This is a genomic window from Delftia deserti (assembly GCF_042653485.1).
Taxonomy (GTDB): domain Bacteria; phylum Pseudomonadota; class Gammaproteobacteria; order Burkholderiales; family Burkholderiaceae_C; genus Comamonas; species Comamonas acidovorans.
The window spans coordinates 393328-502169 of record NZ_JBHSIH010000001.1 but is presented as its reverse complement, the minus strand read 5'-3'; the positions used below and the strand labels follow the sequence as shown (position 1 = coordinate 502169).

Below are 108842 nucleotides of genomic sequence, written 5' to 3'. Positions count from 1 at the left end.
GTGGCGGATGTACTGGGCGGTCATGCCCTCCGTCGTGTGCCCCAGCAGCGCCTGGGCATGGCGTATTCCGCCGTCGTCATCCACGGTGGTGGCCGCCGTGGCGCGCAAGTCCCGAAACTGGAACTGCGCCTTTGGAATCCCGGCCGCGTCCCGTGCGGCGTCGAACCGATCGCGGAGCATATTCTTGGTCAGAGGCTGGCCCGCTTCGTTGACCAGTAGCAGCGCGGTGTCGGCTTTGACCTGGGCTTTGTACGCCTGGATCTCGGCCAGCAGCTCCTGTAGCGCACCTGTCACTTCGATGCGCAGTTTGGCCGCTGTCTTGCCCTGGCGCACATGCAGCATGCCTCCCGCAATGTGGTCGGTGCTCATGCGCAGTACGTCAGCAGGGCGCTGACCTGTGAGGAGCGCCAGGCGCACAGCGAACCGCAGCGATATTGCAGCCTTGTCCAGCAGCCGCGCCATCATGTCGTCGCCGACCACGACATCCCGCCCATCTTCCCGGAAGCCTCGCACGCCTGCGCAGGGGTTGGAGGCCTTGGTGAGGCCCTGTTCCCGGGCGAAATTCCACATGTGCGAGAACAGCGCCTTCTCACGATTGGCGCGCACCTGGCCGATGGAATCAGGAATGGGCTGAGCCGGCAGCCCATTCGCAGCACGCTCCTTGTTGTCCGACTCTGCCAGGCTCCTTGCCTCGGCAACGCGCCAATCCAGGTATTGGCGCACGTGCACTGGCTCGATGCTGTCCAGCGGCGCCGGTGGGTCGCCGAAGAATTTCAGCAGCCAAATCAGCTCCTTCTCGTTGTCCGCCCTGGTTCTCGGCGCCTTCTTGGGTAAAGCCTTACTGCGATACTCAGGAACCAGATCCAAAAAGGTGTAGATTTTTTCTGCGCTCCGTTCAGCCGCCGAGAGCTCCGCCCACTTCTGGACGGCCGCCACATAGTCCGACCCGAGGGGGATTTCCTTGCGGGGCTTCCCTCCCGTGTCGAAGTAGTAATGGACCTTCTGTCCGCGCTCGCGCGCACGCATCCCCTTCGGCAGATTGCTCCAGCGACTCGGTTTTCGGCCCATTCAATGCGCTCCGACCACGCGGGGCGTCCAGCGAGGCTTTTCTTGTTGTTGCGGCATGGCAGATTCTTGCCTGCCCTCGATGGCGCTTCGTGTCACCACGGGGTGGCCAGAGGCATTCACCCGGAACGGAACTGCCTCTGCGCGCAGCCATTCAATCTGGCGGGACTTGTGCCGCCTGCCTGTGAGCTGGCGCAATTGCTCATCGTTAAGGAAGAGGCTTTCGGACATTGAGTCCTCCTTGTTCTTTTTGGCGCGGGTCGCGCTCATGCTGATATGCATCCCACAGCGTCGCGCCGGCATCGCAGCGCGGCTGAGACCGCGTGACGCCGGCCGCGATGCACTACGGGCACTGAAAGTGGTGGGCCTGATACGCACGGTCGGCCAGCTCCCAGGCGCAGGCGCTGGGCGGCTCAGGCATAAAAAAGGCCAGCGGGTGCTGGCCGGGTGATTGGTTCGTCGTCGCGGTGTGGCGCGCGCTTATCGCGCCATTCCTTGTGCTTCTTGCTGGCCATAGTCAGGTATCCCCGTCAAACTCAACGATCCCAGATCGCTTTTCATGGTCGTGCAGTGCCTTGGTCAGCATCTTGTGCGCCTGCCGCACATAGGCCGGCACGCGGTTGATCTGCTCGGCCTTCTGCTGCAGGACCTCGCCAAGCCGCTGCGGCGACCCGATGCCAGCCTTCGCGCACTGCGTTGCGCCAAGGATGAACCCGCGCTGCATGTCGCCGTCCAGCATGTACTCGCATGCCATCCAGGCCAGCAACCGCCGCAGGTGGTTCACCTGGGCGTCGGTCATCGGCATGGCTGGCACGTTCTCGTCGCCTGTCAGCGTGAGCGCTTTGGTCATGACGATCCTCCAGTGATGCCCGGCAGCGGGCCGGTGGCCTTGGATGTGAGCGCGGCGCGGCCCTCTTCGGTCGGGTTCAGGCGTGTGACGCGCAAGGGGCCGTCTGAGACAACCTCGCGGCTGGCGATGAGCGCTGCGGGGCGATCTTGCAATTTCGCGGTTTTGTCAACCAACGGTTCTTGCAGATCCGGCGATTTGTCAACCAGCGCAGCGTCGAACTGATCGGTGATCCCCTCAAACCATGCATTGGCTTCGACCAGATCGCTAAAGTGCAGGCTCACTGTGGTGGCACCATCAATGCCGCTGATCAGCGTTCCGCAGAGGTAGCTCATCGGCAGCGGCTTGCGCGCCTCCAGCTCTGAGTCCTGGCGTTTGAGGATGCTGTTCACGGAAGCGAGGTCCAGGGCCTGCATTTCGAGTTCGTGGATGCGCGCGTTCTTACTCGCATCCAGCTCTGCCAATTGCTGGGTGGCCTGAGCATGCATCTGGGCCTGCATGCGGTGCTGCTGGGCCAGTTGGTCGGCTCGGAGCTTCTGCTCTGCGGCTGCACTGGCCTCGGCCACGAGTTCCATTCGCAGGCGCTCGTTCTCGGCCTGCAGGCGGCGCAGGGCGGCAGCGGCGGGCTGGAGCCACGCCGCGTAACCTGCGAAACCTTCCTCAAGCCCTCGGGCCAGGCGCTCCACGTCTTCGGGTGTTGGTGCTGCGGTCACGGGGTCTGTCCTTTCTGCTGCGCCTGGGCGCGCTGCTTTCGTTCCCACGCCTTGATTTCGCCGGCCGTCATGAACGAGTAGCTGTCGCAGCCGCAGGTTGGGCACACGCTGCAGGTGCAGCGCAAGCCGCCCATGGTGCCTGGCACCTTTTCTAGGTCGGTTTCGTAGCCGCGCCAGCTGCAGCGCGTGCGGCCGCAACGTATCGGCGCCGTGCCGAACGGTGGGTGTTCTTTCATGTGCTCTCCTTGTGCCCAGTGGGGCGCGCGCGGATGGCGGCGGCGCAAGTCTTTGCCGTGTCGGCGCGCTGCTCGTCGCCCCAATCCAGGTTGATTCGCTGCTGGGTGTCGCATGCCTTCGCGCAGGCCTCGCGTTCAGCGGAGGCCACCATGGCGGCAAACGAAAGCAGCCTGTCCAGGTCCGTGCCGACCCAGGTCTTTGGCAAGCCGTGGTCCGCCGGAAAGATGCGTCCGAAGCCCGTTGCGCAGGCCATGGCGATCACGTCGTCGCGCGTCATGCTGACCCCTTGGCTGCTGCCTGGGCTGCGATGGCTGCGTCGATGGCGTTGGTGAAGTGGTCTTCCACGCGGCCCTCTGTGATGTTGGCGCCTGGGATCGCTTTCAGGTGCGTGACGCTGAATCCATGGCCGGTCGCGGGCGAGTAGTGCCCTCCCACGAAACGCAGAACCGCACGCCAACGCACGGCGTCGTTTACCGCTTCGGCATCCGCCTCGACCTGGGTGATTTCTCGATTCAAGCGGCGCGCAATCTGGTCGCCCGAGGCGCGTTGCACGGTCGCTAAGCATTCATTGCAGCCGAGAAAGAACAGCACACCCATATCGTGGGAGCGCAGCCTGCCTTGCTGTACATCGCTGTTGTTGACGATGGAGCAGTGCCATTGCAGATCGACGCTGCCGCATTCTTGGCATTGGGTCTTCATGCCGAGCCTCCAATCCTGGAAATGCCAGCGTGGTGCATGTCGCCCCGATGTGCCGGATGCGTCTTGCAGCGCGCGCAGTTGTAGGGGTCAGTGCAGACGTCCAGTGGAGCCGCATCCGCAACAGGTGCACCGCCTTCCTTGGCCTGGGCTGCGGATCGGGGCCGCGAGATCCCGGCATGCTCAAGACCCTTCCGGTGGTTGGGATGCGCTTTGCAGCGCGCGCAGTTGTACGGGTCGGTGCAGACGTCCAGCGGTTCAGGCGGCCAGGCGCATGGAGCATTGCCACGGCGCGACCCCTTTGCCGCGCCACACTCTGCGCAAATCTCGCCTCCATAGCTTGCGTTTTCGCGCCAGTCGTGGGCCTTGGCATCCACTGCAGGCGCAGCAGGTGCTGCCGCACAGGGGCCGTCGTGCCCTGGCGCACGGCTGCAGGTCCAGCCGGCAGGGGGCTTGTCGCATGCCGCTTGCGCGGACTTGTCAGCCAGCTCGCGCAGCTCCTCGGCCAGCTCATCAAGGGTGTTGAAGTGCTCTTGATTCGACTCGCTCATCTCGACGGCGCCAGTGTCGGGGTCGTAGCTGCCGCGTTCGTCAAGATGCGCCTGGGCCTTTGCCTGGATGTGCGCAGCAGCTGCCAGCAGGCCGGCATGCGTCTGGGGCGCTTCAGGTGTTGCACGCAGAGGTGATCCCTGGAGGCCTTGGCGCTTGAGGTAGTCCAGTGCCTTGTCTGCAAGATCGTTGCCTGGCAAGGCTTTCCGCAGGGCGCGGACTAGTTGCTTCACCAGTTGGGCCAGATCGTCCACGGGCGCAGCAGGTGCCTGGGGCGCTGTTGCCAGTGCGGCGGCATACACAGTCGATGAACGGCGCAGCGGATCTGCTAGCCATGCTTTTTGAGCGGCGCCGAGCATTGCGTCTGTTGGATTCGCGGGCACGAGCCGCCAGCCATCCGGCACGGCCGGGGCAGGGGCTGCAGGCGCTTCCTGTGCTGGGGCCTGGGGTGCTGCTGCCAGCAGAGCGACAGCGGCGGAGATGACGGCTTCGAATGCATCTTCGATGCTCGGACACGGCACACCACGGCCGGCCTGCCATTGCGCCTCGCCAAACGCATTCAGCAGTGCGCCCAGCTTTTGCCGCGCCAGGCTGTCAAGTTGATCGCCGTCCACGGCTGCAGGCGCTTCCAGGGCGGGCGCTGCCAGGGCGCGCGCTGCCAGTGCTTTGATGCGATCTGCCACGGAGCGCGCGCAATCCTGCATTTCAGAATGGCTGTCGTAGATAGCGCTGTGCTGCAGGTCGGACGCGCAGAGCAGTAGGGAATCATCCTCGTCCCCCTGGGGCGCCACAGCGGCAGGATGCTCGGCCAGCAGGCGCTTGGCGGCGGCGCGAATGTCGGCGCCGATGTCCAGCGTCTCGCCAGGAGCGTCGTACATGCAGCCGTCCCAGCTCTGGGCGATTTGTTCGAACACTGCGGGTAGGGGCGCCACAGCGGCAGGAGCTGCCCCGGCGCGGGCAAGGCGAGCCTTCAGTTTCTCGACCTCGGCCTGCAGGATGCGGATGGTCGTGGTGCCGTCTTCGGCTTCAGGCAGCTCGCGCAGCCACCACGCGACGGGGCCATCCTCTGTGTCGAAGATGGAAACCAGCTTCCAGCCGTCGCCATGGGGTGGGTTCGGTTGCCAGTCGGTCCAGTTGACTGCATCGCTCATCGCGCCGAGCACATCCCAGTCCAACTGATCCTCGGCTGACGTGTGCGCCAGCTCCAGACCGAGCGCGGCGAAGAAGCTGCGGGGCATCATGCCTTCGTCCAGCAGCGGCAGTTCGGGGTGATCGCCCAGCCCCATCTCGTCGCGCTCGATGGCGCGGCCGTCGAGCATGCGGGCCTTCCAGCGGTCGTCCAGCAAAGGATGCGTGCTGCCGGCGCGCAGCTGCTCGATGGCGGCAATGATCGGCTCGGCGCCGGGGTCAATGTCCGAATTGATGCCCAGGCAGTCGCTGACTTGGCCCAGGGCCTTGCAGGCAGCGTCGAACATGCGGGCGTACTGCTCGATGGGGGTGCCGGCCAGGGTTGCGGACTGCTCGATCTGGGCCGGGTACTGGCTGCCAGCGCGTGCATGCTGGACCTCAGCAATGCGGACCATCGCGGCCCAGGCCTCGTGCAGTTCCTGGGTGTTGCAGCCGATGAAGGGGCGCAGCAGGGCGGGGCTGGGTTCGCGCGGGATCAGGATGTGGGTCATGGGTTGCTCCGTTCGATTTGCCATGCGCTGGCGGTTTTGGAAATGACGTGGCCTGCGCGCTGCAGCAGCGGGCACTGGGGTGGGGTCGGGGTCATGGGGCGGAAACAGGAAAGCCCTCGCGGCATGCACCGTGAGGGCTTCGGTGGAGGTGAGTGGTGATTCAGGCCGTCTCGAGCGTGTCAAAGAGGCTGGGCATGCTGATTTCGCGCTCCATGGCCTGGCAGTACGAGACGCCATCCAGGAAGTACTGAGGGCTGAGCTCGCAGCCGTAGCCGCGGCGGCCCAGCTTCAGCGCACGGTAGGGAACGGTCATCAGGCCGCCGAAAGGGTCGTAGACCACATCGCCTGCGTTGCTCCACTGGATGATCGAGCGGTCTGCGATGTCGAACTGCATGGGGCACAGGTGCATTTCCTTGCCCTTGGCAGACTGGGCGCCGTTGAGCGTGAGCATGCGTGTGACGTCGGTCCATACCTCATCGCTCCAGCTCTGCGGCTGCAGCAGCATGAAGGTCACCGGCAGCTGCCCACCGTTTTCCAGGTGCTGGGCGATGCGGACATGGTGCTCGTAGCTGTAGAGGTCCTGCAGGCTGTGCTTCTTGAACATCTGGAAGATGGCATCGTGCGGCAGGCCGGCCAGGTGCTCTGGCTGCAGCGGCCGGTCGCCCGCGCTGCGGGTGAAGCCGTGCGCGTCGACCTGCCAGCGGGCCCGGGTGTAGCCCGCCTTGTCTTTGAGCACGGGCACGTCCGCATAGGTCTTCTCGGTGCTGGTGGGCGGCTTCCTGAAGATCAGCAAGTACTCGGGCATGCCCACGCCCATCTTGGTGCCGTCCTTGCACTGCTCGGTCCAGCCCAAGCGATAGGTCTGGTTGTTCTCCCGGACCACGTCCGTGACGATGGTCTTCATGCCCATGTAGCCAAAGCCATGCTTGCGAAAGCACTGGATGGTGTCCAGGTGGAAGGGGTAGACCGTCTGATAGTGGTGCTCGCCCAGGCCGCTGGGCACGATCCGATCCTTGACGTGGATGGCGGCTATGCGGCCCGGCTGAAGTACTCGCAGCAGCTGCGGTACCAGGAAGTCCATCTGCTGGAAAAAGTGCTCATTGTTGTCGGTGTGGCCGAAGTCCGCGTAGTTGGGCGAGTACTCGTACTGGGTCGAGAACGGGATGCTGGTCAGCACCAGTCCGACGCTGTTCTCGGCCATGGCGGAGGTCTCGCGCACGCAGTCGTTGTTCACGCAGGTGAAGCTGTCGCCGCGCACTTCCACGCGCTCGACCCCCAGGCGTCGCGTCAGCGTCGCCGCCATGCCGGCCTGGCTCAGGCCGAACTCTCGAATGATTTCTGTCATCTTGGTCACCATTTCGTTGTGCTGGGCCCACTTGCGTTCCAGATCGCGGCGGATCTGGCGCTCAGCCTCTGTGTAGATAAGGTCGATGCGGACCGGCCGCGTCTGCAGGAAGCGCTGGATGCGGTGGATCGCCTGGATGAAATCGTTGAACTTGAAGCCAATGCCCAGGAACACAGCCCATGCGCAGTGCCGCTGGAAATTGCAGCCGCTGCCGGCGATCACAGGCTTGGCGGCCAGCTCTTGGAAGCGTCCTTCACTGAAATCGACAATGGCCTGCTCGCGCTCGTCCAGGTCCTGGCTGCCATAGACGCTCACCGCGCTGGGCACCGCCCGTTCGATGGCGTGGCGCTCGGCCTCGAGGTCGTGCCAGAGGATGCGCTGGGCTTGCGGATCCTCGGCCCGGATCTCCTGCAGCTTCTCGATGCGCGCCGGCAGGCTGTCGCGCTTCTCGCGCGAGGCCTCGACGATGCCGATGGCCTCTGCCTTGAACATCCTAGCCTGGCCGTACACCTCGTGGCCGGCCTGCTCGTGGTCGGCGGCGATCTCGTGCCAGCGCACGTCCAGAGGCGGCAGTTCGTAGCCTTCGTCGCTGAATCCCAGATCGCTGGGCCGCTGCACAAACAGCCCCCAGGATGCGCACCAGAGCCAGAACTCGCGCTCCTTGTGCGGATGGATCGTCAGCTGGTCCGCCTTCTCGCTGTTGCGCTTGAAGAACCGTGTCTTGGCCTGGCCAACGTCCATGATCCCCAGGAACGCTGAGTAGGCCAGCAGCTCGATGAACTCGTTGGGGCTTGGCGTGGCCGTGGCCACGAACCGGTACCGGACGCCGCCAGTGCGCACGCGCGCGTCCATGGTCTTGCGGTCACCAGCGAAGAGGGCCATGAACTCCCGAAATGTCTTCGTGCCGCCGAAACCCCGCAGGCAGGATGCTTCGTCCAGGCTGGCCACGCTGAAGAGCGTGGGGTCGAGCTTGCCGTCGCGCACGCTCTCGTAGTTGGTGAGATAGATGGCCTCTGGGTCGTCGCATTCCTCGACCCGGCGCACGAACTTGACCTTGATGCCCAGCATGGCGGCATCGCGTATGAACTCCTGTCGAACGCCCAGCGGGATGACGATCAAGGCCATGCCGCCGGCCTTGGCGCGAGTGAGGCGCACGATCTCGAGTTGCATCACGCTCTTGCCCAGGCCAAAGGCCGCGAACAGGGCCCGCCTGCCGCCGCGCACCGCCCAGCAGACCATGGCCACCTGGTGCGGCTTGAGCAGGGGATGCACTTCCTCAGGATCACATGGGAAGCCGTCTTCGGCAGGGAGCGTCACCTTTGCGCGCAGGAAGTCTTCGTATTGGTCGGTCATAGGGTCTGAGACGAAAAAGGCCAGCGCGAGGCTGGCCAAGGTGAAGGGGAGGGGGATCAGGACCTGAGCCGGCGTGTTGCTGGCCCAGGTGCTCATGCCTCTCAGGTGGGGGTGATCTGGAAGGGAGTGCGGTCCGCTGCGTCCTTGATCCAGTTCGGCGGCTTGCCCCGGCCTGTCCAGGTCGCGCCCGTGGCGGGGTCGCGGTACTTCGGGGCGCCCACGCTGCCCTTGGCGTTGGCCTTGCCCTGGGGGAAGACATCAGCAGCGGTCAGGCCGTGCTCCTGGATCAGCGCGCGGGCTTCGGTCACAGCCTTCGCCTTGGCCTCTGCCTGGGCCTGGGCGATCTGGGCGTCGAGTTCGGCCCGCTGGGCCAGCAGGGTCTTGTATTCGGACATTTCGGATTTTTCCTTTCGTGGCGCCGCGCGGGCGCCGTGGGTGGTTCAGTGGATGGTTCAGGCCGGTTCGCCGGTCACGGCCGCCGCGAAGGCGTCTTCGGGGGTCTGGTTCACAGGGTGGTTCGGGTCGGTGGGCAGCTCTTCCTCGCCATCCACCTCCAGCTCATGCTGGTCCTCGTTGTCCGGCCGGCTGGCGGGCGTGTCCGGCCTGCCTGCGCGGTAGCCCTTCTTGGCCTGCAGCAGTTCGGCCGGGGCCAGCAGCTTGATGTAGACCTCCTCTTCGGAGGCCAGGCCAGACAGTTCACCGTAGAGCACGTTGTCGTTGAGCTCGTCGCCGTTGAACTCGACCGTGCCCCGGATCGTGACGCTGCCGCCTTCGTGGATCTCGTACTCCAGGCCCTTGAGGACGGCGTCCACGAAATCGACGTGAGCGTCGTTCAGGCCGTAGTCCCAGATGAAGCGGTACCCGCGCCATTTCTGCTTCTTGGCATAGGCGAAACTGGTGGGCAGCAGCGGGTGCCGCAGGTTCGGCAGCGGGATCAGGACACCGGGCAGCGCCTCCTGGCCGGCCGTGGCCGCCTTGTTGCAGTAGTGGTGCTCGCGCAGGCCGGGCTCCAGCAGGTCCAGCAGAGTGTTCTCGCCCGTGAGCGTGAAGGAGATGTCTATGGCGCGCACTTTCTCTTCGCCGTGCAGCTCGCGCCGCGGGTTGGCGTTGGTGATGGTGACGGCCGTGGATTCAGCCAATTCGAAGGCCATGGTTTTCCTTTGTGGTGGTGGTGGAAAGGGATCAGGCTGCCTTTGCCGTCTTCAGGTCCTGGACAGCGAAATAGACAGCGATGCAGGCGGCGACGTCAGCACCAGCGGTGTGTGCGGCTTCGAAGTCGCGGCCGAAGAAGTGGCGGTAGGCCTCGGCCAGCTTCGGCGTCTTGAACTTTCCGATGCCGGCGGCTCGCATCTTTTCGGTGGGCGGCAGCTTGCAGAGCGGCGTGGTCAGCAGCGCGGTGCAGGCGCTGGGGCCGGCCTTCCAGATGTCGGATTGGGGCAGGGCAGCGGCCGGCTCGCGCGCATCGATGTGACGCTTGATGGCGATGCGCAGGATGCGGGCGTCGAAGCTCTCGTTGTGGGCCACGCGCATGCGACCGCCCCACATTGACAGCAGCATCTCGACGGCCACGTCCTCGGGCACGCCCAGGTCCAGCGCCTTCTCGGTGGTGATGCCGTGGATGTCGGCCACTTCGTCGGGGATGGTCCAGCCGTCGGGCTTGACGATGACGTCGATGCTGGAGAATGTGGCGCGGGTGTCGAAGGCCGAGCGGACCGGGCGTGCGCTCGTGGAACCAGTCCGTGGGCGTCGTGAAGACAGCGGCGCGCTGCAGCTTCTGCATTGCGCGTGCCCTGTCTTCATCTGCCGCAGCGGAGCGGCGGCCCATCTCGTTCTCCCAGCGCTCCGCATCCGCGCAGGGGTTGGCGGTCATCAGCATGGCTGAATCTCCTGTGGTGATGGTTGGGGCCGCTGCGGGCCGGGAATGAAAAAGGCCCTGCAACTGGTGAAGCTGCAGGGCCTTGGAAGAAAAATGCCGATGCCTTGTTGGCGTGCCCGGGGAAGGGATTTGAGAGGGAGGGAGGAGAAGTCTCCCGGGCTCGGCGGAATCTGGAGATGCAGTATGGGGGCTGATTCTTAAGAAATGCTTTACGGCTTGTAAAGAAAGTGCAGGGCTTCCACCTGCTGCGGCTTGCGAGGCCTCTGCGACCCCGTGGCCAGGGTGTGGATGATGGCATGCCGTGTAAGCCCCGGCTTTCCTCTATCGACGGTGGCTAGACTTTCACTGCTTGCAGGCGGGCAAATGCCTGTCACGATTTGCCATCAAGGGTGCTGGCTGGCCCCTGCAGATACCACCTGCAGCGCACTTTCGGGGCGGGCCACTCCAAGGCGCGTGCCCACCAGTCAGCACTCTTGATGGCCCCGGCGCGAGGCCGGGTGCAGCGTTCATGCAGAACCGGCGCCAGGCCGAGCGTGCGCTTTGCCTGGAGGGTCAGCCATGAGCCCGATCTGGATTGCCATGTGGTGGTACTGGTGGAGGGGGGCGCGGTGATCCCCTGGCTCTACACCCATCTGGCCGCCGCAGCAGTGGCGTGTGCTGGCCCGTGCCGGCCTATCGAGGCTCAGCGACCTGCAGCCTGCTGAGCCGGTGATGCGCTACGAGCACGAGGCACCCGGGGACATGCTGCACATCGACACCAAGAAGCTCGGGCGCATCGTCAGGCCCAGTCACCGCGTGACCGGCAACCGGCGTGACGCGGTCGAGGGGGCGGGCTGGGAGACGTTGTTCGTGGCCATCGACGACCATGCGCGCATCGCCTTCACCGCCATGCATCCCGACGAGAAGAAGCACGAAGCTGTCGCGTTCCTGCACAACGCGGTGGCGTACTACGCGAGGCTGGGTGTGCGCGTCAAACGGCTGCTGACTGACAACGGAGCAGCCTTCCGCTCCAGGCAGTTCGCTGCGGCCTGCGAGGCGTTGGGCGTACAGCACAAGTTCACGAGGCCGTACCGTCCGCAGACCAATGGCAAGGCCGAGCGGTTCATCCAGTCGGCGCTGCGCGAGTGGGCCTATGGCTGGACGTACCAGAACTCAGCAGAGCGGACCAATGCGCTGGTGAGCTGGCAGCACCACTACAACTGGCACAGGCCGCACAGCGGCATCGGTCACATCGCTCCGATGTCCAGGCTCAAATCTGCAAACAACCTCTTGACGGTTCACAGCTAGTGACCCTGGATTCCCAGTTCGGCGGGAAGAGGGAGCGCAGCCCGAACTAGCTTGGTCGGACCTGAAATCCGAGCAAGTTGACAGCTCGATGTCAGCCTGGGTAGGCGATTTCCAGAATTCCGCTGACGTCTTCCTTCACTTGCGCACGCCCGCATCCAGTTCCGTGTCCTGGGAAAGGCGCACACTGACGCCCTGGTATGCACCAAAATCGAAGTCATAGACCTTGCAATCGGCATCGAACAGATTGGTGTGTGAAATGATCAGGCCGGACTTGCTTGTTATCCTCAATCCGACGCCAATCTGGAAAATATCACTCGTATCGCATACGAAAAGCGCCTGCGACAGAATGTCCCAGTTGGCGGAGGCCACCGATGAGAAGTCGCGGATCGGAAAACCTCTTGCCATGGCATCGGGCCCCTTGTCCACAAGATCGTCATCCTTGTTGAAAACTGCGGAGTCCGTCTTGGTCAACCGATAGACATGCCTCACGAATTTTCCATCGCTGAGATTGTTGATGGAAATATCCTTGATGGTCTTGGAAAAGCTGCTGGTGATGCTGACGCCGCCGCTGAGCGACGGCCCCGAAGGATCCACGCCCGGATTGATGTTGTACGCAATGGAACTGCTGACGGTGCCGTCCTCGAGCGTAGACCCCGGGGTGTCCTTGCATATGTCGAACCGGACCCCTTTGCCCGGCTTGCCCTGGAGCGCTTTTTCGTACTCGCTGCGCGAAATGCCTTCGACATCGATTTCCACCTGGACCTCGCGCAGGAACAGCCCCTTCACCCTGGTGTCCTCGTGTAGCGAAAGGGTGCTCACATACTTATCGGTGAACATCTTGCCGTTCTTCGATGCGGCAGCGTGGCTGCCGTCCATGTTCACGAGGACGAAGCACTTGTTCAGCGCCGTGCTGCGATAGACATCGATGCTGGCATTGATTCTGCAATTGGGCACGTAGCCGGCATCTCGCTTGGCCTGGTCCAGCAGCGTGACTTGAAGCCATTTTGCTTCGTATTTCCTTGCAGGCCATGCGTTATACAGCGTCTCTCCATTGGAATCATCCGCGTACATATTAAAGACCTGCGTTGCGCAAGGAGTGGCTTGTGGCAGTTGAGACATAGTGCCCTTTTGAAATGGTAGGTAAGAAGCAGGAGATTCCCAGGCCGGCCGCAGAAATGCCGGAAAGTCATTCCTTCCGGCGCATTGCCGCGGGCAACCCGTAAATACTAGGCGCCAGGATTGCATGGCTATTGACTCTGTGCTTGGGAAAAATTGACTGTGCGTCCGCGAATGGCGCGTGACAGGCACGCCTGCGGCGTTGGCTGGCCTCGACAGCGGGTGGATTGACCCTGAGGCGGGCGAACTGGTGCCGAACTACACGGCGATCACCTGGCCCGCAGACGGGCACCCAGTGCTCTCGCTGATGCACTGATCAAGCTGCCGCCGCTTGGTGCGCTACGGTCGGGCGCGGAGAAGCCGGGAGAGGAGAGCCTTGCCCGCAGAGCAGCTGCTCGCTTTTAAAATTCAGGAATGAGCGGAAACAGAACCTGACACTCGCTGAATAAGGTGTAGGTTCTGGTGTAGCTTTTGGAGATTATTCTGATAACCAGAGGGAGAAGGCTTCTGCAGGCCGAGGTCGGCTCCGCGCAACCGTATCAGTGGCTTGCACGCTGCAACGTCTTGGAGACGACTATGCCGGGAAGGCTTGGCCGATGGCCGCCTGTTGGCGAAGGCGGTGAAGACCGGGTTGGCGGCGGTCTGAAGAGGCTGCATGGCATGGAGAGAACTCCCGAACATGTTCCCCGCTGATGAGTGGCGCGAGAGGAGTCATGATTTCGCTCGGTATCTGGCAGCTCCGCGCCTGGTTTTCATTGAGAAATTGGGTGCTGAATGGAGTGGGGCGCTCGCGGTGTCCCAATCACTTTCGGCGGCTCCTGCATCAGGGGCGTATTTGAACCGCATGCAGCATTGACACCACTGATCGCGGCATTGGTCCGCATCCGTTTTTCGTCCTGGGAAATGGTGCGAATGCTGGAGACGAATTCCAGTTCCTTGCGCGCCTCCTTGCACTGAAGGGAGGCGCCGAGCTGCTCCGGCGCAGGAGCCGCCGTCTGGCGGGCTTGCTGCTCGATAACACGCTGCTGGCTCTCGATCTGGCGCTGCTGCATTTCGTTCATCTGGCGCTGATACTTTTGTCCATTCGCCTGCGCTGCATCAGCCCGTTCACGGAAGAGCTCATCGTCCGATTTTTTGCGCTGTGTCAGTGAGCCAGTGTCAGTGCTGCTGCAAGGGCTGTCTGAGAAAGTCGATTTTCCAGAAGCGTCCTTGCATTGAAAGACCTGGGCTGCTGCAGGCAATGCGAAAAGTGCTGTAAAGATTGCTGTGGTCAAGAGTCGCATATGTATATCGATGAATTGATGGACCTGATCGGATCCGAATTGCAGACGAAGAATTGTGCTTTGATCCGTATTCCTGACAATTCGTGCCTTGGCTCCAAGCGCCCGCTTCACTCGGCGTCCCGCAAGGCAGCGCGGCGGGCTGCTTCGGCGGTCTCCTGAGCTTGCTTCTCGGCTTGCCTGAAACGTTCTTGTGCCGTGGCCGATGTGCCGTCATGGCCGCCCGCGGCGCGCTCACCGATGTGAATGTTGGAAAGCCTTGCTGTGCCGTACAGCAAAGCCGCTGCAATGATCAGGAGCGCGATGAATTTCATTGTTGCATTGTGCCGCTGGTCCTTCGGGAATGGCCGGCATCTGCGGAGCAATCTCACACCTCTGCCGCTTGACAGGTCCAGAGTAAACTCGCCCCGGCGGCCAGCACTCGCTGCACGATGGGAATGGAGCTTCCCGAAACCGCCTTGCAAAGGGCTGATGGCTCCTGCCTTGGTGGGATGTGTCCTGCCGGTGGCGGGGCCATGTCTTGATCCTGCCCGGCACGCCCGTCCCGGTTATTCGATGAAAGGACGGTCATGGGGTTCTACGGATTCATTCTGGTGTTCGTTGGAGGTGGTCTGGGGTCTGCGCTCAGGCATGGCACGAACTTGCTCGCGCTGCGGCTGGTGGGCAGTGCGTATCCGCTGGGTACGTTGGCGATCAATGTGCTGGGTGCCTTCGTGATGGGGGTGGTGGTGGAGTGGTTTGCGCTCAAGACATCGCTGCCGCAGAGTGCGCGGCTGTTCATCACCACGGGCATTCTGGGTGGCTTCACCACGTTTTCGACGTACGCGCTGGAGGTCGGCATGCTGTATGAGCGTGGCGATTGGCTGGCCTCCGTGCTGTATGCGCTGGGCTCGCTGGTACTGGGCGTGGCCGCGCTGTTTGCGGGGTTGGGGCTGGTGCGCATGGTGGCCCATTGAGGCACTGTGATTGCGCTATGCTGTGCGCCATGGCCCGTATGAACGCAACGCAGATTATTCGCACCATCCATTGGATGGTGGGTTAGCCAGCGGCCTTCAACGCCATGCAACCCGCCCAGACGAGGCGGGTTTTTTCATTCCGCCTCCGGGGTTTTCTCATGCCTTTCAGGAGATGGATATGCAGGTTTCCGAACAGTCCCGGCCCCGTTGTGCAAAACATGCCGATGCCACTGTCGCCAACGCGCGGCTTGCCACGCTGCACATGGTCTGCGGCAAGATCGGATCGGGCAAGTCAACGCTGGCGCGGCAATTGGCGTCCGGGCCCGGAACGGTGCTGGTCAGCGAGGATTCCTGGCTGGCCGGCCTGTACCCCGGCGAGATGCAGTCGGTGGCCGATTACGTGCGTTGCAGCGCGCGGCTCAAGGGGTTGATGGGCGCACATGTGCAGGCGCTGTTGAGCACTGGCGTGTCGGTGGTGCTGGACTTTCCGGCCAATACCCTGGAGGGGCGGGGCTGGGCGCGCAGCGTGTTCGAGAAAGTGGGCGCCTCGCACCGCCTGCATTTCCTGGATGTGCCTGACGAGGTCTGCAGGCAGCGCCTGCGGGCGCGCAATGCGGCAGGCGAGCATCCGTTTCAGGCCAGCGATGAGCAGTTCGACCTGATCACGAGCTACTTTGTCGCGCCCTCCGACGAGGAGGGCTTCGACGTGGTGCATCACCCGTATGCGCCGGCCTGAAGCGCCGGTCTGGACGAGACACTTCTGCCAGTCCTGTCGCAGGGCCGCTGTTGCAAAGGCGCCACGCAGTTTCACGTGCCAGGCGGCGGCCTCATGCAAGGCGCGGCGGTCGTTGCTTTCCAGATGTCTCTCGCCCATGCGGCTATGCCAGGACCAGGTGACGACCAAGCCCCGGGCGATGGTGGCCAGATAGCGCCTGGGTTCGCGGATGTCTTGCTTCGGCAGGGGCGAGCGCAGCAGGCGCACAAAGGTGTCATGGGCCAGGTCGGCGGCATCGTCACGGTTGCCCAGGTGTTTGCGCAGCAGGCAGAGGGCATCCATTTGTTGCACGTGCGCTACAGGGGGGTGGTGGCCGCAAGCCTGCGCCAGCTTCGCACAGGCCGATTCCTCGTGCGGTGCGTGGTCCGCGCCGCCCATGTTTGTGTCGTGCAAGGTGTGTCGCATACCTTGCATCGGGCCTCAGTTGGCTGCGGCTCCGCCATGCGCCTCCAGGCGCTCCAGCGCAGCGCAGACATCGGCCATTCGCCCGGAGATGAACAGGCATTCAGGCTGTTCCTGTGGCGACCGCTGAATGATGCGCAGGCCTGAAGACTGCTCAGGTGCGGCTTGCAGGGCGGGCTGCGTCGGCAGCAAGGGCAGGATCAGCTGGGCATCTCCAGGGTCTGCAGCGCGTGCAGCCTTGCCGCGGCGCTGCGGGCTGCGCCGGCGTGCCTTGCTGAAAGAGATCACGTTGGCGGGCTCGGGTGCTGTGGCAGGTGTTGGCTGGCCCGCAGGGGCTTGTGCAAGAGGCATGGCCGACTCCATGGCGGTCGCAGTCAGGCGGATGCCATGTGCCAGGCGCAGGAAGGAAAGAGAGGACAGTGTTGGCAGAGCGAATCCCATGTGACGACTCCTGTTGGCGTGTTTCAAAGAGGCATGGACACAGGCAGGATTGCGGTTTTCGGGCAAAGCTCCGCCCAGGGCGAAGCTGCAAGGCTTCGCGCCTACCACCTGGACGGTGCATGAAATAGGGGGTGGCAACCCGTGCAGGGCTGCCCGTCCGGCTTACATGGACATGCTGTTGCGGATCAGCCCCACGGCCAGGCCTTCAATGGCAAAGGCCTCTTCGGGGGCGACGCGGATCACCGGGTAATCGGGGTTTTCCGGCAGAAGTTCCACGCCCTGCGTGGTGCGGCGCAGGCGCTTGACGGTGACTTCATCGCCCAGGCGCGCCACGACGATCTGGCCGTTGCGTGCTTCGTGCGCAGACTGCACGGCCAGCAGGTCGCCGTCCATGATGCCCGCGTCGCGCATGGACATGCCACGCACACGCAGCAGATAGTCGGGGCGGATCTGGAACAGGCTGGGCTCGACGGAATAGGTTTGGTCGATATGTTCCTGGGCGAGAATGGGTGAGCCCGCCGCAACGCGGCCCACCAGGGGCAGCATCAGCGGTGCCAGGGCCGACAGCGGCAGTCCGAAGCTGGTTCCGCGCGCGGCATTGATGTTGCGCACGGTGTCGGTACGCAGGCGAATGCCGCGCGAGGTGCCGCTGACCAGTTCGATCACGCCTTTGCGGGCCAGGGCCTGCAGGTGTTCCTCTGCAGCGTTGGCGGACTTGAAGCCCAGCGTGTTGGCGATTTCCGCGCGTGTGGGGGGGGCGCCCGTGCGGGAGATGGCGGCCTGGATCAGGTCCAGGATCTGTTGCTGGCGGGCGGTGAGCTTGGGATGGTCGAGCATGGCGTGCGTCCGGTCCTTGAGAGCAGATGGCGGGCTGGCAGGCCATCTGATGATTTATACAGTATCTGTATTTTTAACCAGTTTTCCAAGAGGTGCAAGTGGGGCAGTCAAAGTTGGTGATTCTGGGCACGGGCGGGACCATCGCTGGCCGGGCGGATTCGCAGTCGCAGGGAGTCGGGTACAAGGCCGGGCAGATCACGGTGCAGTCTCTGCTGGATGCCGTACCGGACCTGGAGCAGCAGGCGCTGGGCCCCGTGCAGACGCAGCAGATCGCGCAGGTGGACAGCAAGGATATGGACTGGCCCGTGTGGCGCGCGTTGCTGCACGCTTGCGTGCAGGCGCTGGAGGATGCGGACACGCGCGCCGTGGTGATTACGCATGGAACGGACACGCTGGAAGAGACAGCCTGGCTGCTGCACAGCCTGTTGCCGGCCACCAAGCCCATTGTGCTGACCTGCGCCATGCGCCCGGCCACGGCCCTGTTGGCCGACGGGCCGCAGAATCTGCGCGATGCCGTGACCGTGGCTGCCAGCGGCGGGCGCAGCGGTGTATGGGTTGTGGCGGGCGGCGAGGTGCATGCGGCAGCCCAGGTGCAGAAGGTCCACCCCTACCGGCTGCAGGCAATGCGCTCCGTGGAAGGCGGGCCGCAGGCGTTGGTGGAGGAAGGGCGTGTGCGCTGGCTGGTGCCCGATGCGCCGTCCGCGCGGGCCGTGGTGCCTGCGTCCATGTCATCGGATCTGCTGGCGCTGGATGAACTGCCCTGGGTCGAGGTGGTGTTCAGCGGCGCCTTGGCGCGTGCCAGCGGCGTGGATGCGCTGGTGGCCGCAGGCGTGCGTGGCATCGTCGTGGCTGGCACGGGCAATGCGACGGTTCACGAAGGCATGGAAGCGGCCCTGCAGCGCGCCCGCGACAAGGGCGTCTGGATCTGGCGGGGCACGCGCTGTGCTGAAGGCCTGCCCGTGGCCTCCGGCCTTGGGGCCAACCCGGCAGAGGCCGATCTGGCGCAGCTGCCCGTGGCAAAAGCCCGGATTGCGATGATGCTGGCGCTGGCAGCGCAGCCGCGCGACTGAGCCGGGCGGCGCCGCCGGCATTTCTTCAGTTGCTGGCGGTCAACAAAAAAGCACCCGGCGGGTGCTTTTTTCGTTGCGGCACATGGCCTGCCTCACTCAGCCAGTGCAGCCAGTGCGCGTTGGGTGATGTCCTCGACCGAGCCCAGGCCGCTGATGGCGCGGTACTTGGGTGCCGCTGCGGCTTCCTTTTCGGCCCATGCGCGGTAGTAGTCCACCAGGGGGCGGGTCTGGCTGCTGTAGACGTCCAGGCGCTTCTTGACGGTTTCTTCCTTGTCGTCTTCGCGCTGCACCAGCGGCTCGCCGGTCACGTCGTCCTGGCCTTCGACCTTGGGCGGGTTGAACTTGACGTGGTAGGTGCGGCCCGAGGCGGGGTGGGAGCGGCGGCCGCTCATGCGTTCGATGATGGCGTCGAAGGGCACGTCGATCTCGAGCACATAGTCCAGCTTCACGCCAGCGGCCTTCATGGCGTCGGCCTGGGGAATGGTGCGGGGGAATCCATCAAACAGGAAGCCGTTGGCGCAGTCGGCCTGGGCGATGCGTTCCTTGACCAGATTGATGATCAGGTCGTCACTGACCAGTTGGCCGGCGTCCATCACGGCCTTGGCCTGCAGGCCCAGGGGCGTTCCGGCCTTGACGGCGGCACGCAGCATGTCACCGGTGGAAATCTGGGGGATGCCGTACTTCTGGCAGATGAAAGCGGCTTGCGTGCCTTTGCCGGCGCCGGGTGCGCCCAACAAAATCAGTTTCATGGAAGTCCTTGAGGAGAGTAGAAATTCTTGTCTGCCGGATCGGCCCACCGGGGCGGACAGTCCATGCGTCATATTTTTGTCGCGGGCAAGGATAGCACGCACAGGGCTAACACTGGCTTACACGCAGAGGGCAAAACTGTCGCCTGTGCAATCTCCAAAAACTGCGTTTTGCTGTCCGACAAAACCGCATGTGCCGTTGTGTTGTGAATGGCGATGCCGGGCATCGCCATTGGCGCATCTGTCAGCGTGCGCGGGATCGGATTCAGGCGGACAACCGGGCGCGCACCCGTTCCAGGTCTTCGGGGGTGTCCACGCCGGGGCCTGGTGCATGGGGCGTGAGGTGGACGGCGATGCGGTGGCCGTGCCACAGCGCACGCAACTGCTCCAGCGCCTCCAGCACCTCGGTGGGGGCGGGAGAAAGCTGCGGGAAGCTGCGCAGGAAACCGGCACGGTAGCTGTAGATGCCGATGTGGCGCAGCGGTGCGAAGCCGGGGCGTCCCGGCGCTGCCGATGCTGTCTCCCACCATGCCTGGCCTGCATGTTCACGCGCAAAGGGGATGGGTGCGCGGCTGAAATAGTGGGCCATGCCCTGGGCATCGCAGACGACCTTGACCACGTTCGGGTTGGTGAAGTCGGCCAGGCTGTCGATGGCATGTGCAGCCGTGCCCATGCTGGCCGAGGGCCGCTGCGGCAGCAGGGCGGCCACGGCATCGATGAGGTCGGGAGCGATCAACGGTTCGTCGCCCTGGACGTTGACGACGATGTCGTCGCCATCCAGGCCCAGCAGTTCGCAGGCCTCGGCCAGGCGGTCGCTGCCGCTGGCGTGGTCGTTGCGGGTGAGCACGGCCGCAACGCCGTGCGCGGCGCAGGCGGCGACGATGCTTTCGTCATCGGCCGCGACCACGCAGCGCGTGGCGCCGCTGAGGCCGGCGCGCTGTGCCACGCGCACGACCATGGGAAGGCCTGCAATGTCTGCAAGGGGCTTGCCCGGCAGGCGGCTGGAGGCAAGGCGGGCAGGAATCAGAACCGTGAAGGGCGCGTTGGACATGGTGCGTTGCGGAGGTGGTCGAAAGTGCGGGCGCGGGCGGCGTCGGAAATCGGGCCTTGCGGCGCGATCAGTCCTCGAGCTCGTCGTCGTCCAGCGTGCGGGCTTCGGCCTCCAGCAGCACCGGGATGCCGTCGCGCACGGGGTAGGCCAGGCGGGCGCTGCGCGAGACCAGTTCCTGGTGCTCGCGGTCAAAGCGCAGCGGGCCTTTGGTGACGGGGCAGACCAGCAGTTCGAGAAGTTTGGCGTCCATGGCGGATCCTGTGTTTTGGAGGGGGAGGGCGGGCCGTGGCGGCCAGCCAAGACGGTGATGATAGTCAGGCGCGTGGCCTGCGCAGCGCCTGCAGCCGCTGATCCAGCAGCGCCCAGAAATCTGGCGGCAGCTGCAATTGCAGCGCAACAGACCAGGCCTGGGGATGGGTACGCCACAGCTTGACTGCATCCTTTTCGGTGCAGACCAGCGGGTCTTCATCGCGTCCCAGGCGCTGGAAGCTCTCAAAATTATAGTGATCCGGCAGCGCCTGGGCGTGCCCCAGCGCCAGGCCCTGTTCACTGGCCAGCATGGAGAAAAAGCCCTCGGGCCGGGCCACGGCGGCCACGGCCTCCACGGGCCGTCCGCGCAGGGCCGCCAAGGGGATGCGCTCACCGTGCGCATTGACGCCTTCCGCGGCCAGTTGGCGCTGCATGGCAAAGGCGGGCGCATCCGTTGGCGGACAGGCGCCCGCATGCAGCACGGCGGTGACGGGGCGCGGCCAGGGTTCGCGCAGCGGGCCTGCCGGCAGCAGCCAGCCATTGCCGATGCCGTCGTCGTTGAAGACGCACAGCTCGATGTCGCGGGCCAGGGCCAGGTGCTGCAGGCCGTCGTCGCTGATGACCACATCCACTTGCGGATGGCGGACGCGCAGGGCCTGGACGGCCTCGATGCGCTTGCGCGCCACGAAGACCGGCACGCCGCTGGCGCGCGCCAGAAGCGCGGGTTCGTCGCCCACGTCGGCGGGGGCGCTTTCGGGCAGGGCTTCTCGGCAGTCGTCCGTGCTGCGGCCATAGCCGCGCGAGACGATGCCGGGGCTCCAGCCGCTGTCCCGCAGATGGCGGGCCAGGGCGAGCGTGACGGGGGTCTTCCCGGCGCCGCCCGCAATCACGTTGCCGACGACGATGACCGGAATGCCGGCCTGGCCTGCACGCCTGAAACCCAGTGCATAGGGCAGCCGATGCAGGCCCAGCAGGGCACGGTACAGCAGGGACAGGGGAAAGAGGGCACAGGCCAGCGGGCCGCGGTGGCGCCAGGCCGCGCGAAGCCCCCGGGCTGCGGGGGCGGGGCCATTCCCGGGCATGGCGGCCTTGCCTTCAGCGCCCGGCGCTGGCCGAGGTCTGCGTGGCGAAGGTGATCTGGGACAGTCCGGCGCGGCGCGAGGCCTCCATCACCGACACCACGGACTGGTGCGGAGCGGTGGCGTCGGCGCTGATGATGACCACGCTGTCCTTGCCGGCACTGGCCGCTGCGGCCAGTGCCTGGGTCAGGCCGGTGACGCTGCGGTCTTCCACGGCGGTCTTGTTGATGGCGTAGCGGCCGTCGGCGGCGATGGCGACGATGATTTCGCGGGGCCGGTCGCGCTGCTGCTCGACATCGGCCACGGGAAGGGTCAGCTGCAGCTCGGTGAACTTGCTGTAGGTGGTGGACAGCATCAGAAAGATCAGCACCACCAGCAGCACATCGATGAACGGGATCAGGTTGATCTCGGGCTCGTCACGGCGGCGGGGACGGAAGTTCATGGCAGGTCTCTCGCGTGCGGGTTCTGCGGGTTCACTTGCCGCCGACGCGCACCAGGTGGCGCACGAACTGCTCGGAAGCCAGCTCCATGCCCAGCAGGTAGCCATCGACGCGGGCGCGGAAGTAGCGCCAGAAGATCAGGGCCGGAATGGCGACGATCAGGCCGAAGGCCGTGTTGTACAGGGCGATGGAGATGCCGGCCGCCAGCTGCGCCGGGTTGCCGCCGCCGGTGGCCGATGCGCCGCCTTGCGAGCCGAAGATCTCGATCATGCCGATCACCGTGCCCAGCAGGCCCAGCAAAGGCGCGGCAGAGGCGATGGTGGCCAGCGCGCTCAGGTGCTTTTCCAGCGTGTGGGCGGCAGCGCGGCCGGCGCCTTCCATGGAGGCGCGAAGCTCTTCTTCGCTGCTGTCCGGATGGGCCTGCAGGGCGCGCAGTCCGCTTGCCAGGACTTCGCCCAGCGTGGAGTTCTGGGACAGCTGCTGCACGACTTCCTGGCTGGGCAGGCCGCGCGAGGACACGGAAATCGCCTCGCCCAGCAGGGCGGGCGGCGCAACGCGGGCCGTTTTCAGCGCCACGAAACGTTCAAAGACCAGGGCCAGAGCCAGGATGGAGCAGGCAATCAGTGGCCAGATCGGCCAGCCTGCGGCTTGTATGATCGACAGCAAGTTGTTTTCCCCCCGCGTTTAACTGCAGCCGACGATTATGGCCCAGCCATATGGCCGGTCCAGGCGTCCCGTGCCCGCGATCGCCTGAAAACTGTGACCCGGCGCAGCATCCAGGCAACGGGCGACTCCCCTGTTCGGAATTTTGGGTTGGTCGCTATAGCACAGATTTCTGTGGATAACTTTGTTATCAAGCGGGTTGCGCAAACGCCGCTGCGGCGGCGAATGGACACTGTGACAAATGTGAATTCTTTGTTGCAGCAAAAAAATCTTTATGAATCAATTGCTTGCGAGGTGTTTTTGAGAGTGCTTCTGCAAATTGCCGCCAAAGTGCCTGCCCGGGTCTGCATCCGCCTGCCTGTGGAGAATGTTGCACTGCATGCAGACCGGGAGGCCGCATGAGTGGTGCATTCGGCGCAATGAACCCAGCAGCGGCGCCGCTGGTCTGGGAAGTCGGCGCGCTGTGCCGCGCCGTGAGCGACGCCTTGCAGGCACGCTTCAATCCGGTGGCCGTGCGCGGGGAGATCAGCGGCTTTTCGCGCGCGGCCAGCGGGCATTGCTACTTCAGCATCAAGGACGCGGGCGGGCAGATCCGCTGCGCCATGTTCCGGCGTGCGGCCCAGCTCATGGATTTTTCGCCGCGCGACGGCGAACTGGTCGAGTTGCGGGGCCGGCTGGGCGTCTACGAGCAGCGTGGCGACCTGCAACTGGTCGTCGAGAGCATGCAGCGCGCGGGCCAGGGCGCCCTGTTCGAGCAGTTCCTGCGGCTCAAGGCGCAACTGGAGGCCGAAGGCCTTTTCGACGCGGCCCGAAAGCGCGGCCTGCCGCCGCTGCCGCGCGGCATTGGCGTGGTGACTTCGCCGGGGGCTGCTGCGCTGCACGACGTGATCACGGCGCTGCGCCGCCGCGTGCCCCATATCCCCGTGGTGCTGGTGCCTGCCCTTGTGCAGGGCGCGCAGGCGCCGGCTTCCCTGATCGATGCGCTGCAAAGGCTTTATGGCCTGGCGCGGGAAGGCGCGGGCTCGGCCGATGGCTCGGTGGCTGGCGCGCCGCCCATCGACACCATCTTGCTGGTGCGCGGAGGAGGCTCCATTGAAGACCTTTGGGCCTTCAATGACGAGCGCCTGGCCCGCACCATCGTGCAAAGCCCGGTGCCCCTGATCTGCGGCGTGGGGCACGAGACCGATTTCACCATTGCCGACTTCTGCGCCGACCTGCGCGCGCCCACGCCCACGGCGGCGGCCGAACTGGTGAGCCAGCCGCGCGAGGTCTGGATGGGTGCGCTGCAGCTCATGCAGGGCCGCCTGGAGGATTCCGTGCAGCTGCTGCTGGACCGCCAGCAGCAGCGCCTTGACCTGGCAGCGCAGCGGCTGGGCCGGCCCAGCGAGCAATTGGCCCGCAGCCGGCTGCAGCTCAGCCGCCAGGCCCAGCGCCTGCGCCATGCCATGCAATTGCGGCTGCAGCGCATGGGCCATGCGGGGCAGGGGCTGCAGGCGCAGTTGCCTGCCGGCATGCGTCGCGGCCTGGACCGGCGTGCGGATCACCTGGCACGCATGGAGCTTCGCCTGCAGCTGCTGGACCCGCGCCTGGTGCTGCAGCGCGGCTACGCCCTGCTCACCGATACCGAAGGCCATCCCGTGACCGAGGCGCACCGTGCGCCACCGGGCACGGCGCTGCAGGCGCAGCTGGCGGGCGGCAGCCTGGACCTGGTGGTGACGCAGCCGCGCCTGCTCTGAACTGCGGCGCACTGGGTGCAGCGTGCTGCGTGCAGGAAGTGGCGGGCGGCAGGCGGTATCCGTGTAGGCCGATTGGCCGGATTGAGGTCAATTCACATCCACCCTCGCGGCAGCGGGCCAAGATGGCCGATTTGGCGCGCGCTTTCGCCGCAGGGTCACGAACTTGTTCCTACAATGCCCGTTCGGGTGCGTGAGGGCCAGGGCTCGCAGCAATGCGCGCAGTGCAGGCCCCGCGCGACGGTCACGGCAGGCGCTGCAGGCGCTCTGCGCAACAGGTGCTGGCCCGTCCTAAAAGATTTCAACCACGAAGGAAACACCATGGAACATACCTTGCCCCCTCTGCCCTATGCGATTGACGCGCTGGCACCCCACTACAGCCAGGAAACGCTGGAGTACCACCATGGCAAGCACCACAACGCCTATGTGGTGAACCTGAACAACCTGCAAAAGGGCACCGAATTCGAAAGCATGACCCTGGAAGAGATCGTCAAGAAGTCTTCCGGCGGCATCTACAACAACGCAGCCCAGATCTGGAACCACACCTTCTTCTGGAACTGCATGGCCCCCAACGGTGGCGGCGAGCCCACCGGCGCACTGGCCGATGCCATCAACAAGAAGTGGGGCAGCTACGCCGCCTTCAAGGAAGCCTTCGTGAAGTCGGCCGTGGGCAACTTCGGCTCTGGCTGGACCTGGCTGGTCAAGAAGGCCGACGGTTCGGTGGACATCGTCAACACCGGCGCCGCCGGCACGCCCCTGACCACGGAAGACAAGGCCCTGCTGACCGTGGACGTCTGGGAACACGCCTACTACATCGACTACCGCAACCTGCGTCCCAAGTTCGTCGAGACCTTCCTCGGCCAACTGGTGAACTGGAAGTTTGCCGAGCAGAACTTCGCCTGATCGAAGCGCAGGTACGACGTGTGCACGCCATGTGCACGCAACGCAAAAAAAGCCCCGGACGGGGCTTTTTGCTTTTTGAGAGGAAGGCGACGGCTCAACGGCGCTGGGCGCGCAGCCGCCAACCCGTCCACAGTGCCGTGCAGACCAGCAGCAGCGTGGCGCTGGCGATCACGGCGCTGAAACCCTGGCCGAAGGCCGTGCGTGCCAGCTCGGTCAACTGGTGCGCGGCCTGGGGCATCAGCCGATCGGCGGCCAGCAGGGCTTCGTCCAGGCTGTCGCGCACGGAATCGGGCAGGGCCAGGCCCAGGCCCTCCGGCAGGCGCAATGAGCCTGCGTAGACGGCCGACAGCAGGCTGCCCATCAGCGTCACGCCCAGGGCGCCGCCCAGCTCGTATGACACCTCCTCGACCGAGGCCGCCATGCCGGCACGGTCCGCGGGAGCGCTTTGCATGATGGTGCTCGACGCCGTGGTCATGGCCGCGCCTATGCCCAGGCCCAGCACGGCCAGCGCTGCCGCCTGCGGCCACCAGCCCATGTCGTGGACCAGCAGATAGCCGCCCATGCCCAGGCCCGACAGCAGCAGCGCTGCCGGCAACATGCGCGCGCCACCCAGGCGTGGCAGCCAGTGGCCTGCCACGGGGCCGGCCACAAAGGCGGCCAGCGGCAGCGGCAGCACGGCCAGGCCTGCCTGCAGTGGTGACAGTCCCTGCACCAGCTGCAGGCGCTGGCTGAACACCAGCTCCATGCCGATCAGCGCGGCCGCTGCCACCAGGGCCGAGGCCACGGCCGTGGCAAACGCCGGGTTGCGGAACAGCGCGAAGTCCAGCAGCGGGTCGCTGCTGCGGCGCTGGCGCCGCACGAACAGGGCCAGAAATCCCAGGCCCAGCACCAGGACCACGGCGGCCAGGGCCCAGTCGGGCGATTGCTTGCCGGCTTCCTTGATGGCATAGGTGCTGCCCACCAGGCCTGCCATGACCTGCAATGAGCCGATGAAGTCCCAGGGGCGCTGCGAGGTGGCCGTGCCTGGGGGAATCAGCCAGCCCGCCAGGGGCAGGGCGAGCAGCACGATGGGCACATTGATCAGGAACACCGAGCCCCACCAGAAATACTCGAGCAGCAGCCCGCCCACCACCGGCCCGAAGGCCGCACCGCCCGAGGCCACCGAGGCCCAGATGCCGATGGCCAGCGCGCGCTCGCGCTCATCGGCAAAGCTCAGGCGGATCAGGGACAGCGTGGCCGGCATCATCATGGCCGCGCCTACGCCCAGCAGCGCGCGCGCCGCAATCAGCAGGGCGGGCGAGGGAGCAAAGGCTGCACACAGCGAGGCCAGGCCGAACACGCACAGCCCCGCCATGAACAGCCGCTTGTGGCCGAGCCTGTCGCCCAGCGTGCCCATGCCCAGCAACAGGCCGGAGACCACCAGGGCATAGATATTGACGATCCACAGCTTGGCCGATGCCGTGGCCGCCAGGTCATGCGTCAGGCGCGGCAGCGCCGTGTAGAGCACCGTCATGTCGATGACGATGAGCAGCAGCGCCACCGATACGATGGCCAGCACCAGCCAGCGGCGCGGATCGGCCGCCTGGGATTTTGGAAGATGCCCCGAAACGGGGTTCTGGGTTTGCGTTGTGAACGCCATAAGGCACCTGTTTGCCCCGGCCTTGTGGGCCAGGGCTTCCTTCTTGATGAAAACCACAGTTTCCATCAATGAAATGATTTATCAAAGTTTGATTCAATCCATAAAATTGATGGATGGAATGGACACTCGACAGGCTGAAGCATTTCGTGGCGGTGGCCGAAGCCGGCACCATGACCGAGGCCGCCCGCCGCCTGGGCCGTGCGCAATCGGCCGTGAGCACGGCCATCGGCCTGCTGGAAGCCGACCTGGGGCTGGAGCTTTTCGATCGCGTGGGGCGCCGCGTGCAGTTGACGGCGGCAGGAGAGGTGATGCTGCTGGAGGCCCAGTCCCTGCTGCGCCAGGCCCAGGCCATGGACCACCGCGCCCGTGCATTGGCCGGCGGCGGGCAGGCACGCATGGCCGTGGCGCTGGACGAGGCGCTGCCCTATGTGCCGCTGGCCCAGTTGTTCAAGGAACTGGCTGCGCGCTTTCCGTCCATGGAGCTGACCGTGCTCAATGGCACGGCGTCCGAGGTGGCCGGGCATGTGGCTGCGCAGCGGGCCCAGATCGCCTTTCAGTTCGACCGCGCACCCGCGCCTGCCGCCTGTGCGCAGCGCCATATCGGCAGCGTGCCGCAGACCGTCTGCGTGGCGCGTGGCCATGTGCTCGATGGCGCGGCACCGTTGACGCGCAGGCAGCTGGCCGCGCACCGGCAACTGCTCATGCATATCGACGGCGTGGAGGACACCGTGATCAGCCCCGCCGTCTGGCGCTCCAACAGTTTCTATGTGATTGCCGACATGGTGGCCGATGGCCTGGGCTGGGCTGGGCCATCCTGCCGGTCAACATTGCCGAGTTCGGTGACCTGCGCCCGCACCTGCGGCAACGCGCCTGCGAGGATCTGGCGCTGCCGCCGCTGACCGTGCGGATGCTCTGGCTGGAAGGGCTGGCACCCGGCGCCGCTGCGCTGTGGATGCGCCAGCGCCTGGCCGAGCTGCTGGCCTTGATGGCCACGGCCTGAGCGGTCTGGGCTGGCGCGGGCGTTGGGGCCGTGTTCAGGTGCAGGCAGCGGCTGCGTCTTCGGCAGGCGGGCTCTCTTTCGCACGGGCCTGGCGTGCGGCCAGCACGCCCAGGGCCCACATGGCGACACCGGCCAGCAGCGCCACCACGAAGGAAATGCGCGCGCCCCACAGGTCGGTGGCCCAGCCTGCAGCGGCCGCGCCCAGGGCCACGCCCATGGCAATGCCGGTCAGCAGCCAGGTCATGCCTTCGGTCAGGCGCTGGTGCGGCACCTGCTGCTCCACCAGGCCCATGGCCACGGTGATGGTCGGCCCGAAGGTAATGCCGGCCAGCAACACGGCCAGGGTCAGCGTGAACACATTGGTGGCCAGCAGCAGGGGCACGGCCGTGATGCACACCGAGGCGCCCACCCAGGCAATCTGGCGGTGCAGCGGCGCCTTCAGGCGCAGCGTGCCGAACACCAGTCCCATCACGCAGGAGCCCAGCGCATAGAACGACAGCACGATGCTGGCCGCCGCCGGCTGGCCCTGCTGCGTGGCAAAGGCCACGCTGGCCACGTCGATGGTGCCCACGATGATGCCCTGGGCCAGCATGAACAGCGCCAGCGTGCGCACCACGGGATGGCGGGCCAGCGATTGCTGGCGCGTGCGCTGCTGCGATGTGTCCACCGGCGGCTCGGTGCGGCGCTGGGCCACGAACAGGGCCACGCCCACCAGCAGCAGCAAGGAGGCGGCCAGCGGCCCGGCCTCGGGGAACAGCACCATGCTCAGGCCCACCGACAGCGGCGGGCCGACGATGAAGCAGACATCGTCCAGCACGGCCTCCAGCGCATAGGCCGTCTGCAGCTGGGGCGTGCCGCGCAGCAGCACGGTCCAGCGCGCACGCACCATGGCCGGCATGCTGGGCAGGGCGCCCACCAGCGCTGCCAGTACCAGCAGCAGCCAATCCGGCCCCTGCCAATGCGCGCAGGCCAGCAGCGCAAACATGGCGGCAGCACTCACGGCCGCTGCCCAGGGCAGGACCTTGCGCTGGCCATGGCGGTCCACCAGGGCCGAGATGCGTGGAGCCAGCACCGCAATGGACAGCGCAAAGCAGGCCGCCACCGCACCGGCAAGCGTGTAGGCGCCGCGCTGCTGGGACAGCATGGTGATCAGGCCGATACCCGTCATCGACAGGGGCAGGCGGGCCAGGAGACCGGCCAGCACAAAGGCGGCCGTGCCGGGCCGGGTGAACAGCTGGCGGTAGGCGTGGAACATGGAAACCTCGGAAAACGGACAGGCCGCTGCAATCACATACGCGGCGTATGTCAGCGATTCTACGGGTTGCCCATGACGCACCGTATCATTGGCATACGTTTTGTATGTGAATGGAGTGCGCCATGCGCAAAAGCCGGGCCAGCATGATCGAGGAGACACGCGCCAAGCTCATCGAGGCTGCGCGCGAGGCCTTCGGCAGCCAGGGCTATTCCCAGGCCTCCATGGACGAATTGACGGCCAAGGCCGGGCTGACGCGTGGCGCGCTGTACCACCATTTCGGTGGCAAGCCGGGCTTGCTGGCCGCCGTGGTGGCGCAGATGGATGCCGAGATGGACGCACGCCTGGAGCAGGTGCTGGCCGACCATGCAGACCCCTGGGAGGGGTTCCTGGCCTACTGCCGTGCCTACCTGGCCATGGCGCAGGAGGGCGAGATACGCCGCATCGTGCTGCAGGATGCGCGCGCCGTGCTCACGGGCACGGACCAGGGCGAGCAGCACCGCGCCTGCATCGCCTTCGTGGCCGGCTACCTGGAGCAGCTCATGGAGCGCGGCGTGATCGTGCGCGCCAGCCCGCTGGCCATGTCGCGGCTGCTCAATGGCTGCCTGGTGGAATCCGCGTTCTGGATTGCCGAGGAAGGGGCACCCCCCGAACGCCTGCAGCAGGCGCTGCAGGCGCTGGAGTTGACGCTCAAGGGGTGGAAGGCGCCTGCGAGGGGCTGAGCGGCTGAGCGGCGCTGTGCCAGCCCGCCCTCGCTCGAACTTCACTCGCGCTTCACTCGTGCTTCACTCGTACTTCTTTTCCAGCGCGTCCCAGAACGGCTTGTTGACCAGGCGCTGACGCTCGGCAAACGGGGCCACCACGGCGGGGTTCTCGTCCACCCTGCGCTCGTTGCGCAGCTGGCCCAGCGCCTTTTGCATGCCGGCCACGGCGCCTTGCAGCGCGGCATTGGCATACAGCACCAGGCCATAGCCCAGATCTGCCAGCTCGCCCGCGTCGGTGATGGGCGTCTTGCCTCCGATCACCATGTTCATCAGCTGCGGCGTGGACAGGCGCTGGGGCAGGGCGCGGATCTCATCGGCCTGGGTCACGGCCTCCACGAAGAGGATGTCGGCTCCCGCCTCGGCAAAGCGCTGGGCGCGCTCGACGGCGGCCTCGAAGCCCTGCGTGGCGCAGGCATCGGTGCGCGCCATGATCAGCGTGCCCTGGTCGCGGCGCGCGTCCACGGCGGCCTTGATCTTGCCCAGCATCTCGTCGGTGGAAATCACTTCCTTGCCATTGAAATGGCCGCAGCGCTTGGGGCTGATCTGGTCCTCGATCTGGATGCAGTCGGCGCCCGCGCGCTCCAGCGTGCGCACCGCATGGTAGGTGTTGAGCGCGTTGCCGAAGCCGGTGTCGGCATCGACGATCAGCGGCAGATCCACGGCATCACGGATTCGGGCCGTGTGGTCGGCGATGTCGGTCAGGCCCATGAAGGCCTGGTCGGGCAGGCCGAACCACATGTTGGTCACGCCGGCTCCGGTCACATAGATGGCCTCGAAGCCGAGATCGGCCACGACGCGCGCGGACAGTGCGTTGAATGCGCCGGGCACGAGCACGCCGCGGCGCGCTTCGGCCAGGGCCTTGAGTTGTTGCTTGGTGTTCATGGAGGGTTCTGTTGGATGAAGAAAAGTGCTGCGCGGGTGGACGCTCAGTCCAGCGTGATGTTGGCGTTCTTGATCACCGGGCCCCACTTGGCGCGCTCGGCCTCGATGAACTTGCCGTAGGCCTGGGGCGTGCCGCCCATGACCATGCCGCCCGTGTTCTCGATCATGGCGCGCACCTCGGCGTCCTTGAGTGCCTCGTTCACGGCCTTGTTCAGGCGCTCGATCACGGCCGGAGGCGTGCTGGCCGGCGCGATCATGCCCAGCCAGTTGTATGACTCGAAGCCCTTGATGCCCGCCTCATCCAGCGTGGGCACGCTGGGCAGCACCTTCAGGCGCTGTTTGCTGGACACGGCCAGGGCCTTGACCTTGTCGCCCTGGATGGCGGGCAGGGCCGCATAGCCCATCTCGAACATGAAGGCCAGGTGGCCGCCCATCAGGTCGGTGGCTGCCAGCGCGCCGCCCTTGTAGGGCACATGGACCATGTCCGTGCGCGTCTGGAAGGCCAGCAGCTCGCCCGACAGGTGGTGGGCACCGCCCACGCCCGACGATCCATAGGTCAGCGTGCCCGGCCTGGCCTTGGCTGCAGCCACCAGCTCGGCCACGGTCTTGAACGGCTGGTTGGGCGCCGTGGTCAGGATCAGCGGCGCCTCTTCGATCAGGATGATGGGCTGCAGGTCGCGTGCGGCGTTGTAGGGCAGCTTTTTCATCAGCATGGGATTGGTCACCAGCGGGCCTGGCGAGCCGAAACCGAAGGTATGGCCGTCCGTGGCCTTGGCGATGGCATCCGTGCCCGTCACGCCGCCCGCGCCGCCGCGGTTGTCGATCACGATGGGCTGGCCCAGGCTCTGGCCGATCTTGTCGGCGATCTTGCGGGCCCGTGTATCGGCAAAGCCGCCGGCCGCATAGGGCACGATGAGCTTGATGGGGCGCGAGGGCCAGGCATCTGCGCCCTGGGCCACGGCGGTGGCGGGGGCGGCGAGCAGGGCCGCAGCGGCGGCGGTGGTGCTCAGGGCCAGTCCCAGGCTCAGGCGGAGGGTATTGCGGCGGGTATTCATGGTGTCTTGTCTCGGTTGGAGTCCGTGGTTGTGGCGGGAGCGACTCACTTTTCCTGCATGTTCGCGGCCTTGACGATCTCGCCCAGGCGCTTGCGCTCGGAATCGGTGAATTTCACGAACTCGGCGCGCGTGCCGCCAATGGGCTCGATGCCCAGGCCCTTGAGTTTCTCCACGGTGGCCGGCTCCTTCATGGCCTGGTCCACGGCGGCGGCCAGCTTGTCCAGGATGGCGGGCGGCGTCCCCTTGGGCGCATGGATGCCGGCCCAGTGCGCGATCTGCAGTTCGGCAAAGCCCTGCTCCACGGCAGTGGACAGTTGCGGATAGGCGGAGATGCGCTGCGTCCAGGTCGTGGCCAGGGCCTTGAACTTGCCCTCATTGAGGATGTGGGGCAAGGCGATGATGCTGGCCTCCGACGTGCCCTCCACCTGGCCGCCCAGCACGGCCGTCGTGCTTTCCGATCCGCTCTTGTAGGGCACGGGCTGCAGCTGTGCGCCGTACTTCACGTTCAGCATCTCGGCCACGAAATGCGGCGTGCTGCCCGTGCCGGCCGTGGCGAAATTGAAGCCCTGGCCCTTCTTCGATGCCTCGACGAAATCGCGCAGATTCTGGTAGGGCGCGTTCTTGGGAACCACGATCACCGAAGGCGCCAGCCCGATCATGGCCACGGGCACCAGCGCATCGTCCTTGAACGGCATGGTCTTCTTGATCATGCTGTTGGAGATCACGCCGGCCGCGCTCACCAGCAGGGTGTAGCCATCGGGCTGGGCCTTGGCCACGATGTCGGCGCCCACGGTGCCGCCTGCGCCGGGCCGGTTGTCGATGACCACGGGCTGGCCCAGGATTTTGGACGCACCTTCGGCGGCCGAGCGGGCCATCAGGTCGTTGGCGCCGCCTGCCGAAAACGGCACCACCAGGCGGATGGGACGGGTGGGCCAGGCATCGGCGGCGCCAGCAGCCCGTGCAGCGAAGGAGCAGGTCACGCCGGCCAGCGGCAGCGCGGCGGCAAGCAGGGTGGCCAGGGCGGTGCGGCGGGGCAGGCGGGATGGCTGGTTCATGGGGTCTCCTGGAAATACTTGAAATGATTGAAACGCCAGCCCTGTTTGCAAGTGGCATGCCACTGGATCAAAGGGTAAACCCTTGTTCTTGCAAGTTGTTGATATGAATGGGTTTTGTGATCCTTGAAAAGCCTGCTCTGCACGCATTCACCGATTCGCCCGGTGCGATGTTGCATGAATGAAATAATCGGTTGCATGAATGAATCAGTTGTGCCTTCCATGCATGCAATCCCTGCCGGCCCCCGTGCAGCCTGGCCGCGCGTCGTCACCGTGGGCCGCCACCGTATCGGCCGCGTGCTGGAGCGGATGTCGCTGGCCGTGGGCGATCAGGTGCGCGTGGAGCATGTCAGCGCGGCCTTTGACGATGCCGTGCAGGCCGTGCGTGCGCTGCAGGCGGTCGAGCCCGTAGACGCCCTGGTGGCCGCCGGGGCCAGCGGCGCCTGGGTGCGCGAGCGGGTCGATATCCCCGTCGTCATGATCGAAGTGCGCGGGTTCGACCTGCTGCAGGCGCTGGCCAGCGCGCGTGCACTGGCCCAGTCCGGCGGCACGCCGCGCATCGGGCTGGTGTCATTCGACCATCCCTCGCCGCACCTGGCCCAGTTCGACGCGCTGTTCGGCGCCGGCATTGCCCAGTTCAGCTACCACGGGCCCGAGGATGCCCAGGCCTGCGTGCGTGCGCTGCAGGCCGCCGGCGTGGGCGCCGTCGTCGCGCCCGGCCTGGTGGCAGATCTGGCCGAGCAGGCAGGCATTCCCAGCGTGCTGCTGTACTCCGACGGCGCCGTGCTGCAGGCCCTGCGCGACGCCGTGCTGCTGGCCCGCCACCGCCATGCCGAGCGCGCCCGCCACCAGCGGCTGGAAACCGTGCTCGGCCAGTTGCAGGACGGCGTGGTCGCCGTGGATACGCAAGGCTGCATCCAGGCACTGAACCCCACCATGGCGGCCCTGCTGGGAGCGCCTGCCAATGCGCTGCATGGCCGGCTGCTGGACGAGGTGGCGCCCGCGCTGGCGCTGGCACAGGCGCTGCAGTCGCAGTCCCTGGAGCCCGAGGGCAGTGAAGACGTGGTCCAGCTGGCCATGCGCACTCTGGTGGTGCGGCGCGCGCCCATCGTGGAAAACGGCCAGCTCACGGGCGCCTTGCTGGTCTGCCGCGACCCCGCCACCATCCAGCGCGCCGACCGCCACCTGCGCGCCAATCGCAGCCTGCGCGGCGCGGGCGTGCGCTGGCGCATCGAAGACTATGCGGGCGACAGCGAGCCCGCCCAGCGCGTGCGCCGCCTGGCGCGCCAGTTCGCGGCCAGCGATGCCACCGTGCTCATCCAGGGCGACAGCGGCACGGGCAAGGAGCTGCTGGCCCAGGGCATGCACCGCGCCAGCCGGCGCGCGGCCCAGCCTTTCCTGGCGGTGAACTGCGCGGCCCTGGGGGAAAGCCTGCTGGAGAGCGAACTCTTCGGCTATGACGAAGGCGCTTTCACCGGCGCGCGGCGCGGCGGCAAGACCGGGCTGATCGAGGCGGCCCACACGGGCACCTTGTTCCTGGACGAGATCGGCGACATGCCGCTGGCCCTGCAGTCCCGCCTGCTGCGCGTGCTGCAGGAGCGCGAAGTGCTGCGCGTGGGCTCCACCACGCCCGTGCCGGTGGACCTGCGCGTCATCGCCGCCACGCATGCCGATCTGGCGGCCCTGGTCGAGCGCGGTGAATTCCGGCGTGACCTGTTCTACCGCCTGGCCGTGCTGCGCCTGTCCATGCCCGGACTGCACGAACGCGGACAGGGCGATGTCCAGGCCCTGGCCCGCGCCATGCTGGCACGGCGCTTGCACACGCAGTCGCTGCAGGCGGAAGGCCCATCGCTGGAGTCCTTGCTGGCGGCCTTGCTGGAGCTGGCATCCGGCCACCGCTGGCCCGGCAATGCGCGAGAGCTGGACAACTGGGTGGAACGCCTGCTGGCCTGCCGCCAAGACCTGCGCGACAGCGCGGGCCGCGTGGACATGGGCCGGTTGCGGGAGCTGTTTCCTGAATGCGACGGGGCTGGGCAGGGTGCCATGCAAGCCTTGCCAGCACAGCAGCGGCAACTGCAGTTGCGCGAGGCACGGCGCGATGCCGAGCGCCAGCGCATGCGCGAAGTGCTGGAGCAGGTGCAGGGCGACCAGCGCCGCGCCTGCGAGATCCTGGGCATCAGCCGGGCCACGCTGTGGCGCAGGCTCAGGGCGCCGGACTGATCAGGGTGCATGGCTGCCCAGCCGCTCGGCCAGGAAATCGACCATCACGCGCAGTTTGAGCGGCAGGTGGCGCGTGGGGGAGTGAAGAATCCACAGCTGGCCGCTGTAGTTGGGCAGAAAGCTCCAGTCCGGCAGCACCTGCACGATGCGCCCGTCCGCAAGGGCCTCGCGCGCCGTGAAGCGGGGCAGGCTGGCGATGCCTAGGTGCTGCAGCACGGCGTCCAGCCGCACGCCTGTGTGGTTGGCGGCATAGCGCCCGCGCACGGCCACGGTGACGGTCTTGCCTTGGCCGCGCAGCTTCCAGTGCGCGTCGCCGGGCTCCTCCCCCAGGTAGATGCAGCTGTGGGCCTTGAGGTCCAGCGGATGCACGGGCGTGCCGTTCCGGGTCAGGTATTGGGGCGAGGCGCACAGCAGATGGTCGATGTCCATCAGGTGGCGGCCCATGAGGCCTGGCGGCGGGTGGTTGGTGATGCGTATGGCCAGGTCCACGGGATCGTCGATCAGGTCCATGTAGCGGTCTTCCAGCCGCATCTGTACATCGACCTCCGGATACAGGGCCAGGAAGTCGGGCATGTGGGGATGGACCACGGTACGGCCCACGGCCTTGGGCACGCTGATGCGCACCAGGCCGCGCGGCTGCGCGTCCTGCAGCAGGGATGCGGCCATGACGGCCTGGGCGGCGCCCACCATGTCCAGGCAGCGCGCATGGACCTCGCGGCCGGCCTCGCTCAGGCGCAGCTTGCGCGTGGTGCGTTCCAGCAGGCGCAGGCCCAGAGCCTTTTCCAGCCGCGCCACGCCCCGGCTGGTGGCCGATGGCGTGCTGCCCAGCTGGCGCGCGGCCTCGGAGAAGCTGCCCGTGTCCACGACCTTGACGAAGATGGCCATTTCCCCGAGCAGGGGCAGGGCTTGATTTGTGCTCACAGTGCAAAGAATATTTGAAAAGCCAAGGGATTATCGCGGCTGAACGCCGGTTCTACACTGCCACCCCATGCCTTTGCACACCTTCACACCCCTTATTCCGTCCCATGCCCTGAGCCACGCCGGTGGTCCCGAAATCTGGCTCAAGCTGGAGGCGCTGCAGCCCTGTGGCTCGTTCAAGCTGCGCGGCATAGGCCATGCCTGCGAGACCCTGGCGCGCCAGGGCAAGAAGCGCTTTGTGGCCTCGTCGGGCGGCAATGCGGGCATTGCCGTGGCCTATGCCGGGCGGCAGTTGTCCATGCCCGTCACCGTGGTCGTGCCGCAAACCACGACCGAGCACGCGCGGGCGCTGATCCGTGCACAGGGTGCCGAGCTGATCGTGCATGGCAGCGTCTGGGACGAAGCCAATGCCCTGGCCCAGTCCCTGCTGGGGGCTGAGGATGCCTTTGTCCATCCGTTTGACGACCCGCTGCTGTGGGCGGGGCATTCCACCCTGGTCGATGAGCTGGCCGCTGCCGACTTCAAGCCCGACGCTGTGGTGCTGGCCGTGGGCGGCGGCGGCCTGCTGGCCGGCGTGGTGCAGGGCCTGGAGCGCCATGGCTGGACCGATGTGCCCGTGATTGCAGCGGAGACAGCCGGTGCCGACTCCCTGGCGCAGTCGCTGGCCCAGGGCCGCCGCGTGCTGCTGGACCGCATCACCAGCGTGGCCACCTCGCTGGGCGCGCGCCAGGTCTGCCAGCGGGCCTTCGATCTGGCGCAGGTGCACCCCGTGCGCAGCGCCGTGGTGACGGACGCGCAGGCGCTGGACGCCTGCCTGCGCTTCATTGACGACCATCGCCTGCATGTGGAGCCTGCCTGCGGTGCCGCGCTGGCCCTTGCCTACGCAGGCGCACCTGCGCTGCAGGGCTTCAAGCGCGTGCTGGTGGTGGCCTGCGGCGGCACGACGAACACGCTGGAGCAACTGCAGACGTGGCACGCAGCGGCGCTGAGAGCCCAGGCGTGAGTGCGGCCCAGGCCTGAAGCCGGACCCTGCGCATTCACGCGGCGTTCAACACCTCGCCAGGCACCCTGATCCAGCCTTCCATCAGGATGCGCGCGCTGCGGCTCATCAAGGCCTTGGTCACCTGCCACTGGCCATTCACCAACCGGGCCTCGGCGCCCACGCGCAGCGTGCCGGAAGGATGGCCGAAGCGAACGGCGCCGCGTTCGCCACCGCCCGCCGCCAGATTCACCAGCGTGCCCGGCACCGCTGCCGCCGTGCCTATGGCCACCGCCGCCGTGCCCATCATGGCGTGGTGCAGCTTGCCCATGGACAGGGCGCGCACCAGCAGGTCCACATCGCCTGCCTCGATGCGCTTGCCGCTGGAGGCCGTGTAGGGCGCTGGCGGTGCCACAAAGGCGATTTTTGGCGTGTGCTGGCGCCTGGCGGCTTCGGACAGTTCCTGGATCAGGCCCATCTGCAGGGCGCCGTGGGCGCGTATGGCCTCGAAGCGCGCCAGCGCCTCGGCATCGCCGTTGATGGCGTCCTGCAGCTCGCAGCCCGTGTAGCCCAGTTCCTTTGCGTTCAGGAAGATGGTCGGAATGCCCGCATTGATCAGCGTGGCTGCAAAGCTGCCGACTCCGGGAACATCCAGCCGGTCCACGAGGTGGCCCGTCGGGAACATGGCTCCTCCGTCCTCTCCCTCATCGGCAGGGTCCAGGAACTCCAACGCCACCTCGGCCGCAGGAAAGGTCACGCCATCGAGCTCGAAGTCGCCCGTCTCCTGCACTTGGCCGTTCGTGATGGGCACATGGGCCACGATGGTCTTGCCGATATTGGCCTGCCAGATGCGGAGGGTGGCCGTGCCGTTGCGCGGGATGCGCGCAGGGGCTATCAATCCCATGTGGATGGCGCAGGGCCCCACGGCGGCCGAGAGATTGCCGCAGTTGCCGCTCCAGTCCACGAAGGGCTGGTCGATGGCGACCTGGCCGAACAGGTAGTCCACGTCATGGCCTTCGCGCGTGCTGGCCGAGAGAATCACGGCCTTGCTGGTGCTCGACGATGCATTGCCCATGCCGTCGATCTGCTTGCCGTAAGGGTCGGGGCTGCCCAGGGCGCGCAGCAGGATGGCGTCGCGCACGGGGCCCGGCTGTTGCGCAGCCTCCGGAAGGTCTTGCAGGCGAAAGAACACGCCCTTGCTGGTGCCGCCGCGCAGGTAGGTGGCGGGAATGCGGATCTGGGGAAGAAAGGTTTCGGGGATCGCGCCCATCTCAGGCCTCCTGTGTTGCTGCTTGTGCTTGTATCTGTGTCTGTTTTTGCGGTGACTGCGCCAGGAAGTCCTGCGCAAAGCGCTGCAGCACCCCGCCCGCCTCGTAGACCGATACCTCCTCGGCCGTGTCCAGTCGGCAGGTCACCGGCACGCGCAGCGTCTGGCCGTTGCGGCGCTCGACCACCAGAGTGAGTTGGGTTCCCGGCGTACGCTCGCCTTCCACCCCATAGACCTCCGTGCCGTCCAGCGCCAGGGTCTTGCGGTCGGTGCCCGGCACGAACTGCAGCGGCAGCACGCCCATGCCTATGAGATTGGTGCGGTGGATGCGCTCGAAGCCTTCGGCCACCACGGCCTCGACTCCGGCCAGCCGCACTCCCTTGGCGGCCCAGTCGCGGCTGGAGCCCTGGCCGTAGTCGGCGCCCGCGATGATGATCAGCGGCTGGCGGCGGTTCAGGTAGGTTTCCATGGCCTCCCACATGCGCACCACGCGGCCTTCGGGCTCGATGCGCGCCAGCGAGCCCTTGTGCTGCACGCCGTCGATGACGGCCATCTCGTTGACCAGCTGCGGGTTGGCGAAGGTGGCGCGCATGGCGGTGAGGTGGTCGCCGCGGTGGGTGGCGTAGGAGTTGAAGTCTTCCTCGGGCAGGCCCATGCGCGCCAGGTATTCGCCCGCCGCGCTGTCGGCCAGGATGGCGTTGGAGGGCGACAGGTGGTCGGTGGTGATGTTGTCGGGCAGCAGGGCCAGCGGTCGCATGTTGCGCAGCGTGCGCGGGAAGGCCGCCAGCGCGCCCACGCCTTCGGTATCCCAGTACGGCGGGCGGCGTATGTAGGTGGACTGCGCTCGCCAGTCGTACTGGGGCCGTGCCTTGTCACCATCGTCCTTGCGGATGGCGAACATGGGGTCGTAGACGGCGCGGAATTGCGCAGGTTTGACCGCTTGTTCAACGATGGCGTCGATCTCCTCGTCGGTGGGCCACAGGTCCTTCAGGCGGATCTCCCGGCCGTCCACCACGCCCAGCACGTCCTGCTCGATGTCGAAGCGCACCGTGCCCGCCAGCGCATAGGCCAGGACCAGCGGCGGCGAGGCCAGGAAGGCCTGTTTGGCCTGGGGATGGATGCGCCCGTCGAAGTTGCGGTTGCCCGAGAGCACGGCCGTGGCGTAGAGGTCGCGCTCGACGATCTCCTGCTGGATGGCGGGGTCCAGCGCGCCGCTCATGCCGTTGCAGGTGGTGCAGGCAAAGGCGACGATGCCAAAGCCCAGCTGCTCCAGCTCGCTGAGCAGGCCGGCCTCCTTCAGATACAGCTCCACGGCCTTGGAGCCCGGCGCCAGCGAGGATTTGACCCAGGGCTTGCGCGCCAGACCCAGGCGATTGGCATTGCGCGCCAGCAAGGCGGCGGCGATGACATTGCGCGGGTTGCTGGTGTTGGTGCAGCTGGTGATGGCTGCGATGATGACGGCCCCATCGGGCATCAGGCCTTGCGCCTCCTGGGTGCGGGCGGCCTGCAGTTTTGCGGCATCGGCAATGCCGCGCTCGGCCAGGGCCGAGGTGGGCAGGCGCCGGTGCGGATTCGAGGGGCCGGCCATGTTGCGCACCACGGTGGACAGGTCGAACTGCAGCACGCGCTCGTACTCCACCCCGGCCAGGGTGTCGCTCCACAGGCCTGCGGTGCGCGCATAGGCCTCGACCAGGCGCACCTGGGCCTCGTCGCGGCCGGTCAGGCGCAGGTAGGCCAGCGTCTGGTCGTCAATGGAGAACATGGCCGCCGTGGCGCCGTATTCGGGGCACATGTTGGAGATGGTGGCGCGGTCGCCGATGCTCAGGCTGTCGGCGCCCTCGCCAAAGAATTCCACATAGGCGCCCACCACCTTTTGCTGGCGCAGGAATTCGGTCAGGGCCAGCACGATGTCGGTGGCCGTGATGCCCGCCTGGCGCCGGCCCGTGAGGCGCACGCCCACGATGTCGGGCAGGCGCATCCAGCAGGCACGGCCCAGCATGACGTTCTCGGCCTCCAGCCCGCCCACGCCCACGGCGATCACGCCCAGGGCATCGACATGGGGCGTGTGCGAGTCGGTGCCGACGCAGGTGTCCGGGAAGGCCAGGCCATCCTGCACGGTGACCACGGGGGACATCTTCTCCAGATTGATCTGGTGCATGATCCCGTTCCCTGCAGGGATCACATCCACGTTGGCAAAGGCCTTCTTCGTCCACTCGATGAAGTGGAAGCGGTCCTCGTTGCGGCGGTCCTCGATGGCGCGGTTCTTCGCAAAGGCGTCGGGATCGAAGCCGCCGCACTCCACGGCCAGCGAGTGGTCCACGATGAGCTGCACGGGCACGACGGGGTTGACCTGGGCGGGGTCGCCGCCTTCGGCCGCGATGGCATCGCGCAGGCCGGCCAGGTCCACCAGGGCGGTCTGGCCCAGGATGTCGTGGCAGACCACGCGCACGGGGTACCAGGGGAAGTCGATGTCGCGGCGGCGCTCGATGAGCTGCAGCAGGTAGCCGTCGAGTTGCGCGGGATCGGCGCGGCGCACGAGGTTCTCGGCATGGACGCGGGCGGTGTAGGGCAGACGAGCCCAGGCACCGGGCGAGAGGGCATCGACGGCGGCACGGGCGTCGATGTAGTGCAGCTTGGTGCCGGGCAGGGGTTTCTTGTAGCGAAGGGTCATGGGGGCGGATGGATTCTCGGGCCGAGGTGAGCCGATTACTGTGCGCGGACTACTGTGCGCGGATTTCGTTGTCTTTCACCACCTTGGCGTAGCGTGGAATCTCCGACTGGATCAGGGCGCCGAACTGGGCCGGTGTGCCCCCTGCCGGGGACACGCCCGTGGGCTCCAGCTGGGCCAGTAGTGCCGGTGCCTTGAGGCCGGTATCCAACGCCGCATTGATGCGCGACAGCACGGCGGGCGGCAGGCCCTTGGGCGCGAGCAGGCCGTGCCAGGCCACCACGTCATAGTCCGGCAGGCCGCTTTCGGCCACCGAAGGAATCCCGGGATAGGCGGGCAGGCGCTGGGCCGTGGTCACGGCCAGGGCGTGCAGCTTGCCGCTCTTGACATGCTGCATCAGCGCCTCGGTGCCGGCCACCAGCATGTCCACATTGCCCGACAGCAGATCGGTCACGGCCGGGCCCGTGCCGCGATAGGGCACATGCGTGGCCTTGACCTTGGCCATGCCGAACAGGTACTCGGTCACGATGTGAAGATGGCTGCCATTGCCGGCCGAGGCAAAGGTCAGCTTGCCCGGGTTCTCACGCGCATAGGTCAGCAATTCCTGCAGGTTTCTGGCGGGCACGCGGGGGCTTACGCAGACCACGTAGGCGCCTTTGGACAGCTGGATCACGGGCGTCATGTCGGCCACGGGGTCGAAACGCAGCCTGTACAGCGAAGGGTTGACCGTATAGCTGCCCGCCACCAGCAGCAGCGTGTAGCCATCGGCCGCCGAGCGCAGCGCGTACTCGGTGCCCAGCGTGCCACCGGCGCCAGGCCGGTTCTCCACCACCACGGGCTGGCCCAGCCTGTCGTTGAGCACATTGGAGGCCACGCGCGCAATGAAGTCCGAACCGCCGCCGGGCGCGAAGGGGCAGACGATCTTCAGCGACTTGCTGGGAAAGGCCTCCTGGGCCAGGCCCGGGTGCGGCAGCGCAAGGCCGGCCAGCGGGGCGGGCAGGGCGGCGCAAAAGCGGCGGCGGTTGATGCTCATGGGTTTGTGTCTCCTGCAGAGTTATGGTTGGCAGTGCGCCAGGCTTGTTGCAAGCACCATGCCATCCGGCTCAAGGGGAAACCCGTGCAAGCCCCGCAGCCTGCTGCCAGAGGCCCGGAGACTGTGACGCCGTCTGCCGCCGCACAATTCGTTTCACTGATGTTTCAAAACTGCTGCCTTTGATTTCATGGATGAGGGCTTGTGCAATGCCTCGCCCTTCGCCCCTGGCGCGCGGCAAGTCTCGGCAGGCCCGGCACATGGGCTCGGGTGCAAGCACCTTGCCGCCTGCAGTCTAGGGTTTGCCCGTGGAGGTCTTCAGCAAGAGCGTATCCCGACGATAGAGCAAAGGCGTTTGTAGGATTGGTCTTACATATGATTTGCCGGCCGGGTGCCGAAATCCATTTATCCTCGCTCTCTGCTCCACATGGCCTGCCCGGCCTTTTCGGGTGGCTGGCCATGGGGCTGGCAACGAGTGGTTCCGTGCTCCTGGACCGATTCCCCGTGACTGCATATTCAGCCTTAGCCGCTCCATGTCAGCTTTTGCCCAGCGCATGCTTGTAGCCATCCGGACCGCCTGGCCAGCCGCCACCGTCATGGCGGTGGGCATGTGCCTGAGCGCCGCGCTCGCTCTGCAGCAGCAGCGGGCGCTGGAGCGCATCGACCTGCAACGCCACACGCAACAGGCCCAGTCTGCCCGCCAGGCGCTGGAGATGCGCCTGGATGCCTATGCCGTCATGGTCCAGCATGTGGCCAACCAGCTGGCCGCCTCTCCCGAGATGGGACAGCAGGCCTTTGCGCGCATTGCGCAGGCGCTGCGCATACAGATACAGCCCGGCATGCAGGCGCTGACCTTTACGCGGGCTGCAACGGAGCGCGGCCCGGGCAGCCAGGATCCGCCAGCCTCGTTCAGGCCCGATCCCCACTATTTCTTCATCGACTATCTCTGGCCGGTGGAAGGCAATGAATCCATCGCCGGCCTGGACATGCACGACCGCCCCAGTCTCATGGCCAGCATGCTGCGCAGCCGGGACAGCGCGGCTGCCGTGGTATCGGCGCCATTTGCAATGAAGCAGCCCGGCGAGCATGCCACCAGCCGTGCTGGTGCGCGCGCCGGTCTTTGCGCTTGCCGACCACCAGTCTCCGGATGGCACGGCCGCGCATCCGCTGTTCCTTGGAACGGCCGACGTCAGCATACGTGTGCACGACCTGGTGCAGGACCTGCATGAGCGCGGCTTCCTGGGCCGGCTTGCGCTGGCCATGCATGACGCAGGCCCGGTCTCGCCCCTGCCACCGGCAGGCGTATCGCCGCTGCCGCTGTATCTGGGCGCTGCCTGGCCCGAGCGCGGGCACGAGGCAGCAGGCCTTGGCGATACCGGCCAGGTGGTGCTGGAGCAGACGCTGCAGGCCCAGGACCGGCTGTGGCGGCTGAACTTCATTCCCGTGAGTACGGCCCTGTCCTGGGCGGAGCGTGCCCAGCCTCTGGTTCTGTTTGCGCTGGGCATGCTGGTGTCGGCCCTGCTGGCCTCGCTGGCGGCAGCCTGGTGGCGGCGCCATCCGTCCAGCTGGGCCCAGCTGCGCGCCTCTTCCCGCAGCATGCGCGAGAGCGATGCCCGCTTCCAGGCACTGTTCGAGCAGGCCGCCGTGGGCGTGGTGCAGATCGACGCGGCCAGCGGCAATGTCCTGCATGTGAACCGCAGGTATTGCGACATCACCGGCCATGAGGCGCCGCAGCTGTGCCAGCGTCCCCTGCTGGCCCTGGTCGCCGCCGAAACGGTGGAGGGTGACCGGCTGCTGCTGCAGGAGCTGGCTGCGGGCCAGCGCGGCGCCCTGCAGATCGAGCGGCAACTGCGGCGCAGCAACGGCAGCCTGGTCTGGGTGGAACTGCACATCTCCGCGCTGGGCCACGGCCCGTCGCTGCGGCTGATGGCCCTGGTGCAGGACATCAGCGCACGCCGCCACTTGCAGCAAATGCAGCGCGACGGATCGCGCCACCTGCGCATGGTCATCCAGCGCCTGCCCCTGGGCCTGGCCATGCTGCAGGAGGATGGCCGCTTCGCCTACTGGAACGAGGAATTCATGCGCCTGGCAGGCCATGGCGCGACGGCCGGCATGGATGGCGACGGATGGTGGCGCAACATGTGCCCGGACGAAGCCCGCCGCCAGCGCATGCAGCGCCGCTTCGAAGCCGCGCAGGCGCGGGCGCGCGTTGCCCAAAGCCCCCATGGTAGCGAGTCCGACAGCTGCGGTACCCTCAACTCCGAGGAGTACCAACTCATAGGCAGCGACGGCTGCACGCGCTCCGTATCCATCGGCGGGATGCTGCTGGACGAAGGCTGCCTGCTGATCCTGCAGGACCAGAGCCAGCGCAAGACCGCCGAAGAGGAAATCCGCCGCCTGGCCTTCTACGACGCGCTCACCGGCCTGCCCAACCGCCGCCTGCTGGTGGACCGGCTGCAGCAGGCGCTGGCCTCCAGCCGCCGTCGCGGGCGCTGTGGCGCCGTCATGCTGCTGGACGTGGACAACTTCAAGGCCTTCAACGACAGCCTGGGGCTGGAACTGGGCGATGTGCTGCTGCGCATGATTGCCGAGCGACTGGCCCAATCCCTGGACCGCGAAGCCACGCTGGCCCGCCACAGCGGCGATGACTTCGTCGTGCTGCTGGAGGACCTGGGCAAGGACTCCATGCACGCCGCCTCCAAGCTCGAAGGCGAAGTCCAGCGCATGCGTTCGCTGCTGCTGCAACCGCTGCAGCTGGGCGGCCAGGCCTGCCACATCACGCTGAGCATAGGCGCCAGCCTGTTCGGCGAGCAGGAACTCAGTGCCGACGAGGTGCTGCGCCGTGCCGAGATGGCCATGTACCAGGCCAAGGGCATGGGGCGCAACACGCTGCAGTTCTTCGATCCGCAACTGCAGGCCGTGCTCAGATCGCGCACGGCCATGGAGCAGGAAATGCGCGAGGGCCTGGTGCGCTCGCAATTCGTCCTGTACTACCAGCCGCAGGTGGCGAACGGGCGCATCGTCGGCGCCGAGGGCCTGCTGCGCTGGAACCATCCGCGCGAAGGGCTGGTGCCACCGTCGCTCTTCGTCTCGCTGGCCGAGGAAACGGGCCTGATCCAGCAACTGGGCGAATGGGTGCTGGGCGAGGCCTGCCGGCAACTGGCGCAATGGGCGGCGGAGCCGGACATGGCCTGCCTGGTGCTGGCCGTCAACGTCAGCCCGCGCCAGTTCCACCAGGCGCGCTTCGTGGAGCAGGTGCTGCAGGCGCTCAAGGAGCACGGCGCCAACCCGCGCCTGCTCAAGCTGGATGAAGCGCGGCGCGATAAATGGCAGCGCGCGGATGAGATAAATGCGGATGTGTGAACTTTCGCACCAGGAAATAGATTTTCCAGAACCCCAACAAAAAAAGCCGGCGTCTGCCGGCTTTGCTGTATCAGGGCGGTATCAAAGGCTCTTGGCGAGAGCCTGCAGGTTGACCTGCCCGGTAGCGATGGCCGTCAGTTCGGCCTCGGGGAGCATAGTGGTCATGTCGTGCTCCGGTTGATTGTTGCGTTGAGCTTTGCGGCAGCCTGCGGCGTCGTCCATTGGCATGGGCCTTGGCCTTCAGCCGCTTCCTCCGTCCAGCGGGCCAAGATCTGATCATCCGTCCAGCCCTTTGCTACCAAGTACTGGTAGTCGTCTGCGTCGTAGTTGGGGTGTGTCGTCATGGACACCATTGACGCTCTACGCGCCCACATCACCAAGCGGAATGTGGCGTGTCCGACGAGACCATCGGACACCGCACCAACGCTTGACTTGCCGTCCAAGCTGACCACCTAGAACAGGCCTGCTGGCTCAGCCTCTCTGTCCCAGCTGTAGATGACCAGCTCGCCGCGTTCAACCCGATTGGCGCCACCGCCCACGGTGTAGTCCAGCCTGAGCGCCTCCATCTCGAAGCCTCTGAAGCACTCTCGGATCGCGGGGTGATCGTTGATGCTGACCACAGCCTTGCCCTTGATCGTCTTGAGCTTGGCTGCCATCAGCTCGTACTGCTCCCAGGGAAACGGCACGCCGTATCCCTCTGTCTCCCAGTAAGGCGGGTCCGCATAGAACAGCGTGTGCGGTCGGTCGTAGCGGTCAATGCACGCGGCCCAATCGAGCTGCTCGACGTATGTGCCGCCCGCCAGGCGCAAATGCGCTGCTGACAGCGTTTCTTCGATCCTGAGCAGATTGATCGCCGGCGCCGTGGTCGCTGTGCCGAACGTCTGCCCGCTGACCTTCCCCGAGAAACAGTGCTGCTGCAAGTAGAAGAACCTGGCCGCACGCTGCACGTCCGTGAGCGTCTCCGGCCTTGTCTCTTGCAGCCATTTGAAGACCTGTCGGCTCGTCAGCGCCCATTTGAACTGCCTGACGAACTCCTCCAGGTGGTGGGTGACGACGCGATAAAGATTGACCAGGTCGCCATTCACGTCGTTCAGCACCTCGACGTCGGCCGGGTGGCGAGCGAAGTAGACGGCCGCACCGCCCGCGAACAGCTCCACATAGCAGCTATGGACGGGAAACCGCTTGAGCAGCAGGTCGACCAGGCGGCGTTTGCCGCCGATCCAGGGAATGATGGGATTTGTCATTTATCTCAGCTGACGGCCCTCGCTGGGGCTCTGATGGGGCGCTCACGGCGCTCAGCTGATTGAAGGCCCCACACCTGGGGCACTTGATGCAAAGGCGGATGTACTCCCCCTCTGCCAGTTTGCGGCGGCAGGAGCCGCAGCGTATTTCCTGCATTGCAAGCCTTTTTCCGTATGTGAAATCCGGTATGCTCCGCGCACTCTGTACAGGGTGGCGGGCCTCGCCGGGCTTGCAGGCATGCACTGCGTGTTCGGGGCTCGACCTGGTGTTACCGCACCTGGCCGGGTCGCCCGTCTTTTTTTTCAGATCACGTCTATATAAACAGGTAGGTCGGGCGCTGGCCCCTGGATCACTCCTTCCAAAACAAAAACACTGGCCCCCTCGGCGGCCTGGCCCTTGGCACGCACCCGGCCAGCGCCGGGCAGCTCCACAGTGACCGCGCCATCGGCGACGGCCACCACCTTGCCGATCTGCACTCGGCCAGGCACGAGGATTTCTTTGAGCTGCAGGTAGAGGTTAGACATGGCTGTCGACCTCCAGCGCCTGCGTCAAAACCGGAAACTGCTGCGAGATCGACGTGCCCCGCACGATGCCAAGGCGCCGCGTGCCGGCGTCGTCGTAATAGCGCAGCACGCGGCCTGGCTTGATCACGCCCGTTTCTGCAAGCACGGGCAGCGTCATCTTGTGTTTGAGCTGTCGACCGGAGTCAGCCAGCTCGGCAATTGCGCGGGCCTTTGCGGCGCCGATGTTCGTAATGAGTGGATGCACGGCCATCGGCTGCTTGAGCACGTCGCCAGCGGTACCGGTGCGCGTCAGGTCGCCCATGACGCCGCCAGACTCGCCCGCAACGAATATGCGGTTGTACTCGGGGACGTCGATCACCTCCGTCTCGTCCACCTCGGCAATGCCTTCGGGCAGATCGATGTCGGGCACCAGTTCGCTCCACCGCCACCAGGGCAGCGGCCACGCCGGCAGCGCATGCAGGACGGGGGCCGTGTCGTGCGGCTGCAGGTAGCCGCCCACGCTGCCTGCGATGTCTGTGAGTGCGCTGATGTAGGTGCCCTGGTGCATCCAGACGCCACTGGGAACAAGCCAGTCCGAGAGCTGGAAATCCACGCTCCATCCGAAGCCCACGCCATTGACCGTCAGCACTTCGCTCATGAGCTGCTGCGCGGTGCGATCCAGCGCATGAGAGAACGTCTGCACAGGCGCGTGCGGCGCATCCAGCAGCGCGGCTTTACCCCGGCCCGAGACAGTGACCATGTGCTCGGGAAACCGCTTGCTGCGGCCGATGCGCTCGCCCTGCAGCCGGAAGGGCTGGCCGTTCACGCGCACCTCCAGCTCGACAGGCTGACCGCCTGGGCCGGGCATGAGCGCGTCGCGCGCCGAGGCGTGGAAGCTCGCCGAAAACGTCCAGGTCCAGGACTGGCGGTTGAGCGCCATCGAAAAGCTCTCGCTGGGCAGCGGGTCGCCGGCAAGGTCGTCAGCGCGCCGGATCTCGACTGAATTGATCACGATGTATGTCCTCCGGGGCGGCACAACGATGCCCGGTGTCGGGGTACTACGGTCTTCGCAGATGAAGACCAGGCGCGTGGGCCGGCCGCTGACTGCCGGTAGCCGGAACAGCAGACGCACGGGCGAGCTGGGCACATAGCAAGGCGTCTTGCCAGGGGGAACGACAACGGGGCTCTCGCCTGACGCGGGCCGGATGGCCTCCTGCCAGTTCGGCTCCATGACGATGCGCCAGCGATCCGCGTCGCCGAATCCCGTGCGCAGCCACTCGGAGCGGGGCACAGCCTCTTGCCAGGCGCTCGCCACGGCCCCACGCATGCGCAGCGCTTCCTGGTACTCGACGACCAGGCCGCCCCGCAGCCCCTCACCTTGCTGCCAAGCACTGGCGCTGGCCGCACGGACGCGCAGGGCCTCATGCCATGCGGTGTAAACCGCCGCGCGCCGGTCCTCGCCCTCTTGCCAGGCGCTCGCCACGGCCCCACGCATGCGCAGCGTTTCATACCAAGCAGCCATCTCTCCCGCACGCAGACCGTCGCCAGGCTGCCATGCACTGGCACACGCGACGCGCAGTTGCGCGGTCTCCTGCCATGACGTCTCCAGCGCTTGCGCGAGGGGCGCAGCCGCCTGCCAGGCCGTCGCCAGCTCGGACCGCGTCGTGCGGCTCACGTTGGCATCCCACTGGCTGCGGACGTGGCCGCGCAAGCCGGTCACGCGGCCGGCGCCCGAGGCGCGGACTGCCAAGCGGGCGCGGATGTGTCCGCGCAGGCCCGTGACGAGACTGCCGCCATCAACGGTGACGGGTGGAGGCGTGCTCCCATCGTCGCGCCCGAACACCAGCGGCACCGGGCTGCCCGTGTGAGGCGCCGAGCGGAAGAGAAGTCTGGTGCTGTCTGTCATGACAGGGCCACCATGCCGAGCTGGACCAGGCCGCCCGTGTAGAGCATCGGCGATGTCTCGCCTTCGGGCGTGGCGCCGCCAACGACGCGCAGGCCGCCGCCGTGGTCCATGTCAGTGACGTCGCAGCGCGCCAGCACGGCACCATCGGCCGCACGCCACTCGGCCCACCTCGGCAGGCCGTTGGACTGCACCATGGCGCCGGCAGGCGTCTCAACATAGAGCACCAAGCTGCTGCCGATGATCGCGCCGCTCGGCCGGGCCAGGACGATCTCGGCCTGGGGCGCGTCCGCGTGGGGGTCCGTGATCAGCGCCGGCCTGGCTGTCGAGAACAGCGCCAAGCTGGCCCTGCCAGGCCCGGCGTCGGCACGCGTGAGCATCGCGGCAAGTTGTGCCAGGGCCGTGGTCTGTGTGATCTCCCAACTTGTCGATGGCGCGCTCATGGCATCAGCTCCATGCCGCCCGTGACCAGGCTCAGGTTGTCAGCGATGACCGCGCGGTAGTTGTGCTCGTAGTCGTGAGCGATGACCGTGTAAGCGTGGTCAGTCTCCAGCCATTGAAAGTCATAGGCCCCGGTCACGGCATCGCTCCACTGCTGCTGCACGACCATGAGATCGAGGTCGCGGAGCAGTGTCACGCGCCGGCGAAGCGGTACGTCTGCAGGCGACGCATCGCGCTCGACCGTGCCGCGAATGCGGCCGTTGGCTGCCCTGTCGAACAAATAGTTGGTCCTGGACTTGCCGACCAGCCCCACGAGAGTTTTGCCGAGAGGGGGCATTGCTCCTGCAGACGCGACATTTGCCACAGCGGCCGGCGCGGAGCGGCCCTGCACCTTGTGCATCTTGATGCGCGACTGTGCGATCAACGTGTCGTCAGGGCTGAAAGCCTCAGAGTGAAAAGCGCTGCCTCGTTGAAACTGCAAACGCCGGACAAAGCCGTTGAAATACGTTGCGGACGTCGTGTCCCCAGACGCGCCAACCCACACGCCGCCGACCGACCGGATCGCCCCTGTGTACGTTGCCGCCCCTTGCAGCACCCCGTCGATGTACAGCGTGATTGTGTTGCCCACGCGATTGAATTCCACGTCGTACTTTGTTGCGGGCGCGAGCACCGCAAGGCTCTGCAGCACGGGGAACGCGCCATTGAGCGCGACGCTCAGCCGCCCCGGGACTTGAAAGTGGTTGTCTGCGATGGCGAGGCCGCTGTTGGCCGCAAACGAGTCATACAGCGAGACTATCGTTGCGTAGTTTGTCGACGTCGCAACGCGCTCGTACTGGAACCGGATGCCCATGTCCCCCTGCCCGAAGTTGTACTCGTCGCGGTACGCCAAAAACAGATAGTCGCCGTTGCCTCCGAAGCGAATCGCACCATCAGGGAACCGACTCGAAGTCTTGATCATCGCGCTGCCGCGCACGGACACTGACCGGCCAGTGCTGTCAACGATGGCTGTCGATCCATCGGCCCCCCGGCCCTCAATCGCCAGCACCGTGCGGTCAAGATCGCTGAAGAGAAGGCGGGGCTCACTCTGCGTCAGTTTGAAAGATCCGGGGAATGCGATGCCGCTGAAAGCGCCATAGATCTCCCACGACACCGCGTCGTCAGAACTCTGCAGCGTGAGGATCAGTGGAAAGCGGCGCGGGTCGGCGGACGAGCCGAGGCGGATGTCGGTTACGTCCTGAGGAGTCGCTCCAAAATCCCAGATCAACGTCACACCACGCGGCAAGCTGACGGCGGCGCCTGCCGCACCGTCTGAGAGTGCTGCAACGCTGGCGCCGTTGCTTGCGATGAGCGTGGCTGCCCCATCAACGCGCGTCGTCCCGGCGAGCAACTGGAACTCTGTCAGTTCGGTCACGGCGCCGTTGTCGTAGGGCTCTATGCCCCAGGCGCGCCAGTAGCGATGTGCTGCCATGGTTGCCATGGTGTCAGCGCCAAGGTCCGGTGACGTCAATGAACAAGACGCTGGTGTTGCCGCTCGAAGAGGTGTAGTCAAAGTTGTTGCCGCCCGAGCCGTGCACTGCTACAAGAGTTTTGCCAGTGAGCGCACCCGTGCCTGGAACCCGGTCACCTGAGCGGAAATTGTCGTAGCCGGCCGACTGCAGCATTTGATATGACCCTGGGATCTCCGCTCTTGGAAAGTTGTTGTCAGCAGTACCGATGAAGCGGCGCGCCAGGTAGAGGCCACCATCGATGGGGTTTGGAAAAGCGCCGTGAATGCCGGTGATGCCGCTAGTCTGGGCCGCCGAGGCACCCCCTCCCCACACATTGAGCTTGTGCAGCACGCACGACCCTAGCCCCGAGTACGCACGCGCGCACGCAGAAATCCCCGCCGAAGTCGACGACAAACAGTTGTCGAACTGGGTGTAGCTGGTGCCTGAAGTTGAATAGTTGAGCAAGCATGCGTATGCATCGCCCGATGGACGTGTTACGACGGGATCGCCGAACGCGCGGATGTTCCCGATCTGCCGATTTGCGGCGTTCGCAGTACCCGGCAGCGTTGAGATGTAGAAGAATCGACTGTCAGCCGCGAAAGCCCAGCCCACGGGATTGTTGCTGGCCGCGCTGGATTTCGGCCAGTACCCGCCGCCGCCTTGTTGGCTATCGAGCGGGAACAAGCCCGTGCCTATGTTCGCATCTTGCATCGTCTCAAAACCCCGCACGCGCACAAACTGCGCATTGCTGTCATCGACTCGCAGCAGCATCTTGCTCGACTGCGGGTCAGTGCTCTGATACACCGCGACGTTGGTACCGGTGAAGGCCTTGACCCAGCCTGCCGGCGCCATCTTGATCGTGATCGTGCCCGTGTACGTGCCATCCGGGAGCGTCGTCGCAAAGCGCACCAGTCCAGCGCCCACAGCCGTCACTTTCTGCTCGCCGTTGTGCCCGGCCCAGCCGGCCGGGCCACCGGCTACCCCGGCAACAAGGATCACAGAGTCCACGATAGCGCTGTGCTGACCGGAAAACGCCGCTGTGGCCACGCCGCCCACGACCGTCAGCGACGTGAGCGTCTTCGTGTCAAAGCCGGTCACCAGCATGGCGTCGAGCAGCGCGATCATCGAGCCCACGGTGCCGCTCAGGGCAGGGGCACCGGTCATGGTGCTCAGGAAGTGCTTGACGGAGGTATCAACAGGGGATGCCATGGATGTGCTCTTTATGGAGTTTTAAAAGTTAGCCTCGGGCGCGCGGCCCACGTCACCGCGCTGTACGATCCAACAGCGGTCATCAATGCCTGCCGGGCTCGACGGCTGTGTGCAGCGGACCATGTCGATGGCGGCTTCGGCGCCGATGGTGTCGATGAACACCACGTTGCCTCCGACCCACCCTGCGCCCCAGCCTTCGGTGCGTATGCGCATATAGGGAGCACCGGCCGCAGCGTTGAGCGGCGCGAAGTCCGCGTTGATGCTGCCGCTGGCGATCTGGCCCAGGTGCTGGCCGATCAGGTCGAACGTGCTCCCGTCCTGGCGGATACGCAGCGCCCAGCGCTCTGTGATGGCGCCCAGGTTCGAGACCTCAATCGGGAAATCGTTGTGCCGGTAGGTTGCCGCGGCCTCGCCCTTGTTGGGGTCGACACCGTCATACCAGGTGGTGCCGTTCCAAGACGCCTGGTCGTACACGCGGGAGACGCGGGCGAAGCGGTCACCGAAGCGCAGCGCGGTCGAGAACACGGCCCCAGCAGGAAAGGCATAGCCCACGGGCTGCGTGAGCTTGACTTTCCCGTCAATGCGAACTTCTGCGATCTGCCGGTAGACCTCGGTGCGACCGATGACTTTCACCGCTGCCGGGTAGCCGGCGAGGTCGGTGAATTTGACCGTGCCGGCGTCGAGATCAGCCGTGTAGCCCGTGCGGATCTCCGCGCCTGTGATCGCGTCAAGCATCTGAACGAAGGACAGGCGCTCATGGCCTAGGTTGAATGTCTGGCCGACCTGCGGAGCGAACTGGACGCCCCCATGCGTGATACCGATGACGCAGGTGTCGCCCGGCCGCGCGAATGCGACGCGGCCGTCCGAGGGCAGCGCTGCGGGGTCGATGCCCATGAGCGTCACGTCGACCGGCAGATAGATGTAGCTCACAGCGCTGTAGCGCAGCGTCGTCGGGTCCACCGGCCACGGCCGCCAGATCCGGCCAGGCTGCACGACACCGACATCGGCCGCGCTGTACCACCACTCGGCCTTTTCCTCGGCCGAGAGACTGGAGTCGAGCACGAAGTCGCCGAACATCAGCTGCACGCCGCCCCGGCTGAAATCAACGCGGCCCCACATGTGCGAGCCTGTGACGTTGCCCTGCGCATCGACGTTCGCGGTCAACGTGTTGCCGCGCATGTCGACCACGGTCAACACAAAACCGCCCGCGCCCGCGCGCAGTGGGGCCGCATCGGTGTTGAAGAACACGCTGGCCGTGGACCACTGCCCCGCTTGCGTCCACAGGCTCTGCAGTTGGAAATCCGTGGCGCCGGACCCGCCAACGACATAGTCATACATGCCCACTGTGCCGGCCGCATAGTCGATCTTGCCGCTGGCAACGCCCGGGTCGGTATCCGTGCGGCCGCGATAGATCACGCCCTCGAAATCGACATAGGTCTGGCCCATCCAGCGAAACTGCACCGAACCTGGAACGACGCGCTGTGAGGTGTAAGGGCACAGGTCCATGGTGACTTCTGCGGGCTTGTAGGTCTCGCTGTGGCTGCGGGGCACGCCAGCACCGACCCGGTACCGCGCGACGATGCTGGAGCCCCCAAGCATCTCTTCGCCGACGCCGGCCGTGCCGTAGCTGCCGCCCTTTTTGCCGTTGTCCTGCCAGACGCCCGAGCCATCGCCCACCGCCCGCGAGAACTGTTTGGAGTCCTCGTAGTCGCTGCGGTAGGACTCTGTCTTGCGGTCGAAATCGATCATCTTGAGCTGGACCTGCTTGCCCGCATAGTCGACGGTGCCCAGCGCTGCAGCGAAGCGGCCGGCACCATCGTCGGTCACTGTTTTGATGGAGACCAGGCGGTTGTCTGCCGTGGTTCCGCTCTGTTCAGAGAGGCTCGCGCTGCTGCCATTTGTTGTTGTGACCGCTACGGGGCGGAGGATCATTTCGTATGCCATGGGGCGTCCTATACGTATGCAGCACGAATGGCGATGTTTTGACCGGGCGACTGCGGCTCTTGCCATTCCGGCGTCGCTTTGAAGATGTAGTTCACGTCTGCGGTCTTGCTCGATGTCGTGGTGGTCAAGTTGCCGCCTGCGGTCTGGCTCACGGCGCGTGCGACGCACCACTCGATTTGCAACGTCCCTGCCGCAGGCTGCTGGGCCAAAGTAAATGCTGCAAAGCCCGCCGCATCGGGGCCGCCGTTGATGAACTCAGTGACCAACGTTTCGAGCTGGCAATCGACCTGCAGCTCCGCGCCTGGGTCAGGCATAAAGCTGGGCCTCAACAGCACGGTGCGACTGTGGTAATCAACAACGCCCGTCGCGGCGCCCGCGAGCTTGCCCGCGTCGGCTTCTGTGACTGTCCGCACCACGCCGCCGCTGGGGTACTTGACGACCAGGGTGCCCGGCACGATGCGGTCGTGCTTTGTGGCTTCGTCCTGGCCGCCCACAACCCAGCAGTACTCAGGGGGGCGGATGGCCGCGCCCTGGTTGGCGCGGTTGGTGTACGACACGCGGGCGCCATGCGTGAGCGCGATTGAGCTGCCGATGTCCGGGATGGATTTGAGCGTGGCGCTGATGCTGCCAGTCAAGTAGTTGACCGCGCCGCCGCCTGCGCCCACAAGCTTGCCGGTGCCATCGTCAGTCAGCGTGTAGCGCTGGCCAAGGGACCAATAGTCGATGAAGACAGTGCCGGGCTCGGGCAGCGGCGTGCACTGCCACACGAAAGTTAGGCCCGCGTTCTCTTCCTGGATCTTGTAGCGCTGGGTGTGAGGCGTGATGCCGACCTCAACGCGGCGCGGCGCCTCGGCGAGCACGATCGTGCGGCGCGCAGCCGGCATCTGGTCGACCGAGGCCACCTCGGAGCGGCTGTTGGGCACGACCTGGGTGTAAATGCTGGCGAGCTGGAGCCATGCGTCATTGATGGCCGTGGCTGCTGTCAGGCGGGTTGCGCTGTAGAACAGACCGGAGTCGCTGTAGACGGTCTCGCGCGTCAGCGTCTTTCCTGCAGCACGGGCGAAAGTGCGCGTTGCAGGGGAGCCGGGAAAGTCATATAGGAGCCCATCGAACAGCTCACAGGTGGTCACCTGGGCCTGGAAATCCACGAGCTGCCCACCCACAAGTTCGGTGAACATGCGGATCACCGTGTCCGTCGCCTTCACACGGATGCGCTGCCGGCGCTCGCCTGCCTGGCCCTCGTTGTAGACGAGCACGAACGTGCGCCCAATCGCCGGAGGCGGCATGCCGGGGCGTTGAAAAATCTGGATGCTGCGCATCGTCGTGTAGTGGTTCTCAAGCAAGTAGCCAGAAAACTCACTGCCGGCAGCCATTCCCGATTCGATGCGCCTGGCGATATCGGCGCGCGTCGCAAAGGGGCTCTTGAGCGATAGCAGCGTCACCGAGACATTGGGGTCTGCAGGGGGCTCGGCAAGGATCACGTTGCAGCCCATGAATGGTGTGCGATCCGTATTCCTGAGCACGCCGAAAATCTGATAAATCTCGACGCGGCCGGTGGTCCTGGTCTCCTCCGAGATGTCCGGAAAAATCTCGTTCGAGCGGCCCGATGTGAGCAGTTGGGAAGACGGCGGACCGCCGCCCTCGGATACGTCGGCCATGTTCGCCGAGCGTGCAAAACGGATGTCGCCTGCGAGCAGGGGCATGGTTCAAACCTCCAAAAACTTGAACGAGGGCACGTACTGCAGTTCGGCGGTGTGCTCACCGTCGAGCAGGCGCCAGATTGGGCTCGCCTGAAACTCCAGAAACAACACGGCGCGCGGCGCGCCGCGCACGATGAGCTGGAAGGTGGCGCCAGGCAGCGCCTGCCAGGTCCTGAGCTGGTCGCACAACGCCCGGGAGATCCAGGCTTGGGAGTCGCGGCCGTCCAGCGTGATCGGCCGCCCGGCCTGGCGCAGGCCGACATGCACATGCAGCGCGCCGCTGGTGCTGTAGCGCGTCTCTGTGACAGCAGGGCTCCATGCGTACTCATCTGTCCAGATGAGCCGATCGGAAAGCTCCAGCGTCGTGCCTGCGCGGGTGAGCGTGATCATTGCGCCACTCCCTTCGCCTGTGCCAGCTTGCGCATGAGATCGACCTCGGTGTCTGCACTCTGCTTGCTGGTGTGGCTCGTCGTGCCGCTCAAGAAGCCCCAGGGCTCGACGCCATTGATCGTGATGTTGTTGATGTAGGTGTTGCCGCCCTGGCCAGGGGCTGGTGCGGGGGCCGGGCCAGGAGCAGGTGCCGGCGCGGGCGTAGAAGGCTTGCCCTTTGCCTGCTCCAGCATGTAGGCCGCTTCATGCTTGCCGCTGTCGTCGTACTTGTAGTACTCGGCCATCTTGCCTAATGCTGATGCGAGCGTGCTGTTCCTGCCGCCCCACCTGATTTGCACGTCCGACGCTTCATAGGGAACGTCGCCGTTGGCATCCAGGAATTGCTTCGACAGCTCGACAGCGACCGCTTCATCAAGCCCCGCTTGCTTCAGGTAGTCGATGATCATCGCGCGCGTCCAGACGAACTGCGACTGCACATTGCCCTTGGCATCCGAGCTGAAGCCATCCTTGTTGCGATACCCCGAGCCGATGCGCTGCACGCCTTCGCCCAGTTCCTCTGGCTTGTCGCCTTCGCCCGGACGCCCGTGCTTTTCTTTGACGCGCTGCTGGTAGGCCGCCAGGGCGGCGTCCGCTTCCTTGACCGCCGATGTGACGCCCTTCCAATCCCCTGCCATTGAGCCACCTGCACGCCGGCTTGCGTCCGCTGCACTGCCGATGTTGTCGCGCACTTTGAGGACGCTCTTGCCGGCCTTGTCGACCTCCAGGTCGAAGCCACGGATGGCGGCTTCACTGCGGACCCATGCCGGTGCTATCCCGTTACCGGCTTCGATGGCGGCTTCCGCAGCACGCTTGAAGCCAGCAGACAACTCACGCGCGCTCGCCGTTCCGCTGGTGCGGATGACCTCATATGCTTCTTTTGAGGTAGCCGCCGTTCTCTTGAGACTCTCGTCGGATGTGATGCCCAACTGCTTCATCGCCTCGCGGACATCATCAATACCAGGCTTAATCTTGTTGATCGCGTCCTTGAGCTCATCGGCTTTCACCTTGGCCTGTTCAAGCAGGCCGTCGGCGACCTTGTCACCGAGTACCTTGCGCACCTGCTCAATCTGGGAGCGCACTGCCGCCAGTGCCTTTTCTGAGTCTGCGGTGTTGATCGCCTTGGACAGAGACAACGACAACACGCGTCCAACATCCGCCCCCGTCTCTTTCAGACGGTCCAGGTTCTGGATGATCAGATGGGTATCGTTGATCGCACTTTGCGCCGCCTTGCCCATCCCCCCAGAAATCACATCGAAGTCGCCGCCGGCCCTGCGCACCGCTTCGCGCAAGCCCGCATCAATGATTTCCTTCAGGCGGCCAACGCCTTCCCACGTTTTGTCCAACGCACTGCGCGCACGCAGCTCGAAGTCGGACAGATCGATGTCCTTGAGTTGATTCGCCCACTCGTCGCGGAACTGCTTTGCAGTGATCTTTCCTTGCTGCAGCAACCCATCCAGGACCACAGCGGCATCACGAATGCCAGGGGCTGTGCTCAGGTCGAAGTCCTTTCCGATCTTGGAAAGTGCTTCGCTGGTTTTCCCACCTTGCTCCATCAGGCGGTCAAACGCTGTGAGCGCATCTGTCGCTTTGAAACTGGTTTTTTCCAGTGACGCGTTGACGTCTTCCACAGCCTTCTTGGGCTGGTTTGTTGCTGGAGGCGTCTCCAACATCTTGCGAACCGCAGCATCGCCTTCTTCCGCAGCACGCTTAGCGCGAAAGAACTCCTGAGCCAGTTCTGCTACCCCCAAGGCCAGGCCAATGCCCGTCAGCGACCGCAATATCCTCAATGCAATCGCCATGCGCCCGCCAGCGGCTGCCGCTGCATCCATCTGCACTGCTGCCGTGGCGCTGGCCACCCCGGCAGCCGTCATGCCGGCCCCGGCAGCACGCGCACCCGTGGCCAAGGCCCACAGCGTTTGCGCGGCATTTACGGCTTTCAAGGCCAGCAGTACCTTGACGGCCAATTCAATGGCAGGCGCCATCGCAACCAATGCCTGCGTTGCGGTTTCAGCCATGGTGGCCACCTGCAGGAAGGCGTCGGCAATCTCCTTGGCCTTCTTCTGCAGCTCGCCGCTCTCCTTCATGCGCTCGAACTCGGCCAGCAGCTCCCGCACCTTGTCGGTCAGCCAGTCGAGCACCCCGGCTTGCGCCACCATGTCAAAGAACTCGGCCAGCGCGTCCTTGGCATTTGCGACCGCACCCGCGTAGGTGCGCATAAGCTTGTCGCTGGCCCCCTCGTTCATGCGACCCAGCTCGTCGATGAGTTTGCTGATCACGTCACGGCCGAGCAGTCCTGCCTCGCTCATGCGCTGCAGCTCGGGTACGGTTCGCCCTGTCGCCCGCGCCAGGGCATCCCATACCGGCACGCCGCGTTCGGCCAGTTGGAGGATTTCCTCTCCCTGCAGCTTGGTCTTGGTCCATGCTTGGCCGAGGGCAAGCGTCACGCCCGTCAATTTATCCGTGCCGCCGCCCAGGTTGGCAGCGACATCTGCGATGGAGCGCATCTGCGCCTCAGTCGGCTTCATACCGAAGGAGGTGAGCGTGACAAACGACTCGGTGAGTCCTGCCACATCGAATGGCGTGGAGGCGGCCAACTGCTTGAGCATCCCAAATGCTTGCGTTGCCGACTCGGTGCTGCCCAGTAGGTTGCTCAGGCGCACCTGGAGGTTTTCAAACTGGGACCCCGTCTCGACGACACTCTCTGCCAGTGACTTGAGTTGGCCGAGCCCGACCAGGGCTCCGCCCCAAGCTGCCGCCTTGCGCGCAGCATCGGCCATGGAGGTGCCCGTGTTCTGCGTGGCAGTGCCCAGTTGCTGGGTGGCATCGGTCGTTTTATCGGCCTCAGCGCGCAGTTGCCCTATGCGCTGGGTGAAGGCGGCTACGGCGGCAGCCTTGTCCGCAGGAAGAATGTCCGCCGAGTTGCGGATTTGCGCCAACGCCACCTGCAGTTCGTGCACGGCAGCCTCGGCCTGACGAACGCCGCCCATGCCCAGCTTGCGAAACGCCTGCTCCAGGCCTGCAGGTGCCTGCACGCCATCCATGCCGAGCTTGCGCAGATCCTGCTCAAACGCCCGCGCCGCCTGGGCTGCATCTGCCTGGCTTTGCGCAATGCGCCGGGCGCTCTGTGCAGCGCCTTCAAGGCCCTGCTGGGCCTGGCGTGAGGCAGCGTCCACCTGCTTTTGCGCCTCGCTCAGGCTGGTGGTATCCAAGCCCAGCTGGCGGGCTACCTCGCGCGTCGTCTCCATGGCCCGGCGTTTGTCGCCCAGGGCTGCCGATGCTTTGCCGGCAGACTTGGTTGCACCGTCGTACTCGCGCTGCAGGGCCTTCTCTTCGTCAGCCGCCGTGCGCGTAGCTGCTGCAGCTTGCGATAGACCCTCTTTCTGGGCTTGCAGTTGTTGACGCAGCTCGGCAATCGCCGATTGCGCCTGCGCGACTGAAGCCTTGTATTCAGTCGTTGCACGCGTGGCCTGGTCGCTGCCGCTGCGCAGCTCGCTAAGGGCTTGCTGCATGCCCTTGATGTCGGCCTGAGCCGCCTGCACCGCTTGGCCCGCCTGGCGTTCGGCCTGTGCCAACGCCTGAGTTTTTGCTGCTGCGTCAGGAAGGGCAGCAGCCAGCCGGTCCACGTTGGCGCTCGCCTGTTCGAGTTGCTGGCTGCAAGTGCGGCTTTCTGCGCCCAGGCTGCGCAGCGTATCTATGGCCTGCTGCTGCTGCGCCACGTCCTGGAGCTGGCGGGCGACTTCCGCCGCCTGGGCCTTGAGCTCGGCAGCTTCGGCGCTGGCTTCATCCAGGCCACCTGCCAGGCGCGAGAGGTTGTTCAATCCCTCGCTCTTGACGCCAATCGTGTAATCAACCCGCTTGTCCTGCTGGCTCATGATGTGCGGCGCTACGGCCCTCGTCCTCTTCTACAACCCTGTTTTGCCTTTGATGGCTGGCGCGGGCTTCCACCGCGCCAGCCCAATCACGCCATGCTGGTCTTGTAGTAGCGGCTGATGCTCGTGCCCACCTTGGTAGGGTCCATCAGCACCGAGCCCTCGACATCGAGCGCCCCGAAGCCCTTGCTGATCAGGGCCAGGGTCTTGGTGATGCCCTGGCTTGCGCGCCAGATCTCCACGAGCACGGGCTTGCCGCCATCGGCTTCGTTGAGTCCACCAAAAGTCAGCTCCAGCTCAGGCGCCTTGGACGTGAGGGCCTCGATGGCGGCGTAGGCGCCGTAGGTGTAGCTCGCCCACAGCTCGTCGTCGTTGGCGATATCCGTAGCGTCGGGCAGCAGGTAGATACCCTCCGGCCGCACCTCGTAGTTGCCTGCGGCCGTGACGGGAGTGGCCGTGGCCTTGTCAGCACCTTTTTTCAGGGTGACCGCAGTGGGCTGGATGTGCGCCAGGCGCAGCAGGCCGCCGAGGAAGGCGTGGTGAGGCTCATCGACCACGGCAGCGCCTTCGATGGCCTGGGTGGTGCCCAGCACGCTGCGCGCATAGTTGATCACGTTCAGGTCGGCCAGCTTGAGTTTGACCTTGACCTCCTTCACGCGCCGCACTTCCGCATGCGTGCCGCCACCCAGACGCGTCATGTCTTCCTGCGTCTGTACATCCTCGGTGTGCTCCAGGGACAACTCCAGAACGTTGCCGATGGGCATAGGGGCCATCGCCGCGCCGTAGGGACGGGCATAGACCTGGCCCACGTTCATGGAGGGCTTGTAGATTTGCTTGATGATTTCGGCCATTGCGGGCACTCCTATCGGGTGGGTTTGCGAAAGATCGTCTCGACCTGGAAGGCCGATGGGATGTACTGAAAGCCTGCGCTGTACTTCGCAGGAGGCGGGGTGATCAGCTCCAGCGTCCGGGTCGCGCCTGGCAGGCTGGCCCCAGCAAGCGCCCCGGTGACATGAGCCCCCAAGGCGCCGGCATCGAGCAGCGCCGCCTGGCCTGAGCGGGCCTTGGAGACATTGCGCACGGCGGCGACCACGTACCAGCGGTGCAGCAGGCGCCACTGCACCCCCAGCGCCTCGGCGACCGAGTAACCGCCATAGATCACGTGCACGGCCGGCGTGTGCTGCGCAGCCTCTTTCACGTCGGCCAGTTCAGCGGCCGTCAGCACATGCACGGCGGGGCTCATTCCGGCCACGGCCTGGCGGACCAGGTCCACAAGCGCAGGCTGCAGCGCCAGGAAGTAATTGGCCTGCTCGATGCTCAAGCCTTGGGTGCTCATGCGAACCCCCGCAGGCTGTCGTCGGTGACCTGGCGCGGGCTGAAGTGGTGGTAGACCTCGGCATCACCGGGCGCGTCGCCCGCGAGCTGCAGGCCTGGTGCACCGCCCCAGGGGCAGGACAGGACGGCCTTGCCGTCGCCAATAGCCTGCAGCTCGCGCTCGGCAGCCTTGTAGCGCAGATACACCTCATGCTCGGGCGCCAGGTCGCTGTAGAGGTAGTAGCGCGCCACGTCGCAGACGATGCGCGTGAGCTGGGGCGGAGGCACCATCTGCACCGCGCCGGGCTGGCCCGGTACCGGGGTGGGCTTGGCGCAGCCTGCCAGCGGCAGCCGGTAGATGCGCCCGACGAATCCATCGGCGAAGGCCTGTGCGTCGTCCAGCGCACGCACGGCTTTCGGCTCCAGCACGGCGACCAGGTCGGGGTCGGTCAGTTGGACCAGCTCGGCCTCGCCGTAGCGGTCGACCATGTCCTGGACAGTGGCGTAGTTCATGGCCGACCTGGTCAGGCGTGCACGTGCTTGCAGATTTGCACTTCGATCAACTGGCCCGCCTGGACAGCGGCGCCCAGCGCGACACCGCAGTGTTCCGCCGTGGTGGCGACTTTGGCCCGGCCCGTGGCATCGGAGAGCACACGGTCGCCGAAGGCGATGGGCTCGGCCGCTTCGACCAGGTAGCTGTAGCTGGTGACCACAGAGAGAGCTTCGCCAATCTCGGCACTGGTCTCGGAAACCCCCTGCGAGTCCTTGGCGCCACCGCCTGCGGCGGGATAGCCGCCGTCGTAGGCGACGAAGCGATGGGCTTTCAGAATCGCCGTGGCCACGATCGTGACAGCGTGCTGCTTGTCAAATTGGCGGCCGGTGTTGTTTTGGGATGCCATGCACTGGACTCCTGATTCGCTGATGGTTGAGGAAAGGGCTTAGCTGCGGCCGCGCTTAATCTGTTGGGCCACTGCTGCTGGGGCCGCCTCCTTTGCGTGGGCAGTCGCGTCGTCATCTGCTTTCGCCTTGGCTTCTGCATTTGCCTTGGCCTGGGCTTCGGTTTCAGCATCCGCTTTGGCCTTCGCATCGGCGTCTGCCTTGGCTTGGGCTTCGGCATCTGCCTTGGCCTTCGCATCGGCATCTGCCTTGGCTTGGGCTTGGGCTTGGGCTTCGGCCTGTTCGCGCGCCTGCTGCTCCTCCAGCGCGCGCTTGCGAGCTTCAGCAAAGTCTTCTTGAGCATCGAGCTCTTGCAGCTGTGCCAGGCGCTGCTGCGCTGCCTGGGCGCCTTCAGGCTCAGCTGCGCCAGAGCCCACGAGCTCGCGTGCGTCGTGCTTGCTCAGATCCGGCAGTGGCTCGCCGGGTTGGATTACGGTGCGCACCCCGTTGATGAGAACGGCAGTGGCGACCAGGGCAATTAGTTGGCTCATTTGGATGTCCTTCGTGGTTCGGATGGCCCCGCAGAACAAACTCGTCTGCAGGGCGTCTCCAGGCCATCGCTGGCCTTTGCTGCGCAATGGGTGTTACTTCGGGTTGGTGAACAAGAAAGCGGCCGTGTTGTAGGCCACGCTGGGCCTGCGCTCGTAGGTAGCGCCGTAGATCCAGCTCTTGGTGCTGCGTTCGTAGTCCGGCGTCTCAGCGAAGGGGTGGCCTTCGATCACGTTGGTGAAGCCGAAAGCAGGTTCGGCCAGGCTGATGTCTGCGCTACCGTTGCCGGCGATGCGCGGCACATAGGCCAGCACGGCGTTGTTGCCCCACACGTCACGGCCGGTGTCGGTGTCATCGATCCAAACGGCATCGCCCACAACGATGTCCTCGATCTCCAGGATGGTCTTGAGCTCGTTGATGCCCGGCGAACCCGTGAAAGTGGACGGCAGGCGGCCGAGCACCTGCTTGTTGTTGCGCAATGCGGTGTAGCCGTCGGCAGACAGCGTGAGCTTGTTGGGGCGCTTGCCGATCTTCTTGCGGATCACGTCCTTGGCCGCATCGATGTCAGTCACCGGCAGGCCGGTATCGGCGCTCCACTTGGTGCCGCCAGCCAGGGCCAGCACATGGCCGGTTGCATACGTGGCTGGAGTCGTTGCGAGCGCAGCGACGTCGAGCTCGTAGTCCAGGCCCAGGATGTCATTGGCCGTGACCATAGCAATGCGGCTGATGTCCAGATAGCCGCCCACGTTGAGCTTGCGGGACTCGTCGGCTTCCCGCAGCAATTCACGGGGCATGGGGACGTCCACCGCGTACTGTTCCACCGAGTAGGTCTTGCCTTCGTACTTGATGTTGACGCGCTTGGTGGGTGCGCCCGGCGCGCGGCGCAGGTTGTAGCGGCGCAGGCGCTCGTCACCCAGCTGGGCCAAGGTGATGCTGGACAGCGCCTGCGGCAGGCGCGGAAAGAGCTTTTCCGCGACGTAGGTTCCCTGTCCCATACCCAGCAGCAGGTTGGTCAGGATCGGGTTTTGCTTGAGCCGGATCTCGGCAAGGGTCATGGTCATGTGGGCAGTTCCTGGTGATGAGGTGATAGGGAGCGCTCAGCTGGTGAAAGAAGTGGTGACGGCGGTGACCGCTTCGGAGTAGTTCACCTTGTGCTTGCGCATGTACTCCTGCGCGGCCTTGTCGATCTCAGCATCGCTCTTGCCCTTGGCCTGGCCTGCCTGGTCAGCCTGGCGCACGTTGCCTCCCGCGAACTCGCTGAAGTCCACTGCGGGCTTGCTGTTGGAGATGAGGCCCTGCAGCCAGGTGGAGGGCGAGACCTTGGTGGTCGTGTCGCCCTCGGCGAACTCGACAGGCTTGGCATCGGCCAGCGCCTCCAGCGTGGCAACGGCCATGGCCTTGTCCTTGGGCAGCAGGCGGCCGGCTTTGGCCTCGGCCTCGGCGAAGCTCACGAAGCCGGCTTTACGGTCGGCGCGGGCCTGTTCGGCAAAGGAAGCGGCCTTGGCATTGGCGTCCTTGGCGGCCTGGGTTTGCGCGGCAACTTCGGCCTCAGCCTTGGTGCGGGCGTCCTGTTCGGCTTTGAGTTTTGCATTGGCTTCGTCCAGTTGGGCTTGCAGTTCTTTGCTCATGTCATCGGGCTCCTGATGTGTGGTGACGGGTTCGGAAAAGCAGACAGCGCGCTCGGCGTCGTCTTCGGAGAAATTGACGTCCTTGAGCCCCTTGACCGCAGGCGGCTGCGCACCCAGCCACGCGACATGGCGCAGGTACCAGATGCCGGGCTTGGGGTTGCTGGGGTCTTGCGGGTGGTAGAACGAAGCGCTGCGCTTTTTCACGCGACCGGCAGCGGCGATCTCGGCGAACTGGGGCTCGACCTGCTTGTTCTCGGCGATCTGCAGCGAGCCGTCTTTCACAGCCAAGCGGGCGACCCAGCCGTAGGCGGGTGCGTTGTGCTTGGGGTGACCGACGGTGTGCGGCGCCTCATGAACGGCCGGGTCGTAGGCCGCCACGGCAGCGGCGAGGTCGGCTTCGCTGATGTGGTGCACAGTGCCGTCATCGGCCGTGCGTGCGCCAGCGCGGAAGATCTCGATGCCCTCAGGCAGCGTAGCGGCGGGAGTGTTGCTGGGGGATGGGGCGGCGGCTTGTGGCATAGCCGCCAATGTCGCGCGAGGCCGTTGCGGCCCCGCATTGAAGCAATTCAGTTTTTCGCTTCAGGTCACTGCGACAGATATGACCTATGCGTCTTCCAGTGGCAGGCTGCTTTGGGTGCCCTGGATGCGGGCGAACACCTCCTTTTTCCAGGCCCCGACGATTTGCCGTACTCGCCGCTCCGTCACGCCTTCAACGCGTGCAATGGCCTGCCAGGGCTGCCCCGACCGCCATGCGAGCACGATGCGGGATGCCTTTTCGTCTGCCGCGAAAAATGTACCCACATTGATGTAGGGCTGCGCGCCACCCATGTCCCGCGCAATGCCTTGCGCCAGATCGGCAGCCAGCCTGGCGCAGGTCGCCAGACGTTGCGGGCTGCGATCAGGTTGCTGAGCCAGCAGCGTCAGATAGTGACTGCGTGCGAAATCTTGCCACGACTCGGGCCATGCACTCACCAGCGCCTCCAGCGGTGCGATCTGCTCGGACGTGAGGTCCGTCAGGTCCGGGCGCTCAGTCATGCTGTGGTCTCACGGTTCTGCCAGGACTTGAGCGCTTCGATGCAGGCGTCCAGCTGGGCAGCCGTGCAAAAGCGCAGCGACGACACGCCGACCTGGCGCTCCACCCATGCGTCCAGCGCTTTGCGCCGCGTGTCCTTGACCACGCCATCACGGTGCAGCTGCATCCACAGCGCCCAGACCTTGCGTTCACGCGGGCTCGCCTGGCGCTTGGCCTGGTCGAACTGCTGACTGGACATCGGGCGGCGGCGAGTGGCGGTGGCCACGCCCATGCGCACAGCCAGGCCCTGCATGTGGTCGCGCACCTGGTGCTGCTGGGCCTCGGACATCGCTTTGGAACTGGTCTTGCCGGTGAGGTTGCACAGCAGTGCCCGATAATCCTCCTCGGTCAGCTGCAGCTTGGCCTTGAGCGTATGGATGGCGGCGATGTGGTTGGCGGTCATTGCGGGCTCCAGACTTGGGCGATTGCATCGGTGGGGCGGACTTGGGGCGGCAGTGGCTGCTTGGTGCGATTGCCTGTCGGGCGATAGCGGCTCTTGTAGCAAGCCCGGCAGCAAAAGCACAACCCATCTTTCTTGGCGATATCCGGGTAGAAGAACTCCGTATCTGCCGGCCAGCTCTCGTCGCACAGCGGGCAGTGTTTTTCGGCATCGGATGGCATGTTGAAATTTCCGGCGATCTGAGCGGGGGAGCGCCCTGACAGCGGCATCCCCCTGGATTTTTGTTTTGGAACGATTTGGAAGGCCTCTGCGGCCTTCGCAGGCCTAAAACGGAGCGTTATCGGGATCTGCATCCGCAGGTGCTTGGCCTGGCCCGGTCAACGCACCGCCTTTTTGCAGCGATGCCGGCAGATCCAGGCCCAAGCCCGTCCGCCCCTCGCCGTCCAGCGCTTCGACCAGGTCGGGGATCAGCCGGGACAGCTCGCCCGTTGTGATCGCCACGTCGGCATCAAAGCCGCCATCGACCTGGGACTGGCCCTCGGTCACCGCATCCAGCAGAGTGATCTTGCGCACCTGCAGCTGCTCGGTGAGAACGAAGCTCACGCGGCCATCCCAGGTCAGCGCCAGGCGGGTGGGCAGCTTGCCGTGCTCGATGTGCTGGCGAACCTCTGCGATATCCAGCGGGTGCCGGCCGTAGCGCACCACGGCCTTGGATTCGTCCGCTGCCTTGAGCTCGCACTCGCGGTCGATGGAGAAGCCTGCGGGCGGCTCTTGCGTGGTCAGCCAGTGCGCCATGGCAGCCTGGGGGCTGGTCTTTGTGTCCAACAGGGCCAGCGCAAAGCCGGTCAGGCGCTCGACCAGCGCGCTCACCACCTCATCGGCGCGCGCCTGGCTGCCAGTGTCCAGCACCAGGATGCGGGCCTTGGGGTCCAGCCAGACCCACATGGCGCCCTGCTTGGTGAAGGCCATGGGCAGCAGGTCCAGCTTGGCCTCGTCCTTGAGCTCCTTCTTTTCCTTCTTGCCGGGCTTGCGGCCTTCGCTCTTTTCGATGGCATCGGCCTTTTCTTCCACGCGGCGGCTGAGCACGCTGGCGGGCAGCACCTTGGCCTCGGTCACGAAGCGCATGATCCATTGACCGGCCACGGACTCGGCCAGCAGGCCGTGCTCCTCGCCACGCGGCGACACCCAGCCCGCGCTGCGCTCCTGCGTGGCGCCGCACGCGGCAAAGGGGCTTTTGGCCAGGGCGGCTTCGAGTGCGGAAAGGTCGGGCGACCAGGACTCGGAGATGCGGTAGATGATGGCGTTCTTGATCATGAGCGACCTTCGATTTGCTTGAGTGCCGCGCTATCCGCGATACCGTGATTGAGTTCAGCGCTTCGGCCAGCCTTGTGGCCACGTTCGAAGTCGTCGTGCTTGACGTTCTTTCCCGTGGTGCGGTCTTTGAACTTGGCTTTCTCCATTGCCGGATACTGGTTGGCCATATAGCGCGTCACCAGCGCCTGGTCGCCTGAGTTGCCGGCGAAGGCCTGCAGCAGGCCGCGCACGCCTGAAACCCAGCCCGTGGCATACAGGTCTCCCCGGGCTACCTTGGTCTTCGGTTTGCAGTTCTTCGACTGCAGGCCCATATGCGTGCGGCGGTCCCTGGCGCATTGGCGAGCCAGCACGTCAAAGGCATAGCCGGCGACTTCTGCAGCCATGCCCACACCGACGAAAACGAACTGCCGCTCTTTGCGGTATGACCCGCTCGGAGCCAAAGTCAGATGCGCGCGGGTGAAGTACTCGCACGCAAAGACCTCAGCCACGGCGTGCGCCAACGCGGCCTCCCATATCACCAACGGGACGCTAGGAGCCTTGCGGGGCGACTCAGACACATCAGCCAAACTGACCTCTGTCTCCGACAGGCCGAATTGCTCCATGAGCTTTTGAGCTTGGCGCAATGCTGCTGCGGCTTCGTGCGGTTCGGGACTCGCCGCCAGAGCCAGGCACTTCTTGATCTTGAGGAGTGCTTCTTCGCGCGTCATACAGCCGCCAGGTCCAAAACGATGGCGTCATGGGCGCCGGTATTCTCATTGCGCTGATACACGCGGATATAGACGGCTGTGCCAGTGTTCTGGATGCTGTCGCGGATGGCGGTCATGGCCCGCTTCCACTCATCGTCCTGGATCTCCAGGCGCAGCAGCTCCAGCACGGCCGAGGTCTTGATCTGGCCCTTGCTGTCCGTGCGAAAAGCACGGTCCACCAGCACGCGGATCTTGTCGTCTGCGCCTTCGCTCCAGCGGATGATGCAGTTGTTGATCAACGCCTTTGCCGCTTCGATCTCTTCGGTGAAGGCGATGCGCTCAGCCGTGGAGCGGATGAGCTTGAAGGCTCCGTCGAAGCTGGCGGCCTGGACGTTGCCCTTGGGTCCGCCCAGTTGGGCGCCATATCGGTCGCCGCAGATCCTGACCAGGTCGTCGATCTCGGCCAATGCGTCGCGCTTGAACTCGGCCAGGGCCTTGTTCAATGCAAGAGCGCGCCCGGCCAAGCGGACGACCACCTCGTCGCGCAGCAGGTCTTGCTCCTTGATCTGGGCCAGGGGCACCAGGTGACCGCTGGCGTTCTTGCGATAGCCCTCGGGCACACCCATGGCGGCGGGAATAGTTTCGGGAATGGTTTGTTGTGACATTTGCAGTCCGGGTCAGTGGGTTGTCATGGAAGCGGGGACGTGGCCAGGGAAGCTCGGCGAAGCCTTCGCGGAGCTCTCCAGCAGCTCGCCTGCAAGCGAGCCAGCCAGGAACGCCACATCGGCCACGCCTTCGGGCGGCAGCTGCCGAGAAAACCCTCTGATCAGCAGGAACAGGGCCGACAGCACCACCGTCGTGCGCCGGGGCTCCCTCTGCAAGGTGTCCAGCAGCTCCTGGATGAGCGCGCATTCCAGGGCGTGGTGCTCCTGTGGCGTTAGGTTCGGTTTCTGGGTGTTCGTGTTGGACATTGCGGCTACCAGTTGAATCAGCACCGGACGCCCCGGCTGGGGCAGTCCAGGAAAGCCAGCGCACCAGGACGGACCGTGCCCATTCGGGGGATGGCAGAAAGGACCATGGGACCAGGGGTGAACCGCTCGACAGGCGCAGGCGGAGGTGCCTGCTCCAGCGCAGGTTTCGCAGGAGTGGCGGAGGGACCGCCCTTTGCCGAGGAGCGCGCCACCTTGCTCGGGCGCGCATCCAGTTCTGGAAACAGGCCACGCACGCACGGCTTGATGGCGTACAGGACAGGCATGCCCTCGGCCTCCTCGATCTGCACCCAGCCATTGGCGCGCAGGTTGGACAGCCGCTTGGCCAGGCCTCCAGGCGTGTCGGTGGGCACGACCTCGGTCAGCTTCTGGCGCGTCTGCGGGCCGAACTTGCGCAGGTACACCACGATGGCGGCGCTCTCGGCGCTCATGTTTGATTTCCGGGCCATTTCATTGCTCCTTGCAGAGGGAACTTCCCTGGGCGAGACCGTCCAGGAACACAGCGTTGAGATCAGGGGGTGTTGCCTGGCGGGCGACCACAAAGGCCAGCGCGCACAGCGTGGCCATCAGGGCGACGGCCAGCCACAGCACCAGAGAAACCAGGGGATGCTTGCGGCGGGCCATCACAGGGTCTCCCGGCGCGGCACGGCCGACACAGCACCATCGAACATGGACAGGCCCATGTCGATGGCGGACCAATCATTGGCAAACAGGCCGTGCATCACGGCGCGCGTGCCATCGCTCAGAGCGATCAGGACCAGGTACTTTTTCATGGCGTGCTTTCCTCAGACGGCACGGATGACATCGCGGTCCACTCGGGGCGCGCCCAGCTCGGCGGCTGTGTTGAGCGCGGCGATCATCCAGTTGTTCACGTTCAGGGGATACAGCAGGCTCTTGAAGCCCGCGCGGTCGCCGGCATTGACGGTCAGGCGGCTGCGCAGCTCATCGACGCCGTCGGGCGTGATCAGCTCCTCGACCTTGCGGCCGACGCGCTGCACGCGCACCTGCAGGTAGGCGCCCAGGTCGGCCTCCAGTGGGCGCAGGCGGGCGATTTCCGTGCGCTGCATGACCTCGCGCACGTCGTAGCGGCTGAGCTTCTTTTCCAGCTCGGGATGGCCCAGCAGCAGGATGCCGAGCATGGGGCGGCGCCCCATGCGCATCTTCTCGTGCAGGCGCTTCAAGTGGTTGAGCGTGGGCACCGGCAACGCGTGGGCCTCTTCGATGATGAGCAGGTGCGAGCGGCCCGAGGTCGTGGATTCCTCAAGCATCCGATACACCTGGCGCGAGCGCTTCTCAGCACCCAGGGCCACGGTCGCCTGGTGATCAAGGGTGTAGACGATGGCAGCCTGGATGTCGGCCGACTTCATGCTCTTGCCCCGGTGGTCGTTGTCCTCCATGCCCTCCACCGAGGGTTCGATGCAGACGATGGGCTTGTGCTGGCGGGTGATCTTCTCCTTGAGATCGTCCAGCATGGTGGTCTTGCCCGCGCCGGACTCGCCGATGATGGCGACCATGCGCGCGCCGATGGCGGCCTGCCAGGCAGCCTCCTGCACAAAACGGATCTCTCCGTTGGTGAACATCTCCTCGTCGCTGGTGACTTCGCCAGCGAACGGATTGACGAACAGACCGAACTTCTTGCGGGCAGATTCAGTCAGGGTTTGCTTCGGCTGTAGCATTGCATCCTCCTCGGGGTTATGCGTGGTTGCTTCTTCGGGGACGGCCTCGGTCGCTCTAACGACCGGGGCCAACTTCTTTGCGGGGGCTGCCAACGCAGCCTCCACTAGGTCAGGCGTGACACCGCACGCTTGCAGGAAGGCCTGGACCTTCTTGCGTGCTGCCGCAGCGGCACGCGCCGGCCACTTTCCATCGACCACCAGGCGGTGCACCGCCGAGCGGCTGATGCCGGTGCCTCGGGACAGATGGCCTTGGGTCAGCTCCAGACTGCTCAAGAGCGTGGCCAAGGAGGTCAAGTGGGTCACGTGGTTCATGCGCCACCTCCCACTGCACGCAGGCCACCGATGCGCGGGGACGGGCTTCCGTCCTGGTCGCTGCCCTTGTGCTCTTGCTGATCGCGGCGCGCTGCCACCAGGCCCTTGATCACGTCCTCGGGCACGCCGGCACTGCCGTAGCGCTCGGTCAGCCAGGTGTAGGTGCTGGGGTCGTACAGATCGCCCAGCGCCAGGCGGGCGCGCTTGCAGGCCTCGGCCACCGACACCCGCGCTGCCTCGACCGATGGGGCGGCAGCTGCGTGCTGCACGCCCGTGCGCTGCAGGAACTGCGGCAGCGATGCGGCATTGGCCTTGATGTCGGCGAAAGGGTCGAACTGGCCCTGGTAGGGGGCGACCTTGGTCTTGATGGCGTCCTTGATCTCGGCAGGCGTAGCGTCCTGGCCATCACGACCGTAGGCTTTGGCAGCGATGCGGGCGCGGCGCTCGTCGGCGGGCGAGGCCGGCAGGGCCCGGTATTCGTCCTTGCCCAGCACTGGGGCGCTGGCGTCGTAGCCCATCCAGCCTTCCTCCACTGGCGGCACCTCATGCCAGACGATCTCGCCCGTCTCCAGGTCGGTCACGCCGACGCGCACTGCAGGCGCAGCGAAGGGGTTCACGGCAACCAGCACCTTGTCGCCCGAGGAGACGCCCGGCACATAGCGCAGGTCGTAGTCGCGGCTGGGCTGCTTCTTGAGCGCGAAGCTCACGCGACGCTCGCCGGTCACCGTGCGCGTCTGGGCCAGGCTCACCGGCAGCTCGCGCATGATCTCCATGGACGGTGCGATGCGCAGGTGCTCGCTGGCGATGGTGCTCCAGGCGGCATAGGGAAACATGCCGTGGCGGCTGTGCTTTTTGGTGCCGTTGCGGCTGTGCATCCACAGCTCGGCCATCGCGTTCATGCGTGCCACGGTGATCGTCGCGGGGTCCAGGAACCGCAGGCGCGATTCAAAGCCGCGCTCCGAGATGTTCTGCGCCACTTCGACCGAGCCCGTGGCCCGGCTGTTGCGGGGCGCATGCATCTGATGGCGGATGTCCATGGCGCTGCAGAAGTTGCGGAATGCGCCGTTCTTGAACTCACCGCCCTGATCGGTATAGAGGGTGAAGGGCACGCCATGGAACGGCATGGGAGTGCCAGCCGCATCGGTGCGCTGCGTCATGAGCCACATCAGGAAATCCAGCGCGTTCTCGGCTGTGGCGCCTCCCGTGTAAAAGCGCATCCCGATGGAGCCGCTGGCGTGCTCCGCCCCCACAAAACGCACCAGCAGCTGGTCCATGACCTGGACCAGGTTGTCGGGCTTGTTCTTGTAGTGGACGCCGTCGACCTCCAGCAGCAGCAATTCGCCCTTGGGCGTCTTGTAGAGCACGCATACCGAGGCGTCGATCTGCCAGACGGCATTGATGTGCTCGGTGCGCATGCGCACGTGCGACGTGGGTGCCGCCAGCTGCTCGGGGTGCATCCCCCGGGCGCGCAGCAGCCGTCCCACGTGGCTGGCCGACAAGCAGGTGCTGAGCTTGCCACCGGCATACAGCATCTGGATGGTTTCCTCCAGGGGGATCATCCATTTGCCAGCGCGGCGGTCGAGCAGCATGGTCCCGGCAATGATCTCCAGTTCGGCATCGCTGATGGCCGACTCGCCCGCGTCAGCACGGCGCTTGCGGGGCTTGCTTAACCTCAGCTGCTGGGCCGCTTTGGAGATCAGCGTTTGCGTGCGCTGGGTGGAGAGGTTGAGCAGCTTGGCTGCGCGCTGCACGATGACGGCGCCCTGGCCCCAAGGGGCCTCTGCACACTCTCGCGCAGCCTGGTTGATGACTTCCGTACGGATAGCGTCCATGGCCCAGCCTCACTGCCCTGCAGCTTCGCGCTCGGCCTGGCGCGCGGCCATCGCCTCGATCGCCTCGGCAGACATCCAGACCGGCTTCAGGCGCTCCTCGAAATTGACGGTAATGCCGAACTCGGTGGAGATGTCGACCAACTGCTGGCAGAGCATCTCCACGGACTGGCGAGCCATCACCTGCATGGCATCGCGTGCTGCGCCTTCGATGGCTGCATCAGCCACCTTGAACACCCGCCGCAGGGCGAGCAGGGACGCGGTGGTGGCTTCCTGGATCTCAGTTTCCAGGGCTTCCTCTTCCAGGCTGCGGGCTTCGCTGCCCTTGCGCGGCTTGAACTTCTTGGAGGTCTGCTCCTCAAGGCGCGTGATCATCTCGGCCTTGGACTCCAGCACGCGGTCCTTGGCTTCAATGGTTTCATGGGCCTCCTGCACCTGGGCTGTGAGGGCTTCTTTCTCCTTGGCGTGACGCGCGATGATCTCCTCGGCCAGGTCGACGAAGGATTCCTTGTCGCCCGCCTTGGCCGCTTCAACCAGGGCCAGCTTCTGGTCCTCGGGCAGCTTGCGGTACTGCCGCATTTCGCGGTAGCCAATGCCCATGCGGGACATGGATTCGAGGGCTTCTTCGCCGAATGCTTTGAGGTTAGCGATGTCTTGATTGGCCTTTTCATCCGAGACACCCAACAGGCCGCAGAACTCAGTCCATGTACCAGCCAACTCCAAACCGTTTGTAGTTTTAGATCCCTTAAGTTGTTGATAAAGCTTGTTTTCCTTCACGAATGCAAGCTTTGAACTCCAAACCGTTTGGGAAAATTTTGCGAACGAATCCGCCATTTGCGCCTGTCCCAGCAACTGGTTCAGCAGGTCGCGCTCCTGGCCATAGGAGGACTGCAGGGCCTGGAATTGGTCGGCGGCCTGGGTGGCGGTCTGCAGCGCACCTTCGATCACGCCTGCTTCGCGCAGCGTCGCTGCAGCCATGGGTTTGCGCCCGGCATTGCTCATGTTGATTCTTCCTATCAATTCAGGGGGTCAGGCGCGGCTGAAACGCTGCACCACGTCTTGGAGGCTCTGCTCGCCGGCACGGATCGCAGCGGCGTGGCGGAGGGAGATCTGGACCACGTGGGGGCTCAGGCGCCAGCGGTCGCCATCGGGCGTGCGCTCAGCCCAGCCTGCGGTGTGCAGATTTGCCATGTCCCGAGTCACTACGCTGGTGGAACAGCCCATGGAGCGGGCAATCGCCGTGGGGGCCAAGCCCTGCAGTTCATGGCCGGCGAGCAAATTGATGAGCTGGAGCACGCGCTGCTGTGCGGCGTTGGTGTAGTCCGTCGTCTTTGTCATGCGGGCACACCCCGGCGCATCGCCTCCACCATTTCGCGCGTGCGACGCAGGGAAGGACGGTTGTTTGCAGGAGGCCACATCGCATCCACGGAAAAACCCGTGACTTCTGCAATGCGGGAACGGATTCGCGCCGAAACGCTACGACCGCTAATGACTTGGCTGACGGTGCTATTGGCAACGCCCAATTCGTCCGCCAGCGCAGTGGGCGTGACGCCCTTCATGCGCATAGCTGCTTTGATCTGTTCGGGGTGCATGTCTGATACCCTTTCGCCTAACTATTGAGGTTCATTCGCTACGGGAGCGTGTGAGGCAAATTATTGCGCACAAACGTGCGTAATGCAACCATTTTTACGAACGGATGTGCGTGTGTTCTTCCAGCGTTTGAAGACCGAGAGAGAGGCTCTTGGCCTTAGCCAGCAAGCACTTGCGGAACGTCTTGGCGTTGCGCTTCGATCGCAACAAAACTATGAGTCGGGTACCCGTGTTCCCGATGTGACCTACCTCGGGTTACTGGGCGCGATTGGTGCTGACGTCCTCTACCTAGTGACTGGAAATCGGACGCCGAAATGCCCACCTCTTGACCCGGCAGAGCAGATCCTGGTGGACAGCTTCAGGCGTTGCACATCGGAGGGGCGCATCAACCTGATTCAGACGGCGGCAGTGTTGTCCGCCGGCTTAGAGATGCCAAACAGCGCCAAGCGAGCGAAGGAGGGATCTGTGCGGACTGGCGACATAAACCAGCAGAGCACGCAAACTGGAAGCGTTCAAGTGGGATATGCGGGTGGTAGCGTCCGGGTGAAAAAGACGCGATCGAATTAACCAAGGGAACAGGGCAGCGGAGATATGAGAGGGATGCTGGGAAAAATTTGGGCGGTGCTTCGAACATCGTGGCCAGGATCAAGAGACACGAACCAACAAAGCACTCCGTTGGAATCTGGAAACACCTCCGATTTGGACAATGTTGAGCAGGTGATCGCAGGTGGTTCGGGTAATCTACAGGTGGGAGTCGCGCATGGGGATGTAGTGAGTAGCGTTAGCCACCTGACGCAACACACACACTATGTCACCGTCATTCAAACCTCGGCCTCGGAGGGTGGCAATACAAGGAAGCCCAGCTCGTCTGAGCAATCTGTCGTACTGCGTCGCCTGGACCAATTACGTGACCGAGCTCGAGTCTTGGACTTCATGGATCGGGAGTTTGGGTCTCGGATGGTGATCCATCTCACTCCAGAACAGCTATACCGGCTCAATCGTTACTTGGACGTTGTTTTGCGTGATCCACGAAACATAAAACGTCCCTTCACAAAACACAAAACCACCTAGCGAAGAGGATCTACGAGACGCTCGTGCACTAGGCTTGAAGCCAAGGAAGGATCGTAGAGTCAGTGTTATATGGAAAACGACGGCTTAGTTTGATGAAGAGAGTGACGAGGGCATGACAGCTTTCAGGAGAAAAAAGATGATTAAGCAGACTTCGGTCTTGGTAATTTTGTTGATGACCGCACCCGCATGGGCAGTCAACAAATGCAAGGGATCTGACGGCAAATTCGTCTTCCAAGATGCACCATGCCTTGGTGAAGGCGCAAGGGTTGACGTGCGTCCCGCAAGTGGGACTGCAGGGAGTACTTCAACTGCCGAGAGTCAAGCGGCCCTTGATAGTCTCAAGCAAAAGAATGCACTGTCAGAAGCGATAAGGACTCATAAGCCCATGGTTGGCATGACGGTCGCACAGCTTGAAAAGGCGATGGGACTGGCAACGAAAGTCAATGCTGACAACTACAACGGGACCACACGGGAGCAAGTCATCTACGAGCGTCCAAGCGAGACTTGGCTTGTGTACACCCGCAACGGCATTGTGGAGTCGATTCAGCATCGACCTGGTGCACCAGTCGGTATGCCCAATCAGCGCATGTCTGGACCTTGCCCGACCCAACATGAGATCAACAGCGCAATCACGTCGGCCTCAAGCATGACGCTGTCTGACCTGGAACGAGCCGAGCGCTGGAAAGCGATCAAGGCGATGCAGGCCTGCAAATAGCTAAAGCATCGTTGTTGATGCTTATCTCTCGCGCGCCCCAGCGTCGCGGTCAATCAAACCCTGGGAAATGACATGACCCATAACACCGCAGACCAACAAGATGCAGAGGCTCAGCAATACATTGCTTTCAAGCGCTGGCTACGTCAACCTGGCGGGCTGCCGGCGCAGCCTTTGACGAATGACGCAGCAGGCATGTTTGCCTACATTGAAGACGCACTGTGGGTTGCGTGGCAAGCCGGTTGGAGACATGGGCAATCCGAGACCAACAACACCAAGCTAAGCACACGATGAACGACGTCGTGTTTGTCGCGCTCATCAGTGCGGGTAGCGCCATCGTCACAGCGCTTGCGACCCAATTCCTAGCCGCACGAGTAGCCAATAGATCAGCAGTCCGTGCAGAGCAGAGAGAAACACGGCAATGGCAACGAACTCAAGAGTCACGGCAGGAGGAGTTGCGCCGCAGCGATGCTCGGGAAGCATTGGAATGGGAGCGGGCCGAGACACTTCGTATTCAGGCGCTTCAAGATGCGCGGCTGCGCGAACTTTGGGGACATGTTTTGGCCGCACGTTGGCAGGTACTGGACATGCTGGACCGACTTCCAGTAACGGGTCGTCCAAGGCCAGTAGCTGGGCCCGTATCTTCTGAAAGGCTGCCCGAGCACGCCGCTGGGCAAGCCTATTGCGTCGCGCTGATCGGGCTAGCAGCCGTTGGCCCCAGCGCGAAGGCCTTCTATGTGGCGACGTCGGACGTGCAGCGAGCAATGCTGTCGGTCGACGAGAGCGCAATCCACGAAGCCGTGGGCGAGTGGAGCGATTCATACAAGGCCTTGGAAATCTGTGTGGCCAGTCTTGCGGACGATCTGGTTTTGCCCGAGAGCGCTTAGTCAATTTATGGACGAACTGGCGATTGCCCGGCTTTGCGCTGTAGTTCAAGCACGCAGCTTTCCCTCAGCTCCTGCGCGCATTGCATAGCCCGACTCAGGACCGAACGCGCACTGGGGGCGAATTCTTCGGGGCCCGCGATCAATTCGCGTACGGCGGCCTCCATGGTTTCGCGCAGCACTTTCTCAATCACGTCTTCCAGGATGAGCTGGATGCTGAATTCATGCGGGTGCATGGCAAGTGTTGAGTGCTCAAGCGACCGGTCGCTCATCGGTGTATCCGTAAAAATGCTGTTGCTCAGCTCGGTTGGTATCGGCTGGTCAGTCATGGCTATGGGCCTTGAAGAATTGCTTCATGGAATTCGCCCATGGTGATGTCTCGCTCCCCATTGCGGTAATTGAAGTGTTTCATTGAAAGCGCCTCGCGCGCGCGCGGCACCATGCCGGGCATGAAACTACGCGACTCCATCCCTCTTTGGCTGCGCGCTCCGCGCAATTCTCTTTGGCTGCTTTCTGCAGTGCTGCTGCTGGCGTTGATTGCGCTGATCTCACCGCAGCAATTGCCAGTGGCCCTTTACAAGGCATCGCTGATCTCACTGGCGGCGGTGCTGGGCTATTGGCTCGACAGGGCGTTGTTCCCCTACGCGCGGCCCGATAGCTACCTGGTGCGCGATTGGCGCCTGGGCTCGACCGAGCCCGAGGGCGATGTGGACCATCCCGTGGTGCCTGCCTACACGCGGGTGTTCTCGGCTGCAATGCTGCGCCGCGCCCTGGTCGTTGCGGCCGTGGTGCTGGGCGTGGCCATGGGGCTGTGATGCGCCGGGGTAGCCGAGTCCCGTCTTGGGTGTGGTGGCTGGTTGCGGCTGCCTGCCTGGCATCGCTGGTAATGGACCCAGCCCATGCACAGATCCCGCCTGCCGCCCAACAGCATCGGGCCTTGCTGACGCGCACGGCGCATGCGGTCTGGGGCCTCGACGCCCCCATTGCGGTGTTTGCCGCGCAGGTGCACCAAGAGAGCGGTTGGCGGCCCGATTCCGTCTCACGCGTGGGTGCTGCAGGCCTGGCCCAGTTCATGCCCGCAACCTCGCGCTGGATCTCCACGACCGATGCGCAGTTGCGTGACAACCAGCCCTTCAATCCCGCATGGGCGCTGCGCGCATTGGTCCTGTATGACCGCCAGTTGTTTCAGCGTGCGCCGAGCCACTATTCGGCGCGAGACCGCATGTGGGTGGCCCTTCGGGGCTACAACGGCGGCGAGGGCCACTGGCGAGCAGAGGCAGCGGCCACGGGGCTGACCAGGCCGACGCGGGATCAGGTCGACGCGGCGTGCGGTAAAGCCCGTCGCGCCGCACTGCACTGCCACGAGAACCTCGGCTATCCGCACCGCATCCTGGTCGTGCTACAGCCGCGCTATCTGCAATGGGGACCGGGCCTATGAACCGGCCAGCTCTTGCTCTTTCCATCGTGCTCGTCGGGCTGCTGCTGACCGCTGCGGCCGGCGTCGTGGGCTATCGGCGCGGCCATGCGGCGGGCCTGGCAGCCGAGGTGGCTCGTCAGGATGCAGCCGCTGTGCAGGAGCTCACCGGCCTCATCACATCGCAGCGCGATCTGATAACCCAAGCCAACACCGCCAGCGCAGGCCTGCGCGAGACCATGGCCGCCCGCGTTGTCCAGGACCAGCGTTTTTCCAAGGAGTTTCGTAATGCGCTCAAGCTTTCGGCTGCTGCCCGTGCTGGCTGCCGCTTTGATGATGACAGCGTGCGCCAACTCGGCGCCGCGCGCGACCGCGCCGCTGCAGCAACCTTCGGCAGTGGTTCCGGCAGCAGTAATGCAGCCATGCCCGGTGCCTCCAATTTTCTCCAGCGGTGAGGCCGACGACGTGGCCGCTGCTCTGATGGACATGTATGGCCTCTACGGGCAGTGCGCCGCGTTGCATGCCGACCTGGTGCGGGTGCTGGAGGGCGGTCGATGAAAGAGGAAATCAGCCTGGGGCTGCAAATCATCGCCGGCGTGCTGCTGCCCGTGGCGACGGCCATCTACACCTGGATTGCTACCCGCGACAAAGACAACACGGTGCACATCAAGGCCGTGGAGGAGGCGCTGGGCAAGCAGATGGCGGCGCTGCTCAGCCGAACGGACAAGCTGGAAACCCAGGTGAAGTACATGCCGACGCCGCAGCAGTTGTCCGAGCTGCAGGGCGACATGCAGGCCATGCAGGCAACTCAGGAGGCCATCCAGCGCGACATGACCACCGTGCGCATTTCCCTGAACCGGATTGAAGACTATCTGCTGAAGAAATAGACCATGAACGATTTTGCAACCCATCTGGCCGAAGATCGGCGCCTGGTGATCCTGCGCGTACTGCTGGAGAGCGCGGGCTATACGGCCAACGAGTACTTGCTGCACTCCATGGTGGAACGGTTGGGCCATGTGGTCTCTGCAGACCGTATTCAGACGGATCTGTCCTGGCTCAAAGAGCAAGGCCTGATTGCCGTGGATGAGGTCGCGGGTGTGCGCATTGCCAAGTTGTTGGGCCGAGGCGAGGACGCGGCGCGCGGTCGGGTCGAGGTACCGGGCGTCAAGCGCCCTCGGGCGGGCTGAACCATGGCGCGCAAGTCCACTGTGGCCAAGCAGGATGAGACCATCCTGCAGGAGGTGCATGCACTGATTCGCAAGGGCTGCACCATCAACGAGATCTTCGAGGCGCTGAAGGCGCTGGGCACTGGCGTTTCGCGCTCCGCCACAGCGCGCTACGTCAAGAATGAGCGCGAGAGCATGCAGCAGATGATCCAGGCGCAGACGGTGGCTCGCGCCTGGGTGGAGAAGTTCGGAAAGGAGCCTGATGGCGACGTGGGACGGCTGTTGCCACAGATGCTGGAGGCGATTGCGTTTCGCACCATGGACAGCATGGCCGATGGCAAGGAAGTCCCTCCCAAGGAAGTCAGCGTGATGGCACGGGCCCTGAGAAACTTGAGCGGCACCAAGCGCGAGAACATCGACATGGAGCTGATCCTGCGCAAGGCGCGCGAAGAAGAGCGCCAGCAGCTGCTGGCGGAGCACAAGGCGGCCCTGGAGGCCATGCCCAACAAAGGCGGCGTGACGCCACAGACCAAGGCGGCGATCCGCGAAGCATTGGGGATTGTGTAATGGCAGCGACCAAAGGCCGCGCCAAGTGCATCCCCCACGACCGCGAAGCCATCTTCCTGCCGTTCCAGGCGGAATGGATCAAGGATGGCTCCCGCATCAAGCTCATGGAGAAGTCGCGGCAGATCGGCATCAGTTGGTCCACGGCCTATGGTGCGGACGAGCGCGCGGCTGCTCAGGGCGCGCGATTTGACGAATGGGTGAGCAGCCGCGACGACATCCAGGCACGGCTGTTCATTGAAGACTGCAAGCTGTGGGCCGGCATCATGGGCATGGCCGCGCAGGACATGGGCGAAGTCGTGCTCGATGCCGACAAGAAGCTCAGCGCCTATGTGCTGCAGTTCGCCAGCGGCCGACGCATCCACAGCATGTCCAGCAACCCGGATGCCCAGGCCGGCAAGCGAGGCAGCCGCGTTCTGGATGAGTTCGCGCTGCACCGTGAGCAGCGCAAGATGTGGGCCATTGCCTATCCAGGCATCACCTGGGGCGGCAGCATGGAACTGATCAGCACGCACCGGGGCTCATACAGCTTTTTCAATCAGCTGGTGCGCGAGGCCCGCCACGGTGGCAATCCCAAGAAAATCAGTCTGCACCGGGTCACTCTGCAGGATGCGCTGGACCAAGGCTTCCTCTTCAAGCTGCAGCAGGCCTTGCCCGCCGATGCCGAGCAGCAGGACATGGATGAAGCCGAGTACTTCGACTTCACCAAGGCAGGCGCAGCGGATGCGGAATCGTTCGACCAGGAGTACATGTGCATCCCCGCCGACGACGACGCCAAGTTTCTGGAGTACGGGCTGATCACGGCCTGTGAATACCCGGGCGGCACCGACTGGCGGCGCGGCCTGCAGGGGCCGTTCCAGGGCCGTTTGTTCGCTGGCGTAGACATTGGCCGCAAGAAGGACTTGACCGTGCTGTGGGTGGTCGAGCAGCTGGGCGACGTGTTCTACACGCGGCACGTCGAGGTCATGGAAAAGATGCGCAAGAGCGACCAGGAAAAGATCCTGTGGCCCTGGTTCGAGATCTGCGACCGCATCTGCATCGACTCCACCGGTCTGGGCATCGGCTGGACCGACGATGCACAGGACAAGTTCGGCGAGCACCGCGTCGAAGGCGTGAGCTTCACCGGCCAGGTCAAGGAAGCCTTGGCCTACCCGCTCAAGGGCGCCATGGAGGATCGCAAGATCCGCATCCCCGAAGACCCGAAGATCCGCGCCGACCTGCGCAAGATCCAAAAGACCACCACTGCGGCCGGGAACATCCGCTTTGTCGCAGATGGCGACGACAGCACCAAGGTCAACGGCCACGCCGACCGGTTTTGGGCGCTGGCACTGGCCCTGCACGCGGGCAGCAACCCCTCCGCCCCCATTGAATTCATGAGCGGCGGCCCGCGTGACAGCAGCCAGCCGTTGGGAGACTTCATCCATGGCTAAGAATCGCCGTAACCGGCAGCCAACCTCGACCCAGCCTCCAGCTACCATGCCGGCCGCAGAGCTCAATACCGAGTTCGCCAACCGCCTGCGTGACCCCTTCGAGCAGAACTACATGGGGGTGTTGCGCACCAATGACCCTCTGCTGCTGGAGCGGGGCAACGGCGGTGTCGAGCTGTACCGCGACCTGCGCCGCGACGGCAAGGTGTTCTCTGGCCTGCAAAAGCGCCAGTTGGCCCTGATCGGCAAGGCCTGGCAGGTTGAGCCGCGCGCCAAGGACAACGCCAAAGCCACTCAGGACGCCGAGACCCTCACCACCATCCTCAAGGGCTTTTCCTTCGACAAGCTGTCCGCGGATCTCCTCGAGGCGCTGTTGGCTGGGCACGCCATCGCCGAGATCATCTGGACCATCCGCGACGACTTGGTCGTGCCCGCGCGTGTGGTCAAGCGCGCCCAGCGGCGCTTTGTCTATGTCCAGGACGACGAGCACAGCCCACCCCGACTGCAACTGCTCACGCGCGAGAACATGCTGACTGGGGTGCCTGTCCCTGAGCGCAAGTTCATCGCCCACCGCGTCAATCCCGAGGACGACAACCCCTACGGCACCGGCCTGGGCCTGCAGCTCTTCTGGCCTGTGTTCTTCAAGCGCAAGGGCATCGTCGCCTGGAACAAGCTATGCGACCGCTTCGGCTCGCCCACGCCGCATGGCAAGTACCCTCGCCAGGCCAGCCCAAAGGAAAAGGGCACGCTGGCCGATGCGCTGCGCGCCATGAGCAACGACGGGTATCTGATGACGCCCGAAGGCATGGAGATCGCGCTGCTGGAAAGCAAGCTCAGCGGCAACGTGACCACGCAGCAGCAGCTATGCGAGTACATGGACGACTGGATCAGCGAGGTGCTGACGGGTCAGGAGCCCGCGCGCTCGGGTGGCGGTGCGCTCGCTGCGGCCAGCAAGGAGCGTCAGAACGTGCGCCAGGACTTGACCCAGGCCGACAGCGATCTGCTGTCCGAAACGCTCAATGAAACGCTCATCGGCTGGATCTGCGAGTACAACGGCTTTGAGCCCTGCCAGGTGTCCCGCCAGATCAAGGAAGAGGAAGACACCAAGGCCCAGGCCGAAGCCGACAAGATCGTCTCCGACATGGGCTTCGAGCTGGACGAGAACACGGTCAGGGCCAAGTACGGCGAAGGCTGGAGCAAAAAGGCAGCCAGCCCACCGCCCATCAATATGCCTGCAGCCAACATCCCGCCAGGCAATGGCCTGCCGCCCATGGCCCCGAGCAACTTTGCGGAGCCGACAGCAAAACCGAACGCACCCGATGCGCTCGACGCGCTGATCGACCAGGAGCAGGCGCAGTGGCAGCCAGTCATGGACCCGCTGGTCGTGCCCCTGCGTGCGTTGCTTGCCGACGCCGCCGCCCGAGGCCAGACGGCGGGTGAGCTGCTGGCCAGGCTGCCCGAGGTTCTGGCAGCAATGGACGCCGATCCGATGGCCGCTTCATTGACACGCGTGGCGTTTGCAGCCCGGTTGGCTGCAGATGCCGGCATTCCCAATGAGTAAGCCATGAGCGCAGCCAGCGATTTTGCAGAACTCCACAAGCTCACGCCGGCCGAGGCGGTGGCCTGGCTACAAGGCAGGGGCAAGTTGGCCCGCTCGTACGCCTGGCAGGACATATGGGAGGATGAGCACAGCGTGCAGTTCACCATCAGCCGCTTGGCCCGGCTGGATCTCCTGCAGGGGGTCTACGACGCCATTGTCGAGTCGGTGCAAGGCAATCTGAGCCGCCGAGACTTCATGCGCGACGTTGAAGAACTGCTCACACGCGCGGGCTGGTGGGGTATCAAGGCCGTGAAAGACCCACTCGACGGGGAAATCAAGCGCACCCGTTTCGATCCGGCCCGCCTGAAGCTGATCTACGACACCAACACGCGCCAAGCCTATGCCACAGGGTTATGGGAGCGCGTGGAGCGGTCCAAGCGCACCCATCCCTATGTGCGATACATCACGCGCCGCGATGAGCGCGTGCGGGCCAGCCACCGGGCCTGGGACAACCTTGTGCTGCCCGTTGATGATCTCTTCTGGCGCACCCACTGGCCGCCCAACGGGTGGCGCTGCCGCTGCCGGGTGATGTCCATGAGCCAGCGCGACTACGACAAGGGCTACACCCTGGAGAGGTCCGGTGCCGAATACGACTCGGACGCCCCAGCGGTGCGCAAGCCGCTCAACAAGCAGGCCCCTGAGGTCCGTATGCACGAGTACGTCAACCCCCGTTCGGGCGAAGTGCAGGAAGTGCCGCAGGGGATCGATCCCGGGTTTGCCTACAACCCCGGCCAGGCGCGCAAGCAGGCACTGCAGGGCCAGGTCGACGCCAAGCTGCGGGCAGCATCGCCCGATCTGGCCTCGGCCGCCCGGCGCGCTGGCCTGAGCAAGGAGTAGCAATGCTGGACGTTCGCATTGATGACCGGGCGTTTGTGGACTATCTGGCGCAGGTCCGGCAGCGGCTCAGTGACTTGACGCCGGTGATGCAGGGCATCGGCATGGAGATGGAGGGGCGCATTAGCGCAAGATTCGAGAGCCGCACGGACCCAGGGGGCAATAGCTGGGCGCCGTGGGAGCCGTCTACCCGTGAGTCATACCCGGAGGATGGCAATCGGCGCCTGCTCGACCGCTACGGCGATATGCTCGCCAGCCTGAACCATTCAGCCGATGCAAACAGTGTGCGGGTCGGATTTGGGGACCCTGTCGCCGTCTACCATGAGTGGGGCACGCAGCACATGGCGCGGCGCGGCATGGTGTTCGGTGATCCTGATGCGGGCACGTTGGCCGATGAGGATGCAGCGGCGGTGCTGGACATCATTTCGGTGTGGCTGGACCAAGCCTGACCAGTTTCCAGGTGTGCAAGTGAATTGCAAAACCTCGTGCCATGACATGCCACTTGCGGGCCGGCAAGTGCCATTTATCTCACCTCTCCTTCTTTCTTTATCTCACCTCCCTTCAGCTGGAGCTGACCGAAAGCCTGCTGCTGGCCGACGTGGACGACACGGCGGCCAAGATGGCCACGCTCAAGGCACACGGCGTGGGGTTCTCGCTGGACGACTTCGGTACCGGCTACTCCTCGCTGGCCTATCTCAAGCGCCTGCCGCTGGACCAGCTCAAGATCGATCGCAGCTTCGTGCGCGACGTGCTCAGCGACCCCAACGACGCGGCCATTGCGCGCACCATCGTCGCCCTGGGCACCAGCCTGGGCCTGCAGGTCATCGCCGAGGGTGTGGAGACCGAGGCGCAACGCCAGTTCCTCGAAGACCAGCACTGCCATGCCTGGCAGGGCTACCTGCTCAGCCCGCCCGTGCCCGTGCGCAGCTTCGAGGCCCTGGTGCGCCAGGCCATCGTGTCGCGCCCTCCGGCCCTGAGCCCGGCGAGCCTGCCGCAGGAGGCGCAAGAGCGGCCCGTGGTGGTGGAGTGCACGGATGGCAGCGGGGTGCCGGACGCCCCCTCGAACCATTCTTGACATTCGACCCGGCCCCGCGCGGGCCGCTTTCCATTCTTGAGCAGGGGTGGCGCGCGGTATCATCCCAAGCTTCCCTGTTGTTCCCCCACGTCCTCATTCGTCCGTTCGCCGCGGACCGCCATCTGCCTGCATCGTGCGCCTGAATTCCATCAAGCTGTCCGGCTTCAAGTCCTTCGCCGAGCCCACCAACTTCATGCTGCCGGGGCAACTGGTGGGCGTGGTGGGCCCCAACGGCTGCGGCAAGTCCAACATCATGGATGCGGTGCGCTGGGTGCTGGGCGAGAGCAAGGCCAGCGAGCTGCGCGGCGAGTCCATGCAGGACGTGATCTTCAACGGCACCACGCACCGCAAGCCGGCCAGCCGCTCCAGCGTGGAGCTGGTGTTCGACAACAGTGACCACCGCGCAGGCGGCCAGTGGGGCCAGTTCGGCGAGATCGCCGTCAAGCGCGTGCTCACGCGCGAGGGCAACAGCAGCTACTTCATCAACAACCAGGCCGTGCGCCGCCGCGATGTGCAGGATGTGTTCCTGGGCACGGGCCTGGGCCCGCGCGCCTACGCCATCATCGGCCAGGGCACGATCAGCCGCATCATCGAGTCGCGCCCCGAGGAACTGCGCCTGTTCCTGGAAGAGGCCGCAGGCGTGTCCAAGTACAAGGAGCGCCGGCGCGAGACCGAGAACCGGCTCTCGGCCACCACCGAGAACCTCACGCGCGTGGAAGACATCCTGCGCGAGCTCAACAACAACCTCGACCGGCTGGAAAAGCAGGCCGAGGTGGCGGCCCGGTACAACGCGCTGCAGTCCCAGGTCACGCTCAAGCAGCAGCAGCTGTGGTTCCTCAAGCGGGCCGAGGCCGAGGCCGAGCAGGACCGCGTGCGCGTGGAGGGCCTGCAGGCCGTCAACGAGCTCGAAGAGCGCATGGCCGACATCCGCAACAACGAAAGCGGACTCGAAACCCTGCGCCAGGCGCACTACGACGCCAGCGACCAGGTCAACCAGGCCCAGGCCAAGCTCTACGAATCCACGGCCGAGGTCGGCAAGCTGGAGGCCGAGATACGCTACGTGCTCGAAGGCCGCCAGCGCGTGCAGCAGCGGCTGCAGCAGCTGTCCGAGCAGGTGCTGCTGTGGAACAGCCGCCGCGAGGAAGCCGAAGCCGAGATCGAGAACCTCGAAGGCGCCGGCATGGACGCCGAGGAACAGGCCGAGATGCTGGCCGCCCAGGTCGAGGAGCAAGGCATGCGCCTGCCCGACCTGGAGGACGCCTTGCGCAATGCCCAGAAGGCCGACGCCGACCAGCGCGCCAGCGTGGTGCAGGTGCAGCAGCAGATCCAGGTGCTGGCCGCCGAGCAGCGCAGCCTGGACGAGCAGCGCCGCCAGTTCGAGACCCGCTTCGAGCGCCTGCGCGCCGACCGCAACGCGCTGGAGACGCCCGACGAGGCCCGCCTGAACAATCTGCAGTCCCAGCTGGAAGAGGCGCGCGAACTGGCCGAAATGGCCGATGCCGTGCTCAACGAGCTGCAGGACTCCGTGCCCCAGCTCGACGAGGACCGCCGCACGCGCCAGCAGGCCGTCAATGCCGAGGCCGCGCGCCATGCCGACCTGTCGGCGCGGCTGGAAGCGCTCAAGGCGCTGCAGGAAAAGGTCAAGACAGACGGCAAGCTCCAGCCCTGGCTGGCCAAGCACGGCCTGGACGGCATGCAGGGCCTGTGGAGCCGCATTGCCATCGAGCCCGGCTGGGAAAACGCGCTGGAGGCCGCGCTGCGCGAGCGCCTGGGCGCGCTGGAAGTGGGCCGGCTCGACATGGTGCGCGGCTTTCTGGGCTCAGGCGGGCACGATGCGCCGCCTGCGCGCCTGGCCTTCTTCAGCCCGCCGCAGGGCGCGCCCGCGCCGGCCGCCGGCCGCTGGCAACACCTGTCGGACCTGCTGCGCGTGAACGATGCTGGCCTGCGCGCCGTGCTCGGCGACTGGCTGCAGGACTGCTACACGGCGCCCACGCTGGAAGAGGCGCTGTCGCGCCGCAGCGAACTGCGGCCCGGTGAAACCGTCTACGTGCCCACGGGCCATGCCGTCAGCAGCCACAGCGTGAGCTTTTATGCGCAGGATTCGGAGCAATCCGGCCTGCTGGCCCGCGCCCAGGAAATCGAGCACCTTGAAAAGGAAGTGCGCGCCCAGGCGCTGATCTCCGACGAATCGCGCACGGCCCTGGTGCGTGCCGAAAGCGCCTATGCCGAGGCTTCGCAGCGCCTGGTCGGCGCCCGGCGCGAGGCCAGCGAATCGCAAAGCCGTGCCCATGAGCTGCAGGTCGAGACCCTGCGCCTGTCGCAGCTGGCCGAGCAGGCCCGCGCGCGCAATGCCCAGATCAGCGCCGACCTGGCCGAGGTCGAGGCCCAGCTGTCCGACATCGAGGAGCGCCGCGTGGCGGCCGAGGCCCGCTTCGAGGAACTGGACATGCAACTGGCCGACAGCCAGGAGCGCCATGCCCAGCTCGGCGACAAGGTACTGGAGTCCGAGCGGCGCCTGAACGAATCGCGCGAGCAACTGCGCACCCTGGAACGCCAGGCCCAGGAGGCCACGTTTTCGCGGCGCAGCCTGGAGGCGCGCCGGGGCGAACTCAGCCGCACCATAGAGACGGCCAGCCAGCAGGCCCGCTCCCTGGCCGATGAGCAGCAGCGCGCGCAGGACGAACTCACGCGCCTGACCGATGCCGCGGCCCAGGGCGGCCTGCAGGATGCGCTGGATTTGAAGATGCAGCGCGAGCAGGCCGTGGCCGCGCGCCGCAGCGAATATGACGACCTGACCAACAAGCTGCGCGCCAGCGACGAACGCCGCCAGCAACTGGAAAAGGCGCTGGACCCGCTGCGCCAGCGCATCACCGAATTCCAGCTCAAGGAGCAGGCCGCGCGCCTGGGCCTGGAGCAGTACTCCACTTTGCTGGAGGAGGCGGGCGCCGACCTGGCCGCCGTCTCCCAGTCCATTGCCGAGGCCAATGTGCGCATGCACGGCCTGCAGGGCGAGATCGACCGCCTGCACCGCGAGATCGCGGCCCTGGGCGCGGTCAACCTGGCGGCGCTGGACGAGCTGAAGCTGGCGCGCGAGCGCAAGACCTTCCTCGACGCGCAGACCGAGGACCTGACCCAGGCCATGAACACGCTGGAAGATGCCATCCGCAAGATCGATGCCGAAACGCGCGAGCTGCTGTCGGGCACCTTCGAGACCGTGAACGGGCATTTCGGGCGCATGTTCCCGGAGCTGTTCGGTGGCGGCCAGGCCAAGCTGGTGATCACCGGCGATGAAATCCTCGACTCGGGCGTGCAGGTGATCGCGCAGCCGCCCGGCAAGAAGAACCAGACCATCCACCTGCTGTCCGGTGGCGAGAAGGCGCTGACGGCGATCGCGCTGGTCTTCGCCATCTTCCAGCTCAATCCTGCGCCGTTCTGTCTGCTGGACGAGGTGGATGCGCCGCTGGACGATGCCAACACCGAGCGCTATGCCAAGCTGGTGGCCAGCATGAGCAAGAGCACGCAGTTCCTGTTCATCAGCCACAACAAGATCGCCATGGAAATGGCGCAGCAGCTCATCGGCGTGACCATGCAGGAGCAGGGCGTGTCCCGCATCGTGGCCGTGGACATGGAGTCCGCGCTGTCCATGGCTGAGCTATCCTGAGCATGTCCGCCTCCTTCCGAACCCCATTTGCTGGAACGACGTTTCACTCCTTCATTCCATGAGTAACCTGCAAATCAGTCTGGCCGTCCTGGGCTTTGTGGTGCTGGCCCTGATCCTTGCCTACAACAGCTGGTCCGCGCGCCGCAATGCACCCAAGCGCGCCGACCCCGTCGAAGAGGCGCAGCGCGATCCCTCGCGCCATGAGCCCGGCATGGACACCGTGGGCCACGGCCCGGACCTGACGCACAGCCTGCGCGAGCCCGTGCTGGGCGATTTCGGCACCGCCGCGCCGGGCCAGAGCCCGGCCTCCGCGGACCGCTTTGCCGAAACCGATGCCGAGCTGGCCCATCTGGTCCAGCTTGAAGAGCAGCAGCGCCAGGCCGCAGCCCAGGCTGCGCTGGCGGCCAAGGCCGCCCAGGCAGTGCAGTCCGCGCAGGCAGCCCATGCCCTGCAGGCGGGCGAAGACGCCAGCGCTTCGGCACCCGCATCTGAATCTGTGTCCGCGTCTGCGGCGTCCCCGTCGGCACCGCAGTCCATCGAGCCTTCCCTCAACGACGCGGCCCTGACCAGCGCGGCCGCCAGCCGTCCGGGCCTGGATGCGCTGATCGACGCCATTGCCCCCGTGCAGGTCGGCCAGGCCGTGCCTGGCGAACTGGCGCTGCAGGCCCAGCCCGCCACGCGGCGAGCGGGCAACAAGCCCTTTGCGATCGAGGGCATGAACCAGTCCACCCACCAGTGGGAGCCGCTGCAGCCCGGCCAGCGCTACCTGGGCTTCCAGGCCGGCGTGCAACTGGCCAACCGCACGGGTGCGCTCAACGAGATCGAGTTCTCCGAGTTCGTTGCCAAGGTGCAGCGCTTTGCCGACGCGCTGGGCGCCACGCCCGACGTGCCCGACATGCTGCAGGAAGTGGCGCGTGCGCGCGAGCTCGACCAGTTCGCCAGCGAGCACGACGCCCAGCTCACCTTCATGCTGCGCGCACGCCAGGCCTCCTGGAGCGCGGGCTATGTGCAGCAGAACGCATCGCGCCAGGGCTTTCTGCCGGGCTCCATGCCCGGGCGCATGGCCCTGCCTTCGCCCACGCCCGGCATGCCGCCGGTGCTGGTGCTCAACTACGACCCGCAGGCAGCCATGGCCGACGACCTCGACACCTCGGTGGTGCGCGAGTTCCTGCTGAGCCTGGACGTGCCCCAGGTGCCGCGCGGCGAGCAGGCCTTCGTGCAGCTGCGCCAGGTGGCCGAGCGCCTGTGCCAGACCATGGACGGCGTGCTCTGCGACCAGAACGGCTACCTGCTGCCGGCCATGGCGCTGGACCCCATCCAGCACGACCTGGAACATCTCTATGACAAGCTCGACAGCCGCGAGCTGTCGGCGGGCTCCATGCTGGCGCGGCGACTGTTCAGCTGACGCGGCGCGGTGCCCCTGGTGCACAACAGGCTCCTGGCCTCAACCCCATGAACGACAATCTGGATCTTTTCTCCGGCGCAGCCCCCGCGGCGCCGGAGTCCGGGGCCGCCCCCGACAAGGTGCTGGCCAAGGTGCAGGCGCTGCGCGCCCAGCTCAACCAATGGGCGCATGAGTACTACGTGCTGGACACGCCCACCGTGCCCGACGGCGAGTACGACCGCGTCTTCCAGCAATTGCAGGCATTGGAAGGTGCCTACCCCGAACTGGTCACCCCGGACTCGCCCACGCAGCGCGTGATCGGCGCCGTGCTCGACGGCCTGATGCCCGTGCGCCATGCCGTGCCCATGCTCAGCATCCGCACCGAGACCGACAACGAGGCCACGGGGGCCGAGGCCTTCGACGCACGCATCCGCAAGGAGCTGGAACTGGCCGAAGGAGCACCGCCCGTGGAGTACGTGGCCGAACCCAAGTTCGACGGCCTGGCCATGAACCTGCGCTACGAGAACGGCCGCCTCGTGCAGGCCACCACGCGCGGCGACGGCGAGGTGGGCGAGGACGTCACCCACAACATCCGCACCATCCGCAAGATTCCGCTGTCCCTGCCGGAAGGCAAGGGCGTGCCGCCCGTGGTCGAGGTGCGCGGCGAGGTCTACATGGGCCGCGCCGACTTCATCAAGCTCAACGAGCGCCAGCAGGCCGCCGGCGGCAAGAGCTTTGCCAATCCGCGCAATGCGGCGGCAGGCTCGGTGCGCCAGCTGGACTCGGGCATTGCGGCGCAGCGCCCGCTGTCCTTCTTCGCCTATGGCCTGGGCGAGATCACGCCGGCTGCCCAGGGCGGCCCCGACTTCGTCACCCACTACGCCATGCTGCAGGCGCTGCGCGACTGGGGCTTTCCGGTGGCGCCCCAGGTCTGCATCGCCAAGGGCGCGGCCGAGCTGGTGGCCTTCCACCAGCGCATGGGCGCCGAGCGCGCCACGCTGCCCTACGAGATCGACGGCGTGGTCTACAAGGTCAACAGCCTGGCCCAGCAGCGCCAGCTGGGCTTTGTCTCGCGCGAGCCGCGCTGGGCCGTGGCCCACAAGTACCCGGCCGAGGAAATGCCCACGCGCATGGAAGGCATCGACATACAGGTCGGCCGCACGGGCAAGCTCACGCCCGTGGCGCGCCTGGCGCCCGTGGCGGTGGGCGGCGTCATCGTCACCAATGCCACGCTGCACAACCTGTTCGAGATCCGCAAGAAACGCGTGCGCACCGGCGACACCGTGGTCGTGCGCCGCGCCGGTGACGTGATCCCCGAGGTCGTGGGCCGCGTGCCCGGCGACCGGCCGGCCTATGTGCCCAACTTCCGCATGCCCGCTGCATGCCCCATCTGCGGCAGCGCCGTGGCGCGACCCAAGGGCGAGGCCAACCACCGCTGCACGGGCGGCCTGTTCTGCCCGGCGCAGCGCAAGGAGGCCATCCTGCACTTTGCCGCGCGGCGCGCCATGGACATCGAGGGCCTGGGCGACAAGCTGGTGGACCAGTTGGTGGACGGCCACGTGGTGCGCACGCTGCCCGACCTCTACCGCCTGGGCCTGGTGGCCCTGGCATCGCTGGACCGCATGGCCGAGAAGTCGGCCCAGAACGTGCTGGACGCGCTGGAAAAATCCAAGAAGACCACGCTGGCGCGCTTTCTCTTCGGCCTGGGCATCCGCCAGGTGGGCGAGTCCACGGCCAAGGACCTGGCCCGCCACTTCGGCCAGCTGGACGCCATCATGGACGCCAGCGTCGAGCAACTGCTGCAGGTGCGCGACGTGGGGCCCATCGTGGCCGAGAGCATCCACACCTTCTTCGCCCAGCCCCACAACCGCGAGGTGGTCGAGCAACTGCGTGCCTGCGGCGTGCACTGGGAGGAGGGCGCGGCGCGCGAGCAGACCGCCCAGCCGCTGGCCGGCATGACCGTGGTGCTCACGGGCACGCTGCCCACGCTGGGCCGCGACCAGGCCAAGGAGATGCTGGAGGCCGCAGGCGCCAAGGTCTCCGGCTCGGTCAGCAAGAAGACCAGCTATGTGGTGGCCGGTGCCGAGGCCGGCAGCAAGCTGGCCAAGGCCGAGGAGCTGGGCGTGACCGTGCTGGACGAGGCCGGCATGCTGGCCCTGCTGGCAGGCGGGGACCGCTGATGGCGCTGAGTCCGCGCAAACCCGTGGTCGGCCTGGCGCTGGGCAGCGGGTCGGCGCGCGGCTGGGCGCATTTCGGCGTGCTGCGCGCGCTGGAGGATGCGGGCCTGCGGCCCGACATCATCTGTGGCTCCTCCATAGGCGCCCTGGTGGGGGCCTCGTATGCGGCCGGCGAGATGCAGCGCTTCGAGGAATGGGTGCTGGGCCTGGGCATGCGCAAGGTGTTCGGCTTCATGGACTTCAACATCACGGGCGGCATGCTCAAGGGCGAGAAGCTGATCGCGTTCTGGCGCGAGCACTTCGTGGACTCGGCCATCGAGGACTTGAAGATTCCCTTCGGCGCCGTGGCCACCGACCTGCATTCGGGCGCCGAGGTCTGGCTGCGCAAGGGCTCCATCGCCGATGCCGTGCGTGCCTCCATCGCGCTGCCCGGCCTGTTCACGCCCGTGCAGCGCGAGGGGCGGCTGCTGGTCGATGGCGGCATCGTCAACCCCGTGCCCGCCTCGCTGGCGCGCGCCATGGGCGCGGACATCGTGATCGCGGTCGATCTCAATGCCGACATCATGCGGCGCCACATGCGGCCGCTGGCGCCCTCCGCCGCCATGGCTGCCGCGCCGCCGCTGGAGGAGGCACCGCCCGCCGCAGAGCAGGGCGTGGCGCCCGAAGACCTGGCGGGCCAGGCCAGCGCCGTGGCCGGCACGGCCTGGGTGCGCAGGCTGCAGCGCGGCGTGATGGGATGGATGCCCGGCCACCACCGCGACGAGGCGGGCCGCGAGACCGAGCCCCCGCCCCGGCCGCCCTCGCTGCTGGACGTGGTGATGACCAGCGTCAACATCATGCAGATGCGCATCACGCGCAGCCGCATGGCGGGCGACCCGCCCGAGCTGGTGATCGCGCCGCGCCTGTCCCACCTGGGCCTGCTGGACTTCCACCGCGCGCGCGAGGCCATCGACGAAGGCTACGAGGCAGCGCAGGCCGCGTTGCCGGGCCTGCGCCACTGGGGCCTTTGAGGCGCTAGAGACGCGACAGGCCCGACAGCGCCCGACAGCGCCCGGGCTACGCCGCCTCTCTTTCCACGCTGACCGCATTGCGGTCGGCATTGGCCGCGGCAACGCGCGAAGGCTGCAGCCTGCGCATCAGCGCGGCGGGGTCCAGGCACTGGACCAGCGGCAGGCCCGAATCGGCATGCACCAGCTTGCGCACCAGGGCCGTCGCGGTGTCGGCCGCGTTCAGCATGGGCGAATCCACCAGCGCGCTGGCTGGCAGCCGGTGCACGCCCTGCAGCGCGCTGACCAGCAGGCCCACGCGCAGGCCGCCATGCTGGACCACGATGACCTGTGACTGCTCGGTGACCACGCCGGGCTGGCCCTGCAGCAGCGCGGCCAGGTCGAACACCCAGACATAGCCGCTGACGCTGCCCTGGCTGCGCCGTGCCAGCGCGCCCACGCAAAACGGCAGCCGTCCTGCCGCCACGGGCGAGATGGCGCTGGCGGGCAGGGCCTCGCAGACATCGCCCGCGCGCAGGGCCAGCAGGCTGGCGCCCACGTAGAAGCTGGCCAGTTCCACAGGCGCCTCGCCGTTGCCATGCGCGGCGCGCCCGTGCCCGTGCGTAGCGGGCCGGGCACCATCCAGGCGGGTGGCCGACGCCAGGCGCAGCGCGCGGTTGCGCGCATCGGCATGCACGGGGCCCAGCCGCTGCAGGCTCAGGCTGACCAGGCCGGCCAGTGTGTCGTCCGTTGCGCTTTCTTTTGCATCGCGTGCCACGCCCTGGTCCAGACGGAACTCGCGGTAGCCGCGCCCGGCGGCCATGCCGACGATGCAGTAGTGGCCTTCGATCTCCTCGATGCTGCTGCGCACCTCGCCATCGGCCAGCGATGCCAGGCCGGCCACGCCTGCGATGCAACTGCCCAGCGGGCGCTCGCCATGGCTGGCGGCGACGATGCGCCCGTCACGCGCCACGTAGAACGCTTCCATCGGCAGGCGCGGCAGACCGCTGTCTTCGGGATCGGTGGCTGCGGCTTGCTCTGCCGTTGCTGCCTGCTCTGGCGCTGCGGCCTGCAGCATGGCCTGCAGCTCCCGCCGCGTGTGGAACAGCAGGGCGATGCCGCCGATGACGGGGCCTTGATCGCCGCCGTGTGCATGTCCGTGCGCCTGTTCACTCCCAGGCGATGGCGCGCGCAGCGCGGCATGGTAGACATGGACGGGCAGGCCCCCATCGTCCATCTCCTGCACGTGGTAGGCCTGGGCATCGCGCAGCAGCACGGTGGCCTGCAGGGCCGATGCCTGCACGCGCGTGCCGGGAGCCAGGGGCAGGCCGGCCTCGCTCTCATGGCTGCAGGCCAGCACCAGGCCCTGGGCGTCGTACAGCGCAATGCGCGCATAGACGGTGTACAGCGCATTGAGCTGCTCCAGCAGCCGCTGCGCGCTGTCGTGGGCCTGTACCGACAGGGCCAGGCAGCCGCTGTTGTCTGCCAGCACCTTTTGCAGGCCGGGCGTCAGGGCCCACCAGCGGCAGTCGTTGGCACGTTCATAGAGATTGCGCTCCAGCAGGTCCATCAGCAGCCGGTTCAGCGTGCTGTGCTCCTGCAGCCGGGTGGACAGCGCGGTCTCGTGCAGGCCGTGAATGGCGCGTGTGAACACGGCATGGGTGAGGTCGCCGGTCTCGCCCATCTGCTCCAGCACGGCCTGCAGCGGGTCCGGGTGGGCCGTGCCTTGCACGTGGGACTCCGGTGCCTGGCTGGCCGCCAGCACCTGGCCATTCCAGACCACGCGGCGTATGTCGTCGGCCGCGCGGGCCATGGCGTGCAGCGGCGGGCAAAAGCCGCGCGCCTGGGCCATCAGCCCCTCGGCAATGGCCGGCTCCAGCGCCTGCAGGACCTGCGGCCTTTGCTGCGTGGCGAAGGCCAGGTCCAGCGGTGCCATCACCTGGGTCTGCCAGCCTTGCGGCCCCGCATAGCCCTGGTAGGGCAGGGCGCGCGCCGTGCGCACCAGGTAGGTGCGTCCTGCATGGATCAGCGGCTGCACGGCATCACCATGGTGCATGGGCACGCGGCTGCCGGGGGCGATCCAGTGGGCGTCGCTGCTGGCGATGACCAGTCCGCCGTCGTCCAGCAGCAGCCCCACCTGGGCGCGCGGCCCGCCCGAGGCAAAGATGGCCTGCATCTCGGCGGCAAAGTCGAAGCTCAGGCACAGCACGCCGAGCACCGCCATGGTGCGTGGATGCAGCAGGCGCTGCGCGTAGATCAGGCGGTCTGCGCCGGGCAGTACGCAGCTGGCGCCGAAATGGCTGACATGGCCCGCCTGCTGCAGGGACTGCTGGAACCAGGCCTCGGCACAGGGCGGTGGCGGCTTGCGGTCTGCCTGTGCCTGGGCACGGGCGCAGACCTGGCCTTGCGTGTCCAGCAGCAGGATGTCGTCATACACCGTGTACTTGGCTCGGTAGCTCTGGAGGTGGGCCTGCAGCGGTGCCTGCCATGCGCGCAGGCCGCCGGCCGCCATGTCGGGCAGGCCGCAATCATCGCCGTCGCCATCGTCAAGCTGGGCCATGGCCTCGCAGAGCACGGTATCGGCGGCGAGAAAGCCGACATCGGCCGTGCGCTCGTACAGGCTTCGCACCAGCAGGTCGATGGCATGGGCGGACTGCATGCCCAGCTGGGCCATGGCCTCCTGCGCGGACTGCACCAGCTGCGACTGCAGCAGGCCTTGCTCCAGCTGCTCCAGTCCCTGGCGCGTGTCGGTGAGCATGGACACCAGGGCCTGCCCCTGCTGCGAGGCCTGCATGCGGGCCGAGGCTTCGATGAGCCGCCACATGAGCCGTATTTCGCGCAGGTCGGCGGCGTTGCGGTTGAGTTCCCGCAGGTGGGGAAGAATCAGGTCGGTTGGCAGGGATGTGGCCATGGAGCGCTCCGCAGTCAGGTTCAGGCTGGGTGAAACCCGCTTTCCCCGATCAGGGAAAAGCCTGATGCAACGAGCAAGAAGGAGGCCAGCTTGTGACTAAATGTGTCTGCAGGGTGACACATGGATGACAGCCCCCCATCCACCGCCCCACCCGCAGCCCCATCGGCGCCACGCCGCGGCATGGCCTGGCATCACCGAGGTGCTTCCGGCAGCACCGTGCAGCGCGGTGGTGCCGGACGGCGGTGCATGTACCTACAGGCTCAGGTCGATGGAGTGCACTCGGTGCGCATCAAGCAGGCCGGCCGCACGGTCCTCGAAGTAGCGCTCCAGCGTCACGCGCACGGTGCGGAAGGCCAGTTCCTCCCAGGGAATCTCGGCCTCGGCAAAGAGAGCGGCCTCCATGGTCTCGGGGCCTGGATAGAACTGCTCGCTGCGCAGGCGGGCGCGGTAGAACAGGTGGACCTGGCTGACCTTGGGCACGTCAACGATGGAAAACAGCGGCCCCATCTCGATGTCGGCACCGGCTTCCTCATCGGTCTCGCGCTGGGCGCCGCGCGCCGTGGTCTCGGCCAGCTCCATGAAGCCTGCGGGCAGGGTCCACAGGCCCCGGCGCGGCTCGATGTTGCGCTTGCACAGCAGCACGCGGCCGTCGTCGGTGACGGGGATGGTGCCGACCACGTTCAGCGGATTCTCGTAATGGATGGTGTGGCAGTGCGGGCACACGGCGCGTTCGCGCGTGTCGCCATCGTCGGGAATGCGGTAGACCACGGCCGTGCCGCAGGCTCGGCAGAACTTGATGGGGCTGCGAAAAATCATGCCGACACCATGGAAGTGAAAGCGCCGCCAGACGGAAGGCAGGAAGGCTTTCCGTGCAGCGGACTGTGGGTTCAGAAAAACGAAGGCCGGCAGGCCGGGGAACGCGCTCCCCGCTGCCTTGCCGGCCTGTCGCCAGGCAGAGGGATCTCAGGCGATCTTGACGCTCAAGGGGCTCAGGCCATCGATGCGGCCTTCCAGCAGGTCACCGCGCACCACGGCGGCCACGCCTTCGGGCGTACCCGTCATGATCAGGTCGCCGGGCTGCAGTTCCCAGGCGGCCGACAGGTGCTCGATGGTCTCGGCAATGTTCCAGATCAGCTTGCCGATATCGCTGCGCTGGCGGTCGGCGCCATTGACCTGCAGCGAGATCGTGGCCTTGGCGATGTCGCCGGCCTCGGCTGCCGGGGTGATGGGGCCGATGGGCGCGGCATGCTCGAAGGCCTTGCCTATGCACCAGGGGCGGCCCTGCTTCTTCATGTCGTTCTGAAGGTCGCGGCGCGTCATGTCCAGGCCCACGGCGTAGCCCCAGATGTAGTCCAGCGCGTCGGCGGCCTTGATATTCTTGCCCGCCTTGCCGATGGCCACGACGAGCTCGATCTCGTGGTGCAGGTTGGCGGTCAGCGTGGGGTAGGGCATGGTGCCCGTGGTGCCGGCCTCGACGGGCACGATGGCGTCGGCAGGCTTGAGGAAGAAGAAGGGCGGCTCGCGGCCTGTGAAGCCCATCTCCTTGGCGTGCTCTTCGTAGTTGCGGCCCACGCAGTAGATGCGGTGCACGGGAAAGCGCTCGGGGCGGCCCAGGACGGGTACGCTGGCCACGGCGGGCGGGTTGAAAACGTAGCTCATGTCGGTGTTCCTCTGGCGCCTTGTCTCGTGGGCGCCGTCGCAAGTGTGCCATGCCTGTGGCCCCGCAGCGGGGCAATGCGATGGCCGGATGAGCCGGAACAGACCCCGGGCCGCACGGTATGCTTTGCGGTCTATGAAGCTCCACACCTACTTCCGCTCGTCGGCCTCCTACCGCGTGCGCATTGCGCTGCAGATCAAGGGCCTGGACTATGAATCCGTACCCGTGCACCTGCTGCGCGGCGACCACAGGGCACCGGCCTATGCCCAGCATGTCGGCGATGCGCTGGTGCCGGCGCTGGAAACCGAGGACGGCCACTGGCTGACCCAGTCCATGGCCATCATCGAATATCTCGATGAGACCCATGCCGAAATACCGCTGCTGCCGCGCGACGCCCTGGGCCGTGCCCATGTGCGCGCGCTGGCCCAGATGGTGGCCTGCGAGATCCATCCCCTGAACAACCTGCGCGTGCTCAAGTACCTGGTGCGCAACCTGGGTGTCTCCGACGAGGCCAAGAGCGGCTGGTACGTGCATTGGGTGCGCTCCGGCCTGGAAGCCTTCGAGCGCCAGCTGGACCTGCTGGCCGCCGAGCGCGAGGCCGCCGGCCTGGCGCCTTCGCTGTTTTGCTGGGGCGACACGCCCACGCTGGCCGACTGCTGCCTGGTGCCGCAGATCTTCAACGGCCGCCGCTTCAACGTGAGCCTGGACGGCCTGCCACGCCTGGCGGCCATCGTCGATCGCTGCGAGGCGCTGCCGGCCTTCCAGAAGGCCCATCCCTCGGCCTGCCCCGACGCGGAATGAGCGCGGCCCGGCCTGACTCCATCCCCGGCAACCTCCCCGGCACCATCCCCGCATCCTGGCTGGTGCCCGAGTGGCCCGCGCCGCCCGGCGTGCACGCGCTGTGCACCTCGCGCGAAGGCGGCGTCAGCACGGCGCCCTGGGGCAGCCTGAACCTGGGCGACCATGTGGGCGATGACCCGCAGGCCGTGCGCACCAACCGCCAGCGGCTGCAGGAGATCGTGCGTGCCCATACGCCGGGCGCCTGCGCGGTGTTCCTGCAGCAGGTGCATGGCGGGGATGTCGTGGCCCTGGATGCAGGCAGCGCGCAGGGCCAGGCCTTCGATGCCTGCGTGACCAGCGCCTCGGGCGTGGTCTGCACCATCATGGTGGCCGACTGCCTGCCCGTGCTGCTGGCCCATCGCAGCGGTGCCGTGGTGGGCGCGGCCCATGCGGGCTGGCGAGGGCTGGCGGGCGGGGTGCTGGAGACGCTGTTCGAGCGCTTTGCAGGCCAGATCCAGACACCGCCCGGACAAGCGGCGCAGCAGACCCTGGCCTGGCTGGGACCCTGCATCGGTCCGCGCTCCTTCGAAGTGGGAGCCGAGGTGCGCGCGGCCTTCATCGCGCATGACGCGGCGGCCGGGGCGCATTTCACCGCCGTGGCGCAAGAGGGCGGGGGCGCACCCAAGTACCTGGCCAACCTGGCCGGGCTTGCGCGCCAGCGCCTGGCGGCGCTGGGCATCACCGCCATCTACGGCAATGACGGCGGCGACGCATGGTGCACGGTGCTCAACGGCTCACGGTTCTTTTCGCACCGGCGCGACGCCGCCCGCCTGGGCAGCAGCGGGCGGTTCGCCGCCTGCATCTGGAAGGACTGAGCGCGCCTGCGTGCCGGGGCCGTTTTGCGAGGCCTGCTGCTGCGCGAGCCAGGCCTCGCGCTCGGCCAATTCGCGTGCATGGCGTTTTCGCTTGCGCGCGGGCGTGCCCATGATGTAGATCACGATCGACAGCGGCAGCAGTCCGTAGAGTGCGAACGTGATCACGGCGCCGAGTATGCTGCCCGTGGGGCTGGCGGCCTCGGCCACTGCCATCATCAGAGTGACATACAGCCAGGCGATAACAACGAGATACATGGTCGAACCAAAAAAACGAGCGGGGCACGGGTTTTCGTGGAGGTCTGTGCCGGGCAAGGCGGGGCTCGCCTGGGTCACAATCAAAACGGATGCCCCGCAAGCCCCAGGCTATTGCATGGCATCCACGAACAAGGATGCAGCATGAATTTTGACCCACTCGCTGGCCTGTCAGGCCAATCCGTCCAGCAATTCTGGAACGAGCAATGGAGCCGCACGCTGCAGACACTGCAGCAGATGGGGCAACCAGGCCTTCCGGGAATCCAGGGCATGCCAGGCATGCCGGACATGGCCCAGGCCTGGAAAGCGGCCGTCCCCGAACCCGGCGCCCTGCCCGAGAACGCGCTGTCGCTGGACCCCGAAAAGCTGCTGGAGCTGCAGCGCCAGTACCTGGATGGCGCCAAGGCCATGGCCGAACAGGGCGGCGCCCAGGCGCTGCTGGCCAAGGACAAGCGCTTCAACACCGAATCGTGGGCCGGCAACCCGCTGACGGCGGCCACGGCCGCCACCTATCTGCTCAACAGCCGCATGCTCATGGGCCTGGCCGATGCCGTGCAGGCCGATGACAAGACGCGCAACCGCGTGCGCTTCGCCATCGAGCAATGGCTGGCGGCCATGGCGCCCAGCAACTTCCTGGCACTCAATGCCGAGGCCCAGAAGAAAGCCATCGAAACCCAGGGCGAGAGCCTGGCCCAGGGCGTGGCCAACCTGCTGGCCGACATGCGCCAGGGCCATGTGTCCATGACCGACGAGAGCCTGTTCACCGTGGGCAAGAACGTCGCCACCACCGAAGGCGCCGTGGTGTTCGAGAACGAGCTGTTCCAGCTCATCGAATACAAGCCGCTGACGGACAAGGTGCACGAGCGGCCCTTCCTCATGGTGCCGCCCTGCATCAACAAGTTCTACATCCTGGACCTGCAGCCCGACAACTCGCTGATCCGCTACGCCGTCAGCCAGGGCCATCGCACCTTCGTGATGAGCTGGCGCAACCCCGACGAAAGCCTGGCGCGCAAGACCTGGGACAACTACATCGAGGACGGCGTGCTCACCGGCATCCGCGTGGCGCGCGAGATCGCGGGAGCCGAGCAGATCAATGTGCTGGGCTTTTGCGTGGGCGGCACCATGCTGTCCACCGCGCTGGCGGTGCTGCAGGCACGCCACGACCGCGAGCATGGCGCAGCTGCTGCTCCGGCGGCCAAGGCGCCTGCGGCCAAGCGCGCGGCTGGCAGCCGCAGCGCCACCCGCACATCCACAGCCCGCGCCACGGCGCCGGCCGGCGTGCCGTTTCCCGTGGCCAGCGTCACGCTGCTGACCACCTTCATCGACTTCAGCGACACCGGCATCCTCGATGTCTTCATCGACGAATCCGTGGTGCGCTTCCGTGAGATGCAAATGGGCGAGGGCGGCCTCATGAAGGGCCAGGACCTGGCGTCCACCTTCAGCTTTCTGCGGCCCAACGACCTGGTCTGGAACTACGTGGTGGGCAACTACCTCAAGGGCGAGACGCCCCCGCCGTTCGACCTGCTGTACTGGAACAGCGACTCAACCAACCTGCCCGGCCCCTACTACGCCTGGTACCTGCGCAACCTCTACCTGGAAAACAGGCTGGCCCAGCCCGGCGCGCTGACCGTCTGCGGCGAGCGCATCGACATGCACCAGCTGCGCCTGCCGGCCTATATCTACGGCTCGCGCGAGGACCACATCGTGCCCGTGGGCGGCTCCTATGCGTCCACCCAGGTGCTGGGCGGCGACAAGCGTTTTGTGATGGGCGCGTCGGGCCACATCGCGGGCGTGATCAATCCGCCGGCCAAGAAAAAGCGCAGCTACTGGCTGCGCGAGGACGGCCAGCTGCCCGCCACGCTCAAGGAGTGGCAGGCCGGCGCCGACGAGTACCCGGGCAGCTGGTGGGCCGACTGGAGCCCCTGGCTGGCCGAGCACGGCGGCAAGCTGGTCGCGGCGCCAAAGCAGTACGGCAAGGGCAGGGAATACACGGCCATCGAGCCGGCCCCGGGCCGCTACGTACTGGTCAAGGCCTGAGGCACAATCGTTTCGATGCTGCAGTGCAATAACGCTGTGGCTTGAATGCAGGGTGCCGCTGCCGCGACTGCGGCCGCGTGCGCCCAGGCATCCCTTCAAGAGTCCAAAGAAAGGTCCGTCATCATGGAAGACATCGTCATCGTTTCCGCTGTCCGTACTGCCGTTGGCAAGTTTGGCGGCACCCTTGCCAAGATCCCCGCCACCGAACTGGGCTCCATCGTGATCCGCGAGGCACTGAACCGTGCCAAGGTCGGCACCGACCAGGTCGGTGAAGTCATCATGGGCCAGGTGCTGGCCGCTGGCGCAGGCCAGAACCCCGCACGCCAGGCCATGATGAAGGCCGGCGTTGCCAAGGAAACCCCGGCCCTCACCATCAACGCCGTCTGCGGCTCGGGCCTGAAGGCCGTGATGCTGGCAGCCCAGGCCGTGGCCACGGGCGACAGCGAGATCGTCGTGGCCGGCGGCCAGGAGAACATGAGCCTGTCGCCCCACGTGCTGCCGGGCTCGCGCGACGGCCAGCGCATGGGCGACTGGAAGATGGCCGACACCATGATCGTGGACGGCCTGTGGGACGTCTACAACCAGTACCACATGGGCATCACGGCCGAGAACGTGGCCAAGGAAAAGAGCGTCAGCCGCGAGCAGCAGGATGCCCTGGCCCTGGCCAGCCAGCAAAAGGCCACGGCCGCACAGGACGCAGGCAAGTTCGTGGACGAAATCGTTCCCGTCAGCATTCCCCAGCGCAAGGGCGATCCCGTGGTGTTCGCTGCCGACGAGTACATCAACCGCAAGACCAATGCCGACGCCCTGGCAGGCCTGCGCCCGGCCTTCGACAAGGCCGGCTCGGTGACGGCCGGCAACGCCTCGGGCCTGAACGACGGCGCGGCCGCCGTGGTGGTGATGAGCGCCTCCAAGGCCAAGGCCCTGGGCCTGACGCCGCTGGCGCGCATCGTCTCCTACGCCACCAGCGGCCTGGACCCCGCCACCATGGGCCTGGGCCCGGTGTTCGCCTCGCGCAAGGCGCTGGAGCGTGCGGGCTGGACCGCGCAGGACGTGGACCTGTTCGAGCTGAACGAAGCCTTCGCGGCCCAGGCCTGTGCGGTGAACCAGGAGTTGGGCATCGACCCGGCCAAGGTCAACGTCAACGGCGGCGCCATTGCCATCGGCCACCCCATCGGCGCATCGGGCGCCCGCATCCTGGTGACCCTGCTGCACGAGATGCAGCGCAGCGGCGCCAAGAAGGGCCTGGCCGGCCTGTGCATCGGCGGCGGCATGGGCGTGGCCATGGCGGTGGAGCGCGTCTGAAAGGCTCCGGGAAAACGTTAGCAAGCTTTCAGGGTAGATCCTAGGTCTGCCTAGGGCCTGCCCGAAGAGAGGCGCAGCGCACGCGCTGCATACTAGCCATACGGGGATGCCGGGCCCAGAGGTTCAGGCACCCTTGGTGATAACCGGAGTCAATGTCCCGGTTGTCGTGGATAGATTGATCTGAAGCAACCATTGATTGACAGGAGAGAAGAATGGCTCAAAAAGTAGCGTATGTCACAGGGGGAATGGGAGGCATCGGAACGGCTATCTGCCAGCGTCTGCACAAGGAAGGCTTCAAGGTCATCGCAGGTTGCGGTCCGTCGCGCGACTTCCAGAAGTGGCTGGACGAACAAAAGGCGTTGGGCTACACCTTCCATGCATCGGTCGGCAATGTGGGCGACTGGGCTTCCACCGTCGAGGCCTTCAACAAGACCAAGGCCGAGCACGGCAACATCGATGTGCTGGTCAACAACGCCGGCATCACGCGTGACCGCATGTTCATCAAGATGACGCCGGAAGACTGGCAGGCCGTCATCGAGACCAACCTCAACTCCATGTTCAACGTGACCAAGCAGGTCGTGGGCGACATGGTGGAAAAGGGCTGGGGCCGCATCATCAACATCAGCTCGGTCAATGGTGCCAAGGGCCAGGCAGGGCAGACCAATTACTCGGCCGCCAAGGCGGGCATGCACGGCTTCACCATGGCGCTGGCGCAGGAGATGGCTACCAAGGGCGTGACCGTGAACACCGTCAGCCCCGGCTACATCGGCACCGACATGGTCAAGGCCATCCGTCCCGACGTGCTGGAGAAGATCGTGGGCACCATCCCCGTCAAGCGCCTGGGCGAGCCCAGCGAGATCGCCTCGATCATCGCCTGGCTGGCTTCGGAAGAAGGCGGCTATTCCACCGGCGCCGATTTCTCGGTCAACGGTGGTCTGCACATGCACTGAGCCTGCAAGGGTTCACGCAGGAAAGGGGCCTTCGGGCCCCTTTTTCGTTGAGAACCCCCTATTGCAGGGGGGCCCGGAAATGACAAAACCCACCGAAGCGGGTTTTGTGGAAGAGGGGGTCTGCACGGAAGACCGTCAGACCGGTGGTGTCAGGGGCTGGGGCACCGTGTGCGCCAGCCAGCGCCTCAGCGCTTGCGATCGCGTTCGTCTTCGGGCCAGATGGACATGATGGCAGTCGTTTGCATGAAAACTTTCTCCTGTATTGCTCTCTTAACGCGGGCCGGATTCAGCTGGTTGACAGGTTTTCAAAAAATTTTCGAAGGAAGTCGAAACTTTTTCGTGACCCGGTTTTCAGGCCTTGCGGGGGCCGCGCTTGCGGTCACGGTCATCCCATGGCCAGACAGCTTGGGCCAGCGCAGCGGCTGCAAAGCGGGTCTGCAGGGCGGTGTGGGAAAAGATGTCGGTCATGTGCAATCACTCCTTTGTTGCGTGTTCAACGCGGGCGAGTGGCTGCGGGTTGACTCAGGGATTGCCCCAGGACGCAAGCAATTGCAAGCCTGGAGGTGATGATCTGTCAGTTTGAAGACAGATTTCTGGCGTGTTGGGGAAAAATCCGTTTCCTGACAGAGGCTTGCGGGCGCGACGAGCCGGGGACGAGGCTGTTACGCCTCGTTGCCCGCAACACATGGGCGCAGGTCAACCCGGGGCGAAATGCCGATCAGGCAAAGATCAGGGGCAAGGCAGGCGCATCGTCCACGATGCAGCCGCGGTACATGCCGGCGCTGTTGAAGGGGCAGTGCACGCGTCCCTGCCTGTCCACGGCCACCACGCCGCCCTGGCCGCCGATGTGGGCCAGGGTGTCCTGCACTGTGGCGTGGGCTGCGAGTTCCCGGCTTTGCTCCAGGTAGGCGTGCTTTTCGGCAACGCCTGGAATCAGTCGGAAATCGCGGCCGACAACTGCTCGATCTGCTCGCTGAGTTCCAGCCAGCGCTCCTCCAGGCTGTCGATCTCGTCGTTGCAGGCCTTGAGGCTGCGGCCCGTCTCGGCCATGTCGGCGGGCGAGATGGGCTGGCTCAGCAGGCCTTCGAGCCGCGTGCGCTCGGCCTGCAGCTGGGGCAGGCGCTTGTCCAGCTGTTCCAGTTCCTTCTTGAACGGCCGGGTCTTCTCGGCCATCTGCTGGCGGGCCAGGGCGGCCAGGCGCCGTTGCTCGCGCTGGTCTCCGGCACTGGCGGCAGGCGGCATGGACGGGGCAGCGGGAGCCGGGGCCAGCGCAGCAGCCACGGGGGCCTGCGCTGCAGGTGCTGCATGTGCTGCGGGATCCACCTGCGCTGCCGCCTTGCTGGTGGCAGCAGCCGCCTGTTCTGCCTTGCGGGCTTCCTCACGCAGGCGGCGGGATTCTTCCAGCAGGTAGCGCTGGTAGTCGTCCAGGTCGCCGTCGAAGGGGCCGACCACGCCACGGCCGACCAGCCAGAAGTCCTCGCAGACCGAGCGCAGCAGCGCGCGGTCGTGGCTGACCAGCATGACGGTGCCGTCGAAGTCGTTGATCGCCATGGCCAGGGCCTCGCGCGTGGCCAGGTCCAGGTGGTTGGTGGGCTCGTCCAGCAGCAGCAGGTTGGGGCGCTGCCAGACGATCATGGCCAGCACCAGGCGGGCCTTTTCGCCGCCGCTCATGCTGCCCACGGCCTGCTTGACCATGTCGCCGCTGAAGTTGAACGTACCCAGGTAGCTGCGCAGGTCCTGCTCGCGGGCCTGCGGGCCGGTGGCGCCGGTGTCCCGTGCCAGGCGGATCATGTGCTCCATCGGGTTCTCGCCGGGGCGCAGCACATCCAGTTCCTGCTGTGCGAAGTAGCCGATGTTCAGGCCCTTGCCTTCGGTCACGGTGCCGGCCAGGGCCTTCATCTCGCGCGCAATGGTCTTGACCAGGGTGGACTTGCCCTGGCCGTTGGCGCCCAGGATGCCGATGCGCTGGCCCGCCAGCACCGAGCGGTTGACGCCGCGCAGGATGGTGGTCGCCTGGCCTTCGTCGTCCCGGTAGCCGAATGCGGCGTCCGTGATCGCCAGCATGGGGTTGGGCAGGTTGGCCGGCGGCTTGAACTCGAAGGTGAAATCGGCGCTGGCCAGCATGGGTGCGACCTTTTCCATGCGCTCGATCTGCTTGACGCGGCTTTGCGCCTGCTTGGCCTTGGAGGCCTTGGCCTTGAAGCGGTCGATGAATTTTTGCAGGTGGGCGATCTTGTCCTGCTGGCGCTCGAACGAGGCCTGCTGCAGCAGGATCTGCTGGGCGCGCAGTTCCTCGAACTTGCTGTAGTTGCCGCCATAGCGCGTGACCTGCGCGTTTTCGATGTGCAGCGTGGTGTTGGTGATGGCGTCCAGGAATTCGCGGTCATGACTGATCACGACCAGGGTGCCGGGGTAGCGCTTGAGCCAAGCTTCCAGCCAGACCAGGGCGTCCAGGTCCAAGTGGTTGGTGGGTTCGTCCAGCAGCAGCAGGTCGGAGGGGCACATCAGCGCGCGCGCCAGCTGCAGGCGCATGCGCCAGCCGCCGGAGAAGCTGTTGACGGGGTGCTCCAGCTCGGAGACCTTGAAGCCCAGGCCCAGGATCAGGGCCTGGGCGCGCGGCACGGCATCGTGCGCACCGGCATCGGCCAGGTCCACGTGGGCATGGGCGATGGCCATGCCGTCCTCGCTGGCCTCGGCGGCCGCGAGCTGGGCATTGAGCTCGCTCAGGCGGGTGTCGCCGTCCAGCACGAACTGGGTGGCCGTCTCCGAGGTCTCGGGCATGTTCTGCGCGACCTGGCCCAGGCGCCACTGCGAAGGAATGGAGAACTCTCCACCGTCCTCGGCCAGGCTGCCGTTGAGCAGGGCGAACAGGCTGGACTTGCCGGCGCCATTGCGTCCGACAAGGCCGACTTTTTCACCGGGGTTGATGGAGACGGAGGTGCTGTCCAGCAGCACGCGGGTGCCGCGGCGCAGGGTAATGTTGCGAAGGCTGATCATGAATGGGCAGGATTATCCCAGCGATTGCGCCAGGGCAGGATTGCCGCCCGCCATGCCCGTGCCCGGCCACGGTGCAAAGCCCTGGTGCCGGGCCCTAGATCGGCTGTATGCCCACGCGCTGCATCATGGACTGGGTGAACTGGATCTCGCGCTCGAAGCCCTTGGCATAGGCGTCGGCGCTGGTGATGGCGACCTTGCCGCCTTCCTGCTCCAGCAAGGCGATGACCCTGGGCTGCCTGAGCACCTCCTCCAGCGCCGTGCGCAGCCGCTGGACGATGGGCTCGGGCGTGGCGGCCGGCACGGACACGCCGCCCCAGGACGTGAGGTTGACGTTGGGCACACCCAGCTCGGCCAGGGTCTGCACCTGGGGCAGCTTGGCATTGCGCTGCGGCCCGGCAATGGCCAGTGGCACCAGTTTGCCGGCCAGCACCTGGGGATAGGCTACGGAAAACAGCGGGGCGCCGAAGGCCACCTGCTGGCCCAGCACGGCATTGACCAGTTCCGAGGCGCCCTTGTAGGGCACATGGTTGACCTGCAGGCCCATGCTGGAGGCCAGCATTTCCACGCCCAGGTGCGATGGCGTGCCCACGCCGCCCGAGGCATAGTCCAGCGCGCCGGGCCTGGCCTTGGCGCGTGCGGCCAGGTCGTCCAGCGTGCGCATGCCAGAGTCGGCATGCACGACGACCAGGATGTCCGAGCGCGACATGCCCAGCACATGGCGGAAGTCCTTGAACACGTCGTAGCCCGGGCTTTTGTACATGCGCATGGCGGCGGCCATGGGCGAGCCCGAGTACAGCAGGGTGTAGCCGTCCGCCGGCGCCTTGGCCACCTGGCGTGCGCCGATGTTGCCGCCCGCGCCGGCGCGGTTGTCTATCACCACGGGCTGGCCCAGCTGGGCCGACAGCGCCTCGGCCACGATGCGCGCGGCCGTGTCGGGGCTGGTGCCGGCCAGGTAGGGCACCACCCATTTGATGGGGCGCGTGGGCCAGGCGCTGTCGTGCGCGGTGGCTGTGGCGGCTGTGGCAGCCCAGGGCAGGCCTGCGGCAAGCGATGCGGCGCCCGCAGCGCGCAGGAATCGGCGTCGGTCCGGCCTTTGGGATGGATTGTCTTGCATGGCGTTGTCTCCTTGTCTTTTCGCTTTCATGCCGGCCAGCCTCAGGCGCCGGCCCGCTCCAGCAGTTCCTTGGCGATGGTGTTGCGCTGTATCTCGCTGGTGCCCGTGAGCACGCGGTACATGCGCAGCATGCGGAACAGGAATTCCACGCGCCGGCCCTGGACGATGCCTTCGCCGCCATGGATCTGCACGGCGCGGTCGGCAATGCGGAACGCCGTCTCCGAACAGAACAGCTTGCTCATCGAGGCCTGGGCGCGCGCATCGATGCCGGCGTCGATGGCGCGGGCCGTCTGCACCATCAGTGCGCGCGCCGCCATCCATTCGGTGGCCATGTCGGCCAGCATGTGCTGTATGGACTGGAACTGGGCAATGCTGCGGCCGAATTGCTGGCGCCCCAGCGCATAGTCGCGCGCATCGCGCAGCGCCACCTGGGCCAGGCCCAGCATGGCCGGACAGTGCAGCAGGCGGTTGACGGTGATGCGGCCCAGCGCCAGGGCCAGGCCCCGGCCCGGCTCGCCGATCAACTGGGCGGCGGGCACGCGGCAGCCGTCGAGCACGATGTCCCCCGTG

General features: G+C 65.8%; 109 protein-coding genes, 4 pseudogenes and 1 riboswitch (2 of these 114 only partly in view). Of the genes and pseudogenes, 37 read left to right on the top strand and 76 right to left on the bottom strand.

The genetic code is table 11. The annotated features are described in order from the left end of the window. The 12 genes from ACFPFG_RS02455 to ACFPFG_RS02400 all read right to left on the bottom strand — a co-directional run. A protein-coding gene (locus ACFPFG_RS02455) for a tyrosine-type recombinase/integrase (RefSeq protein ID WP_380104826.1) crosses the window boundary here: on the bottom strand, positions 1–1068 show its 5' portion. The gene continues 33 nt to the left of window position 1, outside the view; the window shows 1068 of its 1101 coding nt (coding positions 1–1068); the start codon lies at positions 1066–1068; its stop codon lies off the left edge, out of view. Beyond that, a complete protein-coding gene (locus ACFPFG_RS02450; protein WP_380104824.1) occupies positions 1069–1335 on the bottom strand; it encodes a DUF4224 domain-containing protein in 267 nt (88 codons plus the stop codon). Positions 1336–1582: 247 nt separating this feature from the next. Then, positions 1583–1915, bottom strand: a complete 333-nt coding sequence (locus ACFPFG_RS02445; protein WP_380104822.1) for a hypothetical protein — start codon at positions 1913–1915, stop codon at positions 1583–1585. Further along, the gene (locus ACFPFG_RS02440) at positions 1912–2625 is read right to left on the bottom strand and encodes a hypothetical protein (protein ID WP_380104820.1); all 714 of its coding nucleotides are present in this window, start codon (positions 2623–2625) and stop codon (positions 1912–1914) included. Before ACFPFG_RS02440 ends, ACFPFG_RS02445 begins: the two co-directional genes overlap by 4 nt. Beyond that, positions 2622–2861 (bottom strand): hypothetical protein, encoded by a 240-nt coding sequence (locus ACFPFG_RS02435; protein ID WP_380104818.1) that lies wholly within the window; start codon positions 2859–2861, stop codon positions 2622–2624. The genes ACFPFG_RS02440 and ACFPFG_RS02435 overlap by 4 nt, the downstream gene beginning before the upstream one ends. Further along, a complete protein-coding gene (locus tag ACFPFG_RS02430) occupies positions 2858–3139 on the bottom strand; it encodes a hypothetical protein (RefSeq protein ID WP_380104816.1) in 282 nt (93 codons plus the stop codon). The genes ACFPFG_RS02435 and ACFPFG_RS02430 overlap by 4 nt, the downstream gene beginning before the upstream one ends. Further along, on the bottom strand, positions 3136–3561 hold the full coding sequence (locus tag ACFPFG_RS02425) for a hypothetical protein (RefSeq protein WP_380104814.1): 426 nt from the start codon (positions 3559–3561) through the stop codon (positions 3136–3138). Before ACFPFG_RS02425 ends, ACFPFG_RS02430 begins: the two co-directional genes overlap by 4 nt. Next, positions 3558–5786: a hypothetical protein gene (locus tag ACFPFG_RS02420; RefSeq protein WP_380104812.1), complete on the bottom strand. Its 2229-nt coding sequence runs from the start codon at positions 5784–5786 to the stop codon at positions 3558–3560. Before ACFPFG_RS02420 ends, ACFPFG_RS02425 begins: the two co-directional genes overlap by 4 nt. A 160-nt stretch (positions 5787–5946) precedes the next feature. After that, on the bottom strand, positions 5947–8580 hold the full coding sequence (locus ACFPFG_RS02415; protein WP_380104810.1) for a DNA methyltransferase: 2634 nt from the start codon (positions 8578–8580) through the stop codon (positions 5947–5949). Between the two features lie 5 nt (positions 8581–8585). Next, positions 8586–8879 (bottom strand): H-NS histone family protein, encoded by a 294-nt coding sequence (locus ACFPFG_RS02410; RefSeq protein WP_380104808.1) that lies wholly within the window; start codon positions 8877–8879, stop codon positions 8586–8588. A gap of 57 nt (positions 8880–8936) precedes the next feature. Next, the gene (locus ACFPFG_RS02405) at positions 8937–9635 is read right to left on the bottom strand and encodes a hypothetical protein (RefSeq protein WP_380104806.1); all 699 of its coding nucleotides are present in this window, start codon (positions 9633–9635) and stop codon (positions 8937–8939) included. 31 nt (positions 9636–9666) lie between these two features. Continuing rightward, positions 9667–10284: a 3'-5' exonuclease gene (locus ACFPFG_RS02400; protein ID WP_380104804.1), complete on the bottom strand. Its 618-nt coding sequence runs from the start codon at positions 10282–10284 to the stop codon at positions 9667–9669. 727 nt (positions 10285–11011) lie between these two features. Here ACFPFG_RS02400 and ACFPFG_RS02395 point away from each other — a divergent pair. Next, a pseudogene (locus ACFPFG_RS02395) lies at positions 11012–11647 on the top strand (IS481 family transposase); the annotation flags it as partial. Positions 11648–11782: 135 nt separating this feature from the next. On the opposite strand, the gene ACFPFG_RS02390 reads toward ACFPFG_RS02395, so the two are convergent. From ACFPFG_RS02390 to ACFPFG_RS02380, 3 genes are all read right to left on the bottom strand, one after another. Beyond that, complete coding sequence (locus tag ACFPFG_RS02390; protein ID WP_183017901.1) at positions 11783–12766, bottom strand: hypothetical protein; 984 nt, start codon at positions 12764–12766, stop codon at positions 11783–11785. Between the two features lie 749 nt (positions 12767–13515). Continuing rightward, on the bottom strand, positions 13516–14046 hold the full coding sequence (locus ACFPFG_RS02385; protein WP_380104802.1) for a DUF4124 domain-containing protein: 531 nt from the start codon (positions 14044–14046) through the stop codon (positions 13516–13518). Between the two features lie 107 nt (positions 14047–14153). Then, entirely contained in the window at positions 14154–14357 is a 204-nt protein-coding gene (locus tag ACFPFG_RS02380) for a hypothetical protein (RefSeq protein WP_183017903.1), read from the bottom strand. Positions 14358–14467: 110 nt separating this feature from the next. Beyond that, positions 14468–14531, top strand: a riboswitch (Fluoride riboswitch). An 81-nt stretch (positions 14532–14612) separates the two neighbouring features. Here ACFPFG_RS02380 and crcB point away from each other — a divergent pair. Together crcB and ACFPFG_RS02370 are read left to right on the top strand one after the other, a co-directional pair. After that, entirely contained in the window at positions 14613–14999 is a 387-nt protein-coding gene (crcB, locus tag ACFPFG_RS02375) for a fluoride efflux transporter CrcB (protein ID WP_034393102.1), read from the top strand. A 178-nt stretch (positions 15000–15177) separates the two neighbouring features. Beyond that, positions 15178–15735, top strand: coding sequence for a P-loop nucleotide/nucleoside kinase family protein (locus ACFPFG_RS02370; RefSeq protein ID WP_183017905.1), 558 nt, complete (start codon positions 15178–15180; stop codon positions 15733–15735). Positions 15736–15897: 162 nt separating this feature from the next. On the opposite strand, the pseudogene ACFPFG_RS02365 reads toward ACFPFG_RS02370, so the two are convergent. From ACFPFG_RS02365 to lexA, 3 genes and pseudogenes are all read right to left on the bottom strand, one after another. Continuing rightward, positions 15898–16056: pseudogene (locus ACFPFG_RS02365) on the bottom strand (sigma factor); the annotation flags it as partial. 138 nt (positions 16057–16194) lie between these two features. Beyond that, on the bottom strand, positions 16195–16617 hold the full coding sequence (locus ACFPFG_RS02360; RefSeq protein WP_380104799.1) for a hypothetical protein: 423 nt from the start codon (positions 16615–16617) through the stop codon (positions 16195–16197). A gap of 162 nt (positions 16618–16779) precedes the next feature. Beyond that, positions 16780–17454 (bottom strand): transcriptional repressor LexA, encoded by a 675-nt coding sequence (gene lexA, locus ACFPFG_RS02355; protein ID WP_183017907.1) that lies wholly within the window; start codon positions 17452–17454, stop codon positions 16780–16782. A gap of 98 nt (positions 17455–17552) precedes the next feature. On the opposite strand from lexA, the gene ACFPFG_RS02350 reads away from it, so the two are divergent. After that, positions 17553–18524 carry an asparaginase gene (locus ACFPFG_RS02350; protein ID WP_380104797.1) on the top strand — a complete coding sequence of 324 codons (972 nt, stop codon included), beginning with the start codon at positions 17553–17555 and terminating at the stop codon, positions 18522–18524. 92 nt (positions 18525–18616) lie between these two features. Here ACFPFG_RS02350 and adk read toward each other — a convergent pair whose 3' ends face one another. The 6 genes from adk to ACFPFG_RS02320 all read right to left on the bottom strand — a co-directional run bounded on the left by adk (position 18617) and on the right by ACFPFG_RS02320 (position 22755). Further along, on the bottom strand, positions 18617–19273 hold the full coding sequence (adk, locus tag ACFPFG_RS02345) for an adenylate kinase (RefSeq protein ID WP_380104795.1): 657 nt from the start codon (positions 19271–19273) through the stop codon (positions 18617–18619). A gap of 262 nt (positions 19274–19535) precedes the next feature. Next, positions 19536–20321, bottom strand: a complete 786-nt coding sequence (kdsB, locus tag ACFPFG_RS02340) for a 3-deoxy-manno-octulosonate cytidylyltransferase (protein ID WP_197956364.1) — start codon at positions 20319–20321, stop codon at positions 19536–19538. Between the two features lie 67 nt (positions 20322–20388). Continuing rightward, on the bottom strand, positions 20389–20571 hold the full coding sequence (locus ACFPFG_RS02335; RefSeq protein ID WP_012205403.1) for a Trm112 family protein: 183 nt from the start codon (positions 20569–20571) through the stop codon (positions 20389–20391). 64 nt (positions 20572–20635) lie between these two features. Continuing rightward, positions 20636–21652, bottom strand: a complete 1017-nt coding sequence (gene lpxK / locus ACFPFG_RS02330) for a tetraacyldisaccharide 4'-kinase (protein ID WP_380104793.1) — start codon at positions 21650–21652, stop codon at positions 20636–20638. 13 nt (positions 21653–21665) lie between these two features. Then, positions 21666–22091 carry an ExbD/TolR family protein gene (locus tag ACFPFG_RS02325; protein ID WP_183017911.1) on the bottom strand — a complete coding sequence of 142 codons (426 nt, stop codon included), beginning with the start codon at positions 22089–22091 and terminating at the stop codon, positions 21666–21668. A 31-nt stretch (positions 22092–22122) separates the two neighbouring features. Further along, positions 22123–22755, bottom strand: a complete 633-nt coding sequence (locus ACFPFG_RS02320) for a MotA/TolQ/ExbB proton channel family protein (RefSeq protein WP_012205406.1) — start codon at positions 22753–22755, stop codon at positions 22123–22125. A gap of 171 nt (positions 22756–22926) precedes the next feature. On the opposite strand from ACFPFG_RS02320, the gene ACFPFG_RS02315 reads away from it, so the two are divergent. The 3 genes from ACFPFG_RS02315 (at position 22927) to ACFPFG_RS02305 (ending at position 25388) form a co-directional block, all read left to right on the top strand. Continuing rightward, on the top strand, positions 22927–23154 hold the full coding sequence (locus ACFPFG_RS02315; protein ID WP_269196591.1) for a hypothetical protein: 228 nt from the start codon (positions 22927–22929) through the stop codon (positions 23152–23154). Next, complete coding sequence (xseA, locus tag ACFPFG_RS02310) at positions 23151–24488, top strand: exodeoxyribonuclease VII large subunit (protein WP_380104790.1); 1338 nt, start codon at positions 23151–23153, stop codon at positions 24486–24488. The genes ACFPFG_RS02315 and xseA overlap by 4 nt, the downstream gene beginning before the upstream one ends. 318 nt (positions 24489–24806) lie before the next feature. Further along, positions 24807–25388, top strand: a complete 582-nt coding sequence (locus tag ACFPFG_RS02305) for a Fe-Mn family superoxide dismutase (RefSeq protein ID WP_183017913.1) — start codon at positions 24807–24809, stop codon at positions 25386–25388. 94 nt (positions 25389–25482) lie between these two features. On the opposite strand, the gene ACFPFG_RS02300 is transcribed toward ACFPFG_RS02305, so the two are convergent. Continuing rightward, a complete protein-coding gene (locus ACFPFG_RS02300; RefSeq protein ID WP_259649096.1) occupies positions 25483–27027 on the bottom strand; it encodes an MFS transporter in 1545 nt (514 codons plus the stop codon). A gap of 113 nt (positions 27028–27140) precedes the next feature. Between ACFPFG_RS02300 and ACFPFG_RS02295 the strand changes: the two are divergent. Beyond that, positions 27141–28027, top strand: a pseudogene (locus ACFPFG_RS02295) (LysR family transcriptional regulator). 34 nt (positions 28028–28061) lie between these two features. Here ACFPFG_RS02295 and ACFPFG_RS02290 read toward each other — a convergent pair. Then, a complete protein-coding gene (locus ACFPFG_RS02290; RefSeq protein WP_012205411.1) occupies positions 28062–29282 on the bottom strand; it encodes an MFS transporter in 1221 nt (406 codons plus the stop codon). 122 nt (positions 29283–29404) lie between these two features. On the opposite strand from ACFPFG_RS02290, the gene ACFPFG_RS02285 reads away from it, so the two are divergent. After that, positions 29405–30001: a TetR/AcrR family transcriptional regulator gene (locus ACFPFG_RS02285; protein WP_183017915.1), complete on the top strand. Its 597-nt coding sequence runs from the start codon at positions 29405–29407 to the stop codon at positions 29999–30001. Positions 30002–30064: 63 nt separating this feature from the next. On the opposite strand, the gene ACFPFG_RS02280 is transcribed toward ACFPFG_RS02285, so the two are convergent. From ACFPFG_RS02280 to ACFPFG_RS02270, 3 genes are read right to left on the bottom strand one after another with little or no spacing between them, the layout of a single operon-like run. Next, positions 30065–30925 (bottom strand): isocitrate lyase/PEP mutase family protein, encoded by an 861-nt coding sequence (locus tag ACFPFG_RS02280; RefSeq protein ID WP_063326258.1) that lies wholly within the window; start codon positions 30923–30925, stop codon positions 30065–30067. Between the two features lie 44 nt (positions 30926–30969). Then, entirely contained in the window at positions 30970–31980 is a 1011-nt protein-coding gene (locus tag ACFPFG_RS02275; RefSeq protein ID WP_183017916.1) for a Bug family tripartite tricarboxylate transporter substrate binding protein, read from the bottom strand. A gap of 44 nt (positions 31981–32024) precedes the next feature. Then, positions 32025–33035 carry a tripartite tricarboxylate transporter substrate binding protein gene (locus ACFPFG_RS02270; protein WP_183017917.1) on the bottom strand — a complete coding sequence of 337 codons (1011 nt, stop codon included), beginning with the start codon at positions 33033–33035 and terminating at the stop codon, positions 32025–32027. A gap of 219 nt (positions 33036–33254) precedes the next feature. Between ACFPFG_RS02270 and prpR the strand changes: the two genes are divergently transcribed. After that, the gene (gene prpR, locus ACFPFG_RS02265) at positions 33255–35252 is read left to right on the top strand and encodes a propionate catabolism operon regulatory protein PrpR (protein WP_380104786.1); all 1998 of its coding nucleotides are present in this window, start codon (positions 33255–33257) and stop codon (positions 35250–35252) included. Here prpR and ACFPFG_RS02260 read toward each other — a convergent pair whose 3' ends face one another. After that, positions 35253–36173, bottom strand: a complete 921-nt coding sequence (locus ACFPFG_RS02260) for a LysR family transcriptional regulator (RefSeq protein WP_380104784.1) — start codon at positions 36171–36173, stop codon at positions 35253–35255. A 67-nt stretch (positions 36174–36240) separates the two neighbouring features. Here ACFPFG_RS02260 and ACFPFG_RS02255 point away from each other — a divergent pair, with 67 nt between their 5' ends. After that, positions 36241–37173 (top strand): pyridoxal-phosphate dependent enzyme, encoded by a 933-nt coding sequence (locus ACFPFG_RS02255; protein ID WP_380104782.1) that lies wholly within the window; start codon positions 36241–36243, stop codon positions 37171–37173. Between the two features lie 34 nt (positions 37174–37207). Here the strand turns inward: ACFPFG_RS02255 and prpF are convergent, their stop codons facing one another. Genes prpF through ACFPFG_RS02240 form a run of 3 tightly spaced genes read right to left on the bottom strand, consistent with a single transcriptional unit; the run spans position 37208 to position 42117 of the window. After that, a complete protein-coding gene (prpF, locus tag ACFPFG_RS02250; RefSeq protein WP_380104780.1) occupies positions 37208–38419 on the bottom strand; it encodes a 2-methylaconitate cis-trans isomerase PrpF in 1212 nt (403 codons plus the stop codon). Position 38420: 1 nt separating this feature from the next. Next, positions 38421–41087 carry a Fe/S-dependent 2-methylisocitrate dehydratase AcnD gene (gene acnD, locus ACFPFG_RS02245; RefSeq protein WP_380104778.1) on the bottom strand — a complete coding sequence of 889 codons (2667 nt, stop codon included), beginning with the start codon at positions 41085–41087 and terminating at the stop codon, positions 38421–38423. Positions 41088–41136: 49 nt separating this feature from the next. Beyond that, a complete protein-coding gene (locus tag ACFPFG_RS02240) occupies positions 41137–42117 on the bottom strand; it encodes a tripartite tricarboxylate transporter substrate binding protein (RefSeq protein WP_380104776.1) in 981 nt (326 codons plus the stop codon). A 530-nt stretch (positions 42118–42647) separates the two neighbouring features. Here ACFPFG_RS02240 and ACFPFG_RS02235 point away from each other — a divergent pair. Both ACFPFG_RS02235 and ACFPFG_RS02230 read left to right on the top strand, forming a co-directional pair. Beyond that, positions 42648–43343 carry a CHASE domain-containing protein gene (locus tag ACFPFG_RS02235; protein ID WP_380104774.1) on the top strand — a complete coding sequence of 232 codons (696 nt, stop codon included), beginning with the start codon at positions 42648–42650 and terminating at the stop codon, positions 43341–43343. Between the two features lie 31 nt (positions 43344–43374). Further along, positions 43375–45477, top strand: coding sequence for a putative bifunctional diguanylate cyclase/phosphodiesterase (locus ACFPFG_RS02230; RefSeq protein ID WP_380110219.1), 2103 nt, complete (start codon positions 43375–43377; stop codon positions 45475–45477). Between the two features lie 81 nt (positions 45478–45558). On the opposite strand, the gene ACFPFG_RS02225 is transcribed toward ACFPFG_RS02230, so the two are convergent. The 34 genes from ACFPFG_RS02225 to ACFPFG_RS02060 all read right to left on the bottom strand — a co-directional run bounded on the left by ACFPFG_RS02225 (position 45559) and on the right by ACFPFG_RS02060 (position 74441). Then, a complete protein-coding gene (locus tag ACFPFG_RS02225; RefSeq protein ID WP_380104772.1) occupies positions 45559–45699 on the bottom strand; it encodes a hypothetical protein in 141 nt (46 codons plus the stop codon). A gap of 230 nt (positions 45700–45929) precedes the next feature. Then, a complete protein-coding gene (locus ACFPFG_RS02220; RefSeq protein ID WP_380104771.1) occupies positions 45930–46721 on the bottom strand; it encodes a DNA adenine methylase in 792 nt (263 codons plus the stop codon). Next, the gene (locus tag ACFPFG_RS02215) at positions 46642–46875 is read right to left on the bottom strand and encodes a Com family DNA-binding transcriptional regulator (protein WP_380104769.1); all 234 of its coding nucleotides are present in this window, start codon (positions 46873–46875) and stop codon (positions 46642–46644) included. Before ACFPFG_RS02215 ends, ACFPFG_RS02220 begins: the two co-directional genes overlap by 80 nt. 146 nt (positions 46876–47021) lie before the next feature. Beyond that, the gene (locus ACFPFG_RS02210) at positions 47022–47243 is read right to left on the bottom strand and encodes a hypothetical protein (RefSeq protein ID WP_380104767.1); all 222 of its coding nucleotides are present in this window, start codon (positions 47241–47243) and stop codon (positions 47022–47024) included. Next, a complete protein-coding gene (locus tag ACFPFG_RS02205) occupies positions 47236–49128 on the bottom strand; it encodes a hypothetical protein (protein ID WP_380104766.1) in 1893 nt (630 codons plus the stop codon). The genes ACFPFG_RS02210 and ACFPFG_RS02205 overlap by 8 nt, the downstream gene beginning before the upstream one ends. Further along, complete coding sequence (locus ACFPFG_RS02200; RefSeq protein ID WP_380104764.1) at positions 49125–49568, bottom strand: hypothetical protein; 444 nt, start codon at positions 49566–49568, stop codon at positions 49125–49127. Before ACFPFG_RS02200 ends, ACFPFG_RS02205 begins: the two co-directional genes overlap by 4 nt. After that, positions 49565–51043 carry a hypothetical protein gene (locus ACFPFG_RS02195; protein WP_380104762.1) on the bottom strand — a complete coding sequence of 493 codons (1479 nt, stop codon included), beginning with the start codon at positions 51041–51043 and terminating at the stop codon, positions 49565–49567. The genes ACFPFG_RS02200 and ACFPFG_RS02195 overlap by 4 nt, the downstream gene beginning before the upstream one ends. Before the next feature lie 4 nt (positions 51044–51047). Then, the gene (locus tag ACFPFG_RS02190; protein WP_380104760.1) at positions 51048–52262 is read right to left on the bottom strand and encodes a hypothetical protein; all 1215 of its coding nucleotides are present in this window, start codon (positions 52260–52262) and stop codon (positions 51048–51050) included. A gap of 21 nt (positions 52263–52283) precedes the next feature. Next, the gene (locus ACFPFG_RS02185; protein ID WP_380104758.1) at positions 52284–54206 is read right to left on the bottom strand and encodes a hypothetical protein; all 1923 of its coding nucleotides are present in this window, start codon (positions 54204–54206) and stop codon (positions 52284–52286) included. Between the two features lie 8 nt (positions 54207–54214). Then, positions 54215–55909, bottom strand: a complete 1695-nt coding sequence (locus tag ACFPFG_RS02180) for a hypothetical protein (protein WP_380104756.1) — start codon at positions 55907–55909, stop codon at positions 54215–54217. A 3-nt stretch (positions 55910–55912) separates the two neighbouring features. After that, entirely contained in the window at positions 55913–56296 is a 384-nt protein-coding gene (locus tag ACFPFG_RS02175) for a hypothetical protein (protein WP_380104754.1), read from the bottom strand. Then, positions 56293–60207 carry a tape measure protein gene (locus tag ACFPFG_RS02170; protein ID WP_380104752.1) on the bottom strand — a complete coding sequence of 1305 codons (3915 nt, stop codon included), beginning with the start codon at positions 60205–60207 and terminating at the stop codon, positions 56293–56295. Before ACFPFG_RS02170 ends, ACFPFG_RS02175 begins: the two co-directional genes overlap by 4 nt. Before the next feature lie 86 nt (positions 60208–60293). Then, positions 60294–61055: a phage tail tube protein gene (locus ACFPFG_RS02165; RefSeq protein WP_380104750.1), complete on the bottom strand. Its 762-nt coding sequence runs from the start codon at positions 61053–61055 to the stop codon at positions 60294–60296. 11 nt (positions 61056–61066) lie between these two features. Continuing rightward, positions 61067–61540 carry a phage tail terminator protein gene (locus ACFPFG_RS02160; RefSeq protein ID WP_380104748.1) on the bottom strand — a complete coding sequence of 158 codons (474 nt, stop codon included), beginning with the start codon at positions 61538–61540 and terminating at the stop codon, positions 61067–61069. Beyond that, a complete protein-coding gene (locus ACFPFG_RS02155) occupies positions 61537–62031 on the bottom strand; it encodes a gp436 family protein (RefSeq protein WP_380104746.1) in 495 nt (164 codons plus the stop codon). The genes ACFPFG_RS02160 and ACFPFG_RS02155 overlap by 4 nt, the downstream gene beginning before the upstream one ends. Before the next feature lie 11 nt (positions 62032–62042). Then, the gene (locus ACFPFG_RS02150; protein WP_016446685.1) at positions 62043–62417 is read right to left on the bottom strand and encodes a DUF2190 family protein; all 375 of its coding nucleotides are present in this window, start codon (positions 62415–62417) and stop codon (positions 62043–62045) included. A gap of 39 nt (positions 62418–62456) precedes the next feature. Next, a complete protein-coding gene (locus tag ACFPFG_RS02145) occupies positions 62457–62945 on the bottom strand; it encodes a hypothetical protein (RefSeq protein ID WP_380104744.1) in 489 nt (162 codons plus the stop codon). A gap of 93 nt (positions 62946–63038) precedes the next feature. Further along, positions 63039–64004: a hypothetical protein gene (locus tag ACFPFG_RS02140; RefSeq protein ID WP_380104742.1), complete on the bottom strand. Its 966-nt coding sequence runs from the start codon at positions 64002–64004 to the stop codon at positions 63039–63041. 36 nt (positions 64005–64040) lie between these two features. Then, on the bottom strand, positions 64041–65090 hold the full coding sequence (locus ACFPFG_RS02135) for a hypothetical protein (protein ID WP_380104740.1): 1050 nt from the start codon (positions 65088–65090) through the stop codon (positions 64041–64043). Positions 65091–65174: 84 nt separating this feature from the next. Continuing rightward, positions 65175–65606 (bottom strand): Mor transcription activator family protein, encoded by a 432-nt coding sequence (locus ACFPFG_RS02130; RefSeq protein WP_380104738.1) that lies wholly within the window; start codon positions 65604–65606, stop codon positions 65175–65177. Next, entirely contained in the window at positions 65603–66046 is a 444-nt protein-coding gene (locus tag ACFPFG_RS02125) for a phage protein GemA/Gp16 family protein (RefSeq protein ID WP_380104736.1), read from the bottom strand. The genes ACFPFG_RS02130 and ACFPFG_RS02125 overlap by 4 nt, the downstream gene beginning before the upstream one ends. Then, complete coding sequence (locus ACFPFG_RS02120; protein WP_267178498.1) at positions 66043–66264, bottom strand: hypothetical protein; 222 nt, start codon at positions 66262–66264, stop codon at positions 66043–66045. Before ACFPFG_RS02120 ends, ACFPFG_RS02125 begins: the two co-directional genes overlap by 4 nt. Positions 66265–66367: 103 nt before the next feature. Beyond that, complete coding sequence (locus ACFPFG_RS02115) at positions 66368–67357, bottom strand: recombination-associated protein RdgC (RefSeq protein WP_380104734.1); 990 nt, start codon at positions 67355–67357, stop codon at positions 66368–66370. Then, positions 67354–68064, bottom strand: coding sequence for a DUF2786 domain-containing protein (locus tag ACFPFG_RS02110; protein WP_380104732.1), 711 nt, complete (start codon positions 68062–68064; stop codon positions 67354–67356). The genes ACFPFG_RS02115 and ACFPFG_RS02110 overlap by 4 nt, the downstream gene beginning before the upstream one ends. After that, complete coding sequence (locus ACFPFG_RS02105) at positions 68061–68708, bottom strand: DUF3164 family protein (RefSeq protein WP_380104730.1); 648 nt, start codon at positions 68706–68708, stop codon at positions 68061–68063. Before ACFPFG_RS02105 ends, ACFPFG_RS02110 begins: the two co-directional genes overlap by 4 nt. 12 nt (positions 68709–68720) lie before the next feature. Further along, the gene (locus ACFPFG_RS02100) at positions 68721–69014 is read right to left on the bottom strand and encodes a hypothetical protein (protein ID WP_380104728.1); all 294 of its coding nucleotides are present in this window, start codon (positions 69012–69014) and stop codon (positions 68721–68723) included. Between the two features lie 17 nt (positions 69015–69031). Beyond that, positions 69032–69463 carry a hypothetical protein gene (locus ACFPFG_RS02095; protein WP_380104726.1) on the bottom strand — a complete coding sequence of 144 codons (432 nt, stop codon included), beginning with the start codon at positions 69461–69463 and terminating at the stop codon, positions 69032–69034. A 19-nt stretch (positions 69464–69482) separates the two neighbouring features. Then, the gene (locus ACFPFG_RS02090) at positions 69483–69656 is read right to left on the bottom strand and encodes a hypothetical protein (protein WP_198803985.1); all 174 of its coding nucleotides are present in this window, start codon (positions 69654–69656) and stop codon (positions 69483–69485) included. After that, a complete protein-coding gene (locus ACFPFG_RS02085; protein ID WP_380104723.1) occupies positions 69656–69805 on the bottom strand; it encodes a hypothetical protein in 150 nt (49 codons plus the stop codon). Before ACFPFG_RS02085 ends, ACFPFG_RS02090 begins: the two co-directional genes overlap by 1 nt. Positions 69806–69817: 12 nt before the next feature. Further along, positions 69818–71020, bottom strand: a complete 1203-nt coding sequence (locus tag ACFPFG_RS02080; RefSeq protein ID WP_380104722.1) for an ExeA family protein — start codon at positions 71018–71020, stop codon at positions 69818–69820. Then, positions 71017–72852: an integrase catalytic domain-containing protein gene (locus ACFPFG_RS02075; RefSeq protein ID WP_380104720.1), complete on the bottom strand. Its 1836-nt coding sequence runs from the start codon at positions 72850–72852 to the stop codon at positions 71017–71019. Before ACFPFG_RS02075 ends, ACFPFG_RS02080 begins: the two co-directional genes overlap by 4 nt. A gap of 9 nt (positions 72853–72861) precedes the next feature. Continuing rightward, a complete protein-coding gene (locus tag ACFPFG_RS02070; protein ID WP_380104718.1) occupies positions 72862–73851 on the bottom strand; it encodes a hypothetical protein in 990 nt (329 codons plus the stop codon). Between the two features lie 27 nt (positions 73852–73878). Next, entirely contained in the window at positions 73879–74187 is a 309-nt protein-coding gene (locus ACFPFG_RS02065; protein WP_250438975.1) for an IclR family transcriptional regulator, read from the bottom strand. Continuing rightward, positions 74184–74441, bottom strand: a complete 258-nt coding sequence (locus ACFPFG_RS02060) for a helix-turn-helix domain-containing protein (protein WP_250438974.1) — start codon at positions 74439–74441, stop codon at positions 74184–74186. Before ACFPFG_RS02060 ends, ACFPFG_RS02065 begins: the two co-directional genes overlap by 4 nt. An 82-nt stretch (positions 74442–74523) precedes the next feature. On the opposite strand from ACFPFG_RS02060, the gene ACFPFG_RS02055 reads away from it, so the two are divergent. The 4 genes from ACFPFG_RS02055 to ACFPFG_RS02040 all read left to right on the top strand — a co-directional run bounded on the left by ACFPFG_RS02055 (position 74524) and on the right by ACFPFG_RS02040 (position 77109). Further along, positions 74524–75006 carry a helix-turn-helix domain-containing protein gene (locus ACFPFG_RS02055; RefSeq protein ID WP_380104715.1) on the top strand — a complete coding sequence of 161 codons (483 nt, stop codon included), beginning with the start codon at positions 74524–74526 and terminating at the stop codon, positions 75004–75006. Between the two features lie 640 nt (positions 75007–75646). Beyond that, entirely contained in the window at positions 75647–76225 is a 579-nt protein-coding gene (locus ACFPFG_RS02050) for a hypothetical protein (RefSeq protein WP_380104714.1), read from the top strand. Positions 76226–76297: 72 nt separating this feature from the next. After that, positions 76298–76516: a hypothetical protein gene (locus tag ACFPFG_RS02045; RefSeq protein WP_380104712.1), complete on the top strand. Its 219-nt coding sequence runs from the start codon at positions 76298–76300 to the stop codon at positions 76514–76516. Beyond that, positions 76513–77109, top strand: coding sequence for a hypothetical protein (locus tag ACFPFG_RS02040; protein WP_380104710.1), 597 nt, complete (start codon positions 76513–76515; stop codon positions 77107–77109). Before ACFPFG_RS02045 ends, ACFPFG_RS02040 begins: the two co-directional genes overlap by 4 nt. A 5-nt stretch (positions 77110–77114) precedes the next feature. Here the strand turns inward: ACFPFG_RS02040 and ACFPFG_RS02035 are convergent, their stop codons facing one another. Next, the gene (locus tag ACFPFG_RS02035) at positions 77115–77435 is read right to left on the bottom strand and encodes a hypothetical protein (protein WP_380104708.1); all 321 of its coding nucleotides are present in this window, start codon (positions 77433–77435) and stop codon (positions 77115–77117) included. A gap of 111 nt (positions 77436–77546) precedes the next feature. Between ACFPFG_RS02035 and ACFPFG_RS02030 the strand changes: the two genes are divergently transcribed. The 15 genes and pseudogenes from ACFPFG_RS02030 to ACFPFG_RS01960 all read left to right on the top strand — a co-directional run bounded on the left by ACFPFG_RS02030 (position 77547) and on the right by ACFPFG_RS01960 (position 93418). Then, positions 77547–77921, top strand: coding sequence for a putative holin (locus ACFPFG_RS02030; RefSeq protein ID WP_133073003.1), 375 nt, complete (start codon positions 77547–77549; stop codon positions 77919–77921). 122 nt (positions 77922–78043) lie between these two features. Further along, positions 78044–78544, top strand: a complete 501-nt coding sequence (locus ACFPFG_RS02025; RefSeq protein ID WP_380104706.1) for a transglycosylase SLT domain-containing protein — start codon at positions 78044–78046, stop codon at positions 78542–78544. Further along, a complete protein-coding gene (locus tag ACFPFG_RS02020; protein WP_380104702.1) occupies positions 78541–78975 on the top strand; it encodes a hypothetical protein in 435 nt (144 codons plus the stop codon). The genes ACFPFG_RS02025 and ACFPFG_RS02020 overlap by 4 nt, the downstream gene beginning before the upstream one ends. Before the next feature lie 99 nt (positions 78976–79074). Continuing rightward, positions 79075–79407: a DUF2730 family protein gene (locus tag ACFPFG_RS02015; RefSeq protein WP_133073000.1), complete on the top strand. Its 333-nt coding sequence runs from the start codon at positions 79075–79077 to the stop codon at positions 79405–79407. Positions 79408–79410: 3 nt separating this feature from the next. Next, the gene (locus tag ACFPFG_RS02010) at positions 79411–79707 is read left to right on the top strand and encodes a VpaChn25_0724 family phage protein (protein ID WP_380104700.1); all 297 of its coding nucleotides are present in this window, start codon (positions 79411–79413) and stop codon (positions 79705–79707) included. 3 nt (positions 79708–79710) lie between these two features. Beyond that, on the top strand, positions 79711–80253 hold the full coding sequence (locus ACFPFG_RS02005) for a phage protein Gp27 family protein (RefSeq protein ID WP_380104698.1): 543 nt from the start codon (positions 79711–79713) through the stop codon (positions 80251–80253). Next, positions 80253–81680, top strand: a complete 1428-nt coding sequence (locus ACFPFG_RS02000) for a phage terminase large subunit family protein (RefSeq protein WP_380104696.1) — start codon at positions 80253–80255, stop codon at positions 81678–81680. The genes ACFPFG_RS02005 and ACFPFG_RS02000 overlap by 1 nt, the downstream gene beginning before the upstream one ends. Positions 81681–81726: 46 nt before the next feature. Beyond that, positions 81727–83238, top strand: a complete 1512-nt coding sequence (locus ACFPFG_RS01995) for a DUF935 domain-containing protein (RefSeq protein WP_380104693.1) — start codon at positions 81727–81729, stop codon at positions 83236–83238. 3 nt (positions 83239–83241) lie between these two features. Then, complete coding sequence (locus ACFPFG_RS01990; RefSeq protein ID WP_380104691.1) at positions 83242–84114, top strand: phage head morphogenesis protein; 873 nt, start codon at positions 83242–83244, stop codon at positions 84112–84114. A gap of 2 nt (positions 84115–84116) precedes the next feature. Continuing rightward, positions 84117–84560, top strand: a complete 444-nt coding sequence (locus tag ACFPFG_RS01985) for a phage virion morphogenesis protein (RefSeq protein WP_380104689.1) — start codon at positions 84117–84119, stop codon at positions 84558–84560. Between the two features lie 110 nt (positions 84561–84670). After that, positions 84671–85186 (top strand): annotated as a pseudogene (locus ACFPFG_RS01980) (EAL domain-containing protein); the annotation flags it as partial. Positions 85187–85319: 133 nt separating this feature from the next. Then, a complete protein-coding gene (gene smc, locus ACFPFG_RS01975) occupies positions 85320–88847 on the top strand; it encodes a chromosome segregation protein SMC (protein WP_380104687.1) in 3528 nt (1175 codons plus the stop codon). 58 nt (positions 88848–88905) lie between these two features. Then, the gene (locus ACFPFG_RS01970; RefSeq protein WP_183017928.1) at positions 88906–90252 is read left to right on the top strand and encodes a cell division protein ZipA C-terminal FtsZ-binding domain-containing protein; all 1347 of its coding nucleotides are present in this window, start codon (positions 88906–88908) and stop codon (positions 90250–90252) included. Positions 90253–90299: 47 nt separating this feature from the next. Further along, on the top strand, positions 90300–92411 hold the full coding sequence (ligA, locus tag ACFPFG_RS01965; protein ID WP_380104685.1) for an NAD-dependent DNA ligase LigA: 2112 nt from the start codon (positions 90300–90302) through the stop codon (positions 92409–92411). Next, positions 92411–93418: a patatin-like phospholipase family protein gene (locus ACFPFG_RS01960; RefSeq protein ID WP_034393164.1), complete on the top strand. Its 1008-nt coding sequence runs from the start codon at positions 92411–92413 to the stop codon at positions 93416–93418. The genes ligA and ACFPFG_RS01960 overlap by 1 nt, the downstream gene beginning before the upstream one ends. A gap of 46 nt (positions 93419–93464) precedes the next feature. Here ACFPFG_RS01960 and ACFPFG_RS01955 read toward each other — a convergent pair whose 3' ends face one another. From ACFPFG_RS01955 to ACFPFG_RS01945, 3 genes are all read right to left on the bottom strand, one after another. After that, entirely contained in the window at positions 93465–96305 is a 2841-nt protein-coding gene (locus ACFPFG_RS01955; protein ID WP_380104683.1) for a chemotaxis protein CheW, read from the bottom strand. 252 nt (positions 96306–96557) lie between these two features. Next, on the bottom strand, positions 96558–97121 hold the full coding sequence (locus ACFPFG_RS01950) for an NUDIX hydrolase (protein ID WP_183017932.1): 564 nt from the start codon (positions 97119–97121) through the stop codon (positions 96558–96560). 147 nt (positions 97122–97268) lie between these two features. Next, positions 97269–97964: a fumarylacetoacetate hydrolase family protein gene (locus ACFPFG_RS01945; RefSeq protein WP_312376336.1), complete on the bottom strand. Its 696-nt coding sequence runs from the start codon at positions 97962–97964 to the stop codon at positions 97269–97271. A 133-nt stretch (positions 97965–98097) separates the two neighbouring features. Here ACFPFG_RS01945 and maiA point away from each other — a divergent pair, with 133 nt between their 5' ends. Both maiA and pgeF read left to right on the top strand, forming a co-directional pair. After that, positions 98098–98763: a maleylacetoacetate isomerase gene (gene maiA / locus ACFPFG_RS01940; protein ID WP_013802559.1), complete on the top strand. Its 666-nt coding sequence runs from the start codon at positions 98098–98100 to the stop codon at positions 98761–98763. Beyond that, positions 98760–99617, top strand: coding sequence for a peptidoglycan editing factor PgeF (pgeF, locus tag ACFPFG_RS01935; RefSeq protein ID WP_374621510.1), 858 nt, complete (start codon positions 98760–98762; stop codon positions 99615–99617). The genes maiA and pgeF overlap by 4 nt, the downstream gene beginning before the upstream one ends. Here the strand turns inward: pgeF and ACFPFG_RS01930 are convergent. Continuing rightward, positions 99537–99872 carry a hypothetical protein gene (locus ACFPFG_RS01930; protein WP_374621973.1) on the bottom strand — a complete coding sequence of 112 codons (336 nt, stop codon included), beginning with the start codon at positions 99870–99872 and terminating at the stop codon, positions 99537–99539. The two genes, pgeF and ACFPFG_RS01930, sit on opposite strands and share 81 nt — an antisense overlap. A 141-nt stretch (positions 99873–100013) precedes the next feature. Here ACFPFG_RS01930 and ACFPFG_RS01925 point away from each other — a divergent pair, with 141 nt between their 5' ends. From ACFPFG_RS01925 to phbB, 3 genes are all read left to right on the top strand, one after another. After that, entirely contained in the window at positions 100014–101906 is a 1893-nt protein-coding gene (locus tag ACFPFG_RS01925) for a PHA/PHB synthase family protein (protein ID WP_183017935.1), read from the top strand. A gap of 123 nt (positions 101907–102029) precedes the next feature. Next, positions 102030–103211 (top strand): acetyl-CoA C-acetyltransferase, encoded by a 1182-nt coding sequence (locus ACFPFG_RS01920; RefSeq protein WP_013802555.1) that lies wholly within the window; start codon positions 102030–102032, stop codon positions 103209–103211. A gap of 212 nt (positions 103212–103423) precedes the next feature. Beyond that, positions 103424–104161 (top strand): acetoacetyl-CoA reductase, encoded by a 738-nt coding sequence (gene phbB / locus ACFPFG_RS01915; RefSeq protein ID WP_183017936.1) that lies wholly within the window; start codon positions 103424–103426, stop codon positions 104159–104161. Positions 104162–104879: 718 nt separating this feature from the next. Here phbB and ACFPFG_RS01910 read toward each other — a convergent pair. The 4 genes from ACFPFG_RS01910 to ACFPFG_RS01895 form a co-directional block, all read right to left on the bottom strand. Beyond that, on the bottom strand, positions 104880–105065 hold the full coding sequence (locus ACFPFG_RS01910) for an isoaspartyl peptidase/L-asparaginase (protein WP_380110217.1): 186 nt from the start codon (positions 105063–105065) through the stop codon (positions 104880–104882). A gap of 29 nt (positions 105066–105094) precedes the next feature. Next, complete coding sequence (locus tag ACFPFG_RS01905) at positions 105095–107158, bottom strand: ABC-F family ATP-binding cassette domain-containing protein (protein ID WP_380104679.1); 2064 nt, start codon at positions 107156–107158, stop codon at positions 105095–105097. A 94-nt stretch (positions 107159–107252) separates the two neighbouring features. After that, positions 107253–108272: a tripartite tricarboxylate transporter substrate binding protein gene (locus ACFPFG_RS01900; RefSeq protein ID WP_183017938.1), complete on the bottom strand. Its 1020-nt coding sequence runs from the start codon at positions 108270–108272 to the stop codon at positions 107253–107255. A gap of 41 nt (positions 108273–108313) precedes the next feature. Continuing rightward, a protein-coding gene (locus tag ACFPFG_RS01895; protein ID WP_071955718.1) for an acyl-CoA dehydrogenase family protein crosses the window boundary here: on the bottom strand, positions 108314–108842 show its final stretch. It continues 695 nt past the right edge of the window; only the last 529 of its 1224 coding nucleotides appear in the window; its start codon lies beyond the right edge, outside the window; its stop codon occupies positions 108314–108316.

Excerpts from the sequence above, each read along its gene's own strand:
- ACFPFG_RS02450 (WP_380104824.1), bottom strand. The coding sequence starts at position 1,335 with ATGAGCGCGACCCGCGCCAAAAAGAACAAGGAGGACTCAATGTCCGAA.
- ACFPFG_RS02445 (WP_380104822.1), bottom strand. The coding sequence starts at position 1,915 with ATGACCAAAGCGCTCACGCTGACAGGCGACGAGAACGTGCCAGCCATG.
- ACFPFG_RS02435 (WP_380104818.1), bottom strand. The coding sequence starts at position 2,861 with ATGAAAGAACACCCACCGTTCGGCACGGCGCCGATACGTTGCGGCCGC.
- ACFPFG_RS02430 (WP_380104816.1), bottom strand. The coding sequence starts at position 3,139 with ATGACGCGCGACGACGTGATCGCCATGGCCTGCGCAACGGGCTTCGGA.
- ACFPFG_RS02425 (WP_380104814.1), bottom strand. The coding sequence starts at position 3,561 with ATGAAGACCCAATGCCAAGAATGCGGCAGCGTCGATCTGCAATGGCAC.
- ACFPFG_RS02420 (WP_380104812.1), bottom strand. The coding sequence starts at position 5,786 with ATGACCCACATCCTGATCCCGCGCGAACCCAGCCCCGCCCTGCTGCGC.
- ACFPFG_RS02415 (WP_380104810.1), bottom strand. The coding sequence starts at position 8,580 with ATGAGCACCTGGGCCAGCAACACGCCGGCTCAGGTCCTGATCCCCCTC.
- ACFPFG_RS02410 (WP_380104808.1), bottom strand. The coding sequence starts at position 8,879 with ATGTCCGAATACAAGACCCTGCTGGCCCAGCGGGCCGAACTCGACGCC.
- ACFPFG_RS02405 (WP_380104806.1), bottom strand. The coding sequence starts at position 9,635 with ATGGCCTTCGAATTGGCTGAATCCACGGCCGTCACCATCACCAACGCC.
- ACFPFG_RS02400 (WP_380104804.1), bottom strand. The coding sequence starts at position 10,284 with ATGAAGACAGGGCACGCGCAATGCAGAAGCTGCAGCGCGCCGCTGTCT.
- ACFPFG_RS02390 (WP_183017901.1), bottom strand. The coding sequence starts at position 12,766 with ATGTCTCAACTGCCACAAGCCACTCCTTGCGCAACGCAGGTCTTTAAT.
- ACFPFG_RS02385 (WP_380104802.1), bottom strand. The coding sequence starts at position 14,046 with ATGCGACTCTTGACCACAGCAATCTTTACAGCACTTTTCGCATTGCCT.
- ACFPFG_RS02380 (WP_183017903.1), bottom strand. The coding sequence starts at position 14,357 with ATGAAATTCATCGCGCTCCTGATCATTGCAGCGGCTTTGCTGTACGGC.
- crcB (WP_034393102.1), top strand. The coding sequence starts at position 14,613 with ATGGGGTTCTACGGATTCATTCTGGTGTTCGTTGGAGGTGGTCTGGGG.
- ACFPFG_RS02370 (WP_183017905.1), top strand. The coding sequence starts at position 15,178 with ATGCAGGTTTCCGAACAGTCCCGGCCCCGTTGTGCAAAACATGCCGAT.
- ACFPFG_RS02360 (WP_380104799.1), bottom strand. The coding sequence starts at position 16,617 with ATGGGATTCGCTCTGCCAACACTGTCCTCTCTTTCCTTCCTGCGCCTG.
- lexA (WP_183017907.1), bottom strand. The coding sequence starts at position 17,454 with ATGCTCGACCATCCCAAGCTCACCGCCCGCCAGCAACAGATCCTGGAC.
- adk (WP_380104795.1), bottom strand. The coding sequence starts at position 19,273 with ATGAAACTGATTTTGTTGGGCGCACCCGGCGCCGGCAAAGGCACGCAA.
- kdsB (WP_197956364.1), bottom strand. The coding sequence starts at position 20,321 with ATGTCCAACGCGCCCTTCACGGTTCTGATTCCTGCCCGCCTTGCCTCC.
- ACFPFG_RS02335 (WP_012205403.1), bottom strand. The coding sequence starts at position 20,571 with ATGGACGCCAAACTTCTCGAACTGCTGGTCTGCCCCGTCACCAAAGGC.
- lpxK (WP_380104793.1), bottom strand. The coding sequence starts at position 21,652 with ATGCCCGGGAATGGCCCCGCCCCCGCAGCCCGGGGGCTTCGCGCGGCC.
- ACFPFG_RS02325 (WP_183017911.1), bottom strand. The coding sequence starts at position 22,091 with ATGAACTTCCGTCCCCGCCGCCGTGACGAGCCCGAGATCAACCTGATC.
- xseA (WP_380104790.1), top strand. The coding sequence starts at position 23,151 with ATGAGTGGTGCATTCGGCGCAATGAACCCAGCAGCGGCGCCGCTGGTC.
- ACFPFG_RS02305 (WP_183017913.1), top strand. The coding sequence starts at position 24,807 with ATGGAACATACCTTGCCCCCTCTGCCCTATGCGATTGACGCGCTGGCA.
- ACFPFG_RS02300 (WP_259649096.1), bottom strand. The coding sequence starts at position 27,027 with ATGGCGTTCACAACGCAAACCCAGAACCCCGTTTCGGGGCATCTTCCA.
- ACFPFG_RS02290 (WP_012205411.1), bottom strand. The coding sequence starts at position 29,282 with ATGTTCCACGCCTACCGCCAGCTGTTCACCCGGCCCGGCACGGCCGCC.
- ACFPFG_RS02285 (WP_183017915.1), top strand. The coding sequence starts at position 29,405 with ATGCGCAAAAGCCGGGCCAGCATGATCGAGGAGACACGCGCCAAGCTC.
- ACFPFG_RS02280 (WP_063326258.1), bottom strand. The coding sequence starts at position 30,925 with ATGAACACCAAGCAACAACTCAAGGCCCTGGCCGAAGCGCGCCGCGGC.
- ACFPFG_RS02275 (WP_183017916.1), bottom strand. The coding sequence starts at position 31,980 with ATGAATACCCGCCGCAATACCCTCCGCCTGAGCCTGGGACTGGCCCTG.
- ACFPFG_RS02270 (WP_183017917.1), bottom strand. The coding sequence starts at position 33,035 with ATGAACCAGCCATCCCGCCTGCCCCGCCGCACCGCCCTGGCCACCCTG.
- prpR (WP_380104786.1), top strand. The coding sequence starts at position 33,255 with ATGCATGCAATCCCTGCCGGCCCCCGTGCAGCCTGGCCGCGCGTCGTC.
- ACFPFG_RS02255 (WP_380104782.1), top strand. The coding sequence starts at position 36,241 with ATGCCTTTGCACACCTTCACACCCCTTATTCCGTCCCATGCCCTGAGC.
- prpF (WP_380104780.1), bottom strand. The coding sequence starts at position 38,419 with ATGGGCGCGATCCCCGAAACCTTTCTTCCCCAGATCCGCATTCCCGCC.
- acnD (WP_380104778.1), bottom strand. The coding sequence starts at position 41,087 with ATGACCCTTCGCTACAAGAAACCCCTGCCCGGCACCAAGCTGCACTAC.
- ACFPFG_RS02240 (WP_380104776.1), bottom strand. The coding sequence starts at position 42,117 with ATGAGCATCAACCGCCGCCGCTTTTGCGCCGCCCTGCCCGCCCCGCTG.
- ACFPFG_RS02235 (WP_380104774.1), top strand. The coding sequence starts at position 42,648 with ATGTCAGCTTTTGCCCAGCGCATGCTTGTAGCCATCCGGACCGCCTGG.
- ACFPFG_RS02230 (WP_380110219.1), top strand. The coding sequence starts at position 43,375 with ATGCATGACGCAGGCCCGGTCTCGCCCCTGCCACCGGCAGGCGTATCG.
- ACFPFG_RS02225 (WP_380104772.1), bottom strand. The coding sequence starts at position 45,699 with ATGGACGACGCCGCAGGCTGCCGCAAAGCTCAACGCAACAATCAACCG.
- ACFPFG_RS02220 (WP_380104771.1), bottom strand. The coding sequence starts at position 46,721 with ATGACAAATCCCATCATTCCCTGGATCGGCGGCAAACGCCGCCTGGTC.
- ACFPFG_RS02215 (WP_380104769.1), bottom strand. The coding sequence starts at position 46,875 with ATGCAGGAAATACGCTGCGGCTCCTGCCGCCGCAAACTGGCAGAGGGG.
- ACFPFG_RS02210 (WP_380104767.1), bottom strand. The coding sequence starts at position 47,243 with ATGTCTAACCTCTACCTGCAGCTCAAAGAAATCCTCGTGCCTGGCCGA.
- ACFPFG_RS02205 (WP_380104766.1), bottom strand. The coding sequence starts at position 49,128 with ATGACAGACAGCACCAGACTTCTCTTCCGCTCGGCGCCTCACACGGGC.
- ACFPFG_RS02200 (WP_380104764.1), bottom strand. The coding sequence starts at position 49,568 with ATGAGCGCGCCATCGACAAGTTGGGAGATCACACAGACCACGGCCCTG.
- ACFPFG_RS02195 (WP_380104762.1), bottom strand. The coding sequence starts at position 51,043 with ATGGCAACCATGGCAGCACATCGCTACTGGCGCGCCTGGGGCATAGAG.
- ACFPFG_RS02190 (WP_380104760.1), bottom strand. The coding sequence starts at position 52,262 with ATGGCATCCCCTGTTGATACCTCCGTCAAGCACTTCCTGAGCACCATG.
- ACFPFG_RS02185 (WP_380104758.1), bottom strand. The coding sequence starts at position 54,206 with ATGGCATACGAAATGATCCTCCGCCCCGTAGCGGTCACAACAACAAAT.
- ACFPFG_RS02180 (WP_380104756.1), bottom strand. The coding sequence starts at position 55,909 with ATGCCCCTGCTCGCAGGCGACATCCGTTTTGCACGCTCGGCGAACATG.
- ACFPFG_RS02175 (WP_380104754.1), bottom strand. The coding sequence starts at position 56,296 with ATGATCACGCTCACCCGCGCAGGCACGACGCTGGAGCTTTCCGATCGG.
- ACFPFG_RS02170 (WP_380104752.1), bottom strand. The coding sequence starts at position 60,207 with ATGAGCCAGCAGGACAAGCGGGTTGATTACACGATTGGCGTCAAGAGC.
- ACFPFG_RS02165 (WP_380104750.1), bottom strand. The coding sequence starts at position 61,055 with ATGGCCGAAATCATCAAGCAAATCTACAAGCCCTCCATGAACGTGGGC.
- ACFPFG_RS02160 (WP_380104748.1), bottom strand. The coding sequence starts at position 61,540 with ATGAGCACCCAAGGCTTGAGCATCGAGCAGGCCAATTACTTCCTGGCG.
- ACFPFG_RS02155 (WP_380104746.1), bottom strand. The coding sequence starts at position 62,031 with ATGAACTACGCCACTGTCCAGGACATGGTCGACCGCTACGGCGAGGCC.
- ACFPFG_RS02150 (WP_016446685.1), bottom strand. The coding sequence starts at position 62,417 with ATGGCATCCCAAAACAACACCGGCCGCCAATTTGACAAGCAGCACGCT.
- ACFPFG_RS02145 (WP_380104744.1), bottom strand. The coding sequence starts at position 62,945 with ATGAGCCAACTAATTGCCCTGGTCGCCACTGCCGTTCTCATCAACGGG.
- ACFPFG_RS02140 (WP_380104742.1), bottom strand. The coding sequence starts at position 64,004 with ATGACCATGACCCTTGCCGAGATCCGGCTCAAGCAAAACCCGATCCTG.
- ACFPFG_RS02135 (WP_380104740.1), bottom strand. The coding sequence starts at position 65,090 with ATGCCACAAGCCGCCGCCCCATCCCCCAGCAACACTCCCGCCGCTACG.
- ACFPFG_RS02130 (WP_380104738.1), bottom strand. The coding sequence starts at position 65,606 with ATGACTGAGCGCCCGGACCTGACGGACCTCACGTCCGAGCAGATCGCA.
- ACFPFG_RS02125 (WP_380104736.1), bottom strand. The coding sequence starts at position 66,046 with ATGACCGCCAACCACATCGCCGCCATCCATACGCTCAAGGCCAAGCTG.
- ACFPFG_RS02120 (WP_267178498.1), bottom strand. The coding sequence starts at position 66,264 with ATGCCATCCGATGCCGAAAAACACTGCCCGCTGTGCGACGAGAGCTGG.
- ACFPFG_RS02115 (WP_380104734.1), bottom strand. The coding sequence starts at position 67,357 with ATGATCAAGAACGCCATCATCTACCGCATCTCCGAGTCCTGGTCGCCC.
- ACFPFG_RS02110 (WP_380104732.1), bottom strand. The coding sequence starts at position 68,064 with ATGACGCGCGAAGAAGCACTCCTCAAGATCAAGAAGTGCCTGGCTCTG.
- ACFPFG_RS02105 (WP_380104730.1), bottom strand. The coding sequence starts at position 68,708 with ATGTCACAACAAACCATTCCCGAAACTATTCCCGCCGCCATGGGTGTG.
- ACFPFG_RS02100 (WP_380104728.1), bottom strand. The coding sequence starts at position 69,014 with ATGTCCAACACGAACACCCAGAAACCGAACCTAACGCCACAGGAGCAC.
- ACFPFG_RS02095 (WP_380104726.1), bottom strand. The coding sequence starts at position 69,463 with ATGAGCGCCGAGAGCGCCGCCATCGTGGTGTACCTGCGCAAGTTCGGC.
- ACFPFG_RS02090 (WP_198803985.1), bottom strand. The coding sequence starts at position 69,656 with ATGGCCCGCCGCAAGCATCCCCTGGTTTCTCTGGTGCTGTGGCTGGCC.
- ACFPFG_RS02085 (WP_380104723.1), bottom strand. The coding sequence starts at position 69,805 with ATGAAAAAGTACCTGGTCCTGATCGCTCTGAGCGATGGCACGCGCGCC.
- ACFPFG_RS02080 (WP_380104722.1), bottom strand. The coding sequence starts at position 71,020 with ATGAACCACGTGACCCACTTGACCTCCTTGGCCACGCTCTTGAGCAGT.
- ACFPFG_RS02075 (WP_380104720.1), bottom strand. The coding sequence starts at position 72,852 with ATGGACGCTATCCGTACGGAAGTCATCAACCAGGCTGCGCGAGAGTGT.
- ACFPFG_RS02070 (WP_380104718.1), bottom strand. The coding sequence starts at position 73,851 with ATGAGCAATGCCGGGCGCAAACCCATGGCTGCAGCGACGCTGCGCGAA.
- ACFPFG_RS02065 (WP_250438975.1), bottom strand. The coding sequence starts at position 74,187 with ATGACAAAGACGACGGACTACACCAACGCCGCACAGCAGCGCGTGCTC.
- ACFPFG_RS02060 (WP_250438974.1), bottom strand. The coding sequence starts at position 74,441 with ATGCACCCCGAACAGATCAAAGCAGCTATGCGCATGAAGGGCGTCACG.
- ACFPFG_RS02055 (WP_380104715.1), top strand. The coding sequence starts at position 74,524 with ATGCAACCATTTTTACGAACGGATGTGCGTGTGTTCTTCCAGCGTTTG.
- ACFPFG_RS02050 (WP_380104714.1), top strand. The coding sequence starts at position 75,647 with ATGATTAAGCAGACTTCGGTCTTGGTAATTTTGTTGATGACCGCACCC.
- ACFPFG_RS02045 (WP_380104712.1), top strand. The coding sequence starts at position 76,298 with ATGACCCATAACACCGCAGACCAACAAGATGCAGAGGCTCAGCAATAC.
- ACFPFG_RS02040 (WP_380104710.1), top strand. The coding sequence starts at position 76,513 with ATGAACGACGTCGTGTTTGTCGCGCTCATCAGTGCGGGTAGCGCCATC.
- ACFPFG_RS02035 (WP_380104708.1), bottom strand. The coding sequence starts at position 77,435 with ATGACTGACCAGCCGATACCAACCGAGCTGAGCAACAGCATTTTTACG.
- ACFPFG_RS02030 (WP_133073003.1), top strand. The coding sequence starts at position 77,547 with ATGCCGGGCATGAAACTACGCGACTCCATCCCTCTTTGGCTGCGCGCT.
- ACFPFG_RS02020 (WP_380104702.1), top strand. The coding sequence starts at position 78,541 with ATGAACCGGCCAGCTCTTGCTCTTTCCATCGTGCTCGTCGGGCTGCTG.
- ACFPFG_RS02015 (WP_133073000.1), top strand. The coding sequence starts at position 79,075 with ATGAAAGAGGAAATCAGCCTGGGGCTGCAAATCATCGCCGGCGTGCTG.
- ACFPFG_RS02010 (WP_380104700.1), top strand. The coding sequence starts at position 79,411 with ATGAACGATTTTGCAACCCATCTGGCCGAAGATCGGCGCCTGGTGATC.
- ACFPFG_RS02005 (WP_380104698.1), top strand. The coding sequence starts at position 79,711 with ATGGCGCGCAAGTCCACTGTGGCCAAGCAGGATGAGACCATCCTGCAG.
- ACFPFG_RS02000 (WP_380104696.1), top strand. The coding sequence starts at position 80,253 with ATGGCAGCGACCAAAGGCCGCGCCAAGTGCATCCCCCACGACCGCGAA.
- ACFPFG_RS01995 (WP_380104693.1), top strand. The coding sequence starts at position 81,727 with ATGCCGGCCGCAGAGCTCAATACCGAGTTCGCCAACCGCCTGCGTGAC.
- ACFPFG_RS01990 (WP_380104691.1), top strand. The coding sequence starts at position 83,242 with ATGAGCGCAGCCAGCGATTTTGCAGAACTCCACAAGCTCACGCCGGCC.
- ACFPFG_RS01985 (WP_380104689.1), top strand. The coding sequence starts at position 84,117 with ATGCTGGACGTTCGCATTGATGACCGGGCGTTTGTGGACTATCTGGCG.
- ACFPFG_RS01970 (WP_183017928.1), top strand. The coding sequence starts at position 88,906 with ATGAGTAACCTGCAAATCAGTCTGGCCGTCCTGGGCTTTGTGGTGCTG.
- ligA (WP_380104685.1), top strand. The coding sequence starts at position 90,300 with ATGAACGACAATCTGGATCTTTTCTCCGGCGCAGCCCCCGCGGCGCCG.
- ACFPFG_RS01960 (WP_034393164.1), top strand. The coding sequence starts at position 92,411 with ATGGCGCTGAGTCCGCGCAAACCCGTGGTCGGCCTGGCGCTGGGCAGC.
- ACFPFG_RS01955 (WP_380104683.1), bottom strand. The coding sequence starts at position 96,305 with ATGGCCACATCCCTGCCAACCGACCTGATTCTTCCCCACCTGCGGGAA.
- ACFPFG_RS01950 (WP_183017932.1), bottom strand. The coding sequence starts at position 97,121 with ATGATTTTTCGCAGCCCCATCAAGTTCTGCCGAGCCTGCGGCACGGCC.
- ACFPFG_RS01945 (WP_312376336.1), bottom strand. The coding sequence starts at position 97,964 with ATGAGCTACGTTTTCAACCCGCCCGCCGTGGCCAGCGTACCCGTCCTG.
- maiA (WP_013802559.1), top strand. The coding sequence starts at position 98,098 with ATGAAGCTCCACACCTACTTCCGCTCGTCGGCCTCCTACCGCGTGCGC.
- pgeF (WP_374621510.1), top strand. The coding sequence starts at position 98,760 with ATGAGCGCGGCCCGGCCTGACTCCATCCCCGGCAACCTCCCCGGCACC.
- ACFPFG_RS01930 (WP_374621973.1), bottom strand. The coding sequence starts at position 99,872 with ATGTATCTCGTTGTTATCGCCTGGCTGTATGTCACTCTGATGATGGCA.
- ACFPFG_RS01925 (WP_183017935.1), top strand. The coding sequence starts at position 100,014 with ATGAATTTTGACCCACTCGCTGGCCTGTCAGGCCAATCCGTCCAGCAA.
- ACFPFG_RS01920 (WP_013802555.1), top strand. The coding sequence starts at position 102,030 with ATGGAAGACATCGTCATCGTTTCCGCTGTCCGTACTGCCGTTGGCAAG.
- phbB (WP_183017936.1), top strand. The coding sequence starts at position 103,424 with ATGGCTCAAAAAGTAGCGTATGTCACAGGGGGAATGGGAGGCATCGGA.
- ACFPFG_RS01905 (WP_380104679.1), bottom strand. The coding sequence starts at position 107,158 with ATGATCAGCCTTCGCAACATTACCCTGCGCCGCGGCACCCGCGTGCTG.
- ACFPFG_RS01900 (WP_183017938.1), bottom strand. The coding sequence starts at position 108,272 with ATGCAAGACAATCCATCCCAAAGGCCGGACCGACGCCGATTCCTGCGC.